At 62.7% G+C, this 113,847-nt stretch carries 107 protein-coding genes and 3 pseudogenes (2 of these 110 cut by a window edge); 61 read left to right on the top strand and 49 right to left on the bottom strand.

All coding sequences use genetic code 11. The features are described 5' to 3' along the window. From LDZ27_RS17925 to hmpA, 3 genes are all read right to left on the bottom strand, one after another. Positions 1-121, bottom strand: partial view of a cupin domain-containing protein gene (locus LDZ27_RS17925; protein ID WP_244816230.1) — the 5' portion only. 290 nt of this gene lie to the left of the window's left edge; the window shows 121 of its 411 coding nt (coding positions 1-121); the start codon lies at positions 119-121; its stop codon lies beyond the left edge, outside the window. Positions 122-131: 10 nt separating this feature from the next. Continuing rightward, a complete protein-coding gene (locus tag LDZ27_RS17920; RefSeq protein WP_244816229.1) occupies positions 132-569 on the bottom strand; it encodes a carboxymuconolactone decarboxylase family protein in 438 nt (145 codons plus the stop codon). A 162-nt stretch (positions 570-731) separates the two neighbouring features. Beyond that, positions 732-1,916 carry an NO-inducible flavohemoprotein gene (gene hmpA / locus LDZ27_RS17915; protein ID WP_244816228.1) on the bottom strand — a complete coding sequence of 395 codons (1,185 nt, stop codon included), beginning with the start codon at positions 1,914-1,916 and terminating at the stop codon, positions 732-734. A gap of 117 nt (positions 1,917-2,033) precedes the next feature. Between hmpA and norR the strand changes: the two genes are divergently transcribed. The 10 genes from norR (at position 2,034) to LDZ27_RS17865 (ending at position 11,709) form a co-directional block, all read left to right on the top strand. Beyond that, positions 2,034-3,632 (top strand): nitric oxide reductase transcriptional regulator NorR, encoded by a 1,599-nt coding sequence (norR, locus tag LDZ27_RS17910; protein ID WP_244816227.1) that lies wholly within the window; start codon positions 2,034-2,036, stop codon positions 3,630-3,632. A 464-nt stretch (positions 3,633-4,096) separates the two neighbouring features. Beyond that, positions 4,097-4,708: a c-type cytochrome gene (locus LDZ27_RS17905; protein ID WP_244817319.1), complete on the top strand. Its 612-nt coding sequence runs from the start codon at positions 4,097-4,099 to the stop codon at positions 4,706-4,708. A gap of 12 nt (positions 4,709-4,720) precedes the next feature. After that, positions 4,721-5,989 (top strand): cytochrome c, encoded by a 1,269-nt coding sequence (locus LDZ27_RS17900; RefSeq protein WP_370653407.1) that lies wholly within the window; start codon positions 4,721-4,723, stop codon positions 5,987-5,989. A gap of 13 nt (positions 5,990-6,002) precedes the next feature. After that, the gene (locus LDZ27_RS17895) at positions 6,003-6,161 is read left to right on the top strand and encodes a hypothetical protein (protein ID WP_244816226.1); all 159 of its coding nucleotides are present in this window, start codon (positions 6,003-6,005) and stop codon (positions 6,159-6,161) included. Between the two features lie 41 nt (positions 6,162-6,202). After that, entirely contained in the window at positions 6,203-6,769 is a 567-nt protein-coding gene (locus LDZ27_RS17890; protein WP_244816225.1) for a cytochrome C oxidase subunit II, read from the top strand. Beyond that, positions 6,759-8,384 (top strand): b(o/a)3-type cytochrome-c oxidase subunit 1, encoded by a 1,626-nt coding sequence (locus LDZ27_RS17885; RefSeq protein ID WP_244816224.1) that lies wholly within the window; start codon positions 6,759-6,761, stop codon positions 8,382-8,384. The genes LDZ27_RS17890 and LDZ27_RS17885 overlap by 11 nt, the downstream gene beginning before the upstream one ends. Continuing rightward, positions 8,381-9,184, top strand: coding sequence for a cytochrome c (locus tag LDZ27_RS17880; protein WP_244816223.1), 804 nt, complete (start codon positions 8,381-8,383; stop codon positions 9,182-9,184). The genes LDZ27_RS17885 and LDZ27_RS17880 overlap by 4 nt, the downstream gene beginning before the upstream one ends. A 111-nt stretch (positions 9,185-9,295) precedes the next feature. Continuing rightward, positions 9,296-10,357 carry an NAD(P)/FAD-dependent oxidoreductase gene (locus LDZ27_RS17875; RefSeq protein ID WP_244816222.1) on the top strand — a complete coding sequence of 354 codons (1,062 nt, stop codon included), beginning with the start codon at positions 9,296-9,298 and terminating at the stop codon, positions 10,355-10,357. A gap of 32 nt (positions 10,358-10,389) precedes the next feature. Continuing rightward, positions 10,390-11,079 (top strand): extensin family protein, encoded by a 690-nt coding sequence (locus LDZ27_RS17870; protein ID WP_244816221.1) that lies wholly within the window; start codon positions 10,390-10,392, stop codon positions 11,077-11,079. 72 nt (positions 11,080-11,151) lie between these two features. After that, positions 11,152-11,709, top strand: coding sequence for a hypothetical protein (locus LDZ27_RS17865; RefSeq protein WP_244816220.1), 558 nt, complete (start codon positions 11,152-11,154; stop codon positions 11,707-11,709). A 54-nt stretch (positions 11,710-11,763) separates the two neighbouring features. Here the strand turns inward: LDZ27_RS17865 and LDZ27_RS17860 are convergent, their stop codons facing one another. Next, positions 11,764-12,108 (bottom strand): hypothetical protein, encoded by a 345-nt coding sequence (locus LDZ27_RS17860; protein ID WP_244816219.1) that lies wholly within the window; start codon positions 12,106-12,108, stop codon positions 11,764-11,766. A 33-nt stretch (positions 12,109-12,141) separates the two neighbouring features. Further along, positions 12,142-12,504 (bottom strand): hypothetical protein, encoded by a 363-nt coding sequence (locus LDZ27_RS17855; RefSeq protein WP_244816218.1) that lies wholly within the window; start codon positions 12,502-12,504, stop codon positions 12,142-12,144. 4 nt (positions 12,505-12,508) lie between these two features. Here LDZ27_RS17855 and LDZ27_RS17850 point away from each other — a divergent pair, with 4 nt between their 5' ends. Continuing rightward, the gene (locus LDZ27_RS17850; RefSeq protein WP_244816217.1) at positions 12,509-13,039 is read left to right on the top strand and encodes a hypothetical protein; all 531 of its coding nucleotides are present in this window, start codon (positions 12,509-12,511) and stop codon (positions 13,037-13,039) included. Between the two features lie 60 nt (positions 13,040-13,099). Next, positions 13,100-13,501, top strand: a complete 402-nt coding sequence (locus tag LDZ27_RS17845; RefSeq protein WP_244816216.1) for a GFA family protein — start codon at positions 13,100-13,102, stop codon at positions 13,499-13,501. 18 nt (positions 13,502-13,519) lie between these two features. Here LDZ27_RS17845 and LDZ27_RS17840 read toward each other — a convergent pair whose 3' ends face one another. Further along, positions 13,520-14,530 (bottom strand): zinc-binding alcohol dehydrogenase family protein, encoded by a 1,011-nt coding sequence (locus LDZ27_RS17840; protein ID WP_244816215.1) that lies wholly within the window; start codon positions 14,528-14,530, stop codon positions 13,520-13,522. A gap of 197 nt (positions 14,531-14,727) precedes the next feature. Here LDZ27_RS17840 and LDZ27_RS17835 point away from each other — a divergent pair, with 197 nt between their 5' ends. Beyond that, positions 14,728-15,558 (top strand): NAD-dependent protein deacetylase, encoded by an 831-nt coding sequence (locus LDZ27_RS17835; protein WP_244816214.1) that lies wholly within the window; start codon positions 14,728-14,730, stop codon positions 15,556-15,558. A gap of 163 nt (positions 15,559-15,721) precedes the next feature. On the opposite strand, the gene LDZ27_RS17830 is transcribed toward LDZ27_RS17835, so the two are convergent. Next, a complete protein-coding gene (locus LDZ27_RS17830) occupies positions 15,722-16,987 on the bottom strand; it encodes an aminotransferase class V-fold PLP-dependent enzyme (RefSeq protein WP_244816213.1) in 1,266 nt (421 codons plus the stop codon). Positions 16,988-17,234: 247 nt separating this feature from the next. On the opposite strand from LDZ27_RS17830, the gene LDZ27_RS17825 reads away from it, so the two are divergent. Next, entirely contained in the window at positions 17,235-18,914 is a 1,680-nt protein-coding gene (locus LDZ27_RS17825) for a methyl-accepting chemotaxis protein (RefSeq protein ID WP_244816212.1), read from the top strand. A gap of 505 nt (positions 18,915-19,419) precedes the next feature. Here the strand turns inward: LDZ27_RS17825 and LDZ27_RS17820 are convergent. The 7 genes from LDZ27_RS17820 to LDZ27_RS17790 form a co-directional block, all read right to left on the bottom strand. After that, entirely contained in the window at positions 19,420-20,403 is a 984-nt protein-coding gene (locus LDZ27_RS17820) for an MDR family oxidoreductase (RefSeq protein WP_244816211.1), read from the bottom strand. Between the two features lie 42 nt (positions 20,404-20,445). Next, positions 20,446-20,883 carry a PRC-barrel domain-containing protein gene (locus LDZ27_RS17815; protein WP_244816210.1) on the bottom strand — a complete coding sequence of 146 codons (438 nt, stop codon included), beginning with the start codon at positions 20,881-20,883 and terminating at the stop codon, positions 20,446-20,448. Between the two features lie 130 nt (positions 20,884-21,013). After that, on the bottom strand, positions 21,014-21,223 hold the full coding sequence (locus LDZ27_RS17810) for a DUF2945 domain-containing protein (RefSeq protein ID WP_244816209.1): 210 nt from the start codon (positions 21,221-21,223) through the stop codon (positions 21,014-21,016). A gap of 72 nt (positions 21,224-21,295) precedes the next feature. After that, a complete protein-coding gene (locus LDZ27_RS17805) occupies positions 21,296-21,718 on the bottom strand; it encodes a DUF1810 domain-containing protein (protein ID WP_244816208.1) in 423 nt (140 codons plus the stop codon). Positions 21,719-21,763: 45 nt separating this feature from the next. Then, positions 21,764-22,720: an aldo/keto reductase gene (locus LDZ27_RS17800; protein WP_370653406.1), complete on the bottom strand. Its 957-nt coding sequence runs from the start codon at positions 22,718-22,720 to the stop codon at positions 21,764-21,766. A 72-nt stretch (positions 22,721-22,792) separates the two neighbouring features. Beyond that, the gene (locus LDZ27_RS17795; protein ID WP_244816207.1) at positions 22,793-23,146 is read right to left on the bottom strand and encodes a winged helix-turn-helix domain-containing protein; all 354 of its coding nucleotides are present in this window, start codon (positions 23,144-23,146) and stop codon (positions 22,793-22,795) included. Positions 23,147-23,464: 318 nt separating this feature from the next. After that, positions 23,465-24,031, bottom strand: a complete 567-nt coding sequence (locus tag LDZ27_RS17790) for a hypothetical protein (RefSeq protein ID WP_244816206.1) — start codon at positions 24,029-24,031, stop codon at positions 23,465-23,467. A 422-nt stretch (positions 24,032-24,453) separates the two neighbouring features. On the opposite strand from LDZ27_RS17790, the gene LDZ27_RS17785 reads away from it, so the two are divergent. Next, a complete protein-coding gene (locus tag LDZ27_RS17785) occupies positions 24,454-25,620 on the top strand; it encodes a glycosyltransferase family 9 protein (RefSeq protein ID WP_244816205.1) in 1,167 nt (388 codons plus the stop codon). A 40-nt stretch (positions 25,621-25,660) separates the two neighbouring features. On the opposite strand, the gene LDZ27_RS17780 is transcribed toward LDZ27_RS17785, so the two are convergent. From LDZ27_RS17780 to LDZ27_RS17770, 3 genes are read right to left on the bottom strand one after another with little or no spacing between them, the layout of a single operon-like run. Continuing rightward, positions 25,661-27,427: a chloride channel protein gene (locus tag LDZ27_RS17780; RefSeq protein ID WP_244816204.1), complete on the bottom strand. Its 1,767-nt coding sequence runs from the start codon at positions 27,425-27,427 to the stop codon at positions 25,661-25,663. A 28-nt stretch (positions 27,428-27,455) separates the two neighbouring features. Beyond that, a complete protein-coding gene (locus LDZ27_RS17775; protein ID WP_244816203.1) occupies positions 27,456-27,866 on the bottom strand; it encodes a MarR family winged helix-turn-helix transcriptional regulator in 411 nt (136 codons plus the stop codon). A 13-nt stretch (positions 27,867-27,879) separates the two neighbouring features. After that, on the bottom strand, positions 27,880-29,025 hold the full coding sequence (locus LDZ27_RS17770; protein ID WP_244816202.1) for an HPP family protein: 1,146 nt from the start codon (positions 29,023-29,025) through the stop codon (positions 27,880-27,882). Between the two features lie 174 nt (positions 29,026-29,199). On the opposite strand from LDZ27_RS17770, the gene LDZ27_RS17765 reads away from it, so the two are divergent. Then, complete coding sequence (locus LDZ27_RS17765) at positions 29,200-31,062, top strand: DUF3857 and transglutaminase domain-containing protein (RefSeq protein WP_244816201.1); 1,863 nt, start codon at positions 29,200-29,202, stop codon at positions 31,060-31,062. 9 nt (positions 31,063-31,071) lie between these two features. Here LDZ27_RS17765 and LDZ27_RS17760 read toward each other — a convergent pair whose 3' ends face one another. Then, positions 31,072-32,946, bottom strand: a complete 1,875-nt coding sequence (locus tag LDZ27_RS17760) for an SUMF1/EgtB/PvdO family nonheme iron enzyme (RefSeq protein ID WP_370653405.1) — start codon at positions 32,944-32,946, stop codon at positions 31,072-31,074. A gap of 256 nt (positions 32,947-33,202) precedes the next feature. Between LDZ27_RS17760 and LDZ27_RS17755 the strand changes: the two genes are divergently transcribed. The 10 genes and pseudogenes from LDZ27_RS17755 to LDZ27_RS17710 all read left to right on the top strand — a co-directional run bounded on the left by LDZ27_RS17755 (position 33,203) and on the right by LDZ27_RS17710 (position 45,771). After that, on the top strand, positions 33,203-33,640 hold the full coding sequence (locus LDZ27_RS17755) for a DUF4399 domain-containing protein (protein ID WP_244816199.1): 438 nt from the start codon (positions 33,203-33,205) through the stop codon (positions 33,638-33,640). 129 nt (positions 33,641-33,769) lie between these two features. Further along, positions 33,770-34,171 carry a DUF4399 domain-containing protein gene (locus LDZ27_RS17750; protein ID WP_244817316.1) on the top strand — a complete coding sequence of 134 codons (402 nt, stop codon included), beginning with the start codon at positions 33,770-33,772 and terminating at the stop codon, positions 34,169-34,171. Positions 34,172-34,389: 218 nt separating this feature from the next. Then, positions 34,390-34,674 carry a hypothetical protein gene (locus tag LDZ27_RS17745; RefSeq protein ID WP_244816198.1) on the top strand — a complete coding sequence of 95 codons (285 nt, stop codon included), beginning with the start codon at positions 34,390-34,392 and terminating at the stop codon, positions 34,672-34,674. Positions 34,675-34,728: 54 nt separating this feature from the next. Further along, entirely contained in the window at positions 34,729-35,007 is a 279-nt protein-coding gene (locus LDZ27_RS17740) for a hypothetical protein (protein ID WP_244816197.1), read from the top strand. 176 nt (positions 35,008-35,183) lie between these two features. Further along, the gene (locus tag LDZ27_RS17735) at positions 35,184-36,626 is read left to right on the top strand and encodes an efflux transporter outer membrane subunit (RefSeq protein ID WP_244817315.1); all 1,443 of its coding nucleotides are present in this window, start codon (positions 35,184-35,186) and stop codon (positions 36,624-36,626) included. Positions 36,627-36,749: 123 nt separating this feature from the next. Further along, the gene (locus tag LDZ27_RS17730) at positions 36,750-39,272 is read left to right on the top strand and encodes an FHA domain-containing protein (RefSeq protein ID WP_244816196.1); all 2,523 of its coding nucleotides are present in this window, start codon (positions 36,750-36,752) and stop codon (positions 39,270-39,272) included. After that, positions 39,250-40,624, top strand: a pseudogene (locus LDZ27_RS17725) (HlyD family efflux transporter periplasmic adaptor subunit). The gene LDZ27_RS17730 and the pseudogene LDZ27_RS17725 overlap by 23 nt, the downstream one beginning before the upstream one ends. 17 nt (positions 40,625-40,641) lie before the next feature. Next, entirely contained in the window at positions 40,642-41,394 is a 753-nt protein-coding gene (locus tag LDZ27_RS17720) for a peptidylprolyl isomerase (protein ID WP_244816195.1), read from the top strand. 16 nt (positions 41,395-41,410) lie between these two features. Next, positions 41,411-44,470: a peptidase domain-containing ABC transporter gene (locus LDZ27_RS17715; protein WP_244816194.1), complete on the top strand. Its 3,060-nt coding sequence runs from the start codon at positions 41,411-41,413 to the stop codon at positions 44,468-44,470. Further along, entirely contained in the window at positions 44,467-45,771 is a 1,305-nt protein-coding gene (locus LDZ27_RS17710; protein WP_244816193.1) for a sigma-54-dependent Fis family transcriptional regulator, read from the top strand. Before LDZ27_RS17715 ends, LDZ27_RS17710 begins: the two co-directional genes overlap by 4 nt. A gap of 5 nt (positions 45,772-45,776) precedes the next feature. On the opposite strand, the gene LDZ27_RS17705 is transcribed toward LDZ27_RS17710, so the two are convergent. Then, on the bottom strand, positions 45,777-46,547 hold the full coding sequence (locus LDZ27_RS17705; RefSeq protein ID WP_244816192.1) for a PP2C family serine/threonine-protein phosphatase: 771 nt from the start codon (positions 46,545-46,547) through the stop codon (positions 45,777-45,779). A 73-nt stretch (positions 46,548-46,620) separates the two neighbouring features. Next, complete coding sequence (locus tag LDZ27_RS17700; RefSeq protein ID WP_244816191.1) at positions 46,621-46,911, bottom strand: hypothetical protein; 291 nt, start codon at positions 46,909-46,911, stop codon at positions 46,621-46,623. A gap of 389 nt (positions 46,912-47,300) precedes the next feature. Between LDZ27_RS17700 and LDZ27_RS17695 the strand changes: the two genes are divergently transcribed. The 3 genes from LDZ27_RS17695 (at position 47,301) to LDZ27_RS17685 (ending at position 49,343) form a co-directional block, all read left to right on the top strand. Beyond that, positions 47,301-47,819, top strand: coding sequence for a lecithin retinol acyltransferase family protein (locus LDZ27_RS17695; protein WP_244816190.1), 519 nt, complete (start codon positions 47,301-47,303; stop codon positions 47,817-47,819). 10 nt (positions 47,820-47,829) lie between these two features. Then, on the top strand, positions 47,830-48,078 hold the full coding sequence (locus LDZ27_RS17690; RefSeq protein WP_244816189.1) for a hypothetical protein: 249 nt from the start codon (positions 47,830-47,832) through the stop codon (positions 48,076-48,078). A 155-nt stretch (positions 48,079-48,233) separates the two neighbouring features. Further along, positions 48,234-49,343, top strand: coding sequence for a 4-hydroxyphenylpyruvate dioxygenase family protein (locus LDZ27_RS17685; RefSeq protein WP_244816188.1), 1,110 nt, complete (start codon positions 48,234-48,236; stop codon positions 49,341-49,343). Between the two features lie 21 nt (positions 49,344-49,364). Here LDZ27_RS17685 and LDZ27_RS17680 read toward each other — a convergent pair whose 3' ends face one another. Together LDZ27_RS17680 and LDZ27_RS17675 are read right to left on the bottom strand one after the other, a co-directional pair. After that, a complete protein-coding gene (locus LDZ27_RS17680) occupies positions 49,365-49,736 on the bottom strand; it encodes a cupredoxin family copper-binding protein (protein ID WP_244816187.1) in 372 nt (123 codons plus the stop codon). Further along, positions 49,733-50,713 (bottom strand): metallophosphoesterase, encoded by a 981-nt coding sequence (locus tag LDZ27_RS17675; protein WP_244816186.1) that lies wholly within the window; start codon positions 50,711-50,713, stop codon positions 49,733-49,735. The genes LDZ27_RS17680 and LDZ27_RS17675 overlap by 4 nt, the downstream gene beginning before the upstream one ends. Positions 50,714-50,987: 274 nt before the next feature. On the opposite strand from LDZ27_RS17675, the gene LDZ27_RS17670 reads away from it, so the two are divergent. The 3 genes from LDZ27_RS17670 (at position 50,988) to LDZ27_RS17660 (ending at position 54,499) form a co-directional block, all read left to right on the top strand. Then, entirely contained in the window at positions 50,988-51,563 is a 576-nt protein-coding gene (locus tag LDZ27_RS17670; RefSeq protein ID WP_244816185.1) for an RNA polymerase sigma factor, read from the top strand. After that, positions 51,553-52,275 carry an anti-sigma factor gene (locus LDZ27_RS17665; RefSeq protein ID WP_244816184.1) on the top strand — a complete coding sequence of 241 codons (723 nt, stop codon included), beginning with the start codon at positions 51,553-51,555 and terminating at the stop codon, positions 52,273-52,275. The genes LDZ27_RS17670 and LDZ27_RS17665 overlap by 11 nt, the downstream gene beginning before the upstream one ends. Before the next feature lie 202 nt (positions 52,276-52,477). Further along, the gene (locus LDZ27_RS17660; RefSeq protein WP_244816183.1) at positions 52,478-54,499 is read left to right on the top strand and encodes an acyl CoA:acetate/3-ketoacid CoA transferase; all 2,022 of its coding nucleotides are present in this window, start codon (positions 52,478-52,480) and stop codon (positions 54,497-54,499) included. 12 nt (positions 54,500-54,511) lie between these two features. On the opposite strand, the gene LDZ27_RS17655 is transcribed toward LDZ27_RS17660, so the two are convergent. Next, a complete protein-coding gene (locus LDZ27_RS17655) occupies positions 54,512-56,020 on the bottom strand; it encodes an amino acid permease (protein WP_244816182.1) in 1,509 nt (502 codons plus the stop codon). A gap of 291 nt (positions 56,021-56,311) precedes the next feature. Between LDZ27_RS17655 and LDZ27_RS17650 the strand changes: the two genes are divergently transcribed. After that, on the top strand, positions 56,312-56,968 hold the full coding sequence (locus LDZ27_RS17650; protein WP_244816181.1) for a peroxiredoxin: 657 nt from the start codon (positions 56,312-56,314) through the stop codon (positions 56,966-56,968). Between the two features lie 52 nt (positions 56,969-57,020). Here LDZ27_RS17650 and LDZ27_RS17645 read toward each other — a convergent pair whose 3' ends face one another. Next, complete coding sequence (locus LDZ27_RS17645; RefSeq protein WP_244816180.1) at positions 57,021-57,494, bottom strand: bacterioferritin; 474 nt, start codon at positions 57,492-57,494, stop codon at positions 57,021-57,023. A 144-nt stretch (positions 57,495-57,638) separates the two neighbouring features. Next, the gene (locus tag LDZ27_RS17640) at positions 57,639-58,349 is read right to left on the bottom strand and encodes a FadR/GntR family transcriptional regulator (RefSeq protein ID WP_244816179.1); all 711 of its coding nucleotides are present in this window, start codon (positions 58,347-58,349) and stop codon (positions 57,639-57,641) included. Between the two features lie 423 nt (positions 58,350-58,772). Between LDZ27_RS17640 and LDZ27_RS17635 the strand changes: the two genes are divergently transcribed. Together LDZ27_RS17635 and LDZ27_RS17630 are read left to right on the top strand one after the other, a co-directional pair. Further along, positions 58,773-59,666: a ketopantoate reductase family protein gene (locus LDZ27_RS17635; RefSeq protein ID WP_244816178.1), complete on the top strand. Its 894-nt coding sequence runs from the start codon at positions 58,773-58,775 to the stop codon at positions 59,664-59,666. 101 nt (positions 59,667-59,767) lie between these two features. Next, positions 59,768-60,097: a DUF4148 domain-containing protein gene (locus LDZ27_RS17630; protein ID WP_244816177.1), complete on the top strand. Its 330-nt coding sequence runs from the start codon at positions 59,768-59,770 to the stop codon at positions 60,095-60,097. A gap of 100 nt (positions 60,098-60,197) precedes the next feature. On the opposite strand, the gene msrA is transcribed toward LDZ27_RS17630, so the two are convergent. From msrA to msrB, 5 genes and pseudogenes are all read right to left on the bottom strand, one after another. Then, entirely contained in the window at positions 60,198-60,911 is a 714-nt protein-coding gene (gene msrA / locus LDZ27_RS17625; protein WP_244816176.1) for a peptide-methionine (S)-S-oxide reductase MsrA, read from the bottom strand. Between the two features lie 16 nt (positions 60,912-60,927). Beyond that, positions 60,928-62,562: pseudogene (locus tag LDZ27_RS17620) on the bottom strand (cytochrome c biogenesis protein DipZ); the annotation flags it as partial. Further along, positions 62,563-63,380 (bottom strand): IS5 family transposase gene (locus LDZ27_RS17615; RefSeq protein WP_244816175.1). Its coding sequence is split into 2 segments (ribosomal slippage): positions 62,563-63,032 and positions 63,032-63,380, totalling 819 coding nucleotides; the frame shifts between segments, so codons are not numbered across the junction. It abuts the pseudogene before it with no gap. Then, a complete protein-coding gene (locus LDZ27_RS17610; RefSeq protein ID WP_244816174.1) occupies positions 63,358-63,621 on the bottom strand; it encodes a hypothetical protein in 264 nt (87 codons plus the stop codon). The genes LDZ27_RS17615 and LDZ27_RS17610 overlap by 23 nt, the downstream gene beginning before the upstream one ends. Before the next feature lie 45 nt (positions 63,622-63,666). Continuing rightward, positions 63,667-64,158, bottom strand: coding sequence for a peptide-methionine (R)-S-oxide reductase MsrB (gene msrB, locus LDZ27_RS17605; RefSeq protein WP_244816173.1), 492 nt, complete (start codon positions 64,156-64,158; stop codon positions 63,667-63,669). Between the two features lie 168 nt (positions 64,159-64,326). Between msrB and LDZ27_RS17600 the strand changes: the two genes are divergently transcribed. The 5 genes from LDZ27_RS17600 (at position 64,327) to LDZ27_RS17580 (ending at position 69,697) form a co-directional block, all read left to right on the top strand. Next, positions 64,327-65,046 (top strand): response regulator transcription factor, encoded by a 720-nt coding sequence (locus LDZ27_RS17600; RefSeq protein ID WP_244816172.1) that lies wholly within the window; start codon positions 64,327-64,329, stop codon positions 65,044-65,046. Continuing rightward, a complete protein-coding gene (locus tag LDZ27_RS17595; RefSeq protein WP_244816171.1) occupies positions 65,043-66,524 on the top strand; it encodes a HAMP domain-containing sensor histidine kinase in 1,482 nt (493 codons plus the stop codon). The genes LDZ27_RS17600 and LDZ27_RS17595 overlap by 4 nt, the downstream gene beginning before the upstream one ends. Beyond that, positions 66,508-66,684, top strand: coding sequence for a hypothetical protein (locus LDZ27_RS17590; protein WP_244816170.1), 177 nt, complete (start codon positions 66,508-66,510; stop codon positions 66,682-66,684). The genes LDZ27_RS17595 and LDZ27_RS17590 overlap by 17 nt, the downstream gene beginning before the upstream one ends. 493 nt (positions 66,685-67,177) lie before the next feature. Continuing rightward, a complete protein-coding gene (locus tag LDZ27_RS17585) occupies positions 67,178-67,579 on the top strand; it encodes a hypothetical protein (RefSeq protein ID WP_244816169.1) in 402 nt (133 codons plus the stop codon). A 321-nt stretch (positions 67,580-67,900) separates the two neighbouring features. Next, complete coding sequence (locus tag LDZ27_RS17580; protein ID WP_244816168.1) at positions 67,901-69,697, top strand: alpha/beta hydrolase; 1,797 nt, start codon at positions 67,901-67,903, stop codon at positions 69,695-69,697. A gap of 22 nt (positions 69,698-69,719) precedes the next feature. On the opposite strand, the gene LDZ27_RS17575 is transcribed toward LDZ27_RS17580, so the two are convergent. Together LDZ27_RS17575 and LDZ27_RS17570 are read right to left on the bottom strand one after the other, a co-directional pair. Further along, complete coding sequence (locus LDZ27_RS17575) at positions 69,720-70,814, bottom strand: aldose epimerase family protein (protein WP_244816167.1); 1,095 nt, start codon at positions 70,812-70,814, stop codon at positions 69,720-69,722. Positions 70,815-70,837: 23 nt separating this feature from the next. After that, positions 70,838-72,025, bottom strand: a complete 1,188-nt coding sequence (locus LDZ27_RS17570; RefSeq protein ID WP_244816166.1) for a DNA-binding transcriptional regulator — start codon at positions 72,023-72,025, stop codon at positions 70,838-70,840. A gap of 237 nt (positions 72,026-72,262) precedes the next feature. On the opposite strand from LDZ27_RS17570, the gene xylA reads away from it, so the two are divergent. The 6 genes and pseudogenes from xylA (at position 72,263) to LDZ27_RS17540 (ending at position 80,630) form a co-directional block, all read left to right on the top strand. Continuing rightward, positions 72,263-73,579, top strand: a complete 1,317-nt coding sequence (gene xylA, locus LDZ27_RS17565) for a xylose isomerase (protein ID WP_244817249.1) — start codon at positions 72,263-72,265, stop codon at positions 73,577-73,579. A gap of 187 nt (positions 73,580-73,766) precedes the next feature. Beyond that, positions 73,767-74,795, top strand: a complete 1,029-nt coding sequence (gene xylF / locus LDZ27_RS17560) for a D-xylose ABC transporter substrate-binding protein (RefSeq protein WP_244817248.1) — start codon at positions 73,767-73,769, stop codon at positions 74,793-74,795. Positions 74,796-74,873: 78 nt separating this feature from the next. Continuing rightward, positions 74,874-76,445: a D-xylose ABC transporter ATP-binding protein gene (xylG, locus tag LDZ27_RS17555; RefSeq protein WP_244817247.1), complete on the top strand. Its 1,572-nt coding sequence runs from the start codon at positions 74,874-74,876 to the stop codon at positions 76,443-76,445. Further along, positions 76,442-77,644: a sugar ABC transporter permease gene (locus LDZ27_RS17550; RefSeq protein WP_244817246.1), complete on the top strand. Its 1,203-nt coding sequence runs from the start codon at positions 76,442-76,444 to the stop codon at positions 77,642-77,644. The genes xylG and LDZ27_RS17550 overlap by 4 nt, the downstream gene beginning before the upstream one ends. A gap of 285 nt (positions 77,645-77,929) precedes the next feature. Beyond that, positions 77,930-79,639: pseudogene (locus tag LDZ27_RS17545) on the top strand (PAS domain-containing protein); the annotation flags it as partial. Positions 79,640-79,814: 175 nt separating this feature from the next. Further along, positions 79,815-80,630: a response regulator gene (locus tag LDZ27_RS17540; protein WP_244817245.1), complete on the top strand. Its 816-nt coding sequence runs from the start codon at positions 79,815-79,817 to the stop codon at positions 80,628-80,630. 17 nt (positions 80,631-80,647) lie between these two features. On the opposite strand, the gene LDZ27_RS17535 is transcribed toward LDZ27_RS17540, so the two are convergent. Together LDZ27_RS17535 and LDZ27_RS17530 are read right to left on the bottom strand one after the other, a co-directional pair. Next, positions 80,648-80,791, bottom strand: a complete 144-nt coding sequence (locus LDZ27_RS17535) for a hypothetical protein (RefSeq protein ID WP_244817244.1) — start codon at positions 80,789-80,791, stop codon at positions 80,648-80,650. Between the two features lie 75 nt (positions 80,792-80,866). Then, positions 80,867-82,072 (bottom strand): sensor histidine kinase, encoded by a 1,206-nt coding sequence (locus tag LDZ27_RS17530; RefSeq protein ID WP_244817243.1) that lies wholly within the window; start codon positions 82,070-82,072, stop codon positions 80,867-80,869. A 166-nt stretch (positions 82,073-82,238) separates the two neighbouring features. Here LDZ27_RS17530 and LDZ27_RS17525 point away from each other — a divergent pair, with 166 nt between their 5' ends. From LDZ27_RS17525 to LDZ27_RS17515, 3 genes are read left to right on the top strand one after another with little or no spacing between them, the layout of a single operon-like run. Beyond that, complete coding sequence (locus LDZ27_RS17525) at positions 82,239-82,775, top strand: DUF4142 domain-containing protein (protein WP_244817242.1); 537 nt, start codon at positions 82,239-82,241, stop codon at positions 82,773-82,775. Then, positions 82,768-83,103, top strand: coding sequence for a cupredoxin family copper-binding protein (locus LDZ27_RS17520; protein WP_244817241.1), 336 nt, complete (start codon positions 82,768-82,770; stop codon positions 83,101-83,103). The genes LDZ27_RS17525 and LDZ27_RS17520 overlap by 8 nt, the downstream gene beginning before the upstream one ends. Before the next feature lie 17 nt (positions 83,104-83,120). Next, positions 83,121-83,828 carry an RNA polymerase sigma factor gene (locus LDZ27_RS17515; protein ID WP_244817240.1) on the top strand — a complete coding sequence of 236 codons (708 nt, stop codon included), beginning with the start codon at positions 83,121-83,123 and terminating at the stop codon, positions 83,826-83,828. A 455-nt stretch (positions 83,829-84,283) separates the two neighbouring features. Here the strand turns inward: LDZ27_RS17515 and LDZ27_RS17510 are convergent, their stop codons facing one another. From LDZ27_RS17510 to LDZ27_RS17480, 7 genes are all read right to left on the bottom strand, one after another. Beyond that, positions 84,284-86,128, bottom strand: coding sequence for a glycoside hydrolase family 15 protein (locus LDZ27_RS17510; RefSeq protein WP_244817239.1), 1,845 nt, complete (start codon positions 86,126-86,128; stop codon positions 84,284-84,286). 104 nt (positions 86,129-86,232) lie between these two features. Beyond that, positions 86,233-86,439 carry a hypothetical protein gene (locus tag LDZ27_RS17505; RefSeq protein WP_244817238.1) on the bottom strand — a complete coding sequence of 69 codons (207 nt, stop codon included), beginning with the start codon at positions 86,437-86,439 and terminating at the stop codon, positions 86,233-86,235. A 357-nt stretch (positions 86,440-86,796) separates the two neighbouring features. Beyond that, complete coding sequence (locus LDZ27_RS17500; RefSeq protein WP_244817237.1) at positions 86,797-87,093, bottom strand: hypothetical protein; 297 nt, start codon at positions 87,091-87,093, stop codon at positions 86,797-86,799. Positions 87,094-87,100: 7 nt separating this feature from the next. Continuing rightward, the gene (locus LDZ27_RS17495) at positions 87,101-87,418 is read right to left on the bottom strand and encodes a four-helix bundle copper-binding protein (protein WP_244817236.1); all 318 of its coding nucleotides are present in this window, start codon (positions 87,416-87,418) and stop codon (positions 87,101-87,103) included. A gap of 25 nt (positions 87,419-87,443) precedes the next feature. After that, complete coding sequence (locus tag LDZ27_RS17490; protein WP_244817235.1) at positions 87,444-87,629, bottom strand: hypothetical protein; 186 nt, start codon at positions 87,627-87,629, stop codon at positions 87,444-87,446. Between the two features lie 72 nt (positions 87,630-87,701). Then, positions 87,702-89,045, bottom strand: a complete 1,344-nt coding sequence (locus LDZ27_RS17485) for a hypothetical protein (protein WP_244817234.1) — start codon at positions 89,043-89,045, stop codon at positions 87,702-87,704. 213 nt (positions 89,046-89,258) lie between these two features. Continuing rightward, positions 89,259-90,632 carry an MFS transporter gene (locus LDZ27_RS17480; protein ID WP_244817233.1) on the bottom strand — a complete coding sequence of 458 codons (1,374 nt, stop codon included), beginning with the start codon at positions 90,630-90,632 and terminating at the stop codon, positions 89,259-89,261. A 160-nt stretch (positions 90,633-90,792) separates the two neighbouring features. Between LDZ27_RS17480 and LDZ27_RS17475 the strand changes: the two genes are divergently transcribed. Next, the gene (locus tag LDZ27_RS17475) at positions 90,793-92,424 is read left to right on the top strand and encodes an FAD-dependent monooxygenase (protein WP_244817232.1); all 1,632 of its coding nucleotides are present in this window, start codon (positions 90,793-90,795) and stop codon (positions 92,422-92,424) included. A gap of 9 nt (positions 92,425-92,433) precedes the next feature. Here the strand turns inward: LDZ27_RS17475 and LDZ27_RS17470 are convergent, their stop codons facing one another. Further along, positions 92,434-92,673, bottom strand: coding sequence for a hypothetical protein (locus LDZ27_RS17470; RefSeq protein WP_244817231.1), 240 nt, complete (start codon positions 92,671-92,673; stop codon positions 92,434-92,436). Between the two features lie 235 nt (positions 92,674-92,908). Between LDZ27_RS17470 and LDZ27_RS17465 the strand changes: the two genes are divergently transcribed. The 11 genes from LDZ27_RS17465 to LDZ27_RS17415 all read left to right on the top strand — a co-directional run bounded on the left by LDZ27_RS17465 (position 92,909) and on the right by LDZ27_RS17415 (position 104,737). After that, the gene (locus LDZ27_RS17465; RefSeq protein ID WP_370653441.1) at positions 92,909-93,913 is read left to right on the top strand and encodes a hypothetical protein; all 1,005 of its coding nucleotides are present in this window, start codon (positions 92,909-92,911) and stop codon (positions 93,911-93,913) included. A gap of 83 nt (positions 93,914-93,996) precedes the next feature. Next, positions 93,997-94,716 carry a PIG-L deacetylase family protein gene (locus LDZ27_RS17460; RefSeq protein WP_244817230.1) on the top strand — a complete coding sequence of 240 codons (720 nt, stop codon included), beginning with the start codon at positions 93,997-93,999 and terminating at the stop codon, positions 94,714-94,716. Beyond that, positions 94,713-95,666 carry a glycosyltransferase family 2 protein gene (locus LDZ27_RS17455; protein WP_244817229.1) on the top strand — a complete coding sequence of 318 codons (954 nt, stop codon included), beginning with the start codon at positions 94,713-94,715 and terminating at the stop codon, positions 95,664-95,666. The genes LDZ27_RS17460 and LDZ27_RS17455 overlap by 4 nt, the downstream gene beginning before the upstream one ends. Before the next feature lie 198 nt (positions 95,667-95,864). Then, positions 95,865-97,154, top strand: a complete 1,290-nt coding sequence (locus LDZ27_RS17450; RefSeq protein ID WP_244817228.1) for a glycosyltransferase family 1 protein — start codon at positions 95,865-95,867, stop codon at positions 97,152-97,154. After that, positions 97,151-97,729, top strand: a complete 579-nt coding sequence (locus LDZ27_RS17445; RefSeq protein ID WP_244817227.1) for an HAD-IIIA family hydrolase — start codon at positions 97,151-97,153, stop codon at positions 97,727-97,729. The genes LDZ27_RS17450 and LDZ27_RS17445 overlap by 4 nt, the downstream gene beginning before the upstream one ends. Further along, the gene (locus tag LDZ27_RS17440) at positions 97,726-98,892 is read left to right on the top strand and encodes a glycosyltransferase family 9 protein (protein WP_244817226.1); all 1,167 of its coding nucleotides are present in this window, start codon (positions 97,726-97,728) and stop codon (positions 98,890-98,892) included. Before LDZ27_RS17445 ends, LDZ27_RS17440 begins: the two co-directional genes overlap by 4 nt. Before the next feature lie 12 nt (positions 98,893-98,904). Then, complete coding sequence (locus LDZ27_RS17435; RefSeq protein ID WP_244817225.1) at positions 98,905-100,650, top strand: carbamoyltransferase C-terminal domain-containing protein; 1,746 nt, start codon at positions 98,905-98,907, stop codon at positions 100,648-100,650. After that, positions 100,647-101,702 (top strand): glycosyltransferase family 2 protein, encoded by a 1,056-nt coding sequence (locus LDZ27_RS17430; RefSeq protein ID WP_244817224.1) that lies wholly within the window; start codon positions 100,647-100,649, stop codon positions 101,700-101,702. The genes LDZ27_RS17435 and LDZ27_RS17430 overlap by 4 nt, the downstream gene beginning before the upstream one ends. Beyond that, the gene (locus LDZ27_RS17425) at positions 101,699-102,763 is read left to right on the top strand and encodes a glycosyltransferase family 9 protein (RefSeq protein WP_244817223.1); all 1,065 of its coding nucleotides are present in this window, start codon (positions 101,699-101,701) and stop codon (positions 102,761-102,763) included. Before LDZ27_RS17430 ends, LDZ27_RS17425 begins: the two co-directional genes overlap by 4 nt. Further along, positions 102,750-103,709 (top strand): glycosyltransferase family 4 protein, encoded by a 960-nt coding sequence (locus LDZ27_RS17420; protein WP_244817222.1) that lies wholly within the window; start codon positions 102,750-102,752, stop codon positions 103,707-103,709. The genes LDZ27_RS17425 and LDZ27_RS17420 overlap by 14 nt, the downstream gene beginning before the upstream one ends. A gap of 38 nt (positions 103,710-103,747) precedes the next feature. Then, positions 103,748-104,737, top strand: a complete 990-nt coding sequence (locus LDZ27_RS17415) for a UDP-glucuronic acid decarboxylase family protein (protein WP_244817221.1) — start codon at positions 103,748-103,750, stop codon at positions 104,735-104,737. Here the strand turns inward: LDZ27_RS17415 and LDZ27_RS17410 are convergent. The 7 genes from LDZ27_RS17410 to LDZ27_RS17380 form a co-directional block, all read right to left on the bottom strand. Beyond that, positions 104,721-105,323, bottom strand: coding sequence for a ParB/Srx family N-terminal domain-containing protein (locus LDZ27_RS17410; RefSeq protein WP_244817220.1), 603 nt, complete (start codon positions 105,321-105,323; stop codon positions 104,721-104,723). The two genes, LDZ27_RS17415 and LDZ27_RS17410, sit on opposite strands and share 17 nt — an antisense overlap. A gap of 9 nt (positions 105,324-105,332) precedes the next feature. Further along, entirely contained in the window at positions 105,333-107,999 is a 2,667-nt protein-coding gene (locus tag LDZ27_RS17405; RefSeq protein ID WP_244817313.1) for an ATP-binding cassette domain-containing protein, read from the bottom strand. A 92-nt stretch (positions 108,000-108,091) separates the two neighbouring features. Further along, positions 108,092-110,500, bottom strand: coding sequence for a DNA polymerase II (locus tag LDZ27_RS17400; RefSeq protein ID WP_370653440.1), 2,409 nt, complete (start codon positions 110,498-110,500; stop codon positions 108,092-108,094). Between the two features lie 163 nt (positions 110,501-110,663). Next, the gene (gene flhC, locus LDZ27_RS17395) at positions 110,664-111,335 is read right to left on the bottom strand and encodes a flagellar transcriptional regulator FlhC (protein WP_244817218.1); all 672 of its coding nucleotides are present in this window, start codon (positions 111,333-111,335) and stop codon (positions 110,664-110,666) included. A gap of 17 nt (positions 111,336-111,352) precedes the next feature. Beyond that, positions 111,353-111,670 carry a flagellar transcriptional regulator FlhD gene (gene flhD, locus LDZ27_RS17390; RefSeq protein ID WP_244817217.1) on the bottom strand — a complete coding sequence of 106 codons (318 nt, stop codon included), beginning with the start codon at positions 111,668-111,670 and terminating at the stop codon, positions 111,353-111,355. Positions 111,671-112,142: 472 nt separating this feature from the next. Beyond that, a complete protein-coding gene (locus LDZ27_RS17385) occupies positions 112,143-113,318 on the bottom strand; it encodes a purine nucleoside permease (RefSeq protein ID WP_370653439.1) in 1,176 nt (391 codons plus the stop codon). A 133-nt stretch (positions 113,319-113,451) separates the two neighbouring features. After that, positions 113,452-113,847 carry the final stretch of a mechanosensitive ion channel domain-containing protein gene (locus LDZ27_RS17380; protein ID WP_244817215.1) on the bottom strand. The gene runs 2,157 nt beyond the window's last position, so the window shows 396 of its 2,553 coding nt (coding positions 2,158-2,553); its start codon lies beyond the right edge, outside the window; the stop codon is at positions 113,452-113,454.

Here is a 113,847-nt window from a genome sequence, read left to right as displayed (position 1 = left end):
CTTCCGGGACGGCCTGCTTCATGACGGGCGTGACGGTCTCGGCGCCATCGTCGTGCGCGAAGGCGCCCGGCGCGGCGAATGCGAGCGCCGCCGTCAGTACGAGAATCCGACGCATGCTCATGGCGCGCTCCTCAAGCCGGCATCTTCCGAAACGCGATCGCGAAACGATTCCAGCTATTGATCGCGGAAACGAGCAGCGTCAGATCGACGATCTCCTCGTCGCTGAAATGGGGCTTCACGGCTTGCCACACCGCGTCGGGAACGCGGTCGTGCGCGATGAGCGTGAGCGCTTCGGTCCATTCGAGTGCGGCACGTTCGCGGTCCGTGAAAAACGGCGTCTCGCGCCACGCCACGACTGTCGCGAGCCGGCGATCGGTTTCGCCGCCCTTGCGGGCGTCGGCGGTATGCATGTCGACGCAAAACGCGCAGCCGTTGATCTGCGATGCGCGCAAGCGCACCAGTTCCGCAAGCGATTTTTCGAGCGACGACTTGCCGATGCGTTCTTCGACGCCGAGCAGCGCCTTGATGGCGGACGGGCTGGCCTTGTAGAAATCGAGACGGGGTTCCATCGATCTGTCCTCTTCACTGGGTTGGAGAAAGCGCGCCGTGCGGCGCGACAAGTGAAGATTAGGCGTTGCGGTGGCTTCGATAAATGACCGGTTTTCGCTATTTTCGGGTAGCCAGTGCCCGCAGCCGTCGGCCACGGGCACGCTTGGCTTACCGGAGCGCGATCAATCCAGCGCCGAAGCCGGCCCGAAGAACTCGTAGCGGCTTTGCGCTTCGGGCACGCCGAGCGCCTTGAGGTGCTTCTTCATCGCCTTCATGAACGGCTTCGGCCCGAGGAAATACGCATCGACATCGCGGTTTTTCGGCAGCCACTTGTCGAGCAGCGTTTCGTCGACGACGCCGAAGCCGTGCGCCTCGCCGTCGCCGTCGCGCTTGTTCTCGTAGCAGTAGAAGCGCTTGAGTTGCGGATGCCGCGCCGCGAGATCGTCGATCGTTTCGCGGAACGCATGCACGCCGCCGTGCCGCGCCGCGTGGATGAAGTGAATCGGGCGCTTCGTCGCCAGGAGCGCGGCGTTTAGCATCGCGAGCGTCGGCGTAATGCCCACGCCGCCGCTGATGAGCACGAGCGGCTTGTCGCCATGTTCGAGCTTGAAGTCGCCAGCGGGCGGATACAGGTCGAGCGTGTCGCGCTCCTGAACCTGATCGTGCAGGAAGTTCGACACCTTGCCTTCCTTCTCGCGCTTCACGCTGATGCGATATTCGCGTCCGTTCGGCGCGGCCGATAGCGAATAATTGCGACGCAGTTCCTCGCCGCCGATGAACGCGCGCAAGCCGATGTACTGGCCGGGATGGAAGTCGAGCAGGGCGCCGCCGTCCTCGGGCACGAGATAGAACGACGTGATCTCATCGCTCTCCGCGACCTTGCGCGCGACGACGAAGCGCCGCGTGCCGCGCCATCCGCCGGGCGCGTGTTCGCGCTCGCTGTAGATCCCTTCTTCGAGGCCGATCAGCAAATCGGCGAGTTGCCCGTAAGCGGCGGCCCACGCCTCGATCACGGCATCGGTTGCGATCTCCGCGCCCAGCACTTCGCGGATGGCCCTGAGCAGGCAGCTTCCGACGATCGGATAATGCTCGGGCTGGATATTGAGCGCGACGTGCTTGTTGATGATCTGCCCGACGAGACCGCCGAGCTTTTCGAGTTCGTCGATATGGCGCGCGTACATCAGCACGCCGTTGGCGAGCGCGCGCTGCTGCGCGCCGCTTGCCTGGTGCGCCTGGTTGAACATCGGCCGCACTTCCGGATGTTCGTTGAGCATCAGCGCGTAAAAGTGGCGGGTAAGCGCCTCGCCGCCGCTCTCGAGCAGGGGAACGGTGGCTTTGACGATGGCGCGGTGTCCGGTTGACAACATGATATGGTCCTCTTGACTACGGCGAAGCGGAATGCTGCACAACGGAATTCGTTGATTACTTATACAGATTCCGTGCCATGCTTCGCCGCCCTTATAAACAAGAGCTTAGCGTAACGAATGGTCGATTCAACACTAGTCAAAAAGACTGCTGACGTAGTCGCAATGACTTCGCGCGTCCTGCTCGACGCGCTCGTCCCGCTGATCGAGGATCTGTCGCAGGACATTCCCGACACGGAGCGCTACCGGCGCTTGCTGACTGCGCTGCGCGCGCTCTTTCCGAGCGACGCCGCCGCATTGCTGCGGCTCGACGGCGAGACGCTCGTGCCGCTCGCCATCGACGGGCTATCGAGCGATACGCTCGGCCGGCGCTTTCGCGTGAGCGACCATCCCCGCTTTGCGCGCATCCTCGCGCGCGCCGAACCCACGCGCTTTCCGGCGAACTCGCCGCTTCCCGATCCCTACGATGGCCTCGTCAAGCACGCGGGCGCGCATCTGGAAGTGCACGATTGCCTCGGCAGTCCGCTCTTCATCGACGGCAAGCCGTGGGGGCTGCTCACGCTCGATGCACTCGATCCCGCGCGCTTCGACGGCATCGACATGGCCTCGTTGCAGGCATTTCTGAGCCTCGCGTCGGCGACCGTGAGCGTGGCGGCGCGCATCGACGGACTCACGCGCACCGGCGAAGCCGAGCGGCAGCGCGCCGAAATCTACCGCCAGGCAAGCGGGCCGCGCCGCCGCGAGATGATCGGCAGCAGCCCGCGCCACAAGCATCTGATGGAGGAGATCGCGATCGTCGCGTCGAGCGATCTGACCGTGCTGATTACCGGCGAAACGGGCGTCGGCAAGGAACTCGTCGCCTCGGAGATTCACGCGCTTTCGCCGCGCGCGGACAAGCCGCTCGTGAGCCTCAACTGCGCGGCGCTGCCCGATACGCTCGTCGAAAGCGAACTCTTCGGGCATGTGCGGGGCGCGTTCTCGGGCGCGTCGTCGGACCGGCGCGGCAAGTTTGAATTGGCCGACGGCGGCACGCTCTTTCTCGATGAAGTCGGCGAACTGCCGCTCGCCGTCCAGGCGAAGCTCCTGCGCGTGTTGCAGAACGGCCAGTTGCAGCGCATCGGTTCGGACAGCGAGCATCGCGTCGATGTGCGGCTGATTGCCGCAACGAACCGCGATCTCGCCGACGAAGTGCGCGCCGGGCGGTTTCGCGCCGATCTGTATCACCGGCTGTCGGTGTATCCGCTCGTCGTGCCGCCGCTGCGCGAACGTGGCCGCGATGTCCTGCTGCTTGCCGGCTTCTTTCTCGAAGAGAACCGCTCGCGTCTCGGGCTTTTGAGCCTGCGCCTTTCCGCCGATGCGCAGGCCGCGCTCCTCGCGTATCGATGGCCGGGCAACGTGCGCGAGCTGGAGCATTTGATCGGCCGAAGCGCGCTGAAGGCGCTCGCCGTGCATCGCGAACGGCCGCGCATCCTGACGCTTGCCGCAGCGGACCTCGACATCGCCGATAACGCGCATGTCGGCGCGCTCGCCGCGTCGCCGAGCGCGCCGGCATCGGATGCGCCCGCCGCGGACTTCCGCGAAGCCGTGACCGCCTATGAGCGCAGGCTCATCCTCGATGCGCTCGCGCGCAACGGACAGAACTGGGCATCGACGGCGCGAGAGCTGGGCATCGACCGCGCGAATCTGAATCGGCTCGCGCGACGGCTCGGGCTGAAGTAAGGCGTCGATTACGCGTCTCATAAATGAGAGCGATTCCGCGCAGACCGTCTTGTGACCGGGCGTTGGCGCAATCGATCATCCGTCCGCGTATCTCGAAATAATGCGTTTTCTTGTTCTGGCGCAAAGAATCGGCTCGTCTTGCGATACGCAGCGATCGCTTGTATTGAGACAATTCCGGGGCTGGAGAAAATGGAAGCTGTCTCCTAACATCTGAAAAGCCAAGCACAACCCGCCACCGGCAGAACTGCAGCTTTGAAGAACAGCGTCGAGCGCGACGATTGCAATGAAGCGCGCGCGTCGAATCGAAAATGGCAACCTGAAACGGGGGATACGTGGCATACGTGGCTCAGCGCAGCGCCTTCTTCCTGTTGTCCGCGCTTCTCGCGTTCATCGCGTTCCTCGCGCTCGGCAGCATCGGAGCGTTCGCCCAGACGAGCGCGCCGCTCGAGCGCGCGCCGGACACGATGCAGGCGCGCGTCATGGGTTGCGCCGCGTGCCACGGCGCGCACGGTGAAGGCACCGACAACGACTATTTCCCGCGTCTTTCGGGCAAACCGGCCGGTTATCTGTACAACCAACTGCTCGCTTTCCGCGACGGCCGGCGCAAATACCCGCCGATGAACTATCTGCTCGCGTATCTGCCCGACGCGTACCTCAAACAGATCGCCGATTATTTCGCCGCCGAGCGTCCGCCGTTCCCGCCGCGCACCGCGCCGAGCGTCGATGCGAAGACGCTCGACCTCGGCAAGACGCTCGTGACACAGGGCGATGCCTCGCGCAAGGTGCCCGCCTGCGTGAGTTGCCACGGCGCGTCGATGACCGGCATGGAGCCGGCCATTCCCGGCTTGCTCGGCCTGCATGCGGACTACATCAGCGCGCAACTCGGCGCATGGCGCTACGGCACGCGCTCGACCGTGCCGCCCGACTGCATGCGCCAAGTCGCGCAACTTCTGGGCGAGCGCGACATCACCGCCATTTCCGCCTATCTCGCTTCGTTGCCCGCGCCCGCGAATCCGACGCCCGTCGCGGCCGGCTCACTGAAGATGCCGCTCGCGTGCGGCAGCGTCCAACACTGAAGAGGACCCGACGTGCTTCGTTTCCGACAACTTGGGGCGCTTGCCGTGGCGGTCTTCTTCGCGGCGTGCGCCGTCCCGCTAGAGAACGCGGCGGCGCAGGCGAAGAGCTTCGATGCCGCCACCGTCAAGCGCGGCGAGTATCTCGCGCGCGCGGGCGACTGCATCGCGTGCCATACGCTGCCCGCGGGCAAGACCTTCGGCGGCGGTCGTCCCATGGACACGCCCTTCGGCACGCTCTTCACGCCGAACATCTCATCGGACAAGGAGACGGGGATCGGCCAATGGAGCGCCGACGAGTTCTACAACATGATGCACACGGGCCGCTCGCGCGACGGCTCGCTGCTTTATCCCGCGATGCCGTTTGCGTCCTATACAAAAGTGACGCGCGCCGACTCCGACGCGATCTACGCGTTCCTGATGTCCACGCCGCCCGTGCATCAGCCGAACCGCTCGCACGAGTTGCGCTTTCCGTTCAACCGGCGTGAGTTGCTGCTCGGCTGGCGCTCGCTCTTTTTCAGGCAGGGCGAGTATCGGCCGGATCCGAAGCAGTCCGTCGAATGGAATCGCGGCGCGTATCTCGTCGAAGGACTCGGCCATTGCTCGATGTGCCACACCGCGATCAACGCGCTCGGCGGCAATGTCAGCTCGAAGGCGTTCGAAGGCGGCCTCATCCCGATCCAGAACTGGTACGCGCCGTCGCTCACGTCGAACAAGGAAGCGGGCCTCGGAGACTGGAGCATGGACGACATCGTCGGCCTGCTGCATGCCGGTGCGTCCAATCGCGGCGCGGTGTATGGCCCGATGGCCGAAGTCGTCTACGACAGCCTGCAATATCTGAGCGAAGACGACGTGCGCGCGATGGCCGTCTATCTGAAGGCGCTGCCCGCGCACGCCGGCGACAAGTCCGCGCCGCCGAGCCAGGCGGTCGTGGAAGAGCGCACGAATCTTTCGCCGCTCGGCAAGAAGATCTACGACGCGCAATGCGCCGTCTGTCACGCAGCGCAAGGCCAGGGCAAGCCACCTGATTTTCCGCCGCTCGCGAGCAACCAGTCGATTGTGATGAGTTCGGCGGTCAACCCGATCCGCATGGTGCTCAACGGCGGCTATCCGCCCGGCACGTTCAAGAACCCGAAGCCCTACGGCATGCCGCCGTTCGCGCAGTCGCTGTCCGATGTGGAGGTCGCGGCGGTGGTCACGTATATCCGCACGGCGTGGGGCAATCGCGGCGCGCCGGTATCGGTCAAGGAAGTCAACGAACTGCGCTCGGCGCCCCTTTACTAGCATCGACACGACCATGAACGACGATCCGAACGAAGACGCGAAGCTCGATCAAATCGTGAGAAGCGGGCCGGGCGGTGCGCTCGCGCTCGCGGGCATCGCGACGGCCATCGTCATTGGCCTCTGGTTCGCCTTCTACTTCGCCGTGTTCCTGCCTCGCGGCGTTATCCAGTGATTCAGTGACTCAGTGATTCATCGAGGCAGCACAGCACATCTATGGCCATCAATCCAGGTTCACACGAAGTCGCCGAACGCGTCGAAAAACGCTGGGCGATGCTCGTTCTCGCGATCGTCGTCGTGCTCGTCGCGATGGTGGTCTACACCGGCCTCCATTGGGCGATGATGCCGCCCTCGCGCGTCGAGACCGTGCGCCCCGAAACGCTGCACGTCTCGGGCGAATTCGTCGAGAGCAATCTCGGCACCGCGCCGGAGAGCGACGGCTCGGTGACGGTGCGCGTCGTCGCGCAGCAGTACTCGTTCACGCCGCAATGCCTGCTCGTGCCGGCGGGCGTGCCGGTCACGTTCCGCGCGACGAGTTCGGATGTCGTGCACGGCTTTCTCATCACGAAGACGAACATCAATTCCATGCTGGAACCGGGTTACGTCTCGACATTCAAGACCACGTTCGACGAACCCGGCGACCATCTGATGCCGTGTCACGAGTTCTGCGGCGTCGGGCATCACGGCATGTGGGCGCACGTCAAGGTGATCGATCGCGCCGAATTCATGCAGATGGCCGACAAGCTGCCGGCCAATTCGCGGAGACTGTCCTGTGTTGAATAGCAAGCGCCTCATCCTCGCGCATTTCTGGCTCGCGTTCGTGGCTTTCGGCGTCGCGCTGTTGCTCGGCGCGTGGCAGATGTTCGCGCGCAGTCCGCTCTTCATCGGGCTGCAGAATCCCGAGATTTACTATCGCTCGGTGACGGCTCACGGCTCGGCGATGGGCTATGTCTTCCCGACGCTCATCGCGATGGGCTTCGGCTACGCGGTCACGGAACTGGCGCTCAAGCGCACGCTTATCGGCGTGCGCTGGGCGTGGCTCGGCTTCTGGCTCGTCGCCATCGGCTCGGTCATGGCGATGATCCCCGTCGCGATGGGCCTCGCCTCCGTGCTCTACACGTTCTATCCGCCGATGATCGGCAACGCGTTCTATTACCTCGGCGTCGTGCTGGTCGTGGTCGGATCGTGGATCTGGGTCGCGCTGATGTCGGTCAACCTGCATGCGTGGAAGCGCGCGAATCCGGCCAAGACGGTGCCGCTGCCGATGTTCGCCACCGTCGCCGGCGCGTATCTGTGGGGCTGGACGGCGGTCGGCGCGGCCATCGAAGTGCTGTTCATGATTCTGCCGGTGGCGCTCGGCTGGAAGTCCACCATCGACGCGGGACTCGCGCGCGTGTTCTTCTCGTGGACGCTGCACGCGATCGTCTATTTCTGGCTGATGCCCGCGTACATCGCGTATTACACGATCATCCCGCGCGCGATCGGCGGACGCCTCTACAGCGATGCCATGGCGCGCATCTCGTTCATCCTGTTCCTCGTCGTGTCGATGCCGATCGGCATTCACCACTTGTTTGCCGACCCGCAAGTGGGCTCGGGCTTCAAGTTCATGCATTCGGTGTTCACCGCGCTCGTCGCCGTGCCGACGCTTCTGACCGTGTTCACCATCTGCGCGTCGGTGGAGATCGCGGCGCGGCTGCGCGGCGGTCGCGGCGCGCTCGGCTGGATCAGGGCGCTGCCGTGGGAGAACCCGATGATGCTCGCCGTCGCGTTCTCGTTCGTGATGCTCGGCTTCGGCGGCGCGGGCGGCATCATCAACATGAGTTATCAGCTCGACTCGACCGTGCACAACACGCAATGGGTCACGGGCCATTTCCACCTGATTTTCGCGGGCGCGATCGTCATCATGTACTTCGCGATTGCCTATGACTTGTGGCCGCATCTGACGGGCCGCGCGCTGCAAAGCGTGAAGCTCATGCGCGCGCAGTTGTGGCTGTGGTTCGTCGGCATGATCGTGCTGACGTTCCCGTGGCATTACGTCGGCATTCTCGGCATGCCGCGGCGCATGGCGTTCTACGACTACAGCGATCCGCAGATCGCGCATCAGGCGGCGTCGGTCGTGATCTCGACCATCGGCGGCTTCGTTCTGGTCGTGTCGGCGCTGCTCTTTTTCATCGTGCTGATACGGGCGCATCGCGCGCCGCGCGTGAGCGTCGAGGAGTTCCGCTTCAGCCGCGCGGTGCACGAGCCGCGCACGATCCCGGTCGCGTTGAACAGCTTCGGCTTGTGGCTCGCGCTGATGATCGGTCTCACGCTCGTCAACTACGGCTATCCGATCGCGCAACTCGTGGCGCGCTCCGATACGTCCGTGCCCGCGGTTCCCATCGGAGCGCAGCGATGAGCGAAGAACGCCTCTTCACTTTCCGCAACCGCTGGTTCGCGACGAGCGTTCTCGGGACCATCGGCATCGCGGCCGTATCGGCGGTGATCGGCTTCGTGTGGCTGCCGTCCGTGCAGCGCGACGCGTCCTTCACCGGCATCTGGAACGCCATCTGCAGCGCGGCGGGCGTGCCGCGCAACTGGCATTCGGGCGATACGACCGTCGAGCCGACAAGAAAGCTCTCCGCCGTCGAAGTGACGCCGCAATTGCTTGCAAGCGCGAGCGCCAATTCCATCGGGCGCGGCGCGACGCTCGCCTTGCGCTGCACGATGTGTCACGGCGAACGCGGCATGAGCGAAGCGAATTCGCCGAATCTCGCGGGGCAGTATGCGCCGGTCATCTACAAGCAGTTGATCGACTTTCAGACGGGCGCGCGCAACAGCGCGGTGATGTCGCCGATGGCCGTCAATCTGAGCGATCAGGACATGCGCGATCTCGCCGCCTATTACGCGAGCCTGCCGAGGCCGCCCGCGCAGCGCAAGGTGAGCGACGCGCTCGCGCCCGGCATCGTGTCGCACGGCGCGCCGATGCGCAACGTGGCGCCGTGCGCGGCGTGTCACGGCGGCATCGACAACAAGGCGGGCAGTCCGTGGATCGACGGCTTGCCGGCCGCCTACACGAAGTCGCAATTAATCGCGTTCGCGAACGGCACGCGCACGAACGACATCGATCAGGTCATGCGCAACGTCGCGCGCAACATGACGCCGGAAGAGATCGACGCGGCTTCCGCGTACTACGCGCGCGGGCTGAACGCGCGGTGAATCGCCGCTTGCCGGAAAGGGGCTTCGTTGTCCGTTCCGGCAGCTTTCTGTATCGTGGTCCGTCTAATGCTCAGCAACGCGAGAGCAGCCAGCACAACGGACGACGATCACATGGACGCATCCAGCAGCCCCATTCAAACCGATGTATTGATCGTAGGCGCGGGCCCGGTCGGGCTTTTCGCCGCATTCGAGGCCGGCGTCATCGGGCTTTCGTGTCATATCGTGGATGCGCTGGCGCGCATCGGCGGGCAGTGCATCGAGCTATATCCCGACAAGCCGATCTATGACATTCCCGCCATTCCCTCGTGCACGGCGCGCGAACTCGTCGACCGGCTGCTCACGCAGATTCGCCCGTTCGACGTGCCGATCCATCTCGGCCAGCGCGTGCAGTCCGTCGAACAGCGCGAGGACGGTCGCTGGACGGTGGGAACGGAGCAGGGCATCACGTTCGATGTCGCGGCCATTCTGATCGCGGCGGGCAACGGCGCGTTCGTGCCGCAGCGTCTGCAGGTGCCGCAGGCGGCGGCGCTCGAAGGGCGCGATGTGCTGTATGGCGTCGCGCGCGTCGCGGATTTCCAGGACCGCGAGGTGGTTATCGCGGGCGGCGGCGATTCGGCGCTCGACTGGGCCAACGCGCTATGCGGCGTCGCGCGCACGGTCACGCTCGTGCATCGGCGCAACGGCTTCTCGGCGGCGGCGGCAACGGTCGCGGCGATGAAGGCGAAGGTCGAGGCGGGCGAGATGCGCTTTATCGTCGGCATGATCGATTCGCTCGATGCGCCCGACGGCGCGCTGCGTTCGGTGCGCGTCAAGCAGATCGAAGGCGCGACGGAGATCGCCGCCGACAAGCTGCTCGTGCTCTACGGGCTGGTCGCGGATCTCGGGCCGATCGCGGGCTGGAATCTCGATGTGCGCGGCGGGCGCATCGAGGTGGATACGTCGAACTACGAATCGTCGCGGCCGGGCATTTTCGCGGTCGGCGATATCGCGAACTATCCGAACAAGCAGAAGCTCATCTTGTCGGGCTTTCACGAGGCATCGCTCGCGTTGCGAAAGGCGTATTCCTACGCGTATCCGGACAAGAAGCGCACACACATCCATTCGAGCTACGACGCGAAACTCGCCGAGCGCGTGCAGTCGAGCGCCGCCGACGCGTCGCATCCGGCGGATTGACCGCGCGCGTTCATGATCGGCCGAATCGTCCGGTGGCTGCTCTGCTCGCGGTCGTCGGCGCGATCGTTTTCGCTTACGGCGTGTACACGCGGCGCATTGCCGTGCCCGAACGCTACGATCCGTTCGCGCCGCTCGACGTGCGCGCGCCGCCTGGACCGCTCACCGCGTTCCGGCTCTGGCGCACCACCCACGACCCGCAACTCTGCGACGCCGCCCTCGCGCGCTCGGGCTTCACGTATAGGAAGATCGCGGATACGTCCGGGCCTGACGGCTGCGAACTGAAGGATGTGGTGCGCGTCGCGCATTCGGACGACGTGCGCTTCAGCGCGCCGTTTCTCGCGAGTTGTCCGCTCGCGGTCGGCATGGCGCTCTTCACGCATCAGTACGTGCAGCGCGCGGCCATCGGCGTGTTCGGCGAGCGCGTGGCGCGTATCGAGCATGTGGGCAGCTACGCATGCCGCAACGTGAATCATCAGAAGGACGCCGCGCTGAGCCAGCATGCGAGCGCGAATGCCATCGACCTGACGGCCTTCGTGCTCGCGGACGGAAAGCGCATCACGCTCGCGCACTGGGACGATGCCGGCACGCCCGAGGCCGACTTTCTGCGACGCGTGCACGACGGCGCGTGCCGTTCCTTCGACACGACGCTCGGCCCCGATTACAACGCGCTGCATCGCACGCACTTTCACGTCGACATGGGGCCGTACCGCGTCTGCCGATGAAGGCGCGCGCCGCTTCAGGTTCGCTAGAATCGTCGTCGGGCACCTTCACCCCTTACCGAACGGAAAGAGCGAATGACGAATCGAGACGCCGCAAGCCAGGAACCCTACGAACGGCGCGCATTGCTGCTGCATCTCGGCGATGTGCTGGAAACGGTCTTCTGCCTGAGCCAATGCGCCGACGACTACGCGAGCATCGGCGAAGCGCTGCGCGGCAACGACGCGCTCGCGGACTTCACGCTGCTCGGCTTCGTCGATTCGCGCATGACGCCGCGCGAGTTCATCCGGCGCGCATCGGGCGCGTTCTTCGTGTGGCCGAAAGCGCTCCTCGACGCGTCGCTCAACCATCCGATGCTCGCGGGCACCGTGAAGCACGATCTCTTCGAAGACAACGCGGCGGGCTGGCGCGCGTATGTCGACGAACGCCGCAAGGACGTGCCGTGGTTCGGCGCGGACGTGCCCGACGTCGCGCAAAGCGCGGCCCCGGCTCACGCGGCGCGCGAGGCCGGAGCGGAAAAGCCGGAAGTCGCGGAAGCGCTGCCCGCGCCGGAAGAAGCACCCGATGCGGGCAAACGGGCCGCGCGCGGATCGTCGCGTTATGCGACGTGGCCTTGGCCGCCGAAATCCAACTAATCGCGGAGGAATCGAAGCGGCGCAACGCCGCTTCGCGTCGTCACGCCTGACGCGTCATGGCTTCTTGCCCATGCTGCCCGCGTCCGAATCGAAGCCGAGTCCGTTCGGACGCTTCGGCGCCGGTCCCTTTCCTGACGATGACTTGCCCGGCTCCGTTTTCAACGCGCCGCTTGCCTGCGCCGCGGCGGTCGCAGGCGGCGTGGCGTTCTGCTCCTGATACGCGGGCGTGCTGTCGTTCTCGAGGCGGCTGGGTTTCGGTGCGTTCGGCTGCGTGGTCTGCTGCCCTTTGGGATGCGCCTCGGGTTTCGCGGTCGGTTGCTGTGCGCCTGCCGCGACCGCGAACGTCGCGCTGGCAAGCATCGCGGCGAGTCGTGCCGCCATGCCAAAAGTGGGTCTCATCTCGTCCTCCCTATGTTCTGCGCTTTGCATCTTTCAAAGCAAGCAGCAGACCTGAAAGCACCTTTCTTGTCGATGCGCAACGAAGCGCGGCGCGCGCTTGCTGGCCGCCGGCATCCGTTGCCGACCGTCAAGGGCGCGCGTGGGCGTCGACCGGAGAATCGGCTCGCTCAGGATCGATCCGTGGGTGATCGGCGTGGGCGTCGGCATGAAGTTCTGACCTGCGAGCCGCGTTTTCCGGCTGCCGAGATTGGCGGAAGAAGCCGGTGCTTCTGGCGTGGCGCGCTGCGGGAGCGCGGTATCCTTGACAGCAGGCCCGGCGCAGCTCGCGGCCCGTCGTCGGCGATTGCCGCGCGAGCGAGCTGCAACGACGAAAAACACCGCATCGGGGAAACGCACGGCAATGAAACCTTCCAACTTCGCGGGAATCGCCTTGCTCGCCGGCTCCTGCGCCGCGTTCGCGCAGCAGCCGATGACGCTGCCAGGCCGCAGCCAGAGTTCGGCGCAACAGTCTGTCGACAACGCGGCGTGCTATGCGTATGCGAATCAGACGACGAACGTCAACATGGCGCGCGAGTCGCAGACCCCGCCGAAGCACAGCGCGACCGAGACGCGCACGATGAGCGCGCCGCGTCCGGTCGAGCCGCCGCTACCGCCGGTCGCATCGGGGGCGCTCGCGGCGTCGGCGCCAGCGGCTTCCGGCGCGTCGGCGGTATCGGGCGCATCCGGCGCATCCGGCGCAGCGGTTGCCGGCGCGCAAGGCGCATCGGCGGCGATGCCCGCGTCGGCGGCGATGTCCGCGAGCGGCACATCGGATGCCATCTATGGCGGCGACATGAAGATGCCGCCGCTTCCGCCGCCCGAGCCGCCGATGGTGCGCTACTGGCGCGCGTACAGCGAGTGCATGCAGAATCGGGGATATTTCGTGCGCTGAGCGGCGAGGGCGTTCGTGCTTCGCCGCACGCGCAAAGCGGTTGAACGCCGGGAGCGATACATGGCCGCCGAGCCGATCCACGAAGGACACTGCGCGTGCGGCGCGGTGTCCGTGCGCGTCTACGCGGAACCGAAGGAAGTCAATCTCTGCCACTGCATGACGTGCCGCCGCATTCACGGCGCGCCGTTCGGCCTCTACGCGATTTTCGAGCGCGACGCCGTTTCCGTTCTCGGCGACACCATCGCGTGGCAAAGCTCCGCGACAGGCCACCGCCATCATTGCCCGAGGTGCGGCTCGCCCATCTATCTCGTCTTCGACGGCGTGCCGGAAATCGAAGTGCCGACCGGCATCTTCGACGAAGTCGGCCTGTATCCGCCCGCCTACGAAATCTGGTGCAGGACCGCCGAGCCGTGGCACGACGATCGGGGCAGGCCGCGCTTCGTGCGCAGCCGCCCCGACTAGCCCATCAGCACTCGACGATCAGCACTCGACGATCGCCTTCACGACGCCCGCCTTCGGATCGAGCAGCGACGAGAAGCGCTCCGGCACGTCGTTGAGCGACATGCGGTGCGTGTTGAGCGCATCGGTCGGCACCTTGCCTTCGCGCATTGCCGTGAGCACGGTTTCGAAGTCTTCGGGCGTTGCGTTGCGGCTCGCGAGCAGCGTCGCCTCGCGCTTGTGAAATTCCGGATCGGCAAAGGAGATGCGGTCGGGCACGATCGACACCAGCACGTACTTGCCGCCGTGCGCGATGAACTCGAAGCCGCGTTCCATCGCGCGCGAGTTGCCGGTCGCATCGAAGACGACATCGAAGAATTCGCCGTTCGTGAGCCGCGACAGTTCCTCCTTGTCGCGCTCGCCGATCTGCACGGTCGCGTCCGCCTTCAACTCGCGACGGCAGAACGCGAGGCGATCCTCGCGCGTGTCGAGCGCCGTGACAGTCGCGCCGCGCAGCCGCGAGAACGTGATGGCCGCCATGCCGATCGGACCCGCGCCGACGACGAGCACGCGCTGGCCCGGCTGCACGTCCGCGCGGCGCACCGCATGCGCGCCGATGGCGAGGAATTCGACCATGGCGGCCTGATCCAGCGTCACGCCTTCGGCCTTGTGGACGAATTGCGCGGGCAGATTCAGATATTCGGTGAAAGCGCCATCGCGATGAACGCCGAGCACCTGAATGTTCACGCAGCAATTGGTCTTGCCCTGACGGCACGCGATGCACTTGCCGCACGACAGGTACGGCATCACGTAGACCGTGTCGCCAGCGGAAAGGCCGCTCGCGGCGTCCGCTTCCTCGATCACGCCCGACAGTTCGTGACCCATCACGCGCGGATACGACAGATACGGCTGGTTGCCCGTGAAAATGTGCAGGTCCGTGCCGCATACGCCGACGCGCTTCACGCGCACAAGCACTTCGTTCTCGCCGCGCTGCGGTTTGTCGCGCTGTTCGGCCTTGAGGGTTCCGGGCGTTTCGCAAATGACGGTCAGCATCGTGTCTCTCGTTCGAATAGGAGTGGGGCAGCGCATCAATCTATCCATGCAGCGTGATTTGGTCAAGCCAATTATACGTTCTTCGAAAGTGGTAAGGCCGGTGCGCGGCGCGCCGTTTGCCCGTATAGTCGGCGCGTAGGTTTTCAAGATACTGCATCGGCCACGTTGCGCGCGGCTTGCGCGCTCAAGGACAGTACGTGCTTTCACTTCATGACTTCGTCGAGCGGCATCCGCGGCTCTTCGTGCTTTCGGGCGCGGGTATCAGCACCGAGTCCGGCATTCCGTGCTATCGCGATCGCGAGGGCCAGCGCACCGGCCGCGCGCCGATTCTGCTGAAGGATTTCCTCGGTTCCGACTACGCGCGGCGGCGCTATTGGGCGCGCAGCCTGATCGGGTGGCCGGTGGTTGCCAACGCGCAGCCGAACGCCGCGCATCATGCGGTGCGCGCGCTGGCGGCGCGTTCGCGCGTGCATCGTCTCGTCACGCAGAACGTCGATGGACTGCACACGCGCGCCGGAAATGCCGACGTGATCGAACTGCACGGGAACATCGGGCGCGTGCGCTGCATGTCGTGCGGCGCGCGGCATGAACGGGCGGCCGTGCAGCGCATGCTGGAAGCGGCGAATCCCGATTTCGTGGGCTATAGCGCGCCCGCCGTTCCGGACGGCGACGCGCATATCGAAGACATCGACTTCGCCGCCTTCGACGTGCCCGGCTGCACCCACTGCGGCGGACTGCTGAAGCCGGACGTCGTGTTTTTCGGCGAGAGCGTGCCGCGCGAACTCGTGCACGACGCGGCGACCGCACTCGAGGCGGCGGACGCGATGCTCGTGGTCGGATCGTCGCTGATGGTGTATTCCGGCTACCGGTTTTGCGAATGGGCTGCGAAGAGCGGCAAGCCGATCGCGGCGATCAACATCGGCAAGACGCGCGCCGATTCCCTGCTCGCGCTCAAGGTCGAAGCGCCGTGCTCCGAGGCGCTCGGCGAGCTGATCGAAGGGCTCGATGCGGGCGCGCTGGCGCGTTAGGCGCGGGCCTGCGCGCGCGTTTTCGCTCGGGCGCGATGCGCTTGCTATAGCACGCCGCTTAGCCCGCATAACGCGCATAACGTTGCTAACGCGCGCGACCCGCTCAACCGCTCAACCGCTCAACCGCTCAACCCGCTCAACCCGTTCAACCTGTTCAACCTGTTCAACGCGGCTCGCGCGCGAGCACGCCGAGCGCATCGGCGAGCCGCGCGGCATCCGACATCCGCGAGAAGACGGCGGGCGTCACGCGCACGACATCTCCGGCGTCCGGGCCGGGCCGCGTCACGGTGAAGATGCCGAAGCGCTCGCGCAGCGCATCGCTCGTGGCTTTCGCGGTGCGTCCGTCGAGCCGGAAAGCGGTGATGCCCGCCGTCATCGAAGGATCGTCGGGCGTGAGGATTCGCACGCCGGGCAGCGCGCGGGCCGGCTTGACCCATGCGTTGCGCAGCGCGCGCAGCCGCGCTTCCTTCGCGTGCGCGCCGATGCGCTCGTGCAACTCCAGCGCCGCCGGCAGCGCGAGCCACGCCGCGAAGTTCGGCGAGCCGGTATGCACGCGCGCGCGGATGTCGTCGGCGGGCCAGGTTCGGTCGCCGAGATAAGGGTCGATCGAACCGACGCGCCCCCGGCGCACATACACCGCGCCGCAACCGAGCGGCGCGCCGATCCACTTGTGCAGATTCAGTGCGGCGAACGGCGCGTCGAGCGACGGCACGTCGAAGTCGAGCGCGCCCCACGAATGCGCGGCATCGACGATCACGTCCGCGCCGGCCTCTTTCGCGAGCGCCGATAGCTCCGCGACGGGCATCACGAGGCCGGTCGCGAAACAGACATGCGACAGCAGCACGAGCCGCGTGCGCGGATGCGCGCGCAGCGCGTCGGCGTAGGTCTCGATGACGCGGCGGCGGAAATCCGTCTGCGACGCTTCCGGCTCGGGAATCGTGATCCGCACCGGCGTCACGCCGCGCCGTTCGCGCAGCCATTCCATCGCGTCCTTGCCGCACGGATAGTCCAGATCGCTGTAGAGCACGGTATCGCCGGGCGCTACGCCGTTATAGCCGCTGATGAGCGCGAGCAGCGCTTCGGTCGCGTTGCGGGTCAGCTCGATCTCGCTGGCCGCGCAGCCCATCGCCGCCGCGACGCGCTCGCGCAGGCCATCGTGGATCGCGGACCACTGCGCACGCACGAGCGTCGTCGTCTCATGGTTCACGCGCTCGATCCAGTAATGGAACACCGATTTGACCGGCTCGGCCATCGCGCCCCAGTAGCCGTTCTCCAGGTTGACGAGCGCATCCGACTGACGATACAGCGCGCGCACGGCGCTCCAGTACGTTTCGTCGGCGGCGAGCGTCGGCGAGGGCGCGGGCGTCGGGGGCAGCGCGGCCATCGCCGAATGGAAGTCGGGGGTGCGGATGTCGAGCAGATCGGGCATGGGCGGAATCTGGAAACGGTGAACGCACCAGTATCGCCCATCGCCGCCCGGCCGCCGGCTGCGAACAGAAAATCGACGAGCCTCGCGGCCACCCTTCAGAGCGAGCCGCCAGCGCCGTAATCATGGATGAAGCGCGCCGCGTCGGTGCCAAACGTTCGCGCGAACGTTTGGCCGCGCAAGCAGGCGCCGCGAACCAAGAACCAGACCTGAGAGGCTGATTGTGTATTTCCGCGCGTATTTCCGAAACATGACGATCAAGAACAAGCTGATTGCCGGATTCGGCTTGCTGGCCGTGCTGGTGGTGCTCGTCGCGGGCATGTCGTTGCGCGCGTTGTCCGTTGCGACCGACGGCTTCGTGCACTACGTCCACGGCATCAACGCGCGCGCCGATGTGGCCGCGCAAATCCGCGCCGCCGTCGATCGTCGCGCGATTGCGGCGCGCAATCTGGTGCTCGTCACGCGTCCGGCGGACGTCGATCTCGAAAAGGCGCAAGCCCTGCGCGCGCACGAAGACGTGGCGGCGCGTCTGAAGCAGCTCAACGACATGCTCGCCGCCGCCACCGACACGAGCGACAAGGCGCGCAGCCTCGCCGCCGAGATGATGCGCGTCGAGGCGCTGTACGGGCCGGTCGCCACTGAGATTGCGCGGCTTGCGCTCGCGGGCCATCGCGAAGAGGCCATCGTCAAGCTCGACGACGACTGCCGCCCGCTGCTCGCGCAACTGGTGAAGGCCACGGAAGACTATGCGACGTACACGAACGCGCGTCGCGACGAGATCGTGCGCGAGCACGAGGCGAGCTACCGCAATCAGCGCAACCTGCTGATCGCGCTGTGCACATTCGGCGCGCTGTTCGCGGCGGTGGCGGGCATCGCGATCACGCGCTCGATCACGGCGCCGATCGGCGCGGCCGTCGGCATCGCCCAGACGGTGGCGCGGGGCGATCTGAGAAGCCGGATCGACGTGCGCACGAACGACGAGACCGGCGAGTTGCTGCGCGCGCTCGCGCAGATGAACACGCGCCTGACCGAGACCGTGTGCCGCGTGCGCGAGAGCAGCGGCGCCGTGGGCGGCGCGGCGAAGGAACTCGCGAGCGGCAACACGGACTTGAGCCAGCGCACGGAAGAGCAGGCGGCATCATTGCAGGAAACCGCCGCGAGCATGGAGCAGCTGACTTCGACCGTCCGGCAGAACGCGGAGAACGCGCAGGAGGCGAGCACGCTCGCATCGAGCGCTTCCGATGTCGCGCGAAAGGGCAGCGATGTGGTGGGCCGCGTCGTCTCGACGATGCAGGGCATCAGCGACAGTTCGGCGCGTATCGGCGAAATCACCGGGATGATCGAGAGCATCGCGTTTCAGACGAACATCCTCGCGCTGAACGCCGCGGTGGAGGCGGCGCGCGCGGGCGAACAGGGGCGCGGCTTTGCCGTGGTCGCGAGCGAGGTGCGCAGTCTCGCGCAGCGCTCGTCGGCGGCGGCGAAGGAAATCAAGGATCTGATCGCGGATTCCGCCCACAAGGTGCGCGATGGATCGGCGCTCGCGGGCGAAGCCGGCACCACGATGTCCGAAGTGACGCAGGCGGTCGCGCGCGTGACGGACATCATGACGGAGATCGCGGCGGCATCGGTGGAGCAGGGACGCGGCATCGAGCAGGTGAATCTGGCGATCACGCAGATGGATCAGGTCACGCAGCAGAACGCCGCGCTCGTCGAGGAAGCGGCGGCGGCGTCGCAGTCGCTCGAGCAGCAGGGGCGCAGGCTCAACGACGTGATGGCGTTTTTCTCGGTCGAGGCGGGGGAGGTTGCGCAGTCGGCGGCTTTCGTTGCTCCGAAGGCTCCTGTTGCTTCGGTCAAGCGGGCTGCGGTCACGCGGCGGGTGGTGCGCAAAGAACCAGCCGTCGCGAGCGCGGACGGCTGGAATACGTTCTGAATTTGCGTGTGATCTGGAACTGGCGAGTCGATCGCGTAGCCGCCGATTGCTGCAGACGCATTGCCGCAGCCGTTGACAGCCGTGCGAACCGCCGGTGCCTTTGCGCTCGCGCGAAAGGCGTCGTGCCGCAGCCGTCAGGCGTTCACATCGACTACGGCGATTCGTCGCGCGTCGCGTGTCGCGTTGGCCGCGTCGCCGATTGCTGCAGACGCATGGCTCGCGCTCGGGTCACGCTCGGGTCACGCTGCCGCAGCCGTTGACAGCCGTGCGAACCGCCGGTGCCATTGCGCTCGCGCGAAAGGCGTCGTGCCGCAGCCGTCAGGCGTTCACATTGATAAGGCATTCGTTGGCCGCGTCGCAGTCGAGCATCTGGCAAGAGAGCGAACGCGAGCTTCATGGCCTCGATCCGCAGATGGTGCGATCCGACGCGATTCACCGTCAGCGCGATCGCTAAGCGCCGCGCGTCGCGTCGCGTTGACCGCATAGCCGCCGACGACATCGACCCTCACGCATTCACATCCACGATCACGCGCCCCTTCACCTCGCCGCGCAGCAATCGCGCCGCAAAATCCGGCGTTTCGCCGAGCGCAATCGTGCTCGCGACGCTTTCGATCGTTTCGACCGGAATTTCATCGGCGATGGCGTTCCACGCCGCGATGCGCCGTGGCCGTGGCACATAGACGCTGTCGACGCCGAGCAGCGCGACGCCGCGCAGGATGAACGGCGCGACCGTCGCCGGAAAATCCATGCCTTGCGCGAGTCCGCAGGCGGCGACCGCGCCGCCGTAGCGCAGGCTCGCGCAGACGTTCGCGAGCGTATGGCTGCCGACGCAATCCACCGCCGCCGCGAAGCGCTCCTTCTGCAGCGGCTTGCCGGGCGCGGAGAGCGTCGTGCGCTCGACGATGTCCGCCGCGCCGAGTTGCGAGAGCCGCGCCGCTTCCTCGGGCCGCCCGGTCGATGCGATCACGCGATAGCCGCGTTTCGCGAGAATCGTCACCGCGAAGCTGCCGACGCCGCCGTTCGCGCCGGTCACGAGCACGTCGCCGTCGCCGGGCGCGACGCCGTGCTGCGCGAGCGCCTGCACGCAGAGCATCGCCGTGTAGCCCGCCGTGCCGACGGCCATCGCCTGACGCGTCGTGATTTTCGGGGGCAGCGCGATCAGATGATCGCCCGCCACGCGCGCCTTCTGCGCGAGCCCGCCCCAGTGCGTCTCGCCGGCGCCCCAGCCGTTGAGCACGACGAGATCGCCGGGCTTGTAGTCCGCGTGCGCGCTGTGCTCGACCACGCCCGCGAAGTCGATGCCCGGCACCATCGGGAACTTGCGCACGACCGGCGCCTTGCCGGTGATCGCGAGCGCGTCCTTGTAGTTGAGCGTCGAAAATTCGATACGCACGGTCACGTCGCCATCCGCGAGACGCGATTCGTCGATCGGCTGAACCGACGCGACGGTGCGTTCGTCCTCCTTGTCGAGCAAAAGAGCGTTGAACATGGGCAATCCGGTCTCCGTTAAGAATTGTTATGCCGCAAGCGATCAATGATGCTCGAACTGGGCGCGCGCCACCGGCGTCGCCTTCACTTTCGAGTACTGGAATTCGGGCAGCGCCTTGATCGCGTCCTTCGTCGCGCCCGGCAGCACCAGCTTGCCGTTCCTGAAATCGAGCTGCTCGATGGGAACGGCGACATCGTGGTGCGACATGCCGAGGAACTGGTTCGCCGCGATGATCGCGAACGACACCGAATGGTCGGGCGCCACGATGATGTCGTGGATCACGCCGACGCGCGCGCCGTCATCGTTGACGACGGGCTTGTTGAGAATCGACTTCTTCACGCTCCAGCCGTCGATGATCGCCGTCGACACTTCGACGGAGACGCCGAGCGGCTGCGCGCCCGCGACCTGCGCGAACGAAGGCGCCGAAGCGAAGCCAATGGCCGACGATGCGAAGAGCAGTGCCACGCGTTTCAAGTTCATTTTCAATTCCTCAAAAGAGTTGGCAAACGGTTCCCGACAGCCGCGCGAGACTCGAGCGGTAGCAGTTTGACCGTTTATCGCGGCTTTTGCAGGATTCGTGTCGCGGCGCACATGGGCGCGCGGCTTCGGGCTAGAGCCGCTTGAGCGCGCTCCCCTTGTGCACCGCGTGCTTGCCGCTCTTGTCGCTTTCCACTTCGTAATGGGGATCGTCGGGCGACGCGTTCACGGTGTGGCCGTCGAGCTTCGTGCGCTCGGAAATCACGCGAACGATGTGGCCCGTCGTTTCGCCTTGCGGCGTGTTCCAGCTCACTTTGTCGTGCGGCTTCAGCGCTCGGCTCATGATGTCGCGCTCCTCTGATATGACGCGAGATGACGGCTGCGGGCGGCGCAACGGCCATGCCCGTCGGCGGGTTCAGGCAAGGCGCTGAAGCGTCGCTTCGTCGGGAAGGCCGCCGAAATGCCGGCGCAGCGCTTGATCGAAGACAGTTGCGTCGGGCGCGGTGCGCGAGAAAAGCGTCATCGACGAATGGAATTTCATGTCGTCCGGATAACCGAAGATGTCTTCGATGCCGCGCCCTTCGATGCCGTTGACCACGCCCGTCAGTTCGACGAGCCGCGCGCCGAGCACCGGATGCGCGCAGTACGCCTGCGCTTCGGCGCGGGACTGGATCGCGTAGCGCTGCGCCATCGGGCTGTGGCCGAGTCCGGCGATCTGCGGGAACACGAACCACATCCAGTGCGTGCGTTTGCGGCCCGCCGACAATTCGGCGCGCACGTCGTCGATTACGCCTTGTTGGGCATCGACGAAACGTTGCAGGTTGAAGGGATCGCTCATGGCTGTGTTCTCGCTCGCTAGCTGCCGCGCGTCACGGGTTGAATTTCATGCGACGGCTTGCGCGATACGCCGTCTGAGCGCCGCATCCGGATAGACGCCCATGCCCGCGTGGACGTTGTCGATCATGTATTCGCGGCGGCCCGTGCCCGGAATCACGCATGTCACCGCCGCGTTTCCCAGCACGAACTTGAGCAGAAGCTGTGCCCAGCTCGCGCAGCCGATGTCGCCCGCGAAAGCTGGCAACGGCTTCCCGCGCAGGCTCGCAAGCAGCGACCCGCCGCCGAACGGCTGATTGACGATAACCGCGACGCCGCGCTCGGCGGCGAGCGGCAAGAGGCGCGCTTCGGCGTCGCGGTCGTTCGCGGCGTAATTGATCTGCACGAAGTCGATGCGCTCGCTGCGCAACACGGCTTCGACCTGCGGGAATGCGCTCGACGTGTAATGCGTCACGCCGATATAACGCACGCGCCCGGCCGCTTTCCAGTCGCGCAGCGTGGCGAGCTGCGTGCGCCAGTCGAGGAGATTGTGAATCTGCATCAGATCGATGCGCGGCGCCGCGAGCCGCTGCATGGACTGCCGCATCTGCGCGATGCCTTCGTCGCGGCCTTCGGTCCACACTTTGGTCGCGATGAACGCCTTGTCGCGCGCGTTCATCTCGGTGAGAAGCGCACCGGCGACGGCTTCGGACGAGCCGTACATCGGCGACGAATCGATGACCGAGCCGCCCGCCGCGAAGAGCACGCGCAGCACGGCGGCGAGTTCGCGGCGGCGCGCGGGATCGTCGCCGACATCGAACGTGCGCCAGGTGCCGCAGCCGACGATCGGCAAGGCTTCGCCCGTCGACGGGATAGGGCGCTTGTGCATCGGCTCGATGGCGGCGTCGGTCGCGAACGACGCGTCGGTGCCCATGCATAGCGCCGCGCCTGCGGCGACGCGCAAGAAGGCGCGCCGGCCCGGCGTGGGTGTGTCGAAGATGCTGTGCGCGCGGTCGATGCGCTTCATGGCTTGCTCGCTCCGGGATGGCTGCGTTCTAGCCGGCGCTTCAGCATAACCGCCGCGCGGCGAGCGCGCCGGCTACTTCTTCTTCGCTTCTTCCAGACACGCGGCGAGTTGCTCGAAGTACGCGAGCGCCTTGGGCGTCGGCACGACGGATTTCGTGCGCAGGTCCGCGCCGGCTTCGTCGAGCGTGACGAGGCCCTGCTCCCTCAGGCGCGTGAGCTTGCGGTGCACCGTGGCGGGCGCGCCGGCTGTCGAGAGCGCCATCGTCTCGGTGACGGTGAGTGTGCGGCCCGCGTGCCAGGCGGCCGTGAGTGCTTCGAGCAGCCGCTCCTCCGCCGCGTCCAGCTTGGGCACGGACGGCAGCGCCTGAACCGCCTGCGCGAGATTCAAGAAGCGGAAGTAAGCGTCGACGAGATGTTTTTTCGTCATGGTCATGGGCTTGCTTGAACGCGAGATGGTGAGTCCGATGTTCGGCCGGACGTTTCGTTCCGTTGTCTTTCGATTAACGGAAAGCATACTCGTTCGCGTTCAGACTCCGATACAGAAAATAACTTATCAAATTGATAAGCGACTGTTATGATGCCAGGCAATCGGGTCGGCAATCAAATTACTACTATTCAGTTTGCCACGCGAGAACCTGAGAGATACCCGAGAGAAGATAAGATAAGTGGTGGCAGTCCGCGCCGTCCGGTTTTAAGCCGGACGGCGTTTTTTTTGGTTGTCTCCTTGTCGCCTTTTCTTTCATGGTCATTCGCTCAGGCGTCGCCTGAAAGGTGCAAACGTCAACATCGCCCATAAAGCGAGCTTGATCGTATAGAAGACGATCAGGCTGCCGGATAAATCGCCTATAACCATCACCACGAAGCGCTTTTCCGCACCCGCTGATTCGCCGTGCATCGCGAGCCATAACTGATGAAGCGCGGGACTCGCGATGGAATAGAGCACGATCAAAAGCAGGAGCCGCTTCGCTGTCAGATTCGAAAGCGAGGCGTGTAATCCGAGCGCGCGCGTCGCGAAGAGATAAATCACATAAGGCGCGAGTGCCGAAATCGTTCCGTAAAAGAGTGAGCGCACCGGGTCATGCGGAAAGTACAGGAAAACACAGCTGATCCACGCCGCGCAGAGCATGCCTATTGCGCCGGCTTCACCGAAAACAAGCGTGCACAGCAAACGCATGCCGGCTGGAAGATAGATCCAGTTGGCGCCGGGCACATATTCCGAGTTCGGAAACAGTATTTCGTTCGCGGTAAGCGTGACGAGAAAGAGCGCTGCCGTTCCCGCGATGATCGGCGCGCGTTGACGGAAATATTCCATGAAAGTCGGTGCAGGGTGAGACGTCGGCGCAAGCGCGCGGGCGGCGAGACTTTAGCATGGCGCGCGGATGCATCCGGACCGCGACCGTCAGCGCAACTAAAAGTCGCAAAAACGCGTTTGCCGGACTCGGCGAGCGTTCATATCGCTCGAGCCGATTGTTTCAACGCCGCTGCGCTCGAACGCATCGATCGCGAATCGCAACTGCGCCTGCATAGAAAGCGAATGCGGCATGCTTTCTCGTCGCCTACCATTCAGCAGACAAGTTTTTGCACGCCTGGCGTTGCGTCGAATTAGCATACGCACCCGCCGTCAATGCCCTGGTCGATAAACGAATGAACGCCGAAACGAACGCGCCGCTGCGCATCACCATCGATAACGTCCGCGCCCTGCGCATGTCGGGCCGCGCAGCCGAAGCGTAGACCATGCTTCGCCAACTCGTCGCGCTGCCCGATATCGGCGGCGTGTGGCCGGGGCAGATCGGCGTCGACATGAATTATCTCGGCATGCACGCCGAAGCCGAGCCGTGGCTAAGACGCGGCCTGCTTCATCCGATGACCGACCTCGTCCACTATCAGGCCACGGAAGAATTGATCATGGTGCTGTTCAGCCTCGGCCGATATCACGAAGCGCATGAACTGCATCGCATGAATCGGGATACGGCGCGCGGCGCGGCGCTTCTCGACACGCTGCATCGCGGGCAGCGGGCGTGGATCGAGATGATGCAGCCGAAACTGCTCGGCATCGACGAACCTGTCGCGGGCACGTCGATTCTGCTGATGATCGAGGGCGGCTTCGGCGACTTCGTGCTCTTTTCGCGCTACGTCGATGCCCTGCTGCGCGAGGGCGCGCGCGAGGTCGTCGTCGAAGTTTTCGATTTCTGGAGCGACGTGGTGCGTCCGCGAGAGGGCGTTCGTCTCGTGCCTCCGACGGTCGAGGCGCGCACGGAAGAGGCGCAACGCTGCCATCGCGTCGCGACCGTCTTTCATCTGTGGGCGCGCTACCAGCGCTCGCCGTACTTCCCGCACGAGAACCCGGCCGCGCTGATTGCTCCCGATGCGGCCCGAGCGCTGCCGCCCGATGCAGCCGCCCGGTTGCAGGACGATGACGCACGCCCGAAAGTCGGTCTCATATGGCGCAGCGCGAGTACGGCGCGGCATGAGCCGTATCGTTCGATGCCGCTCGGCAGTCTCGCCACGGTCCTCGCGAACACCGATTGCCGGTTTTATTCGCTGCAAGTGGGGGAACTGAGCGAAGCCGAGCGCGCGCTGATGCAGGCGCACGGCATAAGCGACCTCGCGCCGTATCTGCGCACTTTCGGCGATACGGCCCGCGCCTGCGAACATCTCGATCTCATCATTTCGATAGACAGCGGCCCCGCGCATCTGGCCGCCGCGCTGAATCGCCCGGTCTGGGTGCTGCTCTCGCAGGCGTGCGATTGCCGCTGGTATGACTGCCAGCGCTTTACGCCCTGGTATCCGTCGATGCGTCTTTATCGGCAGACGCAACTCGGCGACTGGTCGCAGCCGCTCGCCGATGTGCGCGCGGATCTGGCGCGGCTCGCGGCATCGAAAGCGGCTCGGGGCGCTTAGGTAGCGCTCAGGTAGCGCTTAGGTAACGCTTAGGTAACGCTTACGGCTTGCGCAGCGCCTGCGTGCGCCGCAAGCCCCGGAAGCGCTCGCGCCGATGCTCCTCGTCGAAATGCGCGCGCGCGGGCTTGACGAGATCGCTGCGCGACACGATGCCGACGAGCGTCATCGATGTCTTGTCCTCCACCACCGGCAAGCGCTCCAGTTCGTGCACGGCCAGGCGCGTCGCGGCGAGGCGGCACGGTTCGCCGGGCAGCGCGACCACGGGCGCGGCGTCGCTCTTTTGCGCGAGCGCGTCGCCGATCGTCGCCGCATGCGCCGGGGCGAGCGCCGCCAGCCCCGCGCGGTCCACCATGCCGACGAGCGCGCCATCGCGCACGACCGGATACGCCCGATGCGCCTGATCCGCGCCGAAGTGCTGCGCGAGAACGTCGGCGAGCGGCGTTGCGGCATCGATGGTTCGCACGTCGCGCGTCATCACTTCATCGACGTGATGACGCTCCAGCGGATCGACGCCGTATTCGCGATAGATGTGATAGCCGCGCCGCGCGATTTTCTCGGTCATGATCGAGCGGCGCATCACGACAGCCGAGAAGCCGTGCGCAACGAGCGTCGCGGCGAGCAGCGGCAAAAGCGCATTGCTGTCGTGCGTGAGGCCGAACGCGAAGACGATGGCCGTGAGCGGCGCGCCGAGCGTCGCCCCGAGCGTCGCGGCCATGCAGACGAGCGGCCAGAGCGCCGCGTCGTGGCCCGGCAGCACCGCGCCGAGCACCGTGCCCAAGCCCGCGCCGAGCATGAGCAGCGGCGCGAGCACGCCGCCCGACGTGCCGGACGCCAGCGCGACGACCCAGATCACCGCTTTCACGGCGAGAATCGCGAGCGCGACCTGTATCGCGATGTGCTGATGCAGCAGGTCGCCGATCACGTCATAGCCGACGCCGAGCGCACGCGGTTCCAGAAACCCGCCGATGCCGACGACGACACCGCCGATCGCCGGCCACCACATCCAGTGGACCGGCAGCTTGCCGAACGCATCTTCGAGCTTGTAGAGCGCCGCCGACAGCCCCGAGGCCAGCACGCCCGACAGCAGCCCCGCGACGAGGCACGACAGCAGCGAGATCATGTGCGCGGGCTGCGTCTGCATCGGAAAGAGGGCGCCCGTGCCGAACACGAACGCGCGCGCGAAGCCCGAGACCGCGCACGCGAGCGCCACCGGCAGGAAGCTGCGCGGGCGCCATTCGAACAGCAGCAGTTCCACCGCCAGCAGCACGGCCGCGACCGGCGTGCCGAACACCGCGGTCATGCCGGCCGCCGCGCCCGCGACGAGCAGCGTCTTGCGCTCGGCCGCCGTCACGTCGATGCACTGCGCGATCAACGAGCCGAGCGCGCCGCCCGTCATGATGATCGGGCCTTCCGCGCCGAACGGCCCGCCGCTGCCGATCACGATGCCCGACGAGAGCGGCTTGAGCACCGCGACTTTCGGCGACATCCGGCTCTTGCCGAAGAGAATTGCCTCGATGGCTTCGGGAATGCCGTGGCCGCGAATCTTCTCCGAGCCGAAGCGCGCGATCAGGCCGACGATCAGCCCGCCGATCACCGGAACCACGATGACCCACGGCCCGAGCGTATTCAACGCGGGCGAGCGGTCCTCGATGGAGAACGTCTGGAAGAAGAAGAGATTCGTGAACAGGTGAATCAGCCCGAGGAGCACGACGGCCGCGAGCGTGCTGATGCCGCCGATGACCGCCGCCAGTCCGCAGATGCGCAGCAGCCGGTCGTTGACGGAAAAGTCGCGTTTGTGATGGTTCATGCCATTCGCTCCAGAAAACTCAACGCACTCAAAGATCGATCTGCGGCACGCGAAACGCGCCTTCCAGCGATTTCAACTCTGCCCGATGCAGCGCCGCCAGCCGCGCGAGCACTTGCTCCCCGCGCGGCTGCAGATGCACCTGCACCTGCCGCCGGTCTTCCGCGCTCGGCTCGCGCCGCACGAGGTCGAGCGCTTCGCAGCGCGTGACGAGCGCGACCACGCCGTGATGCTGCGCCTGCAATCGCTCGGCCAGCTCGCCGATCGTCGCCCATGCGCGGCCAGGAAAGCCCTTGATGTGCAGAAGCAGCAGATATTGCAGCGGCGTGATGCCTTCTTCCTGCGCGGCGCGCTCGGAGAAACGCTCGAAGCGCCGCATCTGATAGCGGAATTCGGATAATTGCTCGAAGTCGGGCTTGGCGAGGTTGCGCGGGTTTTTCATCGGATGAGAAGGCTCACGCGGTCTTGCGCTCGCCGGTGAAACTCTGGCGATACAGGCCGGAAATAAGGTCGGTTTCGGTGATCATGCCGACGAGCCGCTCCTGGCCGTCGACAACCGGAATATGGTGATGCCCGAGGTCGGCGAACATCGGCACGAGTTCGGCGATGGGCGTGCGCGCGTCGATCTTGCTGACATCGGTGGTCATCAGCGAGGCGACGCGCGGCGGCGTCGCGGAAGGCCCGCGCATGATGCGCTCGACCGCGCGCGCGAACGCATCGCGCGGCGAGGACCGAAGCGCGGGCGCGAGGTCCGCGCGCGTGACGATGCCGCGCACGCGGCGCGTCGCATCGATCACGGGCAGCGCCTTCACGCGATGCCGGTCGAGCAGCGCAACGGCGTCGGCCGCGCTCGTGTCCGGACTCACGGAGACGACGCCGCGCGACATGATTTCCGCGCAGGTGAATTCGGTGAAGCGGCGCGCGTAGGCCTGCAACTGCGTTTCGCGCAAGAGCGCTTCGAGATCGTCCGGATCGATGTCGAGCATTTCGCTGCGGCGCGCGAGCACGGCTTCGAGGTCGGCGCGGGTGAACGCGCCGGCGTCCGGCGCCTTGGGCGAAACCTGCGCGACGTGCGGATAGCGGTGCCCGGTAAGCGCATGAAAGACGATGGCCGAGCACAGCAGCGCCGCCGACTGGATTGCGACCGGCGCGACCACGAAGCCGTAGCCGAGCGCATGAATCGACGGGCCGCCCAGCACCGCCGTCAGCGCGACCGCGCCCGATGGCGGATGCACGCAGCGCAGCGCGAACATCGCGCAGATCGCGAGCGCGATGGCGAGCGCGGCGGCATCGACGGGATCGTGGATCAGCGCCGCGCAGCTCACGCCGACGATCGCGGAGACGAGATTGCCGCCCATGATCGACCACGGCTGGGCGAGCGGGCTCGCGGGCACGGCGAACAGCAGCACGGCGGAGGCGCCCATCGGCGCGATGAGGAACGGAATGGCGGAGGCGTCGCCGACGAGCAGATGCGCGATGCCGCCCGTCAGCGCAATGCCGATGAGCGCGCCGACGCCCGCGCGCAGGCGCTCGGTCCATTTGAGCGTGACCGGGGCGGGAAGGAAGCCGTGTAACCAGCGGAGCAGGACGGTGCGCGACACGTTTTTCAGCGGTTCGTGGAGTCAGTGAACGGATGGATTGCGCACTGGCTGGCCGAATGGCGCTGAAGCGGGCGTGCGGCAAAGAGCGAAATTATATCTCAATGTGATACAAATTGTCGCAGCGAATGTGGCTCCTGTACGATGAACGTTCGCGCGATTCACCGTCAGGCGAACATGAAGCGATCTCTGCATGCGTTGTGGCTCATCGTGGCCGCGCTGCCGGCGTGGGCCGCGCCGTCGCCGGCCGTCGACGATCCTTCCACCATCGTGAGCGACGCGCACGCGTTCGTCGTCGCGGACGACGGTTCCGTCACCGAGGACGACCGCACGGTGCTGCGCGCGAACACGTCCGCGGGCGTCGACGAGATCGCGCAGCGCTACGTCTGGTATGACCGCAGCGTGTCGAAGGTGGAGATCGTCGAGGCCTATTCCATCGATGCGGCCGGCGCGCGTCACGATGTATCGCCCGATCAGATTCGCGACATTCAGGAGCCGCGCTCGGCGGGCGCGCCGACGTTTCAGGACGCGAAGCTGCGCGCGGTGATTTTCCCGGCCGTCGGCGTCGGCTCGACGGTGCATCTGCATTTCACGAAAAGCCAGGCGAGCGCGGTCATTCCGGGCCAGTTCAACTATTACGTCGAGCCGGCGCAACGGCCGGTGCTGGATCAGCGGCTCGTCTTCGACCTGCCTGCCGGAAAACCGCTTTACGCCGATGCGCGCGGTTACGTCGCCGAGCCGCCCGTGACCGAAAACGGCCGCACGCGTTATGCGTTCGATTACCGGCGCGAGCGCATCGGGCGCATCGAGAGCGGATCGGTCGGCTACGCGCAGTACGGCGACCGGCTGATGGTCTCCACGTTTGCCGACTACGCGAGTTTCGCGGCGAGCTATCGCGGCCCCGCCGCCGATGTCACCGCGAACGATCCGGCCATCGGCGCGCTCGCACGATCGCTCACGCAGCACGACGCCGACGCGCGCGCGAAAGCCAAGACGCTCTACGACTGGGTGCGCCGCAACATCCGCTACGTCGCCATGTTCATCGGCCAGAGTCCGGCGGTGCCGCATCGCGTGACGGACGTGCTCGCGAACCGCTACGGCGATTGCAAGGATCACGTCGCGCTGTACGGCGCGCTGCTCGATGCGCTCGGCATTCGCAACGAGCCTGCGCTGATCGGCCTCGGCTCCGTTCACGCGCTGCCTTCGGTGCCGGGTTATGGCGCAGGCGCGATCAATCACATCGTCACGTATCTGCCGGACCTCGATCTCTATGCGGACAGCACGGCGGCGAGCGTCGAGTTCGGCTTTCTGCCGCTCGCGGACATGGACCGGCCCGCGTTGCTCGTCGATGCTGGCGTGCTGTCGCGCACGCCCGCGGCGCAGGCGCTCTCGCGCACGGCGCGCTTGCAGATCGACGTCGGGCCGCAAGGCGAGGCGAGCTTTTCGTATTGGGTCGAGGACGCGGGATGGAGCGCCGAGATGGAGCGCATGAACCTGCGCCTCGCGAACGCGCAGCGGCGTGACCAGATTGCAGCGGACCGGCTGCGTTATACGAATCTGCGCGGCGCGGGCGCGCTCACGACGAGCGATGTCAATGCCACGAGCGGTCCGTTCGCGACGACGCTGAGCGGCACGCTCGACGACATCGTATGGCCGACCGGCACGACCGCATTGCCCGCGCTGACAAGTCTCTCGGGCGGCATCGCCACGCAGACGCGTAACTGGCTCGCGGAACGCACGCGCACGCAGCCTTATCTGTGCGTGAGCGGCGCTTACGACGAGGTTTCGCAGATCGCGCTGCCCAAGGCGATGCGCGTCGTGGAAGTGCCCGACGATCTCGAACTGACGAGCGGCGCGTTTCGCTATCGCTCGCGTTATCTCTTCGATCCGTCGAGCAACGTGATCCAGGTGTCGCGCACACTCGATGCGCGCTTCGGCAAGCAGGTCTGTTCGCCCGATGACTTCAACGCGGCGCTGCCCGCGCTCAGGAAGATGGAACGCGATACGCAGTCGCAGATCATCGTGAAAGTCTCGGGATGATGGACGCACTCACTGCATGTCGCGCGCCACGCGAAAGCCGTTTTGCGACTGACGCACGCTCGCGCTGTATTTGAAGCGCGTGGCCGACTGCATGTACGCCGCGCCTTCGCGCCACGATCCGCCGCGAATCACGCGCACCGAGCACGAGGGATCGTCCCAGACTCGGCCATCGGCGGGTGCGTTCTTGTAGGAACTGTGCCAGCAGTCCGCGACCCATTCCCAGACGCTGCCGTTCACGTCGAACAAGCCATAGCCGTTCGGCGCAAACGATCCAACGGGCGTCGGCCCGTCCGCGCGATACGGCTCGCCGCAGTCCTTGCAGTCCGCAGTGCCTTTTTTCATCTGCTCGCCCCACCAGTACGTGCTTTGCGTGCCGCCGCGCGCAGCGAATTCCCATTCCGCTTCGCTCGGCAGGCGATACGGCTTGCCGCCGATCTTGGTGAGCCACTTCACGTAGACCTGCGCGTCGTCCCAACTGACATTGCGCATCGGCGAGTTCGCGGGTGGCGCGGCGTTCGACGCGTTGTCCGTGTCGATGCGTGTACACGCGCCTGCATCGACGCAAGCATTCCATTGCTCGACCGTCACTTCGTATTTGCCGATCGCAAAGGGCCGCGCAATCGTCACGCGATGCGGCGGCTTCTCGCCGGGATCGTCGTTGTTGCTGCCCATTGTGAAGCTGCCCGCAGCGACTGGAATGAGCAGCGGACATTGCGGGCAGTCCTTGATTTCGTTGCCCGTGGGCTTGGGCGTGATGCTCGCGACGGGCTTGCCTGATGCACTTTCGTGCGGCTTTTCAGGCGCGGCGATGGCAGGCGATACAGGTTTCGCCACCGATGCCACCGATGCCGCCGATGTTGCCTGCGCAGGCTTCGCGCTGGCGGTGGCCTTCAATCGTTCGATGCGCGCCTTGGCGAGTGCTGCGAAACGTCCGTTCGGATAAGACTTCAAATAGGCCTCGTAATCGCTTGGATAAGTGCTGTCCTTAATGGATTCCCAGAACGTCAGTTCGTATTGCTCGCTGCTGTTCTTTGGAAGAATGCCGCGCATGCGTGTGCCGCCAGTTTGGTTCCAGGCGAGTTCCTGAGTGATCTGACCATTGGCCGCGTGATGTCCAAGCGGCCATTGCGCATCGAGCGTCGATACGATCGAAGGACGCTGCGCGCCATGCGATAAGCGCGCGACTTGGGATGCCGCTGCATCGAAAGATGCCGCCGTCACGCTTGTCTGCTCGACGAGCGTGCGCAAGAGCGCGCCGGTGTAGAGGCCTTGGCTTGCGTTTTCGATGGCGCCCGAATTCGCACTCGTTGCGTAGGCCACCAGTGTGCGCGGCGGCAAGTCGGAGGCATAAGGGTGCGTGCGGCCGAAGGGACCGTTCAGACACATATCCAGCACGACGATGTTCACGCCGAGCGGACGCATGCGGCTGAGGCGCGTGACGATCTCGCGCACCGCGATGCCTTTTGTCAGCAAGGTAGCGGGCGCATCTGCGCGCGCATCGATGGGAAGCAGCATGCGGTCTGCGCCGGCTTCTATTCCGTGGCCCGCGAAATAGACGACTGCGGTATCGCGTGCGCCGAGACGATTGGCGAACGCATCGAGTGCGTGTTGCATTGCATCGTTAGTGAGATCGGTGCGCGTTGTGACGCTAAAGCCTAGTGACGAAAGCGCAGCGCTCATGTGCGTTGCATCGCGTCGTGCGCTTGCCAAGGCGTTTTCGGCGTAATCGTCGTTTCCGATGACAAGCGCCAGGCGCTGCACGCCGTCCGCGCTATTCGTGCTTTTCATGCTTGCGATGCTGTCAGGCGAGGGCGTCGGCGACAAACGCGCAAGCGCTGCGCAAATCGCGACGAACATGCCTGCGATGAAGAGAGTTCGCCACATATTCACACCCTGTCGGTTCGCCCGTGATGGAACGGCACCCGCAGCGCACGATGCCGCACCCGATGCCGTCGTACATGCAGCCTGAATAACGATAGCACGCGGCTCTTTATGAATTTATCCCCTAAAAGAAGGTATGCGGATGTGGCTGGCGCATCCGCTTCGTCCACCATATCTTTTTAAATCGTTACGGCCTAATCTGGAAGCGAATTCCGATCGCCGGATTCGAACGGCCTTTCTTTAACGAGGCATCCAAAACATGCTTAGAAGAACTGTGCTGGGCGCGCTCGCGTCGCTTGCCGCGCTGGCGGCCGATTCCTCCTTCTCCGCCGCGCGCACGCGCACGCCCGCGCCGGCCAATGCAGAGGCGTACATCATCTGGCCGCCCGACGGCGCCGTCATCACGGGCGGCAAGCTGTGGGTGCGCATGGGCTTGCGCAATATGGGCGTGTGTCCCAAGGGCGTGGATCTGCCTAACGTCGGCCATCATCATCTGCTGATCGATACCGACTTGCCGCCGCTCGATGAAGAGATTCCGTCAGACCGGAATCATCTGCATTACGGCGCAGGAGAAACGGATGCGCGCATCGAGCTGCCGCCCGGAAAACATACGCTGCAGATGCTCCTGGGCGACTACAACCATGTACCGCATGATCCGCCCGTGTACTCCAAAAAAATCACGATCACGGTGAGATGAAACGGGGCGCTCTTGCGCCCAATCCTGCGCCTATCCACGCGCGCCTTACGCATATTGCCGAGGGCATACGACATGAACCAACGTATCGCTGGCGCGTTCTCGCGCTCACGTTCGATTCTGCTCGCCGCCATGCTGGCGACGCCGCTGCACGCTGCGCTGGCCGAGGGCGGACCGACGCCCGCGCCATCGAACGCGCACGCGTATATCGGCTATCCGAATGACGGACAGACGCTTCCCGCCGGCAAGCCGTTTCGCGTGTGGTTTGGCCTGCGTTTCATGGGCGTTGCGCCGCGCGGCGTGAAGTTTCCGAGCACCGGGCATCATCACTTGCTCATCGATACGGACCTGCCGCCGCTCGATCAGGAAATACCCTCGGACCGCAATCACTTGCACTACGGCGCCGGGGAAACGGAAACCATGATCGAACTTCCGCCCGGCAAGCACACGCTTCAACTTCTAATGGGCGATGACCGGCACATCCCGCATAACCCGCCCGTCTATTCGAAGAGGATCACGATCTACGTCAAATGAAGCTGTCGGTGCCGGACAGACAGTCGGAGCGCGAAGTGTCTGCGAGTCAGCGTCAAGCGAGGTGTCGCCCGATAAGCGATGTGAAGGTGGAAAGCGTTGCGCAGTAAGGCCTTCGGGCCAAAACGATCACGTTGGCATAGGCCATGCATTTACTGGCCCGAGCAAACAGCTTGCTCGAACCCACCAAACGCGCGATGCGCAACCGAAGGAGAACCATCATGAAGACGCTGACCATCAAGGATCTGGCCGTGACCGAAGAACTCGACAGCCGTGCAATGTCGGCTGTGCGCGGCGGAACGTCGTTCTATTTTCCCGGCCTCGACGTAGCGAAATACGACCTGTCGTTCAATACGCAGCAGTTCATCGGTCAGACGCAGAACACGCAGAACCAGAATGGTGTCGGTGTCGCGTTCGGCGGAGACATTTCGTCCAGCGTCAAACCCAAGCAGGAAGCGAGCAATACCAGCAACATCAATATCGGTTCCGGTCTCGTGTACCGCTAATCGACGTTCGTTCACGCACGATCTCATCCACGTTCACGACAGGAATCCGACATCATGTCCACGCTAACGATCCGCGATCTCGTCCACCACGCCGAAATGGGCCGCACCGAAATGTCCGCCGTGCGCGGCGGAACTGCGTTCTACTTCCCGAGCTATGTGTCGAAGTTCGACCTGAGCGCCACGACGCAGCAGATGGCTAATCAGGCTCAGAACACACTCGATCAAAACGGTGTCAACAACGCCTTCACGCATAAAGTGACATCGGATGTGGATCCGTACCAGAAGGCCGATAACAAGAGCAACATCAACGTCTTTGCGCCATACGCGATGTAACGCAGAGAAAGCGGCGCGCGGGGAGCGCCGCTGCAGCAACCGCCCGCATCGGGCGGCGCGGTTCGCTCGTCAATTCCGAGACGGCGAGCGGACCGCCTCCAGAGCGCGTGATTTCATTCTGCGCGCGCTTTGTCTCTTCTTAGTGGCTTTTAGCGCCGGAGTGCATCGTGCAAGTCCTGTTGCCATCGTTGCGTGTCGTGGTCGCATGCGCGAGTCTTTGCGCCGCCGCGCTGCTCGCCGGTTGCATCGACGTCAAGGTGCCGGTCTACAAGCGTCCCGAGACGCCTGAAAAGACGGCATTTACGACGATAGACGCGCCTAAGGCCGCGCCCGCCGAGACCATTCAGCCCGACTGGTGGAAACAGTTTCGCGACCCGTATCTCGACGGGCTAGTGGAAAAAGCCATCAACAGCAATTTCGACATCAAGGTGCTGGCGGCACGCATTCAGGTAGCGGGCGCGCAGATCGGCGAAGCGCGCGCGGGCGCATTGCCGTCGATGGACGTGGGCGCCGGCGCGAGCTTCGAAAAGACCACGGGACAGACCTTCTCGAGGCAATACAACGTTGTCACGCAAGTGAATTGGGACATCGATGTCTGGGGTGCGGTCGAAAAGGGCGTGCAGGCGCAAAAGGCCGAATTCCGCGCAACCGAAGCCGACTGGCGCGCCGGTTATCTCGAACTCGTCGCAAGCGTATCGACCACGTATTTCCAGATTCTCCAATTCGACGATCAGATCGAGCAGCAGAAGAAGACCATCGCGACAAACCAGCAGATTCTCACGATATTCGAGGGCATGGAAAAGAACGGGCTCGTGCCGCATACGCAAGTGCTTACGCAACGCGCCGAACTGAATCGTCTGACGCGCGACTTGCTCGAACTGCTACGCGCGCGCGATCTTGGGGACAATGCGCTTGCCACGCTCATTGGCGTTCCGGCAGGCGAATTCAAGGTGCCCGATGGGCAGTTGCAAAAGCGCGTGCAGATTCCGCCGGTGCCGGCAGGCTTGCCATCGCAGTTGCTTGCGCGCCGGCCCGATCTCATCGCGGCTGAATACCGCGTGCTGGAAGCCTATGACCTTGTCGGTCAGGCGAAACTCGCGCAGTTGCCGACGATTAGTCTCACCGGACGCGGGGGAACGGCGAGCTTTGCGCTGACAGACTTATTGAAGTCCTTCACGTTCAGTTTTCTGCCGAGCATCAATATTCCGATTCTCGATCCGAGCGTGCGTGCTCACGTAAAGACTACGCAAGCGCAAAGCACGGTGGCCGAGCAGCAATATCGCAGCACGGTAATGAGCGCATTCGAGGAAGTGGAAAACGCACTCGTCAACCTCGACTCGCATACGAGGCAGCGCAATGAGTTGCAGCAGGAAGTGGCGCATTTGAGCATCGTGGCCGCGCAGATTGACGCGCAACTAAGGGAAGGCGCGATTTCGCAACTGGAAGTGTTCGAAACCGAACGCACGCTGCTTGCCGCGCAGCTTGCGTTGCTCGCGAACCATCAGCAAATTCTCTCGGATACGGTGACGCTTTATCAGGCGCTTGGCGGTGGATGGCCGACCGTCGATGTGCAAAGCGCCGCTAACGAGAAGAAGAATGCTCTGGCGTCGCATGATTGACTACGACGATGCGTGACTTACACTTTCAACAGCCGCCGCATGCGCTTAGCGCGAATGACGGCGCAATGCTTTCCGTCCATTCGCCGCTCATTGGCGGCGGCTTCACGCACCTTGCGATCTGACATGGCTCCAGGCGATCCGATAGCCGAACAGAAGCCGAGCGTGGGCGAGGCATTCGATGTCGTCCTTAAACCCGCATCGCAAGGTGATTCGGCGAACCCGTTGAGCGACATCCGCATCGACGAGAATCTCTTTGCCATTGGCCGCGGTGAAGCACCGTTCGATGCGAGTCCGCCTGAAGCCGTCGCGCAGCTTTCGCGCCGCCATGCGCGTATTTTTATTGAGCACGGTCATGTTTATCTCGCGGACCTCGGCAGCAAGAACGGCACGACGGTGAATGGAACGCCCGTGCGCGATACGCCCGTTCGCGTGCGCAATGGCGACGAGATCGCGTTCGGCAGCCGCTTGTCGTATCGCGTGCAGTTCGTGCCTCGCAAACGGCGCATGGGCGCCGGAAAGCCCGTCGCCGTCACGCTCGTGCCGCAACGCGACGACGTCGGACTGCAGCCGGTCGAGCTTTCGCAATTTCCGTTTCTCGTTAGCAAGACAGACGAAACGTTCGCGCGCTATAAGGCGCAGTTTCCGCATCAGGTCAATTACGTATCGCGGCGTCACGCGCATGTGTTCGTCAAGAACGGCGCGCCGTTCGTCGAGGACCTTGGCAGCACGAACGGAACGTTCGTCAATGGACAGCGCATCGGCGATTCCGCAGTGGAACTGAGGCACGGCGACACGCTTGCCTTCGGCGGCATGCACTTCGTGTACAAGGTCAGCCTGCATGGCGAAGAGAGCGAATCGACACTGACCGAAATGGCCGGCGCATCGGGAGCCGGTGCGCCCGACGAACGCGACGCGAACCCCAGCGACAAAACTACTTTTGTCGGCTCCGCGCATTCGTTTCTCGACATTTTCTGCGTCGATCAATCCGCGCCTTCGGACGATGAAATCAATGCAGACGCCCAGGCTTCGCGCATCGAAGAAACGCGCGAGCCTCGCGATGCAAAGAGACGTGGCAAGCTCGCTCTTTTCGTCCATGAACTGCTGAAGGCTTTTTCAGGCGACGACGCCCGCGCCGCGCGGCGGGCGCGCATCGTCATGTCATGCCTGATGCTGATTCTCATAGCGATCGGCTCTACGCTTTTCTGTAGCGGCTCGGCGCAGCGCGAGGTGAAGTCGCTCATGGCGAGCGGCGAATACGGCAAAGCCGCCGCGCTGACGAATGACTATTTGGCGAGTCATCCTCAAGACGCGCGCTATTCAGCGATGAATACAGAAGCCGTGCTCAAGTCGAACGTGCCGCGCTGGCTAGCCGCCGTTCGTAAGGGCGACTACGCGGACGCCGACGCGATCGTTACCCAGATGAAAACGCTAGGCGCAAACAATACGGACGTGCGTTCGATGCTCGACGAACTCGGCTGGATCGGCAAGCTGGAGCGCTTCGTGATGGGCCGCGGCGGACCGGATGCGCCCATTCGCATGTATGCCGACGAAGACCGCATCCGCGAGATACTGAAGCACTGGGAAGCGGACGCGGCGGGACATCAACGCGATCTCGATCGAATCGCGGGTTACGTGCCCGACTTTCGCGATCCGTATGCGCTCGCGCTCAGCCATCTGCGCAAGCTACAGAGCGACGATTCGGTTTATCTGGCCGCCATCGACCGGCTCAACGCCATCATCGTCAAGAGTCTCGCTAACGACGACCCCGACGCCATGGAAGCGGCCATTAAAGACTATGCGGACCGTTACCCTCGTCTGGGCGGTCTGGACCGCGTAGAAGCCGATGCAAGCGCTTATAGCAGCCTCAGGCGCGCAATGAGTGCGGGCAGTCTTGCACCGCTGGCCGCATGGCTGAACACGACAACGTTTTTCACGCCGCCGTTCAAGCAGAAGTTCGCGACGATGACAGCGAGCCAGTTGCCGCCGTCGAACGTGTTCAAACAATATGCCGTTGTCTCGGACGCTTGGCGTAGCGGACATAGTGCCCAGGCCATCGATGCCTTGCAGAAGATCCCGCAAGGAAGCTGGTCGCCGGTCGTGCAACAGGAACTGACGCACAAAAAGTCTGTCGCCGCGCGGTTCGGCGAATTGCAGAAGTCGCGCGGCTCGAATGCGTATGACGACGCGCTGCTGTCGTTCTATGAAACCCTCGACGCCGATACCGACACGTACTTTGCGAAGGCCGTTGCACCGGACATCGCGTCGCTAAGAAACAAGGCCCTTACGCGTGCGCAAGGGCTGATGACGCAAGCGGAAGCGCTTTGGATGCAGTATCGGACGAACGGAGGCATTGGCGGTTCGCAGCGGCTGGAATCCGGCATCTCGGACACGTTCCGCGCACAGGCGCGGCGCTTGTCGGATGCACAGGACGCTTCGGCGCGAGGCATGCGCATCTTCAGGCAAGCGCAGTCGGACGGCAATTCGGGCGCGAGCAAATGGAGCGCGCTCGCCACTGAGATCGCCGCTGAAGCCGATTTGCAGAGGCGCTCGCTGCAAGACCTGCGCATGGTGCTCGAGCCCGCATTGCTGCAAAGCAAGCTGGCCTTGATAGGGGGAGCGAGCGGTGAAGCGCGACACGCACCTTAAGAGCTTCTCCGAAGCGCTAGGCGATCACGGCGCGGAAGGCATCGCGATCCTGACGGCCGAGCCGCTGAGAATGACGCAGGCGCTCGTATTCGCGATGGTCGCGCTCGTCGCTGCCGCGCTTCTGTGGTCTTTCATCGGGCATGCGGACGTCATGGTGACCGCGCAAGGGACGCTCGCGCCCGAGTCCGAAGTCCGGCGCTTTTATGCGCCCATCGATGGCGAACTGGCCGATCTCTATATCGCGGAAGGGCAACCCGTTCGCAAGGACGATGTCGTCGCGCGTCTGAATGCGCGCGGCGCCATTGAAGCGGCGACCAATGCGCTCGAGGCGCAACTCAAACTCGATGACGCCGAGCGAGAATGGAAACAGTTTCCAGAAAAGAAGCTTTTGATGGAACGTAGAATCGCGGCGCTCAAGGATCAAATGGATGTTGAGGAACACCAGCATCAACAGCGCGTGAGCGAAGGCACGTCCAAATTGGCGGAGGGGCAGAGGGCGCAATTGCAGGAACAGCGCAGCACGCTCGACAATGCGCGGCGCGCGCGCGATGCCGCGAAAAACGAGCTGGATCGCTTCTCGCGGTTATTCGCTTTGCCGGGCGGCGGCGGTGTCGCCGAATCGCAGGTCGAGGCAAAGCGCAATCTCTATCTCGAAGCGGACGGCGCTTACCGCGTTGAACAAGCGAAGCTCTCGGAACTGGATTTCCGCTTGAGTCACGAATTCACTCAGGCCAAGGCGCAGCTCGAAACGAGCGGACAGGAAGCCACCAATCTCAGGCTGCAATACGAAGCGGCGATGCGCGAAGTCGCGAGCACGGAAGACAAGCTGCGCCTGCAATTGCAGACGGCGCGTCTCGTCGCGGATGCCGCGGCGCGCATTCGCTTCGAGAACATCGACAAGGACAATTTCCTGTTGATTCTTGCGCCCGTGTCCGGTGTCGTGACGGATGTGACATCTACGCAAACCGGCGACAAGATTCAGGCAAACACGCCGCTTGGCGGCATTGCACCGGCGGATGCGCGCCCGGTCCTCAAAGATCGAGATTGCCGAACATGACCGCGCGTTCCTGCGCGAAGGCCAGCGCGTGAAGCTCAAATTCAATGCGTTTCCCTATCAGCGCTATGGCGTGATCGAAGGCACGCTCGCTTTCATTTCGCCCGCGACCAAACCCAGTCCGGGCACGAAGCAACCGGTTTATGAAGGGCGCGTAACGCTCGATCGCGACTACTACCAGATCGCGGATACGCGCTACCCGCTGCGTTACGGCATGACGGCATCGGCGGAAATCGTGGTGCGCGAGCGACGCCTGATCGACATGGGCCTCGATCCCTTCCGCAACGTGGCTGGCTGAACCCAACGGAGAACGATATGACGGCGATTGTGCGTATCGACGACGAGATCGTGGATGTCGGTGAATTCATCAGGCTGCTCAAGCTCAACGGACAGTTCGACGGTCTCATCGAGCAACTGGTGCGAGACAAGATCACCGTGCATGCGGCAAAGCGCTCGGGCGTCGAACTGACCGCTGACGAAATCCAGACGCGAGCCGATCAGTTCCGGCGAATTCGAGGTCTGCATCGCGCGGCCGACATGAATAATTATCTGGATGCGCTCAACGTCAGTCTCGACGAATTCGAGACTTACATCACCGATACGCTGTATCAGGAAAAAATGCTGGAGAAGGTAGGCACACAGCGCGAAGTCGAAGAGTATTTCCAGCTCAATTCGCCGCGCTTCGACAGCATCGAAGTGAGTCATATCGTGCTGGATACGGAAGGCAGCGCCAAGGAGATGATGTCCTATCTTGGCGATGACCCCGAGAGTTTCGCGGACATGGCGCGCGAACACTCGCTTGCCGATACGCGCGACGACGGCGGCGTGATCGGCCGCGTCATGCGCGGTCAACTCAAGCCCGACATCGAAGCGAAGGTCTTCAACGCGGAGGCGGGCGATTTGCTCGGACCGTTCATTTCGGCGGACGGTGCTTCGTTTGAGATATTCGCAGTGACGGCCAAATATCCCGCGAAGCTCGATGAAGACGTGACCGCCGAAATCCGTCGGCTGCTGCGCGAGGATTGGCTGCTTGCGCGTGCGCAAGAGCATCTGATCCAGGCCCGCTAAACGAAGCGCGACGATCATGGACGCCCCTTCGAGCCTCGATTCCCCCGCCGATTTTCTCGCGACCGTCGAGATACTTTCCCCATTCTCGCGGGAGGAAATCGAACAGTTGGCTTTGCAAGCCGTGTCGCGCCGATATGGTTTCGGCGAAACCGTTTGCAATGCGGGCGATCCCGCTGATGGACTCTATGTGGTCAGGGCAGGGTCCGTGCGCATCTTCACCGAGGAGCACGGCAAGGAAATCAGCATGGGGCTCAAGAAGGAGCGCGAGACTTTCGCGGATATCGCGATGCTGCGCGACTATCGCCATGAGTCCTCGGTGCGCTCCTCGGGAAAGACCGAGCTACTTTTCATTCCGCGCAGCGCGATCGAGCCGGTCATTGCACGGAATGCGGCTGCGCTCGCGTTTGCCACGAGTTATGTCGCCATCAATTCTGCGGGAGGCTTCGTCGCCAGGCTCTTCGACCTGCGCGGCAAGCTCGACAAGACGGAACTGGAAGAGTGCGTGAGAAGTGTCGGCGTCAAGCGAATCGGTGAAGGCAAGGAGATTCTCACGCAAGACTCGCGCGACGACAGGCGGCTCTATGTTGTGCGCCAGGGCGAAGTGCGGATCGTGCGTGAAGAAGGCGGCCGCCAGCATTTACTCGCGACGCTCGGACCTGGCGAGATTTTCGGCGAAAGAGCCTGCGTAATGCGTCAGGAGCAAATGGCATCCGCCATTGCAAGCACTGACACGCGGCTTCTGGTCATACCCGAGAAGACCGTGCACTTCATCATCGAGCGCAACGTCAAGCTGCGCGAAGTGCTGGAAGAACGCATCCGGTTCACCGAACGGGAATTGCAGCGTCAAAAGAAGCTCGCCGAACGCAGCAAGCTGCCGGCGATGCTCGATTTGCAAACGCGGCCCGAGTTGGGTGAGCGGGTCATCAAGCGTTTCGCGTGGCTCGAACAAGCGGAAGAGATGGATTGCGGCGCCGCTTGCCTTGCAATGATCTGCCGCCATTATGGTATCGGCATGACGCTTGGCAAGCTACGCGAACTTGCCAATGTGACGACGCAAGGCGCTACGCTCGACAGTCTTGCGCGTGCAGGGGAATCGCTCGGGTTCACTACGCGCGGCGTGCAATGCACTTATGAGTCGTTGCGTGGCTTCGAGCTGCCGTTCATCGCGCATTGGGAGGGCTATCACTACATCATTGTGTATGGCATTTCCAGAGAGAACGTGTGGGTCGCGGACCCGGCGATCGGCTTCAGGAAAATGACCGTGGGCGAGTTCGAACGCGGATGGAGCGGCACATGTCTGCTCTTTGCCCCTGCTCAGGATCTCGTGCAGAAGACGGTATCCAGTTCACCGTGGATACGCTTTGTCGCCTACCTCAAGCCTTATCGAAACATACTCCTGCATCTGTTTCTCGCGACGTTCGTGATTCAGGTGCTGGGCGTCATTCCGCCGCTCATCATCCAGAACATTCTGGACGGCGTGATCGTGCATCAGAACGTCGGGCTGCTGCACGTACTGATTGTCGGGCTCATCGTCGCGAATCTGTTTTCGCAACTCATGTCCACGATACGCGCCTACCTCGCGAACTTCATGGTGCGCAACATGGACTTCGCGATGATGTCGCAGTTCTTCAAGCACACGTTTTCCTTGCCCTTCAGCTTCTTTGCCAAGCGCAAGACCGGCGATGTCTTCGCGCGATTCCAGGAAAACCATACGATCCGCGCATTCCTCACCGAGTCCACGGTCACGACGGTGCTCAACCTGCTGATGATCTTCATCTACTTCACGATCATGTTTCTCTACAACGTGAAGCTGACGCTGTTGCTGATCGCATTCGTCATTCCGATGATGGCCCTTACCGTGCTCGCCACACCGCGCATCAAGCACAATGCGCGCGAGACGTTCTCTTCCAGCACCGACGCGCGCTCTTATCTGATGGAAGCGTTGGGCGGCGTCGAAACCGTAAAGGGCATGGGGATAGAACGTGCCGTGCGTCTGAAGTGGGAAAAGAAATACGCGAAGTCGCTCGAGATTCAGTACAAGTCGCAGCGCTTCAACATCGGTGTGGGGCTTTGCAGCCAGTTGCTCAATGCCGGGACGACCATCGCGGTGCTGTGGGTTGGAGCCAACCTCGTGCTCGCGCGCGAACTGACTATCGGGCAATTGATCGCATTCAACGCATTCATGGGAAGCGTGCTTTCGCCGCTCATGGGTCTCATCAATCTATGGAGCCTGCTGAACGACGCCGGCGTTGCCATGGAACGCCTTGGCGATGTGCTCGACATCGAGCCGGAGCAAAAACCGTCGGACATGCAGCAGCGCGTGATGTTGCCGGACCTTCAGGGCGACATTAGTTTCAAGGGTGTCTATTTCCGCTATGGCGACGGCGACACGCCTTATGTGCTGGAGAACATCAGCTTCGATATCAAGCCGGGCGAACTCGTTGCCGTAGTAGGACGCAGTGGATCGGGCAAGACCACGCTTGCGAAACTGATGGTCGGTTTCTATGCCCCGAGCGAAGGAAAGATGACGGTCGACGGTTATGACCTCGATGTGGTCGACAAAGGCTTCTATCGCGGCCAGATCGGCTATGTGATGCAAAGCAATCTGCTGTTTTCGGGAACGATCGCCGATAACATCGCAAGCGGAGACGAAGCACCGGACCGCAGGCGCATCGAGGAAGTCGCGAAGATGGCGGACGCGCACGCGTTCATCAGCAAGATGCCGCTCGGCTACGAACAGGTGGTGGGCGAGCGGGGCGTCGGCTTGTCGGGCGGCCAGATTCAGCGTTTATGCATTGCGCGTGCGCTTTATCACGATCCACGCCTTCTCGTATTCGACGAAGCAACGTCGGCCCTCGATACGCAATCGGAAAGCAATATTCTCGGCAATATGCAGGAGATCCTGAAAGGGCGCACGGCGGTGATCATCGCGCACCGGCTGTCCACCATCATGCGCGCAGACAAGATTCTCGTGCTATACGAAGGCGGCATCGTCGAGCAAGGCAAGCACGACGAGCTAGTCGCAAGAAAGGGCATGTATTTCCAACTCGTGCAAAAGCAATTGAGCGCAGCATGAAGATACTGGATCAACCCGAAAGCGACAGCAACGCGAGCGCATCCGCTATTTCGTATGCGGGAGTCATCGAAAAGATCGAGATATTGCGCTCGACGCTTCGGTGGACATCGCGCCTCGAACGGCCCGAGATCGAAAAGCTCTTGCGCCAAGCCGGCGCCTTGCGCGATGAAGTGATGCAACTCTCGCACAAGGAGCGCTTCGTGCAGGCTGCGGCAGCGGAGCCCAAGCGAGAGCTATCGGCGGGCGCGCGGCGTCAGGCGTTGATCGAGCGCAGCTTCGTATTCGAAGGGACGTTCGGCGACAATCCGAAGCTGCTGGAAGCGCTGGAAATCGCGGAGAAAGCCGCGCCTACGGACCTTCCAGTGCTGATCGACGGCGAGAGCGGCACGGGCAAAGAGTTGATGGCCAAGGTGATCCATGCCAACGGTTCGCGCGCGGATAAGCCGTATATCTCGGTGAATTGCGGCGCCATTCCCGACAATCTGCTCGAATCGGAATTGTTCGGGCACCGCAAAGGGGCGTTCACGGGCGCGACGAACGATCGCAAGGGGAAATTCGAAAGCGCTCACACGGGGACCATCTTTCTGGACGAAATCGGCGAATTGCCGCTTGCCGGCCAAGTCAAGCTGTTGCGCGTGCTCGAGGCGCATGAGATTCAGCGCGTGGGCTCGGATGAGCCGATTGCGGTGGATACGCGCATCGTCGCAGCGACTAATCGAAACCTGCGGCGCTTTTGCGAAGAAGGGCGCTTTCGCGAAGACCTGTTCTATCGTCTTAGCGTCATTCATTTGACCTTGCCCGCGCTTCGCGAGCGCCGCGACGAGATTCCGCTGCTGCTTTCCTACTTCGGCGACGAGGCCGCGGCCACGCTCAAGCGCCGACCCGTCAAACTGTCGCCGCGGCTGCGCGACTTTCTGCGCAACTATGACTATCCGGGCAATATCCGCGAGCTGCGTAATGTCGTGTACCGGCTCGCTTGCCTGGCTGGCGAAATGGCCGACATCGATCATCTCCCGCTAGATATTCGCCCGAAGTCGTCGCTGTCACTTGCGATGGGCGGGCCTTCCGCAAGCGGCAACGGCATTGCGGCAGCGAGTTCCTTAAGCGAGGCCAAGCGCGTGGCAAGCGACGAAGCCGAGCGCGCATTTCTTGAACGCGGCTTGCACGAAGTGGGCGGCACCGTCGCGGAGCTCGCACGTCGCTATGAGATGAACCGCTCGCATCTGCAAATGCTGCTGAAGAAACACGGCCTGCATTCCAAGGACTTTCGGCTCGCGGCGCAAAAGAGCAGAAGCGAGTAGACCGCTCAGATGGACGGGTTGACCTGCGTTCTCTCCGACGCGAGCAGGTCTTCCGCATGCGCGACGACCAGAGAAACGTTGTCGCGGCCACCGCGCCCGAGCGCTATTTCGAGCAGCCTTTGCGCGGCCAAATCGCAGTTGCCCGGCGCAAGCTCGGTGGCCATTTCCACTTCGCTGACTTCGTTGGAAAGGCCATCGCTGCAAAGCAAAAAGGTATCGCCGTCGCTCACGGCGACGCTGCTTTCGTCGAGTTCGAGGGTATCCAGCGCGCCCACCGCACGCGTGATGAGGTGCTGCGCCGGATGGTGCAACGCTTCCTCGGCAGTCAATTGTCCGCGCGCTTTCAAGTCTTCCACATGGCTGTGATCGCGCGTCAATTGCACGAGCCGGCCATTCCTTAGCAGATAAATGCGGCTGTCGCCGGCCCAAAGATAAGCGCAGGCCCGTTCGCGCGCGACCAGCAATACCACTGTGGTGCCGATCCGCGAAACGAGGCGTCTTGCAGCCTCGGTGCGCAATTGACCGTTGACGTCGATAAGCCGCGCGCGTGCGTCGGCGATAACGCTTGCGAGTCCGTCCACCGCAGACAGTTTCGAGAGACTCTCGATCGCCATGCGGCTCGCGAGATCGCCCACGGCATGTCCGCCCATGCCATCGGCAATGGCCCAAAGCCCGCGCTCCGGCGAATCGAGCAGAGCGTCTTCGTTGATCTGTCGTACACAGCCGACGTCGGAACGCGCGGCGGATGTCCATCGGAATTCAGTGGCGAAGGTCACGGCAACCTCCCAAGTCCGCTAGCCATTATGCGCTGACTGACTGCACCGGCGACAACGCAGGCAACAACGCACTCTAGCCCGCGCGATTCGCGGAAATCGCGTTCGGAGTGACAGTCAGGTTCGCGCCGTCTCCGGAATTGCGGACATCGACCGACTGGAACTGATTGATCATCTGTCCGGCCGTGAAGTTGTTCGTGATGTCGTAGATGTTCACGACGCCGCCGAAACCCTGCTGACGATCCGAGACGAATGGCGTTATCCAGCCATAGACCCACGGTGCGCCGCCCCCGCCGCTGATAACGCTCATCTGGGCGCTATCCAGTTCGCAATCGTAATGCAGGTCTGTGACGCTAAGGGTGCTCATATCGATTCTCCGCGTGGCTCGTGGGGACGCACGAAGCCTATGCAAGGGCTATGCCGGTGGCTTGTCCGAAGCCAGAAGGCCAAAAGACGGGCCTTCCCGCGACGCTTGAATGGCGCTTGTTGGATAGCCGCCAACTTCCGCAGTTGTTTAGCCAGTTAGAGACCAACAGCTTGCGCCTAGAAGTTACTGACGCTTGAAGCCCAACAATTTGCTCTAGAAAGCGTTGGTTCGATAAAGACATTTCCGGCTAGGAAGAGCCTGCCGAATACGGCTTGACGCCCGCCCATCAAGGCCCTCGCGAAACTGGCAAGAAAGCTGCAAAAGACATCGCAACGAGGCGCCGCACAAACACATCGCGCCTGGCCCCGCAAAATAAATCGGAGCGAGCCATGTCAAGCCAGCAGACGTCCGTAACGATCGACGAGCGAGCCGTATGCGGCTTCTCGCCTGACGACGAACCCGCGCTCGGCACGGAACTCGTCACGCGTCGGTCCGGTTACTCGCACCACGGAATCTATGCGGGCAACGGCATGGTGATTCACTACGCCGGGTTTGCGAAGTCGCTGCATCGCGGCCCCGTCGAGGAAGTGAGCCTCGCGCAATTCGCGGGCGGGCATGAGATTGCGATTTGCCAGAATCCCACTGCGTGCTTCGTCGGCTCAGAGGTGGTGAGGCGCGCGCGCAGTCGGCTCGGTGAAGACCGTTATCGCCTTCTGACCAATAACTGTGAGCACTTCGTCTCATGGTGTCTTTTTGGTCAAGCCCACAGCCGCCAGGTGCGTTCGTGTTTTATCCATCCGCGCGTTGCATTGGATGCATTAACCGGCCTCGTGCGCGCGTATGTCATCGCGCAGCGCCGCGCGAATCGCAGTCCCATGCAGTCGTTCAGCGCCATGTTCGCTGCCTGAGGAGAACGTCATGCAAACCGCTCATCATTCACTTCACGGCGCAGTCGACAAGTGGCTCGCCCCGACCTTCACGCATCCTGCGCGCGTCGCGCGGTTTTGCCGCTCGCACGTCACCGGTGCGCGGTATGTATGCATCGAGGGCTGGCATGACGGCGGGGCCATCGCAATCATTTTCTTCCGGCACGACGACGGTACGTGGAATGTTTTTCCGCCACAGGCGAGGCGTCCTTCGATGAGCGCTGCACGGCTTGCCGCGTGACGTCTGCCGCCGGGTCCGGCTTTGACACGGGCGACGCGCTGCCGCTACTCTAGCGGGACGCATTTCGCCGCGCGCGGGAAGCCGTGGCGCACGGTACGTCAGTCATGGTAGTTTTGGCGTCCGTGAACCGATTCGTACAATCCGAGGTAATGCCGATGACCCAGCCCGAATCCGCTGACTTTTCTTCGTCCGCCAGCGCAATCCCCGATTGCGAACGCGATGCGATTCGCAATCCGCTTGGCATCGCAGGGCTCGAATTCGTCGAGTTCTCCAGCCCCGATTCGCAGGCGCTTGCCGCGCTTTTCGAGCGGCTGGGCTTCGTGCCGGTTGCACACCATGTCAGCAAGGCGGTGACGCTTTATCGCCAGGGCAGCATGCATTTTCTGATCAACGCCGAGCCGGATTCTTTCGCGACGCGGTTCGCGCAGACGCACGGCGTCGGCATTGCAGCGATCGGCATTCGCGTGCTCGATGCTCAAACGGCGCACGAGCGCGCGGTCGACTATGGCGCATGGGATTTCGAGGGCGAAAAAATCGGCCCTAATGAACTTGCGATTCCGGCAATTCAAGGCATCGGCGATTCGCATATCTACTTCGTCGATCATTGGCCGGGAAAAAATAGCGGCGAAGCGTCGATCTATGACATCGATTTCAGGCCAATCCCTCAGGCGAGCGCAAATTTGAACGGCACGGGACTGCTGGAAGTGGACCATTTCACGCAGACGGTTCGCAAGGGCCGCATGCAGGACTGGCTCGATTTTTACCGCGAAGTGCTGCATTTCGAAGAGGTTCATCAAGTGCATCCGGACTGGCACGTTTCGCAAGATTCCGCCGTCACGCTTTCGCCTTGCGGTTCGATACGCATTCCCGTCTATGAGGAAGGCGCGTATCGCACCGATCTCATGCAACAGTACCTGCCCGGTAACGAAGGCGAGGGCGTGCAGCATATCGCGCTCGCATCGGCGGATATTTTTGAGTCCGTCGATGCGCTCACCGCCCGCGGCGTTCGGTTTCTGATGCCGCCGCCGCGCTATTACGACGAGATAGACGCGCGCTTGCCGGGCCACGGCCTCGATATCGAAAAGCTGCGCGCGCGCGGGATTCTCGTCGACGGTGAAGTGTTGGCCGACGGCGCGCCTCAGCTCTTCTTGCAAACATTTCTGGAGCGCAAGCCGGGCGATATGTTCTTCGAGATCGTCGAGCGGCGTGGACATCACGGCTTCGGAGAAGGCAATCTGGATGCGATCGCAAAGGCGCGCTTATAACGCGCCTTTAGCCCGAGGAAACTATCGCACGACGATGGTCCCGGTCATATGGGGATGAAGCGAACAGAAGTATTTGTAAGTTCCCGGCTTGTCGAATACATATGAGAAGCTATCGCCGCTATCGAGTGGGTCCGACTTGAATGACTTCGCTTCATCGACGACGGTATGCAGCATGTCGTCGCGATTGATCCACGTCACTCTAGTCCCGGCGGGGACGGTGAGCGTCGCCTGACTAAAGGCGAAATTGTCTATGGAGATGGTCGGCGCAGCAACGGCGGCGACTTGCTGTGCGGGCTCTTGGGCACATGCCGAGGACATGGTGCTCACGAGTCCTTTGACGATGAACGCGACCGCAAGCTGGCGCACGCATTGTCCGACGAAAGCGGCTCTCATGCTCCTGCTCCCGCGAGTGAGGTATCGACAATCGCTAGTTGCTCGCGACCCGCGACATGCGTGACGGCGCGCAGACCGAGCATCGACCGCAGCTTGTCTGCGCCGACTTTCATCGGTCCTGGTCCTGCCGCCGTGCCGGGCGCGGGCTGCGGAAACGCGGTGGACATTGCCGAATAGAAGCGCATGTCGCCCTCTACCTTTTGTGCGACCTGATGCACATGACCGTTCAGCACAGTCACCGAACCGAAGCGCTTCAGAAGCGCGAGCGCCTGCGCACTGTCGTCCGTTCCCCAACCCCATTGAGGATATAAAGCCCATAGCGGGATATGCGCGAACACGACGATCGGCGTGCTGCTGGTTCGGCTGTGCAGGTCCTGCTTGAGCCATGCAAGCTGCGCATCGCCCAGATATCCGAGGCCGCCGCCCTTGAGATCGATCACATTCGTCAAGCCGATGAAATGCACGCCGCCTTCATCGAAGCTGTACCAGTGGCGCGTGCCGCCGTTGCCGTATTGACCGGAGAAAAGCGCAAAGAACGGATCGCCGTTGTCCACCAGCACGTCATGCTCGCCCGGTACGTAATGAACCTGCATACCGGCATTACCGATGATCTGCGTGGCGGTGTCGAATTGCGCAGGCTTGGAAAGGTGCGTGATATCGCCGGTATGGATCATGAACGCGGGGCGTTGAGGCATCGCGCGTACATGGTTTATGGCTTCTTCCAGCGTGCTTGTCGGTTCCGTGTTCGGGTCCTTGTTGAATCCGATATGGCTGTCGCTGATTTGCACGAAGCTGAAGGCATGAGTTTCTTCGGCGGCGTGCGCCGAAGAAACGAGACGTGAGACGGGCACGCCGCCGCTGAGCGTCCAAAGCACGCCCGCGCCGGCCCATGCCATGCAGGAAAGCGCGGTGCGTCTGCGCTTTCCGTGATCGTCGAGTTGATCTTCAGAGAGTCGATTGCCGGGTTCGATGTTCATGGCAGTTCCTGGTGATGACGTGAGTGAATTGACGCGCCAGGCGTCTGCTGATCGAACCGGCGAAAGCGACGCGATATTCCCGACTTATTTTTTTCGATTCGGCAGGCCGCAAGGGAATAAAACGGCCACGGCAGAAGTACATCATCGTGTGAGCGCAGCCTAGCGCCCGCATTCATCGATGTCCGGCTTCCATTGTTTCAAGGAGACCCGCGTGATATGGCCCGGCAGGTCTAAAGCAGACGAATTCCCGCAGGCGCGTTTCGAAGCGACGGTGATGCCGCATCTCGACGCGGCGTATAACCTTGCGCGCTGGCTTTCGGGAAGCGCGAGTGATGCCGACGATGTCGTGCAGGAAGCGTATCTGCGCGCGTTTCGATTCTTTAGCGGCTTCCAGAACGGCGACGAAGCGAATGCGCGCGGGTGGTTGCTCGCGATCGTGCGCAATACGTGGTTCACCGAATGGCGCCGCCGCGTGCAGTTGGCCGACGCGACGCCCTATGACGAAGACATCGGCGGCGATGACGCGCTGCCCGGCTGGTCCGACGATGCCGGCGCCGATCCCGAAACGCTCGCCGTGCGCAAGGACGAAGTGCATCTGGTGCATCGCGCGCTGGAGGCATTGCCGGTGGTATTCCGTGAAGTGCTGGTGCTGCGTGAACTCGAGGATTTGAGCTATAAGGAAGTGGCCGCCATTACCGGTGTGCCGATAGGAACGGTCATGTCGAGGCTTGCGCGTGGCCGCAAGATGCTGGCGGCAGCGGTGCGTGCGGCGCAGGGCGATCGCTCAAGCGTGCGCCTCGTGCGCAAGGCGGGAACGGGTCATTCCGAGGAGTCGGGCAATGGACAATAAAGACACCGCCTCGCTCGAAACGAGGCTGACGGACGGCTCGCTTTATCAGCGCGCACCCGTGCATTTGCGCGCGCAAGTGCTGGCGCGCACTCGCGACGAAGCGGCTCGCGAAAAGCATCAACATTCGCAACGAACGTCGAGCCGAAACGTATGGCGCTTGCCGGTCTTCGCGCCTTGGCCTTTCTTTGGCGGCGCTTTCGCCGGTGCGGCGCTATCGGCGCTCGTGCTTGGCGCGATGCTCTGGTTTCAAATGGCACCGCGCGCGCCATCCGATGCGCCTCTAGCGCAAGAGATCGTATCGAGCCATGTGCGCGCGCTGATGTCGGACCGTCCTATCGATGTATTGTCGAGCGACAAACACACCGTCAAGCCGTGGTTCAATGGCCGCATAGACTACGCGCCGCCCGTCATCGATCCAGCGGGGCCGGGCTTCGCGCTCGTCGGGGGGCGGCTCGACTATATCGGTCATCGTCCTGTTGCGGTCGTTGTCTACCGGTATCTCAAGCATCCGATCGACGTCTACGTGTTCCCTGAGAAAGCGCCGGCTGCAGCCGCACAGAAGGAAGGCCAGGCAGTCGTCACCCAGTCCGACGACGGCTATGCGCTTGCACGCTGGAATCACGAAGGCATGACGTTCTGGGCCGTGACGGATGCGTCCGGTGGCGTGCTGCGCCAGTTCGTGCAGGCGATGGAAGCGGGCGCTCCGCGCTAGGCGTGCATCGTGACTTTGGACTGACGAATAGGCGCGTCGCAAGCGCGACGGCCTGAGGCGGAGGCTTTGGATTGATTGGACGGACTGGCGTAGCGAGCGGCACTCATTGACGGGTGTTTTCTCCTGACGCAGATTAGGTGATACCGTGCGCGAAACACTTCGCTAAATAGCACGAGCGCCTTTAAGCGCCATCGGAGACGCCATGACCGCCAGCACTGATACGCCTCGCCATCCGTTTCCTTCCTCTACGCGCCTCGTCGAGAGGGGCAAGATCGTTTCCGCGCGCGAGACCGTGCGTCTGATTCGTTCGGGCGACACCGTCGCGACCAGCGGTTTCGTGGGCGTGGGCTTCGCGGAAGAAGTGGCTATTGCAATCGAGCAGCGCTTTCTTGCAGCGCAAGCCGAGCTCAAGAGCGAGGGCGATGAGCCGCTCGCCGATCTCACGATCGTGTATGCGGCGGGACAAGGGGACGGCAAGACAAAGGGACTCAATCATTTCGCCCATGAGGGGCTTGTCAAGCGCGTGATCGGTGGACATTGGGGACTCGTGCCCGGCTTGCAGAGGCTTGCAATCGAGAACCGCATCGAAGCGTACAACTTGCCGCAAGGCGTCATTTCACAACTCTTTCGCGATATTGCAGCGCATCGGCCAGGACAGCTTTCGAGCGTCGGGCTTGGCACGTTCGTCGATCCGCGCAATGGCGGCGGCAAGCTCAACGCGCGCACGAAGGAAGATCTCGTGCGCCTCATGCCGATAGACGGCACCGATTACCTCTATTACAAGGCCTTTCCCATCGACGTCGCGATCATTCGCGGCACGACTGCCGACCTCAACGGCAACGTCACGATGGAAAAGGAAGCCCTCACGCTCGAAGCGCTTTCCATTGCGATGGCCGCGCGCAATTCAGGCGGCATTGTGATCGCCCAAGTGGAACGCCTCGCAGAGTCCAATACGCTCAATTCGCGGCAAGTCAAAATTCCAGGCGTCATGGTGGATTGCGTCGTGCTTGCGCGCCCGGAGAATCATTGGCAGACCTTCGGCGAGCAGTACAGCGCCGCGTTTTCGAGCGAACTGCGTGTCGCGGCGAGTTCGGTGCCGCCCATGCCGCTTAACGAGCGCAAAATCATTGCGCGTCGCGCCGCCTTCGAATTGATGGCGAATAGCGTGGTGAACCTGGGCATAGGCATGCCTGAAGGCATTGCGAGCGTCGCAAACGAAGAACAGGTCATCGATCTCTTCACGATGACGACCGAGCCTGGCGTCATCGGCGGAATTCCCGCTGGCGGCCTGAATTTCGGCGCGGCAACCAACACGCAAGCGATCATCGACCAACCCTATCAATTCGACTTCTACGACGGCGGCGGACTCGATATCGCCTTTCTCGGGCTTGCGCAGGCCGACCGCGAAGGCAACCTGAATGTGAGCAAATTCGGGCCGAAACTCGCGGGCGCCGGGGGCTTCATCAATATCAGCCAGGCGGCCAAGAAAGTCGTATTTGTCGGCACTTTCAATGCGGGGAAGCTCGATATTGCCATTGAAGACGGGAAGCTCGAGATTCGTCGCGAAGGAAATTGCCGCAAGTTCGTCGAAGCGGTGGAGCATCGCACCTTTAGCGGCCACTATGCGGCAGAGCGCGGTCAGACGGTGCTTTATATCACCGAGCGATGCGTGTTCGAGCTGAGCGCAGAGGGACTTGTGCTGACAGAGGTGGCGCCCGGCATCGATGTCGAGAAAGACATCGTGGCGCAGATGGGCTTCAGGCCGATTATCCGGTCCACGCCGCGCGTCATGGACGAACGCATCTTTCGCGATGCGCCCATCGGGTTGCGAGACCAGTTGCTCGGCCTCGACTTGTCAGAACGGTTCAGCTACGACGTGGAGAAGAACCTGTTCTTCATCAACTTCGAAGGGCATGAAGTGACAAGCCTTCACGATGTCGAAGCGATCAGGCGCGAAGTCGAAAAACAGCTTGCCGGTGCAAAGGTCAAGCCGCACGCCATTGTGAATTACGACAACTTCTCGATCCGCCCGAGCATGCTGGATGCGTATTCCGAAATGGTGACGAGGCTCGTGACTGAGTTCTATGACGGCGTCACGCGCTATACGACGAGCAGTTTCCTGCGCATGAAGCTCGGCGATGCGTTAAAGCGCCGGGGCGTCGCGCCGTACATTTACGAAAGCGCGCAGGAAGCCCGCAAGCACGAAACGCGTCGACCCGCTTAGCTTGCTTGAGCCTTAGCCTCTTGCGGTTTGTGCGGGAGGCGTCTGCCTTCCCGCACGAAGTCGGCTATGGCGTATGCCATACGCGAAGTAAATCACAATGCCGATGACCATCCACACGACGAGTCGGATCCATGTATCGGCAGGCAAGCCGGCCATAAGGAAGACGGACGAGATCGCGCCGAGCGGTGCGACGATGAATACGGCAGGCGTCTTGAACGCACGCTGCAACTCTGGCTGGGTAATGCGCAACACGAGCACGCCGACGCAAACGACCGCGAACGCAAACAAGGTTCCGATGCTCACGAGTTCGCCGACGAGACCGATCGGCAAGAGTCCCGCAAGGACCATCACGATAAGGCCAGTAAGAATGGTCGTGATGTACGGCGTATGAAAGCGCGCATGAATCTTTGAGGCAAACGGAGGCAGAAGTCCGTCCTTCGCCATCGAATAGAAGATTCGCGGTTGACTGAGCAGCAGCACGAGAATCACGGAAGTAAGGCCGAAGATCGCCCCTAGCTTCACGATGGGCGAGAGCCAGCGCATTCCGATGGCATCGACGCCGACAGCGATCGGGTCCGACACGTTGAGCTTGTCATAAGACACGATGCCCGTCAGCACATACGAGACGAGTACGTAAAGAATGGTGCAGATGGTGAGCGATCCAAGAAGGCCGATAGGCATGTCGCGCCTCGGATTGCGCGTCTCCTGTGCGACACACGACACCGAATCGAAGCCGATGTAAGCAAAGAACACCACAGCCGCGCCGCGCAATACGCCGCTCATGCCGAACACGCCCGATTCGCCAGTATTCGGCGGAATGAAAGCGCCCGTCGGGTTCTTCGCCGTGACCCAGTGGCTTGTGTCGACATACGCGATGCCAGCCGCGATGAACGCGAGCACAATCAGCACTTTGATGATAACGATGAAGCTATTCACTCGCGCGGATTCGCGTATGCCGATCACGAGCAGAATCGTTATGAGCCCGACGATCACCATGGCGGGCACGTTGAGTATTGCGCTTGCATGGCTCCAGCCCTTGGCCGGATCGTAAGCGAAGGGCGCTTGCGAGAGTTGCGCGGGGATGTCGATATGCAGCGAATGCAGAAAGCTCACGACATAGCCCGACCATCCGATTGCGACCGTGGTTGCACCGACTGCGTATTCGAGTATCAGATCCCAGCCGATGAGCCATGCGATCAGTTCGCCCATCGTTGCGTAGGCATACGTATAGGCGCTGCCGGAAACCGGCACGGTGGACGCCATTTCCGCGTAGCAGAGACCGGCGAGCGCGCATACGATTGCGCCGAGGACAAAAGATATGACGATGGCCGGTCCGGCGTTAGCAGCCGCTGCATGGCCCGTCAGCACGAATATGCCCGCGCCGATGATGCATCCGATGCCGAGCATGACGACATCCAGCGCGTTCAGTGAGCGTTTCAACGCGTGACCACCCGTCTCCTGCACCCCTTCTTCCGTTTCGGACGCTTCGTTTTGCAACGCAGCGACAGATTTTTTTCTCATGACGGTCACGATGGCCTCCTTTGTGACGGCGCATGGCCGTCCGACCCAATGCTGTTCGTGATAGCAGAATTTGTCGAGGAATACGAGCTTAACGCATGGTTCCAGGCTTGAACGCGCGTTCGCCTGAGCATTTCTCATGCCGAGAACCCCACTGCTCGCGCGGGAATTTCGACTGGTGCGTGCTTGCTTGCGCGACCGCACTATAATCGTTTGGCTGTTTCGCTAATTCAGCCGGAATCCGTTCCAAAGCAGCGGGACGCTCTCCGATATTCCTTAACGTGGAGATCAAATATGTCCATTCGCATTGGTGATGAAGCCCCCGATTTCACCGCAGAGACCACAGAAGGCCAAATCCGGTTTCACGACTGGATCGGTGACAAGTGGGCGATTCTGTTTTCGCATCCCAAGGACTTCACGCCGGTTTGCACGACCGAACTGGGCTACATGGCGAAGCTGAAGCCGGAATTCGACAAGCGCAACGCGAAGATTTTGGGGCTGTCCATCGATCCGGTCGACAACCATTCGAAGTGGGCCAAAGACATCGAAGAAACGCAGGGCACCGCCGTCAATTACCCGATGATCGGCGATTCGGATCTGACCGTTGCCAAGCTGTACGACATGATCCATCCCAACGCGAGCGGCGGCGGCCCGCGCACGGCGGTCGACAATGCCACGATTCGCGCGGTGTTCATCATCGGTCCGGACAAGAAGATCAAGGCGACCTTCACCTATCCGATGAGCGCGGGCCGCAACTTCGACGAAGTGCTCCGTCTGCTCGACGCGCTGCAGTTGAACGCAAAGCATGCGGTGGCAACGCCGGTGAACTGGAAACCGGGCGACGATGTGATCATCCCGACGTCCGTGTCCGACGATGATGCGAAGCAGAAATATCCGGAAGGCTTCAAGACGTTGAAGCCCTATCTGCGCACGGTCGCTCAGCCGAAATAGCGTGGTCCTTCAAGAGAAAACGCGCTGACTGCCCGTTGCAGTCAGCGCGTCTTTAGCTGTGGCCGGTGCGCCGCTCGGGTGACGTATCGACTTCTCCGGGACGGCGCAACATCTTGTCCACTTCGCCTGCGTGCAATTCCTCAGTCTGAATCATCTGCCGCGCATATTCTTCGAGCGCGACCGAGCGGTCTTCAACGAGCTTTAGCAGGTCGCGATAGAGGTCTAGCGCAACCTTCTCGGCTTGTAGCGATTCGCGCAGGATCGTCGCAATGTCGAACGTGTGATTGTCCAGCAAAGGGCCGATCTCCAACGATGGATAGGCGCCCAAGGTCGTGATCCACTCACCGGCCTGATGCGCATGTACCAAGGATTCGTCGGCCTGTGCCCGCAGCCAAGAGACGATCGGAATGCGGCCGAAGCCGAACACGAGAAACGAATAGTGCGTGTATCGCACGACGCCGGCGAGTTCGGATTCCAGAATCCGGTTCAGCACGGCAACCACCTCATCCTTCTCAAGCTCTGCCATCTCTGCCTCCGTGTCGCATGCGAAGTGCTTTGCGGCCAGCGAATCGATTAACCATTGTAGTCACTGATTCGCGCGGGCGCATCGCAACGAGAGTACGCGGCATTGCCGCCGCGTGCTCGTGCTGAGCTGACCTTGGTGCAAGGCTCAGACCGCTTCCTCCACCCACATGGCGGCCGTGCGTCCAAGCACTTGCGACATGGCAGAGCTTGCGCCTTCGCCGTCTGCCGCTTCGATTGCGCGCACGACTTTGCCGTAATCGCCGAGCTGCGATTCGGGCACACGAGAAAGGGTATTCGGTTGCGCCCGCAGCAAGCCTTTGATCGCGCGAATGCTGACGCGCACGACGCTTCCCATTTGACGAAGGATCTCGTCGCCGCTCGCATCGACGATTGTTGTCAGAAGCGCTTCCTCTGCTGCCGATTGCAGGCTTTCCGAAGGACTTGCATGGACGAGCCGTTGATACGCTGCGTTGATGCCGATGCGTTGATGCCGGTTGGCGCGTTTGGCCGCAAGCGCGGCGGCGGGTGGATCGACAAGCGAGCGAAACTCGATGAGCCGTCGCATGCACTCCGGCTCGGGCAGCGCGCGCAAACGCCACTCGGCCACTTCCTGATCGATGATGAGCCACTCGCGCGCTGGCCTGACGCGGGTGCCGGTCTTCGGCCTCACATCGAGCATGCGGCGCGAAATGAGGATGCTCAATGCCTCGCGCATGATGGTGCGGGAAACGCCATGCTTCTTCGAAAGAATGACTTGAGGCGGCAGTACGTTGTCCTTGTATTCTCCGTTGACGATGCCCGCGACGAGTTGATTCACCACGCGCTTGACGAGCGATGCTTCATATCCATGGTTCATTTTTTGTTCTCGTGAAAACGCACCACGCTCTGGCTGCGCGTTGCCCGTTGCCGGGCCGCTACCGCTTTATCGCCATGCGGCGCCTCGGCGCGCCGTAAATTGGTCTCCCTGTGTTGGCTTCCTTCTTTCGCTACCCCTGTCGCGGAAGAAGTGCACATCACGTACCCCGTAGCGGTCGGCCGTTATCCGAATCCCGTCGATCCGCTGCCGCAAGCGTATCGTCCCCGAATGCGTTTTAACAATATGGTTCACGGCGAATTCGACTGACTATCGTGCGTCCGCCCACAAAGCGCCGGCCGGGTGTGACGCGCAAGCGTTTGCGAACGGTGGCAGGCGCGAAAGCCAGCGGTGAGGGGCTTTATGTTAATTTCGCGTGCTCGGACGCACTGTCGATGCAATGGAAATTAGAAGAGGAGAAGCAGCATGAAGATCGCCGTGATGGGCGCAGGTGCAGTGGGGTGTTATTACGGTGGCATGCTCGCGCGTGCCGGTCACGACGTGACGCTCATCGCAAGAGCGCAGCATGTCGAGGCAATGGAGCGCAACGGTCTCAGGCTCGACACTCAGACATTCGATGAGCATGTGTCCGTTCGCGCAAGCACGCAAGCAAGCGCGGCCGAAGGTGCCGAAGTCGTCCTCTTCTGTGTGAAGTCGATGGATACGGACAGCGCTGCGCAAGCGCTTAAGCCCTATCTCGATGGGAGCGCGCTCGTGCTGTCACTCCAAAACGGCGTCGAGAACGCGCAGCGCTTGAGCGAACTCATGTCGCAAGAAGTCGCGGCGGCGGTTGTCTATGTGGCGGCGGAAATGGCCGGTCCCGGTCATATTCGCCATCATGGTCGCGGCGAACTGGTGATAGAGCCTTCGCAAAAGAGCGAAGCCGTTGCGGCCACTTTTGCCGCTGCGGGCATCCCGACGGAAATCTCGGACAACGTTCGCGGTGCGTTGTGGGCCAAGCTCGTGCTCAACTGCGCATACAACGCGCTTTCTGCCATTGGCCAGATACCTTATGGCCGGCTTGTTCAAGGAGAAGGCGTGACGCGTGCAATGCGTGATGTCATCGACGAATGCCTTGCTGTCGCAAGAGCGGACAACGTGACGATTCCAGGCGACGTCGACGCCGCGGTGCGTCGGATTGCTCAAACGATGCCCAATCAATTGTCGTCGACCGCGCAGGACCTGGCGCGTGGCAAGCCTAGCGAGATTGATCACCTCAATGGTCTGATCGTGCGTCGCGGCGAGGCGCTGGGCATTCCGACTCCGGCGAATCGCATGCTGCATGTGCTCGTGAAACTGGTGGAGAGCCAGGCGAAATAGTCTCTGTCTTGGACGAGAAAGAGGCGGGCACGGCCGATGCTGAATGTAGGGAGCAGGCGCTGCAACGCAGCCGCCGCCTTACAAAAACCGGAGGGTTCAGCATGAAATCGTTCGTCAAAGCTGTGGCCGCTGCCGCTGTGATCGTCGCGCCGGCCCTTTCGTTTGCCCAAGCAGATTCATCCGTGACGCGAGGCCAGGTGCAGCAAGACTTGCGGCAAGTCGAGGCCGCGGGCTATTACCCGGGCCAGTCCGACCGGACAACGTATCCGCGCGACGCGCAAAATGCCGAGAGCCGCGCGTCTGCGCGAAGCGGCGCGATGCCCGGCTATAACAACGACTACGGCGGCGTCGGCAGTGGATCATCCGCAGCAGGCATGCGCGCCCTGCGGCCGATGAATGACGGCAACAAGCCGATTTATTTCGGCCACTGAGTTCCTGTGCGTGGCGCTTCAGAACCGTGACGCTGCGAGCATGCGTCACGGTTTTGTCCACGACATTGGCGACGCACCTTGGACAATCCCAATGCAGCGCCTATCTGGAAGTCACAGCAACCAGCGCGGGATCGTTTCGATAGAGCGTCGGGTACAAGCGCTTCAGACCGGCTATCTTGGGCATGTCGTTGATGGCGATATAAGGGCTTTCAGGATGCTCGGCTAAATAATTCTGGTGATAGTTTTCCGCCGGGTAAAAGCCTCGGTAATCTTCAATTCTGGTTGCTATCGTCCCCTTGAAAACGTGCGCTGCATCTAACTGAACGATGTACGCGGCAGCCACCTCGCGCTGCTTCGCATCCAGCGGAAAGAGTGCCGAACGATATTGCGTGCCGTGGTCCGGTCCTTGGAAGTTCAACTGAGTCGGATCATGCGCCACCGAGAAGAAGATGCGCAGCAGGCTGCCATACGTGATTTGCGAAGGATCGTAGGTCACGCGCACGGACTCTGCGTGACCCGTATCGCCTTCGCTCACGCGCTCGTAGTGCGCGGTGTTCGCCGTACCGCCGGAATATCCGGAGACGACTTCCTTCACGCCGCGAACATGCTGAAAGACGCCTTGTACGCCCCAGAAGCAACCGCCCGATAGCACGGCCGTTTCCGTGCGGCTCGTGGACGCGCTTTCGTCTTGCGTTGGCGGCGGGATGATCCGCGCCCCTTCACTCGAGTAAGCGGTGCATTGCAGCGCAAAGAATGCAGCGATGACTAATGCCGCGCTTCCTGCCTTGAGGATGATGTTCCGTGACTTGTGCATGTTGCGCTCCTTGCGGTTAGCCGAAAGTGAATGCGTAAGCTTCGACGCCGGGATCGAGGAATTCGATGCTGAATGTGTGGTCCGCGACCGGGCCGGCTTGCCGAACGAGTTGATAGAGGCGCTCCTGCGTCACGCTGCCGGTTCCATCAGCTTGTATGTCGCTACCGTGCGACGCGCCTGGCGCCGCGCCATCGAGCGTTACACGAAAACGCACCGGCTTGCCGTCCCGGGATGGGCCGAGCACGAGATGCAGATCGCGTGCATGAAAGCGATACACGATGCGTCCCGCCGGCGCGGCCAGCGTCGCATGCTCGGCGCCAACGCGCCATGTGCCGCTCAAAGCCCAGTCGTTCACGTCGAGCGATTTAGGCGCGGCATAGTCATGCACACGGTCCTGTGCCTGTCCGCCAGGCGATGAAAACTGCTGTGCGCGTTCATAGCCGATATAGGTTTCCGGCGAGCGGACGTCCGCGGAATCGGCTTGCACCATTGCGCCTTGCGCGGTCATTGATTCTGCGTTTGCGGAACTGGCCGCTTCCGGCTTATATCCGTGGCCCGCTTCTTCCAGCAATTGCTGGATTGCGCGCTCGGACTGCGCATAGTCGCCTTCGCCGAAATGGTGGTATCGAATATTGCCTTGCGCATCGACCAGATAATGCGCGGGCCAGTATTGATTGTTGAGCGCGCGCCAGATCGCGAAGTCGTTGTCGATTGCGACCGGATAGTCGATGCCGAGATCGCGTATCGCTTTCCTGACGTTGTCGACGTTGCGCTCGAATGCGAATTCCGGCGCATGTACGCCTATGACGACGAGCCCCTGGTCGCGGTACTTTCTGGACCAAGCCTTAACGTAAGGCAACGTGCGAAGGCAATTGATGCATGAATATGTCCAGACATCGACAAGCACGACCTTTCCGCGCAACGCATCCCTCGAAAGCGGCTCCGAGTTGAGCCATTGCACAGCGCCACCTAGCGATGGCAACGCGCCTTCAACCGGCAGCGGTGCAGCCTTGACGCTTGCACGCATCATGGTTGCCGCTCGATTGTCCGATGATTTCATCGCCGTACTGGATCGCGAGAGCTTGTCGACGAGTTGCTGTTCGATGCCCGATGTCGCAACCGTCGATACACGAGCCAGCGCACCCGTGTCCAGCCCAAGCGCAATGGCGCCAACGCCAGCCAGCATTGCGACGCCAATGCCGCGGCGCACCCACTCGCCCGCGCCGAGCAAGCGCTTCATCGCGGCAAAGACGCGTCCTCCGATGAGCAGTGCGGCGGCAAGGGACGTCGCGGCACCCGCTGCATAAGCGAGCAGCAACAACGTGGTGCCCGCGCTCGCGCCTTTCAATGCGGCGCTCGTCAAGACAAGACCGAGGATGGGGCCAGCGCATGGCGCCCATAAGAGGCCGGTCGCAATGCCAAGCAGGAAAGACCCGCCCACGCCCGGTACGCCATTACCGTTCTGTGCAAGGGCCGTTAGCCGGTTTCCTGCGTTCACAAATGGGCGCATGATGCGTTCGGCAAGGCTCGGCAAAAGCAGCGTCAGGCCGAAGACGGCGAGCAGCGCAATAGCCGCCCAGCGTCCATACTGGTTCGCTTGCGCGGCCCATCCGCCGCCTACGGTCGCAAGCGTCGCGACTAAAAGGCCAGTTCAAAAAGCGCGCTCCGTTCGGCTGAAGATGTTCCAGCAGACGAGTGCGCAGGCTAGCTTTAAGAAAGCTTCGTGAATGTCAGCGCGGCGTTCGAAGCGAGTGCGGAGGCGACGGAAACCATGGAGCCAAGAATGAGTCCGTTCGACGACCCAACGGAATTTGCCGAGGCCGCTGCCGTGTTCCGTGCGACGCCTGGCGATAACCGGTTGGATGCCGCGCTCGCGAAGCCGGCGGCGATGCGAGTCAGAATCGTAACCACGGTCGGCGTAGATGACCTTGGGCTTGCGAAGCGGTCGGCCGCGAGTGCCACGAATCGGCGGGATGGCGTCGACCAGCGGAAGCAGTTGGGTGACATCGTTGCGGTTTGCACCGGTCAGAATCGCGCTGACTGGAACGCCGTTGGCGTCTACGAGGACGTGGTGCTTGGAGCCTGGTCGCGCACGATCGGTGGGGTTTGGCCCAGTTTTTGGCCCGCCCCAACGGCTCGCACGGACGATGAATCGACAGCCGCATGTGAGAAGTCGAGCTGGCCCGACTCGCGCAGCTTGTCGAGCAGCAGCCCATGCAATCTGTCCCACACCCCGGCCTGCTGCCAGTCGTGCAACCGACGCCAGCAGGTCGCGCCAGAGCCGAAGCCTAGCCGCGTCGGTAGATGGTTCCAACGGATACCTGTCTTCAGAACGAGCAGGATGCCATTCAATGCTGCACGGTCCGAGACCGGTAGGCGCCCGGGGTAACGCTTGCGTCGCGGTCTGGGCGCTGGAAGTAGTGGTTCGATCAGTGCCCACAGTTCGTCATCGATGATAGGTGCCGGCATTCCTTGATCCGTTGTTCAGGCATCCAAGGTTAACCGTTTCGAAGAAAAGTAAACAGCCCTTCCGAGCTCTTTTTGAACTGGCCTTTAAGGAAAAGGTTAGACCCATTCCGGCAAGCAGCGGCAGGCCGCTCTTGACGAAAGACTGATCCGCGCGCGAAAAGACGAAAGGAAGTACAGGCAGGATGCACGGGCTAAGAATAGTCAGCGCACCGCCAAGATAGGCAAGGACGATGATTAGCATGGTCGTATGAAGTGTGTTGAGTGTGAAAGGAGCAATTTCGACGTTTCAAGCGTCGCCGGCCGCGAAATTCATTGCGATGCCGTTCATGCAATAGCGCAAGCCCGTGGGTTTGGGTCCATCGTCGAATACGTGGCCCAAATGTCCGCCGCAGCGGCGGCAATGCACTTCGGTGCGAAAGACGCCGAAAGAGCCGTCCTCACGCGTGGCGACTGCATGATCGAGCGGCGCCCAGAAGCTCGGCCATCCGGTATGGCTTTCGAACTTGGTGCGCGACGAAAAGAGCGCGAGTCCGCATCCCGCGCACGAAAAGATGCCTGTGCGATGCTCGCTGTTGAGCGGACTGCTATAAGGGCGCTCGGTGCCTTCGCGCCGCAGCACGGCAAATTGCGTCGGGGTCAGCATGCGGCGCCATTCGTCATCGCTATGAACGATTTCGAAGGCGGGCGGTGCCGGCGCGATGCCTGCCGCTAACGCGCGAAGGCTTCCGGTCAGGGCGAGCGTTGTGCTTGCCAGAACAAAGCGGCGTCGTGTCTGCATGGCGTTTCCTCGTGTGCGAGTAGTTGGCCGCATCGTAGACGCGTGCAAGTCTCCGAGTCCTCACCAAGAGTTAAATTAATGGTGATAACTCGCCGCGCACTTTTCTGCACAATGACGGGGCGGGCTAACGGCCGCCATGTCCGTCCAACACAAAGCTGACATCCGCTCATGGATCAATCCAAACGCATTCTGATCGTCGAAGACGACGTGCATATCGCCGACGTATTAAGCCTGCATTTACGCGACGAACGCTATGAGGTCGTTCATAGCGCCGATGGCGCCGAAGGCTTGCGTCTGCTCGAACAGGGCGGGTGGGATGCGCTGATACTCGATCTCATGCTGCCAGGCGTGGACGGACTCGAGATTTGTCGTCGGGCAAGGGCCATGACGCGCTATACGCCCATCATCATTACGAGCGCGCGGTCAAGCGAAGTTCACCGCATACTCGGGCTCGAACTCGGCGCTGACGACTACCTTGCCAAGCCGTTCTCCGTGCTGGAACTGGTTGCGCGCGTCAAGGCGCTCTTGCGGCGCGTGGAGGCCGTGGCTAAGGACTCGCGGCTGGACGCCGGGCGCATCGAGGTGTCCGGCATCGCGATCGATCCGCTTGCGCGCGAAGCGTGGGTCGATGGCGCGCGCATCGAGTTGACGCCGCGTGAGTTCGACTTACTTTATTTCTTTGCGCAACACCCCGACAAGGTCTTCTCGCGCATCGATTTATTGAACGCGGTCTGGGGTTATCGGCACGAAGGATACGAGCATACCGTCAACACGCATATCAACAGGCTCCGCGCAAAAGTGGAGAAGGATGCGGCAGAGCCGGTGCGCATCCTGACCGTCTGGGGGCGAGGTTATAAGCTCGCAACCAACAAGGAAGGCACATCGTGAAGCTCACGCTTTCCCAACGGCTTTTCGCAGTTTTCTGCGTGCTCTTGCTTGCCTGCTGCGGGGCGTCGGCATGGCTGCAGATTCGCGCCAATGATCTGCGCGAGAAGGAAGTCATTCAGAGCCTTTCACGCGGACTTGCCGCTCACATCGCCCGCGACACGACGCTCGCAAGCGCGACCGATATCAATGCGCCTGCCGTGCGCCGGCTATTCGGTCAGTTGATGGTGGTGAACCCTAGCGTCGAAGTCTATTTGCTCGACAAGGCGGGCCGCATCCGCGCCGATGACGCGCCGCCCGGGCACCTCAGGCGCGACCATGTCGACCTTCGGCCCATCGCGCGACTGCTCGATGGCGATCCTCTGCCGATCCTCGGTGACGATCCGCGCAGCGCGAACAAGCGCAAGGTCTTTAGCGTGGCGCCGCTCGCAGCGCCTGGCGCGCCGCCGTTTGGCTACGTCTATGTGGTCTTGCTTGGGGAAGAGCACGACGCGCTTTCGGCCAAAGCCTCCGCGAGCGCCGTATTGCGAACGACACTGGCTTCCATGGGACTTGTCACGTTGCTCGGGCTGCTTGCCGGTGTCATCGCGTTCGCACTCGTCACGCGGCCGCTGCGGCGCTTGACAGATGCCGTGCGCAGCTTCGATGCGCGCGGTGGACCGGTGCAAGCCATTGCGCCGCAACGCGAAGCGCATGAGGATGAACGCGACGAGATCATCGTGCTGCAAAGCGCCTTTGCGCAGATGGCCGCGCGCATCGCGGATCAGTGGCGCGCGCTCGAAAACGAAGACCGCGAGCGGCGGGAACTCGTCGCCAACATCTCGCATGACTTGCGCACGCCGCTGTCATCACTGCACGGTTATCTGGAAACGCTTTCGCTCAAAGCCGACACGCTAACGGACGCAGACCGGCATCGCTATCTTTCGACTGCGTTGTCGCAAAGCGCAAAGGTGGGACATCTCGCGCAGTCGCTCTTCGAGCTTGCGAGACTCGAACACGGCATGGTCGAGATGCACTCCGAAGCCTTTTCGCTCGCGGATCTGCTTCAGGACGTATTCGAGAAGTTCGAGCTTGCCGCTCGGACCAAGGGCGTGCATCTGGAGGCACGCATTGCGCCGCGCTTGCCGAATGTAATGGCGGACCTCGGCATGATAGAACGCGTCTTGACCAACCTGATCGACAACGCGATTCGCCATACGCCTGCGGGCGGCGTCATCGATGTGGCGCTGGCGGGCATCGACGAAGAAGTAGAAGTCACCGTCAGCGACACGGGCAGCGGTATCTCTCCGGACCAGCGCGCCGCGCTGTTTCAGCGCCCGTTCGCATCGGCCGGAATTCATCGCGGCGGCCTCGGCTTGTTGATCGTTCAGCGCATGCTGCAATTGCATGGCAGCACGATTCACCTCGTCGAAAGCGGCACCAACGGCACCACATTCACATTCTGCTTGCGAGCTGCGCTTGCGCATGCCCAGCAGAATTGAGAAAAAAAAGAAGCCCGGCATGACTGCCGGGCCCGAATGCGACGGCCATCGCCTGCACCGCATGCGCCGTTGGGGTGCGCATGAAGTGTTGCCCGGAATGACCGTCCGCGTGGACGTGCTGCCAGGCGAAACGTTGCGCTTGCAGCAGTACATGTTTTAATCGCTGTTACTTAAACGGCGCTTAATGCCGCTTTGAACCTGCCCACATTGATGCGTTTACCATGCGCGCGTGTTTCGGTGACTCGGCTTAATTCCAAGAGTCCATCAAGATACTCTCTAGTCCAGCGATGTTTAGGCGTCGGTGCACGACGCTTGGTTTGCTATGCGAAAAAAATACCGGGCGGCATTAGCACGAAAGCGTGTCGACTGGGAGGCAGCAAAGTTTCCTTGGTTTCGTCCTGGACGTTTGCTAGCATGTACTCACCAACGTCGCGCAAACGCTTGCGCGACCCGTCATTCGTAACATCGCAGCAGCCCGGTTAGCCGATCGGTGCATAGGCCACGCTTCCGCTAGGCGTGATCAATCTCGCAGCCGGGCTGAATCGCGCCAGTTTCCCGACTCGCAAGTAATAGTGAAGTAGGCGTTGACAGTCACTCGTTCGCAAACGGGTCGGATACTCGCGTGCTCATGATCGACACTTGCAGGAGGCAGTGTGGAAACAGAACTGAGCCAACGAATTGCAAAGGCCTTGAAACGTTGCGCAAATCATCGACAATTGCTCACGTATCAGCGATTTCACGCCTTATGCGAAAAGAGTGTGCCGCTCGCGCAGCGCTATGCGGCATTGGAATCCGCAGTTACGACGCTTGGAGATGTTCACGAAATCGACTACGGAGCGCTTCTGGCACTCGATTGCGGCTTGCCCGGCGCGGAGTTTTTTCAGCGTTATTTGCGCTTTCGCCACGGCGAATATGTCATGCTGATGGGCGACCCGAAGTATCACCGGCAAACGCTTGCCAGCAAGAAGTCCTTGGTGGCGCGTGAACGCGCGCGCGTCTACGCGCATGCGCGGCAGGCCGAAGAGAACCGCGCCAAATCTGAATTGGCGGCTTGAACGCTGTAAGTCGATCGCTGCACCGATCCGCGTGCGCGTCATGTGCGCCACCGCACACAATCCTTCGCGCTTCTTGGCCGAGTTGTTGTCGTAACAAGAAATAAAATCGCCAAGGCTGCGCTCGCCGCCAATCAATAGTCAGTTTATGCAGAAATGTCGGAACCCCGACATTTCTCGTTCATCTCGCTCAATATAATTGCATGGAACAGAACGCCCATCGCTACGGTTTCATACATATGAACGCCGCATCGAAGGGTGCGTCAAGGGAGCGGGGGCATCCCTTGCGTATCTTGTGCGCCGCCAGAGACGAGGACAAAACCAATGAAACCGGTTGTATTCGGCAGGCGATTCGGATGGCTACATCCAGGCACGGGCAAGCGAGGCGTCGTGCTTTGCAACACCTACGGTCATGAGTATGTGTGGACGTATAGCGGCATGCGTCTCTTTGCAGAGGCTTTAGCCGCGCAAGGGCTTTCGGTCCTGAGATTCGACTATCGCGGCACGGGCGATTCCGATGGCGACGATGCCGCACCGGACCTGTTCGAATCATCGATAGAAGACATCGGCGCAGCCGTCGAACTTCTCAAAGAGCAAACGGGTATCGAACATGTGACCCTTTGCGGCTTTCGCGTGGGCGCGGCGTTGGCACTGCACGCGGCGCTGCGCCGCCCGGTCGACGACCTCGTCTTGCTCGCGCCCGTCGTTAGCGGGCGCACGTACATGCGGGAATTGAGCATCACACGCAAAACGTGGCTCGAAAAGCTGGCCGCGCCGCTGCGCGAGGTTCAACCGCAAGAAGGTCCGCTCAACGTGCTCGGCCAGGAATACGGAGAAGCGTTTCGCGGCGAACTCGAGGCGATCGATCTTGCGGCAAGCGTCAAGCAGGCGGGCATCGCTCCGGCGCGGCGAACGCTGCTCATGCATGCGCGTGTCGGCGCGAGGGACGCGCTGCGTGATGCGCTCGCTGCGCTCGACGTCGACGTTCAGGCGCAGCCATTCGAAGATTTGACGGGCTTCATTCAGGAATCGGCTTTCACAGTGGTGCCGCAAGCGGCATTTGCGCAAGCCGTGAAATGGATCGCCGGCGACGAACGAGGCCAGGCGGCTACCGCGCCGTCGGTTTGGCCGGATCATCTGTTCATTGAAACGCCGGAAGCGATCGAGCGTCCGGTTCGCATCGGCGAAGAAGGGCTCTTTGGCATCATGTGCGAGCCACGGCGCGTGGGTTCGCGCGTTCCAGTGTTCCTTCTCGCCAACACATCGGCGAGTTCGCGCGTCGGCGATAGCAGACTGTCTGTGCGAATTGCGCGCGATCTCGCGAGACGAGGCATTGCGTCTCTGCGTGTCGATGCACGCGGGCGCGGCGATAGCCCGGCTGTTCCGGGCGCTTCGCAATCCGATACGCCTTATAGCCGAATCTATAATCCGATCGCGACGCAGGACACGGCGGCCGCTGCACGATGGCTCTCGCGTCAAGGCTATAAATCGATTTTCTCGTTCGGCATCTGCTCGGGCGGGTATCACGCGTTGAAGGCAGCGGTGATCGAGCCGGCAATCAACGGCGTGATTGCGGTTAACATTCCCACGTTCAAGCAGCCGGAAGACAAGTCGGCAGAAGAGATGCGCGAATCGACGCGCAATTCCATGGCCGGTTATGCGGCGTCGATGTTCGAACTCGAAAAGTGGAAAGCGATTCTGCGCGGCGACAAGAATCTACTTCGCGTAGCGGGTTTCATCGGCAGCTATGTCGCGACGCGCGTTCGTTCGCGTGTTGCAGACGCACTAAGACTCGACAGCATGAGCCACATCCCGCCTGAAGAAGCCGCGACGCCTCAGGCAATCGCTCATGCGCTCGACGCAAAAGGCGTCAAGACCGTGCTCGTATATGGCACCTATGACGCGGGTCTCGATCTGCTCGCCGCGCATTGCGGCAAGCTCGGTGCACGCTTGTCGCGTTACCCTAATGTGCGGGTGATGACCTTTCCCGATGTCGACCATTCGCTGTTCAATCCTGCAAGCTCCGCACAGGTGATTGCGCTGTGCGAAAGCATCAGCAAGGAAACGAGCGCACCGCCTCCGCAAGGGACGATGCCCGTGCGCGCGCCCGCGGTGTCATAAGCGCGTTACGCTCTGGCCACGCCTAACGAATGCCGATTCGATAGCGCGTGGTCTGGCTATAACGCTCGCCGGGCGCAAGCAGCACGCGCGATGCGTCCGGCATATTGATCTCGTTGGGAAAGGCGCCGGCTTCGAGGCAAAGCCCCGCGTGGATGCGGTATGTCTTGCCCTCGCGGCCGCGCACGCCTTCGAGATGATTGCCCGTATAAAACTGCAAGCCGCGCGCATCGGTCGAAACAGTCAGTTCGCGCCCGCTTGCGGGATCGTAAAGCGTGGCGGCATCGCGCAGACCGTTGCCTTCGGTGCTGCCAAGAACGTAGCAATGATCGAAACCACCCGCACGCGCGAGGCGCGTATCGGGCCAATCGAGCCGTGCGCCGATGGGTGCGCCTGTGCGAAAGTCAAACGCGTTACCCGCCACGTCCGCGCGTGCGACGGGGATCATTGCGTCGTCGGTTTCGAAGAATGCGTCCGCGCGTATGGCAATGACATGGCCGCGAATGTCGGAGACCGCAGAGGCAGCATCGCCTGACAGATTGAAGTATGCGTGATTCGTCAGATTGATTGGCGTCAGCGCATCGGATACTGCATCGTATTCGATGGTGAGCGCGCCATTGTCATCGAGCGTATAACGCACCGTGGTCGTTACCGCGCCCGGAAAGCCCGCATCGCCTTCCGGCGATTCATGCGTCAATACAAGGGCACCGTCGCTTTCCCTCACATCCCAAAGCGCGCGATGAAAGCCGGTCGCACCGCCATGAAGATGATTCGGGCCCTCGTTGCGATCGAGCGAATAAGAAACGCCGTCGAGCATGAAGCGCGCATCGCGAATGCGATTCGCCCATCGCCCGATGGTGCCTCCCATATACGCGCGGCCGTTGAAATATTCTTCAGGCGTATCGTGGCCGAGCAGTACGTCCGCGACGCGGCCGGCGCGGTCGGCGGCATGCCACGAAACGAGCGTCGCGCCGAGATCGCTGATCGCGACGCGCATGCCATGCGCGTTGCGCAGCGTAAAGACATGCACGCTGTCGCCGCCGGGGAGCGCGCCCCAACGCTCGACGGCTATCCGGTCGCTGCTCGTTCGCGCGGCGCGTTCTGTATCGGCGAGATTCATGAGTGAATGACCTTTATGCGGCGTCAGCCTGTTTGCGAAGTCTTCGCCCGGAGCCGTTCCTGAAACTCGCGCGGCGTGCAATTGAGTTCGCGCCTGAATACGGCGTACATGTACTGCAAGGAAGTAAAGCCGCAGCGTATGGCCACTTCCGCGCTCGACATGTCCTGCCTTGCAAGCAATTGCCTCGCCACTTGCAGCTTGTGTTTGAGAATCTCCTGATGCACCGTGCAGCCAAGCTCGCGCCTGAAATGGTCTTCGAGCGACGAGCGCGATACGCCCACGTAGTCGGCGACCTGTTCCGTCTTGATGCCCTGGCATCCATATTGACGAATGTAGTGACGCGCGCGCATCACGTAAGGGCTCGCGACGGGTTGATGTCGCGTGGATTCGAGGACGTTGATGCCGACTGGCGGCACGAGTATCCGGCGTCCGGCAAAGCGCGCGCCTCCGAGCATCTGGTGCAGCAGGTGCGCGGCCGTCCGGCCCATTTCTTCCGTGCCCTGTATCACCGACGATAGCTCGATGCGCGTAAGTGACCGCGTAAGCGGATCGTTGTCGATGCCAATGATGGCGACTTGCTCCGGCACCGCAATCCCGGAGATGAGACACGCCTGTAGCAGATGCCGCGCGCGCGCATCCGTGACGGCGATGATGCCAACGGGCTTCTCGATGCGCTGCAACCAGGACGTGAGATCGGCGCTCGCCTGGCTCCAAACCGGCGCGCTCGTCGGCAAGCCGCGATGGATTTCGGCTTCGAGTCCATCGGCCGTCATGAGCGCTTCAAAGGCCAATTCGCGTTCCTGCGCCCAGCGGTTCTCGCGCGACTCTGGCAGGCTATAGAGCGCAAAGCGTTGCAAGCCCGCGCTGATCAAATGCGTGTACGCCAGCGAAACGAGCTTCGCGTTGTCCGTGGCAATGTACGGAAGCAGGGCCGGATAACGCGATGCATCCTGATACGAACCGCCCACTGCGACCACTGGCAAAGGACAATGCGCGAGCGCATCGCACACGGCGGGGTCATCGAAATCAGCGATGATGCCGTCGCCGTCAAAGCGTTCGATGCCTGTAAGCCGCGCCCTGAAGTCCTCTTCGAGAAAGAGATCCCATGCGACGCGCGTGGACAGCAGATATTGGCCGATGCCCGTGATGATCTCGCGGTCGTACACCTTGTTGGCGTTGAAGAGCAGCGCGATTCGATGCGGTCGGTTCATGGGAGGCTCTCGAGGCTCCTGGCGCATTTAAGGGTTTTCCATATATGCCGCTCGAACTGCGGACTAGGCAGCCGCTTCATTCTAATCGCACTACTTGCGTCTCTTTAGCGCATCGCAAGAATCGCTAAGGGCACTGGCGAATTTCGCAATTGAAGCGGCAAGGGCACGGCTGGCAGCATGGCGTCACTCGTGCAGCACGGATCTCGCGTGCAGCTCGCCAAATAAACAGGAGACGCCATGCCTTTGCTCGACCATCTGCCCAGCGCGCGCTTTGAGGGAAAGGGTTCCGACAGTCCGTTCGCGTATCGTCATTACGACGCGGACAAGCTCATTCTCGGCAAGCGCATGGCGGATCATTTGCGGCTTGCGGTGTGTTACTGGCATTCGTTCGTCTGGCCGGGCGTCGATATGTTCGGCGCGGGCACGTTCGATCGTCGCTGGCACAAAGAGGGCGACGTCATGGAGTTGGCGCACATGAAAGCGGACGCCGCGTTCGAATTCTTTAGTAAGTTAGGAACGCCGTTCTATACATTCCACGATACGGATGTCGCGCCGGAAGGCAGCAGCATTCGCGAATATGTCGAGCGCTTCCGCACCATGCGCGATTACCTGGCGCGCAAGCAGGAAGAAACCGGCGTCAGACTGCTGTGGGGCACGGCGAATCTCTTTTCGAATCCTCGCTATGCCGCAGGCGCGGCCACCAATCCGAACCCCGATGTATTCGCGTTCGCCGCAACGCAAGTGCGCGAGGCGTTGCAGGCCACGCTCGAACTGGGCGGCGAAAACTATGTGCTTTGGGGCGGACGCGAAGGCTATGAAACGCTTCTGAACACCGACCTCAAGCGCGAGCGCGAGCAGCTTGCGCGCTTCCTTACGATGGTCGTCGAGCACAAGCACAAGATCGGGTTCAACGGCGCATTGTTGATCGAGCCCAAGCCTCAGGAACCGACCAAGCATCAATACGATTACGATGTCGCCACCGTGCACGGCTTTTTGACGCAGTTCGGCTTGCAGGACGAATATCGCGTGAATATCGAGGCGAATCACGCGACGCTCGCCGGTCACTCGTTCCATCACGAGATCGCGACCGCTTTTGCACTCGGCATCTTCGGCAGCATCGACGCGAACCGCGGCGATCCGCAAAACGGATGGGATACCGATCAGTTCCCGAACAGCGTCGAAGAACTGACGCTCGCCTTGTATGAGATTCTGCGCAACGGCGGCTTCACAACGGGCGGCATGAACTTCGATGCCAAGGTGCGGCGGCAAAGCATCGATGCCGAGGACTTGCTGCACGGTCACATCGGCGCGATCGACGTCATCGCGGTGGCGCTCGAACGCGCGGCCCGGCTCGTCGAGCGCGATCAGCTCGCGGAACTGAAAGCGGCGCGCTACGCGGGCTGGGATTCGGCGTTCGGGCGCAAGGTGCTCGCCGGCGACTTCACGCTCGATACCCTCGCGGACGAAGCTGTGTCGCGCGGAATCGATCCGCGCCATGCAAGCGGACAGCAGGAGCGCCTCGAGAACATCGTGAATCGGGCAATCTACGGTTGAGGCCGCAAAAAACGTTAGCTCAAGCCGTCAATTTCGCAATTGCAGTGCGGGCGGGCAACGCCCACTCTTCGAACCAAAACGATCATAGCGACGCTCGCGAACACGCATTCGCGCGCGCACAAAAGGCAGTGCCGGCGCTCTCTCTCGCAATAGAAACGCGCCGGCCGTCATCCAACAGGAGTGAGACATGAAATCAGCAATCCGCCGCTCGGTATTGAATTCGCTCGTCTGCGCCGCCATGTGCGCGGGCTTTTCCATGGTCGCGCCGCTTGCGCATGCAAGCAAGGACAAACCGGAGATCGGCTTTTGCATCGATGATCTGCGCGTCGAGCGCTGGTCGCGCGATCGCGATTATTTCGTGGCGGCCGCAACCAAGCTCGGTGCGAAGGTTTCCGTGCAATCAGCCGATGCAAGCGAGGCGCGCCAGATTTCGCAGATCGAAAACCTCATTTCACGCGGCGTCGATGTCATCGTGATCGTGCCGTTCAACTCCAAGACGCTAGGCAATGTCGTGGCCGAAGCGCATAAGGCGGGCATCAAGGTGGTTTCCTATGACCGCCTGATACTCGATGCCGATGTCGACGCCTATATCTCATTCGATAACGAGAAGGTCGGCGAACTCCAGGCGCAAGGCGTTTTCAATGCGCAGCCCAAGGGCAATTACTTCCTGCTAGGCGGCGCCCCTACCGACAACAACGCGAAGATGCTAAGGGAAGGGCAGATGAAGGTGCTCAAGCCGGCAATCGACCGTGGCGACGTGAAAGTGGTCGGCCAGCAATGGGTGCCGGAATGGAGCGCATCGACGGCGCTGCGCATTACCGAGGATGCGCTTACGGCGAATAACAACAAGATCGATGCGATCGTCGCGTCCAATGACGGCACCGCGGGCGGTGCGATTCAGGCGCTCGCCGCGCAAAAGCTCGCGGGCAAGGTGCCTGTGTCGGGACAGGATGCCGACCTTGCAGCGGTCAAGCGCCTGGTGGCCGGCACGCAGACCATGACGGTCTATAAGCCGCTCAAGCTGATTGCTGGCGATGCCGCGAAACTCGCAGTCGATCTTGCGAAGGGCAGTCAGCCGGCTTTCAACGCGAAATACGACAATGGCAAGAAGCAGGTGGACACCGTGCTGCTTCAGCCGACGCTGCTGACCAAGTCGAACGTGGACGTTGTCGTGAAGGACGGGTTCTATACGCAGGCGCAACTCGCCGGCAACTGAAGCCGTATGCGGGCATCGTTCACGACGATGCCCGCAAAGCGCACGGACAATCGCATAGTCAGGACACGGACACTCAGCATGGCACAGGCGCTTCTCGAGATGCGCGGCATAGCGAAGTCCTTTGGCGGCGTAAAGGCGCTCGACGGCATCGATCTCGTCGTCGCCGAAGGCGAATGCGTGGGGCTTTGCGGCGAGAACGGCGCGGGCAAATCGACGCTCATGAAAGTACTTTCCGGCGTCTATCCCTATGGCGCGTGGGAAGGGGAAATACGCTGGGACGGCAAGCCGCTGCACGCGGCCAATATTCGCGATACGGAGCGCGCGGGCATCATCATCATCCATCAGGAATTGATGCTCGTGCCTCAATTGTCCGTGGCCGAGAATATTTTCCTTGGCAATGAAATCACGCTGCCCGGCGGCCGCATGAATTATCCGGCGATGTATCAGCGCGCAAGCGAATTGCTGCGCGAACTGAATATCGAAGGGATCAATGTGGCGCAGCCCGTGATGAACTATGGCGGCGGGCATCAGCAATTGATTGAAATTGCCAAGGCGCTCAACAAGCGCGCGCGGCTCCTGATTCTCGACGAGCCTTCTTCTTCGCTCACTGCGGCGGAAACGCAAATCCTGCTGGACATCGTGCGCGATCTCAAGCGACGCGGCGTGGCGTGCGTCTATATCTCGCACAAGCTCGACGAAGTCGAGGCCGTCTGCGACACGGTGAGCGTCATCCGCGACGGCAAGCATGTCGGCACGCAGCCCATGCGTGACTTGAGCGCGGACCGCATCATCGCGATGATGGTCGGACGCGAGATCAGGAACCTCTTCCCGCGTCCCGCCAAAGAAGATCGGCACGCAATTGGAGAAGTGATATTCGAAGCGCGCAACGTCACCTGTTTCGACGTGACGAACCCGAATCGCAAGCGCGTCGACGATGTATCGTTCTCGCTAAGAAGAGGCGAAATTCTCGGCGTGGCGGGTCTCGTCGGAGCGGGGCGCACCGAACTCATGCAGGCGATCTTCGGAGCGTATCCGGGCACAAGCCAGGCGCATGTGATGCTGAACGGAAAGCCCATCGCGGTTGGCACGCCTGCCGACGCAATCGCAGCCGGCATCGCAATGGTGCCGGAAGACCGCAAGCGGCATGGCATCGTTCCACAACTCGGCGTGGGACACAACATCACGCTGGCTGTCTTGCAGCGCTTTTCCAAGGGCGGACGCATCGATGCCGCCGCCGAACTCGACACCATACACAGCGAAATGCAGCGCTTGTCCGTGCGTGCGGCGCATCCGATGCTTTCCCTCGCAAGTCTTTCGGGCGGCAATCAGCAAAAGGCGGTGCTCACGCGGATGCTCCTCACCGATCCCGCCGTTCTTATTCTCGACGAACCCACGCGCGGCGTGGATGTCGGCGCGAAATACGAAATCTACAAGCTGATGTTCACGCTTGCGCGACGCGGCATGTCGATCATCATGGTGTCGTCGGAATTGCCCGAAGTGCTTGGCGTGTCGGACCGCGTGCTCGTCATCGGCGAAGGCGAATTGCGGGGCGATTTCATCAACGAAGGCCTCACGCAAGAAGACATTCTTTCCGCCGCGATTGCGACGCGGCAGGACAGTGACTCAATCGATTCAGCGAGCCTCGCATGACTCCCGATCTCATCTCCGCATCCAGGCACGGCAAAGGCGAAAAGGGCGCGCCGCAATCGCCCGGCCAACGCTGCAGGCAACTCTTCACGCGCTACAAGCTCCTTGCACTACTGCTTGCAGTCGCTGTCATCTGGGTGTTCTTTTCCTTTCTGACCGACGGTGCATTCGTCACGCCGCGCAATCTGTCCAACCTTCTGCGGCAAATGTCCATCACCGGCATGCTTGCATGCGGCATGGTCTTCATCATCATTTCAGGCGAGATCGATTTGTCGGTCGGCTCGCTGCTCGGTCTCTTAGGCGGCGTTGCCGCGATTCTCGATGTCACGTATCGCTGGCCGGTTGCATTGACCTTGCCCGCCGTGATGCTGCTAGGCATCGCCATCGGGCTTTTGAACGGATGGTGGTCCACGTATCGGCGCGTGCCTTCGTTCATCGTCGGGCTAGGCGGCATGCTTGCCTATCGCGGCGTATTGCTCGGCATCACCGGCGGCTCGACGATCGCGCCCGTATCCGATTCGCTCGTGTTCATCGGGCAAGGCTATTTGCCGCGCATCGCGGGCGATACGCTCGCCGTCGCGCTCTTTGCAATGCTTGCGGTGCTGACGCTGCGCCAGCGCCGCAGCAAGCAACGCTATGGCTTGCCGGTGGTCGCGCCGTGGCAGGACGGCGTGAAGATCGCCGCAGCGGGCGTGATTCTTTTCGCATTCGTCGCGACGCTCAACCGCTACGGCGGCATTCCAGTACCAGTGCTGGTGCTTCTCGCGCTGCTCGGCATATTCACCTACATTGCGACGCAAACCGTATTCGGGCGGCGCATTTATGCAGTCGGCTCGAATCTCGAAGCGACGCGTCTTTCCGGCATCAACACCAATCGCGTGAAGCTCGCGATCTTCGCACTCATGGGATTGATGTGCGCGTTCGGCGGGCTCGTCAATACGGCGCGGCTTGCGGCCGGCTCGCCGTCGGCGGGATCGATGGGCGAACTCGATGCCATCGCGGCGTGCTTTATCGGCGGCACGTCGATGCGCGGCGGCTCGGGCACCGTGTATGGCGCCATCATCGGCGCGCTCGTCATGGCGAGCCTTGACAATGGAATGTCCATGCTCGATGTGGATTCGTACTGGCAGATGATCGTCAAAGGCGCGATTCTCGTACTGGCGGTCTGGATCGATGTCGTATCCGGCTCCGGACGCCGGTAACTTTCTCTTCCCGCGCCTCTCAAGCGCTTCTCGTCGAATGCTGGCCGCCTCGTTTTCAGGCGGCCTCGCGTCTTTCCATCGTCCGCGCGGCTTTCACATGCGCTTGGACCGATTCGTGCTAAACGTTTGCGTCGCCGTGAGCGGCAGGACTCTATCGTGGCCGGGCGCATCGCCGGGTAGAATTTCGCGCGCCTCTCCACTGCAGGAGATTCGGCTGTCGCCGTGACAGCGGAGCGACATGCGTCGCGCCGCAGTCATGGCCGGCCTCCTCGTTCAAATGACCGCATGTTTGACGCTAAAGACGCACTCTCAGTCGCACTGGAACTCAACGACAGCGCATGCGCCGTTCTCGGTCGCGATCTGACTATTCACTATGCGAACGCGCCGTTTCGACGGCTCGCGGCGCTTCTGTCCACCGCGCACGGGCTCACGCTGGAGTCGGTCGTCGCAAAGCTATGCGGCGACGCAAGCCCGCAGGCGCACGAGCGCGTGCTGGCCGCCGCCTTCGATGCAGTTCATGCGTCGCGGGAAGCAACCGTTGTCGCGGGATGGCGCTATGCGTTCCATCCTGTGCCGCAAGGCGCGTTGCTCAAGATAGACGCCGTCGTGAGCCACGAGCCCGCTATCGCGGCCTCGCGGGACGCAGAGCCGATCGCGCTCGAAACCGCGCTGGCGGGCTATAGGGCGCTTTCCGAAGCCATGCCGCTCATCGTATGGACGGCGCGGGCCGACGGCCTACTCGACTTTCTATCGAGCGCGGCGCAGCGCTTTTCAACGACAGGCGAACTGCTGCTCGGACACGGATGGGAATCGCTGCTGCATCCCGACGACGAGCAGGAGACGCGCGCGCGCTGGTCGGAGTGCGTCGCGAGCGGCCGCGACTATGCGGTCGAGCATCGTCTGCGACAGACCGACGGCGCGTATCGCTGGATGCGCTCGCTCGCGAGACCGGTGCGCTCGACGGATGGCACGGTCGTGCGCTGGATCGGCGCGACGGTGGATATCAATGATCCCAAGAACGCGGGACTGGACCGCATGCGGCTGGAATCGCGTTATCGGGCGCTCGTCGCAGTGGCGAGCGCGATCGCCTATGTCTGCGATGCCAACGGCCGTTTCGCGGGGCCGCAGCGATCGTGGGAACGCTACACGGGGCAGCCGTGGGAGCGGCACGCCGCCTTCGGCTGGGTCGACATGATTCACCCGGACGACCGCCATGCAGTGCAGGCTGCGCTGGACGTATCCCTTGCGACGGACGAGCCGTATCGCGCCGATGTCCGGATCTGGCACGCCGCGTCGTCCACTTACCGCCGCTGTCAGATTCGCGCGGCGGGCACGCGCGGCGAGGCAGGGGCGATCTATGAATGGGTGGGCATGATCACGGACGTCGAAGAGTCGCTGCGCACGGCCCAGAGCTTGCGCGAGGAACGCGAACGCCTCGACTTGTCCATCGAGGCGGCCGAAGTCGGCACGTTCCATTGCCCGATTCCGCTTGACCGCATCATCTGGAACGCGAAGTGCAAGGAGCACTTCTGGCTGCCGCCCAATGCGGAAGTGAATCTGGACCGCTTTTACGCGCTTCTCCATCCCGATGATCGCGAGAAGACGCGCGCGGCAGTCGAGCGCGCCGTCGATTCAAACGTGCCCTACGATATCGAATACCGCACGGTATCGCCGCAAGGCAGCGTGCGCTGGATTCGCGCGAAAGGCCGCACGTATCTCGGCGAACGCGGCGAGCCGCTGCGTTTCGACGGCATCACGATCGACATATCGCGGCAGAAGGCGCTTGAAATAGAGCGCAACCGGCTCTTGTCGATGGAGCGGCTGCAGCGCGTCGAAGCGCAGCACGCGAGCCAGTTGAAGGACACGTTTCTCGCCAACGTCTCGCATGAATTGCGCACGCCGCTCAATGCGATGCAGTCGTGGATTTACCTGTTGCGGCGCGAGCGCCCTGGCGCGGATGTAGTGGACCGCGGTCTCGAAGCAATCGAGCGCAACGTCCGGCTGCAGGCGCGGCTCGTCGACGATCTGCTCGATGTGAGCCGCGTGTCGGCCGGCAAGTTGTTCATCGAGGTCGGCCTCGTGGATCTCGTGCCGCTGCTGCTCGCGGAAATCGCGGACATGAAAATCAGCGCGCAGTCCAAAGGCGTCGAACTGGAATGCAGCTTGCCGGATGCGCTCGTCGTGGACGGCGACGCCATCCGGCTGCGGCAGGTGTTCTCGAATCTGCTTTGGCAATGCGCTCAAATACACGGATCCGGGCGGACGCATACGCGTCGTCGCGCGGGACATTGGCGCTCAGGCGGAAGTCGTCGTGGCCGATACCGGGGCGGGCATCGCGCCGGGATTCATCGAGCACGTCTTCGAGCCATTCATGCAGCATGGCGGTGCCACCACGCGGCATCATGGCGGCCTTGGCATAGGCCTCACGATCGCAAAGCGCATCGTCGATCTGCATGGCGGGTCGATCACCGTGCATAGCGCGGGCGAGCGGCACGGCAGCGAATTCGCCGTGCTGCTTCCCGCACGCGATCACAGCGCGCACGCGCCCGCGACGCTCGAAGTCGAAGCGCCGAGCGTGCCCGCGCCCCGCGACGCATTGCTCGACGGCCTCAAGATTCTGCTCGTCGAGGACGAGGCCGACGCGCGCGAAGCAATGGCCGCCGTGCTCGCGTCGGCAGGCGCGCAAGTGGAGGGCGCCGAGTCCGCCGAATCCGCGCGCGATCGCCTCACTGCGCAGACGTTCGATGTGGTCTTGTCCGACATCGGCATGCCGGGCGAGGATGGCTACTCGCTCGTGCGCTCGCTGCGCCGCGACGGCATGGAAATGCCGGCGATCGCGGTCACGGCGTTTGGCCGTCCGGAAGACAAGGCGCTCGCGCTACAGGCCGGTTTCAACGCGCACCTCGCGAAGCCGGTCGAGCCGGCGCGTCTTTTCGATGCGATACAGGCGCTCGTGATGCCGGAATCCGGTGTCGGCACAAAATAAGCGTCCGCCGAACCGCGTTACGACTTCGGATCGGGTTCCGCTTTGGTATCGGTGCCTGTTTTGCCGTTGCTGCGGTTCGTCACCGCTCCTGTTTCATCGAGGACATCGTCGAGATCGTCCTCGGGTTCATCGGCTGGGGCCGACGTCGGGTCATTCGTCATGGCGTTGCTCCTGATCGCGTGGCTGAAAGTGGCAACCTGAGATGAGCAAGTGCTTTGCCTGCGGCGTGCGAGCCTTTAGTCCGATGTGTTCACGCTGAGCGTCCATCGCGTGCCCGCGCCCGGTCGCGACTCGACGTCGAGCTTTCCCCCGAACGTGCCGACGAGACGCCGCGCCGTGCTCAGGCCCGTGCTCTCGCTTGCGCCGGGCGCGTAGCCGCGACCGTCGTCAGTCACCTCGATCGATACGCCCGCCGCCGTGCGACGCATCGACAGGCAAATCTCGCCTGGACTGCCGCCGAACGCATGCTCGACGGCGTTGGCCACCAGTTCATTGACGACCGTTCCAATTGCGGTGCATGTGTCGATGCCGAGCGTCGCCGCGCCGCGTGCAAGCGCGACATTCAGCGCCAGCGCGTTCGCGCCGAGATCGTAGAAGTCGCCAAAACTCACACATAGAGATTCCAGATAAGCGCCGAGATCGACGCGCTCTCCGTGTTCGCCGAGACCGAGAAGATGGTCGTAGAGCGACGCCATCGCGAAGACGCGCCGTTCGACCTCGCGATAGCCCTTCCGTAATCCGGGGTCCGCGCATCCGCTCGCATGGCGCGCGAGCAGGGCGGTGATCATCTGGAAGTTGTTGCGAATGCGATGCTGCTGCTCGCGCAAGAGCGTGACTTTCGCGTCGCGCTCCTCGGTCAGCGCTTCTTGCCGTTGCCTCGATTCGATGCCTTCGGCAAGGACGGCGGCGACCGAAGCAAGAAAGGACAGGTGAGAGGCGTCGACCTCGTGCGGATGGTCGTAGTCCACCTCGAGGATGCCATACGGTCCCTGCGCGCCGATGAGCGGCAGGTTCACCGATGTGACGACGCCATATTCGCGCAGAATCGCGGGCGCGCTCTCGCCGCGTTCTGCGAGAACATCGCGCACGATGACGGGGCGCGCGGAAATCAACGCTTCGCCAGGCGGATTGCCCGCGTCGGCGGTGCCGCCCTCGCGTCCGATGGCCGTTTCGCCGAGTCCGACTTGCGCCTTGACAATGAGCGCGTTGTCCGGTTGCCGCAGCTCAAGGACTTTCGCCATCGTCGATGCGCAGCCGGCGCTGGCCGCTTGTACGGCGGCTTCGCGCAGACGCGCTATCGAACGTTCGCCCTGAAATGCATCGTGCAAAGCAGCGAGCGCTTTGCGCTGCCGGACGAGCACGGCCACTGGCACGGTTTCCCTCTCCGAGAACGCGAGATTGTCGATGGAGGCGGCCCAAGTGGCTTTGCGCGCGAAACTCATTGGCTGTCACAGAAAATGGCTAGAGGTTCGATCATTTTATCGAGCGAATGAAGCGGCCGCTTGCGGTCGCTCGGCGCGTTCGCAATGAAACGCGATCGCGCCTCGTGACATCCAACTCTGCATGCGCGCTCGATTTTCACGAGCCGTCATTGCTCAGGAGATATCGATGAAGCCGATCCGTATCGCAGCCCTCGCCGCGACGCTGATGCTCGCGGCACACCCTTCTTTCTCGCAGCAGGCCGCACCAACCGATGCGCAAATCGCTGCCATTGTCGTCGCCGCGAATCAAGTGGACATCGACGCCGGCAAGCTCGCTGCATCGAGAACGCAAACGAACGACGTAAAGGCCTTTGCAGAACGGATGGTCGTGGATCATGGCGGCGTGAACAAAGCGGCCGGCGAACTCGTGCAAAGACTGGGCGTCAAGCCGCAAGAGAATCCGACGAGCGAGAGCCTGAAAGCGGGCGGCGAAGCCAACATCACGCATCTTCAGACAATGAACGGAGCGTCATTCGACAAGGCGTACATCGATCACGAGGTGAGCTATCACGAGCAGGTGTTAAGCGCGCTCGACAACACGCTCATCCCCGGCGCGCACAACGCCGAACTGAAGGCGCTGCTCGTGAAGGTGCGGCCTGCGTTCGTCGCGCATCTCGAGCATGCGCGCCATCTTCAGGCGTCGCTGGAGCAGGGCGGTGCTTGATCGACAGTGCGTAGTCGTCGCGCTCGTTTGCGCGGCGTGCGCGAGCGCGAGCGCGGCAGGACCGCTTGCGGCGCCGCCGAATGTGCGCGTCGTCGTGATCGAGCGGATGCGTTTCGACCCGCCCGATCTCGTGGTGCGGCGTGGCGAGCGCGTCGTATGGATCAACAAGGACCTGTTCGCGCATACGGCAACGGCGCAGTCCGCCGCGTTCGATTCGCAAAGCATCGCGCCCGATGCATCATGGTCGTATGTCGCCAAAGAGCCGGGCCGCTATCCGTACAGATGCATGCTGCATCCGACGATGCGTGCCACACTGACTGTTCGATGAAAGCGCGAGGAGGCCCTATGACTGCGTCGCTTCATAGTCCACGAACGCGCTACGCCGATGACGAGCGCGAACTCGTTCGGCGCATCGTGGCGGGAGACTCTGCTGCATTCGAATGCGTGATGCGGCTGCACAATCGACGGCTGTATCGCCTTGCGCGCGCCACGCTGCGCGATGATTCCGATGCCGAGGATGCGCTGCAGGCGGCGTATCTCTGCGCGTATCGTTCGATGAATCGCTTTCGCGGTGATTCGACGCTTCTCACCTGGCTATCGCGACTGGTCCTCAACGAATGCTTTGCGCGGTTGCGGACGCAGAAGCGTCGTCAGAACGTCATTCCAATGGTGAACGGTATTGACGTACTCGACGACGAAGTCTGCATAGCCTTCGATACCGATGCGCCTGACCGCGGCGCGGAACGCGCGGAACTGCGTTCCTTGCTGGAACGCAAGCTCGACGAACTGCCGGCTTCGCTGCGGATGGTCTTCGTGATGCGCTCGGTCGAGGAGATGACGGTCGAAGAGACTGCGCAAAGCCTCGGCATCCCTGAAGCGACGGTGCGCAGCCGGCATTTTCGTGCGCGGAGCGCTTTGCGCGACTGGCTTGCGCATGAGCTGGACGTTGCCGAACGGGACGTGTTCGAGTTCGGTGGCGCGCAGTGCGATCGCGTGGTGGCGCGCGTGCTTGCATTGGTGTTAGGCGTCGGGAGGCAAAATGGAATCGGCTAAATGCGCTCGCCATGCGGCTGGCTTCGGTTGCGCCGTTGCGCTGGTTGGCGCATGCGCTTCGGGAGTTTTTGCGCAATCGCGCGATGCGACGATCGAGGTTGCGTCGGCGACATATGGCGCGAACTGCGGCGCACGGCATGGCAATGCGACGGCCGATCTCGCGCAGCATTGCGATCGGCGTCGCGTGTGTGCCTATGAGATCGACAAAGCGGTTTTCGACGATGCGAAAGCGATGTGTTCGAAGGATTTCGTCTCGGAATGGCGTTGTGGCGACTCGGAGTTTCATATGGCCGCGGTGAGCGCTGGCTTCACAAGCGGAAGCACGTTGATGCTGACGTGCGTGCCGTCGCGGGGTGCGGGGAAATGAGTGGATGTATTCGCTTATATAAAAATCGCTAATTTGTGTTATGTCAAGTAGCGTAGCGCCGTAACGCAATCCTACTTTAGAACCCCGTTCAAGTCCACGCCACATGCGCCCGGTCGAGATCCCGGTCCAGTTGATACGCCGCACTGATCAGCGCGAGATGCGTCAACGCCTGCGGAAAGTTGCCGAGCGCTGCGCCGTTCGTCGCGACTTCCTCCGAAAACAGCCCGAGGTGGTTTGCATACGCGAGCATCTTCTCGAAGACGAGCCGACCCTCGTCCACGCGCCCCGCGCGCGCGAGCGCTTCCGCGTACCAGAACGAACACGCGCTGAAACCGCCTTCCATTCCTGGAAGGCCATCGAGCGTCGTGCCGCGCGTATAGCGAAAGATCAGCGGATCGACGCGCAAATCGCGGCCGATCGCATCGAGCGTGCCGATCCAGCGCGGATCTTTCGGCCCGATGAACCGCACGAGCGGCATCATCAGCGCAGAAGCATCGAGCGTCGACGATCCAGGCGTCTGCACGAACGCCTGCAACGTCTCGTTGAAGAACTGCTCGTGAATGTCGCGGTGAATGTCGTCGCGGGTCTTGAACCACGTTGCGAGCGGCGCGGGCAGCGAGCGCTTTTGCGCGAGGCGCAGCGCGCGATCGACCGTCACCCAGCACATCAGCCGCGAATGCAGCAGCGGCCGCTTGCCATTGCGGAATTCCCATATGCCGTGATCCGCCTCGCGCCAGTGCTCGACGACGTAATCGACGGTGCGCGTCACATGCCGCCACCCCTGATATGAGATCGCCGCGCCGTACTTGTTGTAGAGGTAGACAGAATCGAGCAGCGCGCCGTAGACATCGAGCTGCGTTTGCCCGCGCGCGCCGTTGCCGACGACCAGTTCGCCCGGCGACGATTCACCGAGGCTCGACAGCGCCGTCTCGTCCGGCGCTTCCTCGCCATCCACCGCGTACATGACGCTGAGCGAGCCATCCGAGCTGCAATCGCGATTGCGTTCAGCGATCCATCGCATGAACCGTTCTGCTTCGCCCGTGTAGCCGAGACGCAGCAGCGCGTAGACCGAGAACGCGGCATCGCGTATCCATGTATAGCGATAGTCCCAGCGACGCGAGCCGTCCTGTGCTTCGGGCAAGCCGAACGTCGGCGACGCGACGATCGCGCCGTGTTCGTCCGAACTCAACAGCTTGAGCGTGAGCGCCGAGCGCAATACGACTTCGCGGTAGCGCCCGCGATACGTCGAACGCGACGACCATTCTTTCCAGAACGCGATGGTCTCATGCAGCATGCCGTCGAACTTCTCTTTCGATGCGAGCTTGTGCATCTCGCCGGCAGCGCCGAGCGCGAAGCAGGCCGATTCACCCTCGCTCATTTCGAGCGTTGCCCGCGCGCCATCGTCTTCGATCGAAAGCGGCACGCTCGCGCGCAACTGCAGCGGGCCGCCGCCGTCCGCGGGTCTGAACTCGACGCCCTTCTCCACCGCATGTGCGCTATGCGCGACGCGTGCATAGTCGAAGCGCGGATCGCATCGCACATCGAGCGTCATGCGCCCGTACACGATGCGCACGATCCGCATCACGCAATTGGGCACGTCCTCGACGCGCGCCTCGGACGATGGCACCGGCATGAGATCGAGCAGCTCGCAGACGCCCTCGCCCGTCATGAAGCGCGTAAGCAGCACGTTGGTCTCGGGCAGATACATCTGCTTGACGTTCGCGTCGATGTCGCGCGGGGCAATGGAGAACACGCCGCCGCGTTCGCTATCGAGCAGCGCCGCGAAAAGCGTCGGGGAATCGATGCGCGGATAGCACATGAAATCGATCGCGCCGCGCAGCGATACGAGCGCGACTGTCTTCATGTTGCCGATTGCGCCGCGCGCATCGACAGGCAACGCGGCGGACGGCAACTGCTGTGATGCATGCGCCATCGATAGGCTCCGGCTGAACGTTGCCAGCCTTGGAGCAAGGCCTATTCCTGTCTAATGCACTGCGCGGACAAAGGTTGGACACTTCGTCCAGCTTGGAATGGAGTTCAACGCGCGGCAGTCATTGCTTCGGGCGTCGATGCGGCGAATGAGGCGTCGCTTGCAGGCGATTGCGTCGCGACGGTTTCGCCGGTTGCGGCGGGAATGTCCGCATGATGCGAGGACTTGCCGAAGCTCGCGATATAGAGCGTCACCGCTACGACGACGCCGACAAGCACCGCTATCACCGCCGCTCCGGACGACTTGCGCTTCATGGTTGCTCCTTTCGTATCGGCGTTCGTTCACGACGCTAGCGGAGATTCGCAGCAGGAACCGTGTGCGGGCGCGCATTGTCGTGCGACGCGAGAATATGCCGGCGCTTCAAGCGGATAGCGTGCGGGTGCACGGATTGTCCACAGGGTTGTGCACGGAAAGTGTGGATATGTTCTTTCGGATGGCATTGCTGCTCGCAGCAAGCGATTGGCTCGCGCGATGCGCAGAACGGAGCGCATCGTTGGGGAATACTGTTCCATCACGAACGGAAGCGAGCCGTCTGTACCGCACGATGACAAAGGATTCCAGAACGCTGTTTCGACGGCACCGACGCAGCGGTGAACACGAGAGCGCCCCCTTCACGACTTCCCCGCCCGTCCCACGCGCTTGACGAACAAAATCGCCGCAGCCGGAACATGAACGACGCCGAAGCCCGCGACAAACACGACCCATCGCGGCACAGGCAACTCGAGTGTGACCGCACATACGGCGCCGAACGCCAGTCCGACGACGATCAGCACCGCATGCGCCGTCTCCCGCCGAGGCATGCCGAGCGTGAAATGCGGAGTCTCGCAATGTGCATAGCAGGCGATCGAAGCAGCAAAGAAAGCCGCCGCGTAGCACTGCCACGCGCTTGCGAACGTCGTCGCGGGCATGGGATTCCTACATCGCGCGGCAGGCTTCGGCGGCGCTGCGGCATGCGTCGCTGCACGCCTGGCAATGCGCGGCGGGATGACGGCTGCACTCGTCCGCACACGCGTCGCAGAGACGCGCGCACAAGTCGCAGAAGTCGCGCATGAACTGCGTGTCGCGTGCGAGCGCCTCCGATGTGAAACGGCATACCGCAGCGCAATCCAGATCCAGACGGATGCACTTTTCCATATCCGGCAGGTGCGCTTCCGCTATGCACGCCGACGCGCAGTTGTCGCACGCTGCGGCGCACCGGTCGAGCGCGGCGATGCAGTCGATGTAATCGCTCATTCGATCGCTCCTTTTAGGGCCAAGCTCACTGGCGCGTCGATTCAGGTGGCACTGGATTCTTTTCCTGCGAAGAAGGGAGCGCGTTCTCGCTTTGCGGGTGCTTGCGCTTCTCGTCTGCGTCGAGGCCAGTCTGCTGCGTGCCGCCGACCGGCTCATCCATGTCGTCGGCGGTTGCGCGGGAGCCGCTGTTAGTGCCTTGTGCCTGAGTCATGCTGACCTCCTTTGATAGAAACATCGGGCTATCCGGTGGGCAGCAAGCGTCGGTCCCGCTTGGCGTCGACTGTTATTCGATCGATTCGTAACCGCCTTCGGGCACCGCATTCATCGACATGAAAAGCATGCGCAGTTCGGTGCTCAAACCGTGGAAGTGGCACATGAACGTATCGGGCTTCCCGAAGTACCACGGCGTATTCAGTTCGTTGAAGCTGACGAGCTCCGGCGAATCGCGTTCCGGGCAAAGGCCGTGCGCCATTATTTCCTCCAGGAAGGACAACTGGTCGCCCTGGCTCGAGAACGTGTGCTTGACGTCCTCGGTCGCATGCACGCGCGCGAGGACGCTTTCCAGCACTCTCGCGTTGACCTCGTTGTTCATGAAGCCCATGACGCCGGAATTGAACGGCCAGCCGCAGATGTCGGCGGTCAGCACGCGCTCGCGGCTGGCGGTGAACGTCTCGAGCCTCACGGACGGATCCATCACGAGGATATCGGCGTCGAGCCAGAACACCCATTCATGATGCGGCAGATGCTTGCTCAGCAGAAAGGGCTTCGACCAGTTGCCGCACGCTTCGAGCTGGAAGTCGGCGGGCACTTCGCGATACTGGTAGAGCGTATAGCCGTTGCGCTCGCAATAGGCACGCAGGCTCGCTTCGCCGAAGCGCGCGTAGCTCGCGATATTGGGCGTGTACAGCATCACGACCGCAATCGGCCTGCCGGGTTGATAAACGGTCAACGGCTCGTCGGTATCGCATTCGGGCGGCGGCGCAATGTCGAAGAACTGGCTCGTTCCCGCTGCATGGCAAGCGTTCACATGACGCGCGAATACTGCACGCCAGCGCGGACCGTACTTGCTGAAGAGACGCGGTGTGAAGACGAGCGATACCGCGACGACCGGCGCACCACGCAAGTCAGGATGCTGCCCCGACCACATCGACGCAATCGGAATCACGCCGTGAGTGACATCCCAGTCCGTCACCGTCGTGAACGGTTCGAGCAATTCTTCCTCGGTGACGAACTTGCCGTATTCGTGATACTCGCGGCATCGTGCGGCCATGCCGCGAGCGATGCGCCGGTTCGCCTCGACGTTTCGGATAACGAACATTTCGGTATTGATGCCGAAGAAGCCTTTCGTCACGAGACTGTCGCGACCTTCCATGATCCGCCCGAAATCCTCGAAGCGCAGGAAGAGCGCGTTTTCCGTCGCGAAGATGAGGATCTCGCCTTCCGCTGCTTTCGCAAGGCGGTCGCTGATCATCTGATACTTGAACAGCACGGCGAGTTCTTGCGAAGCGGCGCTGAGTGAGATCGGTTCCTCGCAGTGGCGTATCTGCGTGCGGCGGCAGAACTCGGCGTGATTGTCGCGCGACGATGTGGCGCGGCGATCGAAGAAGCAGCTAATGAGTGTGACCATGACGTATCGACAATGAGCAACAGAGATCGTGAAAGCATGAGCGAGCCGCAACGCGACGCGCAAGGCGCACAGCATATCCGCTCCCGTCAACGCACTTGCAAATCATTGCGTCAATCGAATCGTTCGCACGTCTTGGCAAACGCGCGTTTGCGCTGAATTGTAGGACGCGCGTTTCATGTCCGCGATCGTGTTTGCGTCAACACGTCTCGCCGTTCACCGCGTCTTGACCACTCGCACGACACCGGCCACTACCCCGAGCAGCGCCGATGCCGCCGCGCCCACCAGCGCGACGAGCGCACCGCCCTGCCCGTAAACGCCGAATGCCACGGCCGCGAGCGCCGCGCCGAGCGAAAGGCCGATCATGCGCGCCATCGTCATGAGGCCGCCTGCCGCGCCGCTGCGTTCGTGCGGCGCGGACGTCAGCATGATGCGATTGTTTGGCGTCTGAAAGAAGCCGAAGCCGATGCCGCACACCGCGACGCGCCACGCGATGTCCACGTTGGACGGCGACGCCGGCAAGCCGATCAGCAAGCACAGCCCCGCCGTCATGATGCCGAGCCCGATGCCGCCGATCAGCCCCGGCGCGCGCCGGTCCGACAAGCGTCCGGCGAGCGGCGCAACGAACACGATTACGAGCGGCCACGGCGTGACGAGCAGGCCGGTCGTCGTCGCGCTGCGGGCAAACTGATGCTGAAGCATGAACGGCAGCGCGAGATACGCGAGCGTCTGCGCGACATACGAACAGATCGACGTCACCGAAGAGAGCGCGAGTATCGGAATGCGCAACAGATCGAGCGGCACGAGCGGCGCGGCCCGTCCACGCTGATGCCGGATGAGCGCGAAGCCCGCCACGCACCCGAGCGCGATCTCGATGACGGGCAGCGCGTGCAGGCACGCATCGCCGCTCTGTCCCTCGCCTGCGCCCAGGCCGCCTACGCCCAGAATGACGAGCGCGATGGCGAGCGCGCTCAGCGTGGCGCCCGCGTAGTCGAAGCGGCGTGCGGCGTTCGGCACGCCGGGCGGCAGCATCGCGCTGGCAAGAAAGAGGCCGAATACGCCGAGCGGCACGTTGACGGCGAACAGCCAGCGCCATCCGGCGACCGAGAGAATGCCCGCCGCGACGGTCGGCCCGAGCGCGGCCGATAGCGCGACCGTCAGCCCGAGCAGCGCGATGCCGCGTCCGACGAGCCTCGGCGGATAGACCTGTCGCAAGAGCGCGGGAACGATGGTGGACATGCACGCCCCGCCGATCCCCTGCAATGCGCGCGCAGCGACGAGCACCGGCAGCGTCGAGGCCGCCGTGCAGCCGACCGACGCCAGCGTGAAGAGCACGACGCCCCACAGAAAAACGCGCTTGAAGCCGAGCATTTCACCGAGCGCGGCAAGCGGCAGCACCGAAACCGCGACCGCGAGCTGATACGCGGTGACGACCCACACGGTATCGGCCGCGCCGCGCGACAAGTTGTGCGCGATCGTTGGCAACGCGACATTCGCGATGGATGAATCGAGATTGCCGAGAAACGTCCCCAGAAGCACGGAGACGACCGCCAAATAATTGACGCGTTCTGGCTGTGTGTCGTTGTTCATGTCGATGTTTTTTCATGCGCTCACGGCGAGGCGCCCGCATGGTAGCAAGGATCGCGCTTACGGCCTGTCCGATACGAAAAACGCGCCATATGCCGTGCAACGCAGCTATCCTGCGACACTGACAGACGGCTTTTCTCACGATGATCCGGAGCGTCCGCACATGCCCGAAACGACCGATGTGTTGATTGCAGGCGCGGGTCCGGTCGGCCTGCTGCTTGCCGCCGAATTGTGTCGCGATGGCGTCGATGTGCGCATCGTCGATCCACACGACGAGCGCGCGTTCTTCGTGAAGGCGCTGGGCGTGACGGCGCGCACGCTCGAACTCTTCGACGATCTCGACGTCGCGCGCGAGGCGATCGAAGCCGGCGTCTGGATCACGAGCGCCGATGCCTACAAGGACGGCGCGCTCGCCACCAGCACCGACATCCCGCGCGAGGGCCTTCCCTACGGCGCGCTTTCGCTCGCGCAGTACGAGACCGAGCGCATTCTGGAGCGCGCGTTGCATCGGCATGGCGGGCGCGTCGAATATGGAACCGCGTTCCTCGATTTCGTCGACGACGAAGACAACGGCGGCTTGCTGTGCCGTCTGCAAGGCACGCAGGGCGACGTGCGCGAGTTTCGGTGCCGCTGGCTCGTCGGCTGCGACGGCGCGCGCAGTACGGTGCGGCGGCATCTGAACGTGCCGTTCGAGGGCGACCAGTATGCGCAGACCTTCATGCTCGCCGATGTGGACGTCGACTGGCCGCTGCGGCGCGGGCCGATGTATCGCTTCAGCCAGTCGGCGCGCGAGGGTCGCGGCGCGACGACGCTCGCCGCCGTGCCGGTGCGTGGCTCTGCACAGCGCTATCGTCTGTCGACGGTCCTTCTTCCCGACGATGCCGCCCGCCTCGCGTCGGTGCTCGCGCCGGATTTCGGGCAAGTCGAGCGCATCATGCAGCCGGCCTTGCCCGAGGGAACGCGGCTGTCGTCGATGCGCTGGTCGTCCGTCTATCGCGTGAGTCATCGCATTGCGCAGCATTACGCGCGCGGGCGCGTGTTTCTTGCGGGCGATGCCGCGCACATTCATCCGCCGGTCGGCGGTCAGGGCATGAACACCGGCTTGCAGGACGCCCACAATCTCGCGTGGAAGCTGGCGCTCGCCGCGCGCGGGCTCGCGGGGCCGTCGCTGCTTTCCAGTTACGAGGACGAGCGGCGGCCGGTCGGCTTGGATGTCGTCGAATCGACGAGTCGCGCGTTGAACACTGTCCTAACGCACGGCGACGTGCGCCCCGCGATGCGCGAAACGCAGTTGCTCGTCGGCTATCGCGGCAGTCCGATCGTCGAGGACGAGTGCGCCGGTCTCGCGCCCGATCTGCCCGCGCCCGGCGACCGCGTGCCGGAGGTCGGCGGGCTCGTGGAGGATTTCATCGGGCATCGCCAACGTCTCGCCGCGCATATCGGCGGCGGACGGCATACGCTCATCGGCTATTTGTCTGACGACCGCGACGATACCAATGACAATCAGCGCGCGTCTTTCGCCGCCGCCGCGAACGCGTGGCGCGCGACGCTCGGTCCGAATGCGAACGCAGTGGCGATCATGGCGCGCGGCGCGGCGGACGCGTCGCGGGATTCGAACGAGTCGTGGCACGCGCTCACCGATGCGGCGGGCGAGTTCGCCGCGGCATTCGGCGCACGCGGCGGCATGGCGTGGGCGATTCGACCGGACGGCCATATCGGATACCGAACCGGCGCCTGTTCCGCCGAAGCGCTGCTCGCGTGGCTCGGCAAGGCGCTTGGCCGCACGAACGGCTAAAGCCGCACATCAACCGGCCGCCGCAACAGGCATGCACAGCGCGGCCGTGCGGCCATCCAACTCGTCCTTGCCGCACTGAATCGCGAAACGTTCGGCGGCCTGCGCGGTCGCGAACGGTCGAAACGGTCCGACCGCGCGCCGCTGTCCGTCCGGACGTTCGATCAGAACCGTCGCGACGAATTCGCCGGCCGCATGCACGACCATCGCCGAAAGCTCGCAGCCCCGGTATTCGACTGGAATGGAGTCCATCGCTGCCTCCGCAACGTGAATGGCCGGCCGATGCGATCAACTGTACGTAAGCGCCGCGCGCCGCATTACCCGCATGCGAATGGCTCGGAATGCGGGACCCTTGCTTCGTTTTTGACGCGGACCAGCCGATCTGCCCGTGCGTCGACGTACACTGCGCGACGTATCAGCATGATTCTCATTTAGGCGGTATGCTCCGGCGAATCCGTCGTACCTTCCGCTTCGCGCCTTCGATTCGATGACACCCTCTCCTACACGAAGCCATCGCCGATACACCGCCCTCGCAGTCGTCTCCGTTGCCATCGGTCTGATGAGCCAGGCGACGCACGCGCAAGAGTTTTCGGTCCTCGCAGGACCGCTCAAGAGCAGCAGACAGAACACCTACTCCTGGGAAGCAAACTATCGCGAAGGCCTCGGGCGTTATGCCGCGTGGAGCTTTTCATGGTTGAACGAGGGTCATATTCCGAACCACCATCGAGACGGCCAGGCAGTGCAGTTCTGGGGCCGCGTTCCAGTCTGGAACGATCGTCTGGAACTGTCGGCGGGTGCGGGACCTTATCGATACTTCGACACCAGTGCGGCGCAGGCGGGCGGCGACTATTCGAACACGCACGGCTGGGGCGGCATGTTCACGCTGCGTGCCGCGTATTACTTCGATAACCGCTGGATCGCGGAGGTGAAGCTCAACCGCGTGCAGGCATTCGGCGGCCCGGATACCACCGCGCTACTCTTCGGCATCGGCTATCAGCTCGACGCGCCCGATGGACACGGCCCACGCGCACGCGCGCCGTCGCGCAACACGAACGTCACGAGCAACGAAGTGACCGCGATGGTCGGCACCACGATCCTCAACAGCCTCGATTCGGAATCCAATCTCGCGGAAAGCATCGAGTACCGGCGCGGGCTGTGGAAGTACGTCGATTTCAGCGCGTCGTATCTGCACGAAGGCGGTCACGTGCAGTCCCGGCGCGACGGCATCGCGGCGCAACTGTGGGCGACGCGCGCGTTCTTCGACGACCGGCTCACGCTCGGCGTCGGCGCGGGGCCGTATCTGTCGATCACGCAGAACGACGATCTGCCGCAGAACCGCACCGGCGACGGGCGCTTTTCGGGCCTCGTTTCGCTTTCGGCGAGCTATCGCTTCACGAATCGCTGGCTTGCGCGCGTGACGTGGAACCGCATGGTCACGCGCTACGACCGCGACGCGGACATCATCGAGGCGGGCATCGGCGTGCGCTTCTGATCGAGCGCTAGGCGGCGGCTGCGCTTGCGCTGGCCCGGTACTTGCACGTTCACGGGCCGTCAAACGCTCTCGCCTGCTCGCCCATGATCGATGTCTCGCCCCGAACGCTGCTGATCTCCCCTCACCTCGACGACGCCGTGTTCGGTTGCGGCGCGTCGCTCGCCGGCAATGCGGGCACCCTCGTGTGCACCGTGTTCACCGGATGCCCCGCCGCCGATGTCGCCACCGACTGGGACGCGCACTGCGGCTTTGCGAACGCGCGGCAAGCGATGAGCGCGCGTATCGAAGAAGACCGGCGTGCGCTCGGCGTGCTCGGCGCCACGCCGCTATATCTCGACTTTCTGGATTCGCAGTACGTTCCGCACGCGCCCGATGCGTCGAAGCCCACGCCAGAAAAGATCGCGCGCGCGTTGCTCGATGCCATCGACGAACATCGGCCCGACGCGTTGATGATCCCGCTCGGTCTCTTCCATTCCGATCACGCGCTCGTGCACGAAGCCGCATGCGAAGCATGGTTACGGCATCCGGAGTTGAGTTGCATCGGGTATGAGGAATCGTTATACCGTTGCATGCGCGGGCTCTTGCAGGAGCGCCTGAAGGACCTGTCGGCGCGCGGCATCGACGCCACACCACTCAATGCGCGCCCGCCCGCACACGCCGATGCCGAGCGCCGCGATGCGCTCAAGCGCCGCGCAGTGAACGCCTATGAGAGTCAGTTGAAGGCATTCGGCCCAGACGGATACGACGACGTGTTCCTGCCCGAACGCTTCTGGACACTCCAACGCGCGGAGAGCGGCCGATGAGCGCGCTTGCCCAGCCATTCACACGCCCCGCGCATGACGATGCCGCGCGCGTGAGCGTGGTGGTGCTGACGTTCAACCGCGCGGATCAGGTGCTCGATACGCTTGCAAGGCTGGCCGCGCTGCCTGATCGCATCGATATCGTCGTCGTCGACAATGCCTCGTCGGACGATACCGCCGAGCGCATACGGCAAGCGTTTCCCTTCGTCGAACTGGTGATCGCGCCGGCGAACATGGGCGCGGCGGGCCGCAATCTCGGCGTTGCGCGCGTGCGGACGGAATACGTCGCGTTCTGCGACGACGATACCTGGTGGGATGCGGGTTCGCTCACGCGCGCCGCAGACATACTCGATGCGGCGCCGCGCGTCGCGGTGTTGAGCGCGCGCGTCGTGGTCGGTGAACGCGGCGAGCCCGACGAAACCTGCGAGCGCATGCGCGCGAGTCCGCTTGGCGCGAGCGGGCTGCCGGGGCCGGCGCTCATCGGCTATATGGCGGGCGCGAGCGTCTTTCGCACGAGCGTATTTCGAAAGATGGGCGGTTACGAGCCGCGTCTTTTCATCGGCGGCGAGGAGTCGCTGCTTGCGCTCGACATGCTCGATCACGGCCATGCGCTCGTTTATGCCGATGAACTCGTGCTGCATCACCATCCCTCGCCCATTCGCGACAGCGCATTGCGCCGGCGTCTGCTCGCGCGCAATGCCGCGTGGGTCGCATGGCTGCGCCTGCCTTTGCGCGAGGCGCTGCATGCGACTGTGCAAGCGTTTGCCGTGATGCGTCGCGAAGGCATGCTATGGCGCGACGCCGTCGAGATGTTGCGTGGCCTGCCGTGGGCGCTTGCGCATCGGCGCATCGTTAGCAGCCACGTTCGCACGATGCGATCGATCGTTCGCGAGGACGACCGTCGTCTTGCACAAATAAGGCGTCCGTCTGAACAGCCTACACACAACATGTAAAAGCGCGCCGTCGGCCTTCGCATAGCGCCTAAAGAAATTGTGTTCGTTCAGCAACGAACCAACGATTCTGCGCATTTTTCAGTATGTGGCACAACGAATGCTCAGAGGCCCTTGGGCTTCGAGCGACGCGGCAAATCTTGCGCGACGCGCACCGCTGCGAAGCCCGTTTCGAACAACGCGGATCGAGGGGGCCTACACATGAAGATCGCACTTGTCAGTGAGCATGCGTCGCCTCTCGCGGTGGCGGGCGGCGTCGATAGCGGCGGCCAGAACATCTACGTCGCGCATGTCGCGCGGCACCTCGCGCGCAACGGCCATCAGGTCGATGTCTTCACGCGACGCGACCGTTCCCTTCTTCCGCTCGTGTCGCGTTTCGAAGGCATTCGCGGCATCCGGGTCATCAATGTGCCGGCGGGTCCGCCCGTGCAATTGCCCAAGGAACAGCTTCTGCCGCACATGGATGAGTTCGCCCGTTTCATGATCGGCTTCTTCAAGAAGCAGGCAACGCCCTATCACGTCGTGCATGCGAACTTCTTCATGTCGGGACTCGTCGGCATGCGAATCAAGGAAGCGCTCGGCACGCCGCTCGTCACCACGTTTCATGCGCTCGGCCGCGTGCGGCGCATTCATCAGGGCGCGGGCGACGGCTTTCCTGACGAGCGTTTCGATATTGAAGACGCGCTCGTGCGTGAATCCGATTCCGTTATTGCCGAATGTCCCCAGGACGAAGCGGATCTCGTCTCGCTCTATCGCGCGCAACGCGAGCGCATCGACCTCGTGCCGTGCGGCTTCGACAGCACCGAGTTCCATCCGATGAAGAAGGCCGAAGCGCGCGAGCGCCTGGGCTGGCCGCAGGACCGCTTCATCGTGTTGCAGCTCGGACGCATGGTGCCGCGCAAAGGCATCGACAACGTGGTGCGCGGCATCGGCATCTGCAATCGCGAACTGAACGAGGACGCGCATCTCTATGTGATCGGCGGCAACTCCGACGAAGCCAATGAGATTGCTACGCCGGAAATAGGCCGCTTGCGTGGCATCGCAAGAGACTGCGGCGTGGCCGACAAGGTCAACTTTCTCGGCAGGCATGGCAGGCAGCGCCTGAAGACCTTCTATAACGCCGCCGATGTGTTCGTCACGACGCCGTGGTACGAGCCGTTCGGCATCACGCCGCTCGAAGCGATGGCCTGCGGCCGGCCCGTAATCGGCGCGGACGTGGGCGGCATCCGCTATTCGGTCGCGCATCGCGAGACTGGACTGCTCGTGCCACCGAAGGACCCAGCCTCGCTCGCCGATGCGCTCGCCATGCTCAAACGCGATTCCCTGCTTGCCGAACGCATGGGCGCGGCGGGCCTCGCGCGTGCACGCGCGATGTTCACATGGTCGGGCGTCGCGCAATCGCTGGAGCGCGTCTATGCGCGCGTCGCGGGCGTCGATATCGCACAGGATCTCGACAACCGGCGCGCGGCATACGGCAGCGCCACGGCATGAAGCCCGCCGTCTTTCTGGACAAGGACGGCACGCTGCTCGACGACGTGCCCTACAACGTCGATCCCGCGAGGATGCGTCTCGCCGCAGGTGCGCGCGATGCGCTCGCCACGTTCGCGCGCATGAACGTGCCGGTGGTCGTCATCAGCAATCAAAGCGGCGTTGCGCTCGGCAAGTTCGCGGAAGCCGCACTCGTCGATGTCGAACGAAAGCTGCATGCGCTTGCGGCCGAATGCGGCGCGCGGCTCGCGGGCGTCTACTGGTGCCCGCATCATCCGCAAGGAACGGTGACGCGCTACGCGTGCGCATGCGATTGCCGCAAGCCCGCGCCCGGCATGATTCAACGCGCGGCGCGCGAGCTTGGACTCGATCTTCAGCGAAGCTGGTTCGTCGGCGACATCCTCGACGATATCGAAGCGGGCCATCGCGCCGGTTGCCGCGCGGTCCTCATCGACAATGGCAACGAGACGCTATGGCAACGCGGTCCGCTGCGCGAGCCGGACGCCATTGCGAAGGACATGAGCGAAGCGGCGCGCATCATCGGGCGTGCATGGCACGAGACGGAGATCGCGACATGAAGCGCGATATCGCCATCACCGTGCAGCCCGCCGATGCTCATGCGCGAGCGCCCGCTACCGCGCCGCAGCGCATCTGGGGCGAGGACGTGCGCCGCATTCTATGCATCCGCCTCGACAACCTCGGCGACGTGCTGATGACGACGCCCGCCATGCACGCGTTGAAGCACGCGTATCCGGGCCGGCATCTCACGTTGCTTGCGTCGGGTTCGGGCGCGCACGCGGCGCGCTTCATCGACGATATCGACGATGTGATCGAATACGATGCGCCGTGGGTCAAGCACGACAAACCCGTCGATGCGCGCACCGACCTCGCGATGTGCGAGCGTCTTGCATCGCTCGGCTTCGATGCGGCCGTGATCTTCACCGTCTATAGCCAGAACCCGCTGCCTGCCGCGATGTTTTGCCATCTCGCGAACATTCCCCGGCGTCTCGCGCATTGCCGGGAAAATCCATACGGATTACTGACGGATTGGGTCGCCGAGCGAGAACCGCAACACGGCACGCGTCACGAAGTCGAGCGGCAGCTTGCGCTTGTCGCAAGCGTCGGCGCGCTCGCCGACGACACGCGTATGCGTTTCGCCTTGCGCACCGATGACGAAGCATCGCTCGGACAGAAGCTCGCTGCGCGCGGCATCGATCTTCACGCGCCGTTCTTCGTGCTGCATCCGGGCGCGACTGCCGCATCGCGGCGCTATCCGCCGGAGCGCTTCACAGAGGCGGCGCGCGTGCTCGCCGGACGCACCGGCTGGCCCGTGCTCGTCACGGGTTCATCGAGCGAAGCCGCGCTGTGCGAGACCGTCAGCGCAGGCGATGCGCGCATCGTCGATCTCGCGGGCGCGCTCGGACTCGGCGAGCTTGCGGCGCTGATCGACCGCGCGCGCGTGCTCATTTCCAACAACAGCGGTCCCGTGCATATCGCGTCGGCGCTCGGCACGCCGGTCGTCGATCTCTATGCGCTCACGAATCCGCAGCATATGCCGTGGCAAACGCCGCATCGCGTGCTTTATCGCGACGTGCCGTGCCGCTGGTGCTATCGAAGCGTGTGTCCCGAAGGTCATCACATGTGTCTCGCTGGCGTGAGCGTCGATGAAGTCGTCGACGCCGCGCTCGCCATGCTCGATGCCCGCACCGAACACCGTCCCGCTCATCTGACACTACCCTGAGAGACGCGCCTTATGTACACCCTCGGAATCAATGCGGTCTATCACGATAGCGCCGCTGCACTCGTCAAAGACGGCGTCGTGATCGCGGCGGCCGAAGACGAGCGTTTCACGCACGTCAAGCATGCCAAGCGTCCCGTGCCGTTCTCGACCTGGCAGCTTCCCTTCGATGCCATCGACTATTGCCTGAAGGAAGCAGGCATCGAACTCGCGGACATCGATCACATCGCGTACTCCTACGACCCGCATCTTTTCTCCGGCATGCCGAAGCAGGCGAAGGCGACCATCGCCCTGCCCTTCATGCCGTCGGAACAGGTGAGCGGGAACCCGTCGGAATCGCCGTGGGATCCGCTTTTTCTAAGCTATATCGCCAATGCACGCGGCCAGTTGCTCGACGGCGAGCCGCATCATCTGAAGAAGCGTTTCGCAAGCGGTGGCCGCGCGCCGCACTTCGACTGGCATTACGTCGATCATCATCTGTCGCATGAGGCAAGCGCCTTTCTCGCCGCGCCTTATGAAGACACCGCCGTACTCACGATGGACGGCCGCGGCGAAGGCGTGACCACGAGTCTCGGCCAGTTCGTCGACGGCGAGTACAAGCGCATCAAGCAAGTGGAACTGCCGCATTCGCTCGGGCTGCTCTACGAAGCCGTGACCGACTATCTCGGCTTTCTTCACTCGTCGGACGAGTACAAGGTCATGGCGCTCGCATCGTTCGGCAAGCCCGCGTATGTCGATCAATTCCGCGAGATCGTGAAGTATCGCAACGACGGCAGCTATACGGTGGATGCGCCGCGCCTCGTCGAACGCTTCGGTCCGCGACGCGAGCGTGGCGGTCCGCTCACGCAGCACCATTACGACATCGCGCATTCGCTGCAGGTCGTGCTCGAAGAGACCGCGCTCGAACTGACGCGTTGGCTGCATGAACGCACTGGGCTTTCTCATCTCGCGATGGCAGGCGGCGTGGCGCTCAATTGCGTCATGAATGCGCGTCTGCGCGATCGCGGCCCGTTCGAGGACATCTGGGTCCAACCGGCAGCGGGCGATGCGGGCACGGCGCTCGGCGCGGCCCTCTGGACCGACTATCAGCAACGCGTGAAGCAAGGCGATCGCAGCCGGCGCTGGCACATGAATCACGCATATCTCGGGCCGCGTTACGAGGACGACGAGATCGAGCAGTTCCTCAAGTGGTCGAAGACGCCGTATCGCAGGCTGAACGATATTGCTGCGGAAACCGCGGATATTCTCGCGTCCAATCGCGTGATCGGCTGGTATCAGGGACGCACGGAGTTCGGTCCGCGCGCGCTCGGCGCACGTTCGATTCTCGCTTCGCCGATCGATCCGTCGATGCAGGCGCGTCTCAACGAGATCAAGGACCGCGAGGACTTCCGCCCCGTCGCGCCCGTCGTGATGGAAGAGCATGCCGCCGACTGGTTCGTCGATGCGCGCGTCGCGCCGTTCATGCTGTTCGTCTTCGATGTGCGCGAGGATATGAAGTCGCGCATTCCGGCAGTCACGCATATCGACGGCACGGCGCGCGTGCAGACCGTGAACCGCTCGCAGCATCCGCTCTATTACGACCTGCTCGCTGCGTTCAAGGCGCGCACGGGCGTGCCGGTGCTCGTCAATACGTCGTTCAATACGCGCGGCGAGCCGATGGTCAACTCGCCTCGCGATGCGCTCGAATCGTTCTGGACGTCGCCGCTCGATGCGCTCGTGATCGGCCCGTTCCTCATCGAAAAGCCGGGAGCGCGTGCATGAGCACCCTCGCCGGTTCGTTCTCCTACGATGGTGAAAAGAGCGCGTCGGCCGCGCGCGATGCGGGTGCCGCGCTCGGCACGGCGTTCGACGTATCCGTGGTCGTGCCGACCTATCGCAGGCCCGACATGCTCGAGCGTTGCCTGCGCGCGATCATCGCGCAGGACTACGACAAGGCGCGCTATGAAATCATCGTATGCGACGACGGTCCCGATGAAGCCACGCGCTCGCGTGTCGCCGCGCTTGCCCGCGAGTTCGACGATGCCCCGCGCATTCGTTACGTGCCCGTCACCGCGACGCAGGGACCCGCAGGCGCGCGCAATGCGGGATGGCATGCATCGGGCGCGCCGTTGATCGCCTTCACCGACGACGACACGATCCCCGATCCGCATTGGCTCGCGGCTGGGATCGCCGCGTTGTGCGCGGGCGCGGACGCCGTGTCGGGCCGTATCGTCGTGCCGCTCGGTCCTCGTCCGACCGATTACGAACAGGACGCGGCCGGCCTTTCGCGTGCGGAGTTCGCGACTGCCAACACGTTCGTGACGCGCGCCGCACTCGCGCGCGTGGGCGGCTTCGATGCGCGGTTCACATCGGCCTGGCGCGAAGACTCGGATCTCCAGTTCGAACTCATGCGGATCGGCGCGCGCATAGTGCGCTCGCACGATGCGATGGTGCTGCATCCCGTGCGGCCCGCGCGTTGGGGCGTGAGCCTTTCGCAGCAGAAGAAGAGCCAGTTCGACGCCCTGCTCTACAAGAAGCATCGCACGCTCTTCAGGACGCGCATCCGAAGCACGCCACCCTTGCTCTACTACGCCATTCTTGCTGTCGCGATCGTCGCCTTGCTTGCGCTCGTGAACGGCAACGAGAAGATCACGCTCATCTGCGTGGCTGTTTGGCTCGGGCTTACTGGCTGGTTCTGTATCAAGCGGCTCAAGTCGACGGCGCTCACGCCATCGCATGTGCTCGAAATGGCCTGGACGTCGCTGTGGATTCCGTTTCTCTCGATCTACTGGCGGCTTTATGGCGCAGTCAAATTCCGCGTGGTGTTCGTATGAATGCGGCGCGAGTCGAACGCATTGCGATCTTCAGGGCGCTGCAACTTGGCGACATGCTGTGCTGCGTGCCCGCGTTGCGCGCATTGCGCCGCGCCTATCCGAAGGCGCACATCGCGTTGATCGGCTTGCCGTGGGCGCATAGTTTCGTCGAACGCTATGCGCATCTCGTCGATGAATTGATCGTGTTTCCCGGCGCAATCGGATTTCCCGAGCAAGAGGAAACCGACGCGCATCTGCCCGCGTTCTACGACGCGATGCGGGAGCGCCGCTTCCACCTCGCGATTCAATTGCACGGCAGCGGCGGCGTCGCCAACGACATCGTGGAAGCCATGCACGCACGCATCAACGCGGGCTTTCTGAAGCCCGATGAAACGCCACGCGACGGTGTTTTCATTCCGTGGCCCGACGACCTGCAGGAGATCGCACGCTACAACGCGCTGATGCAAGCCATCGGCATCGATGCGCGCGACATGCAGCTGGAAATTCCGCTCACGCAACAGGACACGCGCGAATGCGATGCGCTGATTGCGAGCGAAGGTCTCGATACGACGCGCCTCGTGCTCGTTCATGCGGGCGCGCAGTTGCCTTCGCGCCGCTGGCCTGCCGAGCGCTTCGCGCAGGTCGCGGCGGCGCTCGCGAGCGACGGCTGGCCGGTCGCATTGACGGGAAGCGGGGGCGAAGCCGCGATCACCGCGAGCATTGCGTGCATGCCGGGCGTCGATGCAATCGATCTCGCCGGCAAGACATCGCTCGGTGCGCTCGCGGCGCTCGTCGCGCGTGCACAGCTCGTCGTATGCAACGACACGGGGCTTTCGCATGTGGCGGCAGCGATGCGCACGAAGAGCGTGGTGATCGCATCGGGCAGCGACACGCATCGCTGGGCGCCGCTCGATGCAGAACGTCATCGTGTGCTCGCGGACTATCCGCCTTGCCGGCCGTGCGCGTTTCGCGAGTGTCCCTATGGGCATCCGTGCGCGCTGAACATCAGCGTCGAACGCGTGCTGGATGTCGCAAGAACTCAATTGCCCGCAGAGAAACTGGAAACCGATGCCCACTGCTAACCAACGACGCCTGCGCGTGCTTACATGGCACGTACACGGCAACTATCTCTACTACCTGACTCAGGCGAAGCACGACTTCTATCTCGTGACGAAGCCCGGTCATCCGCCCGGTTACGCGGGCAAGGTCGGCGTGCTGCCGTGGGGCGACAACGTTCACGAAGTCCCTGCGGATCAGGTCGCTACTCAAGAGTTCGATGTCGTGCTGTTTCAGCATCGCACGCAATGGGACGACGATCGCATCAACGTACTCTCCGATGCGCAGAGGCGCTTGCCGCGCGTCTATATCGAGCACGATCCGCCGCAGGAGAACCCCTTCGAGCAGCGCCATTGGGTGCAAGATCGCGACACCTTGCTCGTGCATGTGACCCACTTCAATCGGCTCATGTGGGACAGCGGCGATACACCCACGCGCGTGATCGAACATGGCGTCGTCGTGCCGGAAGGCGTGTGTTATACGGGCGAGAAAGAGCGCGGCGTCGTCGTCATCAATCATCTGCGGCAACGCGGGCGCAGGCTCGGCAGCGATGTCTTCGCCGATGCCGCGCAACGCGTGCCGCTCGATCTCGTCGGCATGGATGCCGTATCCGCAGGCGGTCTCGGTGAGATCGGCAATCTCGATCTCGCTGCGTTCACCGCGCAATACCGCTTCTTCTTCAACCCGATCCGCTGGACGAGCCTGGGACTTGCCATCGTGGAAGCCATGACCATCGGGATGCCGATCATCGGGCTTGCGACAACCGAACTCGCCACCGTGATCCGCAACGGCGAAAGCGGCTTCATTCACACGGATACGAACGCGCTCGTCGATGTCATGCAGCACCTCTTGCGCGATCCCGCCGAAGCGCAGCGTCTGGGCGAAGGTGCGCGCCGCATTGCGCTAGAACGTTTCAACATCGACCGCTTCGCCGCCGAATGGGAAGCGACGCTGCGCTACGCGTGCGGTTGAGCATCAACAACGATGCATCCACGATAAAAGGAACCGACATGAAGGAAGCATTTCGCAAGCGCATTCTGGTGACGGGCGGCGCGGGCTTTCTCGGCTCGCATTTGTGCGAGCGCCTGCTTGCGCAAGGACACGACCTGCTATGTGTCGACAACTTCTACACAGGCACGAAGGACAACATCGCGCATCTGCTCGACAGTCCCAACTTCGAACTAATGCGTCATGACGTGACATTTCCGCTTTACGTGGAAGTGGACGAAATCTATAACCTCGCGTGTCCCGCGTCGCCGGTTCATTATCAACATGACCCGGTGCAGACGACAAAGACCAGCGTGCATGGCGCGATCAACATGCTGGGCCTTGCCAAGCGCGTGAAGGCCAAAATCTTTCAGGCGTCGACGAGCGAAGTCTATGGCGATGCGCGCGTGCATCCGCAGCAGGAAGCCTATTGGGGCAACGTGAATCCTATCGGTCCCCGTTCGTGCTATGACGAAGGCAAGCGCTGCGCCGAGACGCTTTTCATGGACTATCGCCGGCAGCATGGCCTCAACATCAAGATCGCGCGAATCTTCAATACGTATGGCCCGCGCATGCATCCGAGCGATGGCCGCGTGGTCTCGAACTTCATGATGCAGGCGCTCGCGGGCGAGCCCATCACCGTCTATGGCGAAGGCTCGCAGACGCGCTCGTTCTGCTATGTCGACGACATGGTGGACGCCTTCATTCGCCTGATGAACACGCCCGATGACATCACCGGTCCGGTCAACCTCGGCAATCCGCACGAGCTATCGATGCTGGAAATCGCGCAGCGCATCGTCGCGTTGACGGGATCGAAGTCGGAGATCGTGTTCCGTCCGTTGCCGATGGACGATCCGTGGCATCGTCAGCCGGACATTACGCAGGCGCGCAAGCTGCTCGGCTGGGAACCCGTGACCGCGCTCGATGAAGGACTGCGTCGAACGGCGTCGTATTTCCGGCAGATCATCGAAGCGCAAGAGACGCGCTCAGCAATGGCTACGCTTTCGCATTGAACCCGGGCAGTTCGCGCGCTTCGTCCTGGCGCGAAGCCGCGATTGCCTGCGCGAGCGCCTTCGCAAAGCCCGAAATCGAGGCGAAGTCGGCCTCCATGTGCGCTCGAAAGTAATCGGCCCATGCGAACTTCGCGTTGAATTCGGGCGGGTCTTCGTAGACGCCTGCCATGCGCACGAAAGCCGCGAGGCTGAGATACGGATCGTCGGGCATCGCGGCAATCGATGCGGGCAGCGCGTCCACCGATGTCTCGCGACCTTGTGCGTCGAAGGGATGAATCCAGCCGTGCTCGCGCAGCGCGGCGATGAACGCGTCGTGATCGCCGCCGCTGAAGTCGCACGCGATGCTTATCGGCGCGACGTCGATACCCAACTCATGCCATGCGCGCGCCCAGTGATGATGGTCGATCACATGCAGCGTCCCGCCCGGTCCGCGCACGACTTTCAATGCGTGTTCGCGCAGAAAGGCCGCGCGTGCGTTCTCGGGCTGTGCGCTAGTCAGATGCATTTTTTCGCTGACGTGCTCCATGCCGACCGCGCCCTGTGTCGGTTTTAGGTCGTCGATGCGCCCAACTAGTTCGTCATCCATAGTGTCTCCTCAGGCTTCGGTTCTCACGGCCACTTGCCTGATTGCCGCGATGAGGCGTTCCGCGGAAACGGGCTTTGTCATGTGCATCTGAAAGCCCGCCATTTGCGCGCGCAAGCGATCTTCCGTCTGCGTGTGGCCGGTCAACGCAATGGCGGGAATGCGCTGATCGAGCGAAACGCGCCGGCTCGCTTCCAGTTCGCGCACGCGACGCAGCACCTGATAGCCGTCCTCCTCGCCGAGCACGATGTCGCATAGGAGCGCGTCGGGCCACGCGTCCGTCGGCGTTTGCGCGAGCCATTCGAGTGCATCCTTGCCCGACGCGGCGAGCCGCACGCCGGCACCGGACGTCTCCAGAACGGCGCCCAGCGCTTCGCGCGCGGCGTCCTGATCGTCGAGGACCATCACGCACAGGCCTTCCAGATTGCCGGTAACGTTTGCGTCCGGCTCGGCGAGTCCGGCCAGGCTGTCGGCATCGACGACGGGGCGCAGCGGCATCATCGCGACGTAGGCGAGGTGTCCGTCGACATAATTGACGGTGAAGTTGCCGCCCGTTTCGCTCAACGCCTGTTCGAGCCTACGCGCCTGTTCTTGCGATAAGGGCGCGGGTTGCGCACGGCGGCCGAGCACGCAGACGCGCACCTGATTCGCTTCGCGCTCCACGCGCAGTTCGACGCGTTCGCCGCGCTCGGCCGCGCGTATCTCGGTGCGGCACAGGTCCGCTATCACCAGTTGCAGCACGCCAGGATCGCCGGTCACGCGCAGGTCGGCGTCGGGCATCATCGTATAAAGCTGCACGCCATGTTCGACGATCTCTTCGTGCAAGCCATCGACGACGCCCGCGATCAACGCGCCAAGGCCGACAGGTTGCGCCGAGACCTTGCGCTGCACTTGCGCGAGCTCGCCCTGTTGCGATTGCAGCGCCCACATGCGCGCATAAACGCCGCCGCGTTCGATCAACTCTGCATGCTGACCCTGCTCGACGATGCGTCCGTGCTCCATCACGAGAATCCAGTCCGCGTTGACGACAGTCGATAGCCGGTGCGCGATGACGATGGACGTGCGCCCTTGCGCGAGCCTGTCGAGCTCGCTTTGTATGGCGCGCTCGGAGCGCGTATCGAGCGCGGACGTCGCCTCGTCGAACACGATGATGCGCGGGTCCTTGAGGATGGCGCGCGCAATGGCGATGCGTTGCCGTTCGCCGCCCGAGAGCCGCACGCCGCGTTCGCCGACACGCGTGTCGTAGTGATCGGGCAGCCGTTCGATGAAGCTGTCCAGCTGAGCGGCGCGGGCCGCGCGAACGACATCCGCACGCGTCGCGGATGGCCGCCCATACGCGATGTTATAGGCGATCGTATCGTTGAATAGTACGGTGTCCTGCGGAACGATGCCGATGGCTTCGCGAAGGCTCTTCTGCGTGACCGTGCGAATATCCTGACCGTCGATGGTAATCACGCCCGCAGTCGGCTGATAAAGCCTGAAGAGCAGCTTCATCAGCGTCGACTTGCCGGAGCCGCTGCCGCCCACTACCGCGAGCTTCTTTCCCGGATGCGCGCGGAAATCGATATCGCGCAGAATCTGGCGTGCGGGGTCGTAGCCAAAATCCACATGTTCGAATTCGATCTCGCCTGCAGTCACGACAAGGGCCTTCGCATCCGGCTCGTCCACGTCTTCACCGCGACGGCCGCGCGCCAGCAGAATCTCGAACATGCGTTCGACGTTGACGATCGCATCGTTCGTCTCGCGAAACACGAAGCCGAGCGTATTGAGCGGCGCGCACACTTGCACGATATACGCGTTCACGAGAACGAGATCGCCCACGCTCATCGTGCCCGCGACGACGTTCTGCGCGGCGAGCAGCATCACTGCCGCAATGCCGATGGCAATGACCGTGCTCTGTCCGACATGCAGGATCGTGAGCGCACGCTGGTTCGCGGTGCGCGCATCGACCCATTTGTCGAGCACCGTGGAAAGGCGTCCGCGTTCCACATCTTCGCTCGCGAAGAGTTTCACTGTTTCATAGTTGAGCAGGCTGTCGACGAGGCGACTGTCCGATTGCGCCTCTAGCCGGTTCACCGCACGCTGAAAGCGCATGCGATATCGCGTGGAGATGAGCGTATAGACCGCATAGCACACGAAGGTGACGGCAATCGCAATGGTGAATGTCTTCGCATACTGACTCACCATGATCGCGACGACCGTGCCGATTTCGATCAACGTCGGCACGATCGTGAAGATCGCGACGCCGAGCAGAAAACCGATGCCGTCCGCGCCTTTTTGCACGTCGCGCACCACACCGCCGGTTTCGCGTTGCGCATGAAAGCGCGCGCCCATGTTGTGCAGATGCGAGAACGTGCGCGCCGTGAACGACGCGACGGTGCGTTGAGTCACGATGCTGAATATCACATCGCGCGCTTCGTTGAGCACGTCGCCGAGATAGCGCATCAGCACATACGTCAGGATCACGAAGACGGGAAACACCGCATTCGCGGTCGGCCTGCTGAACTCGTCGATGACGTGCTTCAGCATCAGCGGCACGGACACCACCGCGAGACGCGAAGCGATCATCAGCGCGACCGCGCAGAGAGTCTGCAGGCGAAACGTCCAGATCGCCTGCCAGAGATCGCTCACGATGCGATTACGCACTTGCGAGCGGCTGATTTCCGTGGACGCAGTCATCATGTGCATGCTTCCATTGTCGTTGTCGATGCAAGCAAGCTGTCATCGCAGCAAGTGGCGCGCCAGCGCATGGTCGTTCGCCTTCTCGATGCCTAGAACAACTCCTGCTGTCCCGACATAAGCGCGGTGAAGTCATCGCGAAGAAATGGCAGGATGCCATCCGCCACGGGCTGCAGTTGCTTCGTCACGTAGTGCTCATAGTCGATCGGCGCACGACGTGCTTCCACAGGCTCCGGTCCCGCCAGCGTCATCACATAGCTGATCCACCCGCCGTTCTGGTACTGCAGCGGGCGCCCTTGCCGCGCGTTGTATTCGTCGGCCGTGCGCGCGGCGCGCACATGCGGCGGCACGTTGCGCCGATACTCGTCGAGACTGCGGCGCAGGCGTTTGCGATAGATAAGCAAGTCGTCGAGCGCGCCGCGCCGCGTCTTTTCGACGTAATCGCGCACATAGTCTTCATAAGGCGCACCCTTGAACACGCGCATGTAAAGCTCTTGCTGAAAACGCTGTGCAAGCGGCGTCCAGTCCGTGCGTACCGTCTCAAGCCCTTTATAGATGATTTCTTCGGTGCCGTCGGCGCGTTGTGTGAGTCCCGCATAACGCTTCTTGCTGCCTTCTTCGGTGCCGCGAATCGTCGGCATCAGAAATCGGCTGAAATGCGTTTCGAATTGCAGTTCGAGCGCGCTTTCGAGTCCGAATGTTTCGCTCAAATGCGAGCGCCAGTGATCGTTGACATGTTCGACGAGCGCGCGGCCGATGCGTGCGGCATCGTCCTCATCGCGCGCGCGGCGCAGCCACACGAAGGTCGAATCGGTGTCGCCGTAAATGACGCGGTAGCCGCGCGCTTCGATCAACTCGCGCGTGCGATGCATGATTTCATGACCGCGCATCGTGATGGATGAGGCGAGCCGTGGGTCGAAGAAGCGACAACCGCTCGATCCAAGTACGCCATAGAACGAATTCATGATGATCTTGAGCGCTTGCGACAGCGGCTTGTTGCGCTGACGCTTCGCGGCTTCGCGCCCTTCCCAGACTTGCGCCACGATCGCGGGCAGACAATGCTTGTCGCGCGAGAAGCGCGCGCCACGGAAGCCCGGTACGGTGAGCGCATCGTCATGCTCGCTCATGCCTTGCGCCAAGCCAACGGGATCGATGAGAAACGTGCGAATGATCGACGGATACAGACTCTTGTAGTCGAGCACGAGGACGGAATCGTAGAGGCCCGGGCGCGAATCCATCACGAAGCCGCCGGGACTCGCTTCTTCGGGCACGTCTCCGAGATTCGGTGCGACGTAGCCTAACCGGTGCATGCGCGGCATGTACAAGTGCGTGAACGCCGCCACCGATCCGCCGCTGCGATCCGCGGCAAGTCCGGTGACGGTCGCGCGTTCGAGCAGAAACGCGAGCAGTTCGGTCTTCTCGAAGATCTTCGTGACGAGTTCGCAATCGTTCAGGTTATAGCGGGCAAGCGCGGGCTTGTCCTCCTGAAAGCGGCGCTCGATTTCGTCCATGCGCGCATAGGGACTGTCGATGGCCTTGCCTTCGCCGAGCAGCGCCTGAGCCACGTATTCGAGGCTGAACGAAGGATAGTTGAACGTCGCGGACCGCAGCGCCTCGATGCCGTCGATCACGAGTCTTCCCGCCACCGACACGAAGAAATGATTGCGCTTCATGCCGTGTTCGCGCCATTCCACGACGCTGCCATCGCGGCCCAATGCGAGCGGCACGCGATATTCGTCGGCGTGCTTTTGCAGAATGCGCAGATCGAATTGAACGACGTTCCATCCGATGATCGCGTCCGGATCATGAACCGCGATCCACGCATTGAAACGATGCAGCATGTCCGCGCGCGTCGCGCAGTATTCGAGGTGGAAGGCAAGCGCGTCGGCGTCGTGAGCGTTGCCGTTGGGCGGGCCGAGCATGTAGACGTGACGCGCGCCGCATCCTTCGAGCGCAATGGAATAGAGTTCACCTTTGGCGCTCGTTTCGATATCGAGCGATACGAGCTTCAGCGTTGGGCGGTAGTCGGGCGCGGCTCTCAGTTCGCTGTGCACCACGCCGTCGCGCGGCTCGCCTTCGAACGACACGGGCGCCGTAATGAAGCGCTCCATCAGATAGCGTTCGGGCGGCCGGATATCGGCTTCGAAGACATTGACGCCTGCGTTTTTCAGCGTCTTTTCGAGGGCGAGCAGTTGCCGGTATTGCGCGCAATAGAGGCCGAGCACCGGCTTCTGACGAAAGTCCCTGAGCGGCAAGTCGCGCAATTGCGCATCGCGCATGGCGCGCACGAGAGGCTCGGCCTTCTCGCGGTCTTCCGCACGAATGAATGCAACCGGGCTTTGCCGCGCGATGCGGACCTTGCGCGGGCCGTCATCGGTGGCGAGCCAGAATTCGACTTCGGTGCCGTCCGCCGTGTCGCGCCAATGGCGTGTCAGCAGAAAGCCCTTCTGTGTCGTATGAGATGCCTGAGCCAAGGCGAGTCCTTCGATAGCGCGTGCCATCGAAGCATTTTACTTGCGGCCCGGAATACGATTGCGGCGCGCGATTCTACGCACGCCGCACATCGGAATAAAGAATGCAAAAAGGAAAAAGCGGTAGCGGCAAGCCGGCGTCCACCATCGAAAGCAGACGGTCCCCGCAGGACGAACCCGGCGCCGCTACCGCCTAAGCAGCCTGTGCGACCAGGCTCGCGCGTGGCGGCTGCAGAGCCGTCACGTTATCGAGTGCAATCTGCTCCGAATATTCCGGGGCTTGCGGCACTTCGCTCTTGCTTGACACTACCTCCAGAGCGGCTTCTTTAACGGCCTGTCGAGCGGCCGCCGCTTTCTTGGTCTTCCCCGCGCGTGACGGCGGCTGGCAGGCCCCGCACACCACGTTGTTCTGCAAATCATGTTTGTGTGCGACGAACTTCCCGGTGCAGCGGCAGCATTTGGTCATCTGCAGCATGCCCGCGTCGAAGAAGCGCACAAGAGTCCAGGCCCGCGTAAGGTCGAGTACCGCCTCGGCGCCGCTATGACTGCAATGCTCGAGATACAGCCGATACCCTTTGGTGAGCGCATCGAGATGCGAACAACCGGCTTCGTTCTTGAGGAACGTATAGGTGTTGTAGAAAAGCGATGCGTGGATATTGGCAAGCCACGTCATGTACCAGTCCGCCGAAAACGGCAGCATGCCCTTGGGCGGCGAAACGCCCTTCACTTCGCGATAGAGACGAATCATGCGGTCCCGCGAGAGCGTGAGTTCGCTCTCCAGCACTTGCATGCGCGCACCGAGCTCGATCAGCGCAATGGCGCGGAACACTTCCTGGGCGTCTTCGGTGAGGCTCTTCTTCAGCATGGCTCGCTCCGTCTCTCTTAAGCGAACTGTTCGGCCGGCTGGCCAGCCAGCAGGATTGCCGCGTGCGTCGGCGCGATGTCCGCGTTTTTCGCGGGTTGCGTCAGTGCCGACAGCATCGTGTGATCGTTGAAACGGAATGCGCACAGCAGGTTGTCGGATTGCGCGAGCTTCACGACCTGTGCGAGCGTGAGTCCCGACAACAAGTCGGCCAGTTCAGCCGACAGCCCGAGCCGGAACATCCCGATGGCCCGGTCCTCGCGCAGCAGACGCTGTGCGAGCATGATGTACGACAAGTTGATTTCCCGGATCGATTCCAGCGTCTCGCGACCGTTCATGGTTGCTGCTTCCAGTAAATCCCCGAATTTCCCGCCGGCTTTTGCCGATATCTTTTTTGTGCCTCACCGGACTCGTTCTGCCCGGCTATGTACTTTGATACAGGGCGTTACATCTTGTAACAACACTGTGAAACGGATTCTAAGTACCGCCCCAAACGATTGCAAGACCGTCTCAATAATATTTTGTTGCAAACAACACTTAGCATCGGTAACGTTTGCTCGCCTGAAAGACCGGCAACTTTGACCGCGTCGTTTGGCCGGATTTCCGTTCGTTCGTTCGCAAATCGGTAGGCTGTGTTTTAATCGGAGTAATTGCCTGACGCCCGCAACAACGGGGCATTGCGGCGTTCGGTTGACACCTTTTGCGGCTATTTTTTTACGCTGGGAATAAAGCGAAAAGCGGTAAAAAAGCCGCGATACCGGAAATTACCGGTTCGCGGCTCAAGATGTAACTTATGCCGATCTGCTGTTACTAATGCGACAAGGCCACTATTACACTGCCCGATCGCCTTTCCCGTTGCGGTACGCCTTTGCGCCATGCGCCCCAATGAGCGACGATTTCTTGCACGAACGGATTTCCGGTTGAATACAAATTCTGGATGGCAGGTGTAAATCCTCCCTGTGCCGAATAGTTCAGAAGATTGTCGGCGGCGGTCTGTCCTTCGTATGGTCGGTCGAAGTCCGATCCGGCGCGCAGTGCCGCCACGCGAGACAAGTCCACACGCTTGACGCTCGCCGCGCGCTTGAGCGCTTCGAACGTCGCGTTGTCTTCCTGCTGGGTCGTGCAATAGACGCCCTGCCCGTCGGTCAGAAGCCTCGTCCAGTAACGCGCCCGTTCCCCGATGTATTTACCGGACCACCAGGTATCGCCCGCGAGCGTGTCGCACTGAATGACGCGCGGCGGCTGATTGGCCGGCGCGTAATTGAATTTGGCGCGCGCGACTTTCGCTTCGTCGCTATCGGAAAGCGTCACGTTGCGCGAAAGCGCATACGCCGCGTCGGCAAGCGATGCATTCAGCGCGAAAACCTCCGTGCGATAGTCGAGCGGCGGTTTGTCGTGCGGGCTTTTCGTGTTGATGCCGAGAAAACCGGTCGGCCAGTCCGCCGGTTTCTCGCGCGCGTCGATTTCCCACTGAATGCCGAAATCGACGAGATATTTCGCCCACGCCGCCGAGCCGAGCGTGCCGCGCGCCGGATCGATGCCCGCAATGCCCGCAATCAGAAAGTACGTGTGCCGCAGATCCAGCCGGTCAGAAAACGTGAGCGCCATGATCGACGCCGCCGCGTTCGCGTGTCCCATGCCCGTCGTGATGACGCAGACGTCGTCGCGATTGCAGTGCACGTCGGGATAATCGGGCGACAGGCCCGGCACGCTGACCGTCTGCCACGGACCGAGCTTGTCGAGCCAGATTTGTCCTTCCGGCCCGAACATCGTGACGATCATGACCTTGACGTGACGGCCGCCATCGCCGTGACGGTCGCCGCTGGAGTCGTCGGATTGCTGCCCGAACGCGCATCCGGTGAAGCTGTAAAGCACGGCGAGGCCCGCAGCGGCGAGCGAGGCTCGCAGCGCTTTCCTGGGCGCTTCTATGCGCGTGCGCGGGAATTGGACAGGTTGAAAGCGGGCGGCGATTTTCATGGCGGGCATCGTCCTCGTGAAGGTTCGAACTTCGAAGGAAGGCCGCGCCGTGCAACGTGCTCCGGCGCGGCCCGCCCGGACGATTATAGAAGCCCCGATAAGCAGTTCCGAGCGGCCCGCCGCCGCCCCGCTCAGCCGCGAATCAGGCGCCGCTCTGCGCGCCTCGCGGCGGCGGCGCGCTCGATGCCACGTCGCTGCCCGCCGCCGCTTCGTTTGTCGGATGCTGCGCCGCCTTCGACGACTCCGCGCGCTGCTCGGCACCCGCCTGTTCGCTGTCCTCCTGAAGCTCCTGCGCCGTCTCGTGCCCGTTGCCGCCGACAATCACAAAGTTGCGCTGCGGATTCGCGATCTCGATGCCGCGCGCCGTGAACTCGTTGAGAATGCGGCGGTTGAATTCGCGCTGCACCGGCCAGCGCGCGCTGTCGCGGCATTGGATCTGCCCGGCGAGCGTGACGGTGGAGCCGTCGACGGCATCGACGCCCCAGAAGCTGAAGTCGGAGAGGATGCCGTCGCTGAACGCTGCGTCCTCGCGCAAGGC

The organism is Caballeronia sp. Lep1P3, assembly GCF_022879595.1.
In the GTDB taxonomy this organism is placed as follows: domain Bacteria; phylum Pseudomonadota; class Gammaproteobacteria; order Burkholderiales; family Burkholderiaceae; genus Caballeronia.
The sequence above is the reverse complement of the archived record's forward strand: the minus strand, read 5'-3'. Positions and strand labels throughout refer to the sequence as shown.

Coding starts and splice junctions, on each gene's coding strand:
- LDZ27_RS17755 (WP_244816199.1), top strand. CDS start 33,203: ATGCTTAGAAGAACTGTGCTGGGCGCGCTCGCGTCGCTTGCCGCGCTG.
- LDZ27_RS17865 (WP_244816220.1), top strand. CDS start 11,152: ATGACGAATCGAGACGCCGCAAGCCAGGAACCCTACGAACGGCGCGCA.
- LDZ27_RS17440 (WP_244817226.1), top strand. CDS start 97,726: ATGAAGCGCGATATCGCCATCACCGTGCAGCCCGCCGATGCTCATGCG.
- LDZ27_RS17450 (WP_244817228.1), top strand. CDS start 95,865: ATGAAGATCGCACTTGTCAGTGAGCATGCGTCGCCTCTCGCGGTGGCG.
- LDZ27_RS17670 (WP_244816185.1), top strand. CDS start 50,988: ATGCCGCATCTCGACGCGGCGTATAACCTTGCGCGCTGGCTTTCGGGA.
- LDZ27_RS17470 (WP_244817231.1), bottom strand. CDS start 92,673: ATGGACTCCATTCCAGTCGAATACCGGGGCTGCGAGCTTTCGGCGATG.
- LDZ27_RS17640 (WP_244816179.1), bottom strand. CDS start 58,349: ATGAACCATGGATATGAAGCATCGCTCGTCAAGCGCGTGGTGAATCAA.
- LDZ27_RS17690 (WP_244816189.1), top strand. CDS start 47,830: ATGCAAACCGCTCATCATTCACTTCACGGCGCAGTCGACAAGTGGCTC.
- LDZ27_RS17550 (WP_244817246.1), top strand. CDS start 76,442: ATGACTCCCGATCTCATCTCCGCATCCAGGCACGGCAAAGGCGAAAAG.
- LDZ27_RS17455 (WP_244817229.1), top strand. CDS start 94,713: ATGAGCGCGCTTGCCCAGCCATTCACACGCCCCGCGCATGACGATGCC.
- LDZ27_RS17775 (WP_244816203.1), bottom strand. CDS start 27,866: ATGAAAAACCCGCGCAACCTCGCCAAGCCCGACTTCGAGCAATTATCC.
- LDZ27_RS17840 (WP_244816215.1), bottom strand. CDS start 14,530: ATGCTGACCGTCATTTGCGAAACGCCCGGAACCCTCAAGGCCGAACAG.
- LDZ27_RS17785 (WP_244816205.1), top strand. CDS start 24,454: ATGCTTCGCCAACTCGTCGCGCTGCCCGATATCGGCGGCGTGTGGCCG.
- LDZ27_RS17920 (WP_244816229.1), bottom strand. CDS start 569: ATGGAACCCCGTCTCGATTTCTACAAGGCCAGCCCGTCCGCCATCAAG.
- LDZ27_RS17845 (WP_244816216.1), top strand. CDS start 13,100: ATGGCCGCCGAGCCGATCCACGAAGGACACTGCGCGTGCGGCGCGGTG.
- msrA (WP_244816176.1), bottom strand. CDS start 60,911: ATGCACAAGTCACGGAACATCATCCTCAAGGCAGGAAGCGCGGCATTA.
- LDZ27_RS17475 (WP_244817232.1), top strand. CDS start 90,793: ATGCCCGAAACGACCGATGTGTTGATTGCAGGCGCGGGTCCGGTCGGC.
- LDZ27_RS17570 (WP_244816166.1), bottom strand. CDS start 72,025: ATGAACCGACCGCATCGAATCGCGCTGCTCTTCAACGCCAACAAGGTG.
- LDZ27_RS17575 (WP_244816167.1), bottom strand. CDS start 70,814: ATGAATCTCGCCGATACAGAACGCGCCGCGCGAACGAGCAGCGACCGG.
- LDZ27_RS17765 (WP_244816201.1), top strand. CDS start 29,200: ATGAAGCGATCTCTGCATGCGTTGTGGCTCATCGTGGCCGCGCTGCCG.
- norR (WP_244816227.1), top strand. CDS start 2,034: ATGGTCGATTCAACACTAGTCAAAAAGACTGCTGACGTAGTCGCAATG.
- LDZ27_RS17660 (WP_244816183.1), top strand. CDS start 52,478: ATGACCGCCAGCACTGATACGCCTCGCCATCCGTTTCCTTCCTCTACG.
- LDZ27_RS17630 (WP_244816177.1), top strand. CDS start 59,768: ATGAAATCGTTCGTCAAAGCTGTGGCCGCTGCCGCTGTGATCGTCGCG.
- LDZ27_RS17880 (WP_244816223.1), top strand. CDS start 8,381: ATGAGCGAAGAACGCCTCTTCACTTTCCGCAACCGCTGGTTCGCGACG.
- LDZ27_RS17510 (WP_244817239.1), bottom strand. CDS start 86,128: ATGGCGCATGCATCACAGCAGTTGCCGTCCGCCGCGTTGCCTGTCGAT.
- LDZ27_RS17720 (WP_244816195.1), top strand. CDS start 40,642: ATGACGGCGATTGTGCGTATCGACGACGAGATCGTGGATGTCGGTGAA.
- LDZ27_RS17460 (WP_244817230.1), top strand. CDS start 93,997: ATGATCGATGTCTCGCCCCGAACGCTGCTGATCTCCCCTCACCTCGAC.
- LDZ27_RS17480 (WP_244817233.1), bottom strand. CDS start 90,632: ATGAACAACGACACACAGCCAGAACGCGTCAATTATTTGGCGGTCGTC.
- LDZ27_RS17655 (WP_244816182.1), bottom strand. CDS start 56,020: ATGAGAAAAAAATCTGTCGCTGCGTTGCAAAACGAAGCGTCCGAAACG.
- LDZ27_RS17435 (WP_244817225.1), top strand. CDS start 98,905: ATGTACACCCTCGGAATCAATGCGGTCTATCACGATAGCGCCGCTGCA.
- LDZ27_RS17485 (WP_244817234.1), bottom strand. CDS start 89,045: ATGGTCACACTCATTAGCTGCTTCTTCGATCGCCGCGCCACATCGTCG.
- LDZ27_RS17740 (WP_244816197.1), top strand. CDS start 34,729: ATGTCCACGCTAACGATCCGCGATCTCGTCCACCACGCCGAAATGGGC.
- LDZ27_RS17535 (WP_244817244.1), bottom strand. CDS start 80,791: ATGACGAATGACCCGACGTCGGCCCCAGCCGATGAACCCGAGGACGAT.
- LDZ27_RS17710 (WP_244816193.1), top strand. CDS start 44,467: ATGAAGATACTGGATCAACCCGAAAGCGACAGCAACGCGAGCGCATCC.
- LDZ27_RS17635 (WP_244816178.1), top strand. CDS start 58,773: ATGAAGATCGCCGTGATGGGCGCAGGTGCAGTGGGGTGTTATTACGGT.
- LDZ27_RS17830 (WP_244816213.1), bottom strand. CDS start 16,987: ATGCCCGATCTGCTCGACATCCGCACCCCCGACTTCCATTCGGCGATG.
- LDZ27_RS17500 (WP_244817237.1), bottom strand. CDS start 87,093: ATGCCCGCGACGACGTTCGCAAGCGCGTGGCAGTGCTACGCGGCGGCT.
- LDZ27_RS17400 (WP_370653440.1), bottom strand. CDS start 110,500: ATGGCACGCGCTATCGAAGGACTCGCCTTGGCTCAGGCATCTCATACG.
- LDZ27_RS17850 (WP_244816217.1), top strand. CDS start 12,509: ATGAAACCTTCCAACTTCGCGGGAATCGCCTTGCTCGCCGGCTCCTGC.
- LDZ27_RS17805 (WP_244816208.1), bottom strand. CDS start 21,718: ATGAGCGATCCCTTCAACCTGCAACGTTTCGTCGATGCCCAACAAGGC.
- LDZ27_RS17675 (WP_244816186.1), bottom strand. CDS start 50,713: ATGAACATCGAACCCGGCAATCGACTCTCTGAAGATCAACTCGACGAT.
- LDZ27_RS17875 (WP_244816222.1), top strand. CDS start 9,296: ATGGACGCATCCAGCAGCCCCATTCAAACCGATGTATTGATCGTAGGC.
- LDZ27_RS17745 (WP_244816198.1), top strand. CDS start 34,390: ATGAAGACGCTGACCATCAAGGATCTGGCCGTGACCGAAGAACTCGAC.
- LDZ27_RS17430 (WP_244817224.1), top strand. CDS start 100,647: ATGAGCACCCTCGCCGGTTCGTTCTCCTACGATGGTGAAAAGAGCGCG.
- LDZ27_RS17525 (WP_244817242.1), top strand. CDS start 82,239: ATGAAGCCGATCCGTATCGCAGCCCTCGCCGCGACGCTGATGCTCGCG.
- LDZ27_RS17650 (WP_244816181.1), top strand. CDS start 56,312: ATGTCCATTCGCATTGGTGATGAAGCCCCCGATTTCACCGCAGAGACC.
- xylA (WP_244817249.1), top strand. CDS start 72,263: ATGCCTTTGCTCGACCATCTGCCCAGCGCGCGCTTTGAGGGAAAGGGT.
- LDZ27_RS17490 (WP_244817235.1), bottom strand. CDS start 87,629: ATGACTCAGGCACAAGGCACTAACAGCGGCTCCCGCGCAACCGCCGAC.
- LDZ27_RS17860 (WP_244816219.1), bottom strand. CDS start 12,108: ATGAGACCCACTTTTGGCATGGCGGCACGACTCGCCGCGATGCTTGCC.
- LDZ27_RS17780 (WP_244816204.1), bottom strand. CDS start 27,427: ATGAACCATCACAAACGCGACTTTTCCGTCAACGACCGGCTGCTGCGC.
- LDZ27_RS17715 (WP_244816194.1), top strand. CDS start 41,411: ATGGACGCCCCTTCGAGCCTCGATTCCCCCGCCGATTTTCTCGCGACC.
- LDZ27_RS17540 (WP_244817245.1), top strand. CDS start 79,815: ATGCGCTCGTCGTGGACGGCGACGCCATCCGGCTGCGGCAGGTGTTCT.
- LDZ27_RS17420 (WP_244817222.1), top strand. CDS start 102,750: ATGCCCACTGCTAACCAACGACGCCTGCGCGTGCTTACATGGCACGTA.
- flhC (WP_244817218.1), bottom strand. CDS start 111,335: ATGCTGAAGAAGAGCCTCACCGAAGACGCCCAGGAAGTGTTCCGCGCC.
- LDZ27_RS17895 (WP_244816226.1), top strand. CDS start 6,003: ATGAACGACGATCCGAACGAAGACGCGAAGCTCGATCAAATCGTGAGA.
- LDZ27_RS17815 (WP_244816210.1), bottom strand. CDS start 20,883: ATGAACTTGAAACGCGTGGCACTGCTCTTCGCATCGTCGGCCATTGGC.
- LDZ27_RS17810 (WP_244816209.1), bottom strand. CDS start 21,223: ATGAGCCGAGCGCTGAAGCCGCACGACAAAGTGAGCTGGAACACGCCG.
- LDZ27_RS17795 (WP_244816207.1), bottom strand. CDS start 23,146: ATGACGAAAAAACATCTCGTCGACGCTTACTTCCGCTTCTTGAATCTC.
- LDZ27_RS17695 (WP_244816190.1), top strand. CDS start 47,301: ATGTCAAGCCAGCAGACGTCCGTAACGATCGACGAGCGAGCCGTATGC.
- LDZ27_RS17515 (WP_244817240.1), top strand. CDS start 83,121: ATGACTGCGTCGCTTCATAGTCCACGAACGCGCTACGCCGATGACGAG.
- LDZ27_RS17685 (WP_244816188.1), top strand. CDS start 48,234: ATGACCCAGCCCGAATCCGCTGACTTTTCTTCGTCCGCCAGCGCAATC.
- LDZ27_RS17890 (WP_244816225.1), top strand. CDS start 6,203: ATGGCCATCAATCCAGGTTCACACGAAGTCGCCGAACGCGTCGAAAAA.
- LDZ27_RS17905 (WP_244817319.1), top strand. CDS start 4,097: ATGCAGGCGCGCGTCATGGGTTGCGCCGCGTGCCACGGCGCGCACGGT.
- LDZ27_RS17590 (WP_244816170.1), top strand. CDS start 66,508: ATGCCCAGCAGAATTGAGAAAAAAAAGAAGCCCGGCATGACTGCCGGG.
- LDZ27_RS17730 (WP_244816196.1), top strand. CDS start 36,750: ATGGCTCCAGGCGATCCGATAGCCGAACAGAAGCCGAGCGTGGGCGAG.
- LDZ27_RS17790 (WP_244816206.1), bottom strand. CDS start 24,031: ATGGAATATTTCCGTCAACGCGCGCCGATCATCGCGGGAACGGCAGCG.
- msrB (WP_244816173.1), bottom strand. CDS start 64,158: ATGCAGACACGACGCCGCTTTGTTCTGGCAAGCACAACGCTCGCCCTG.
- LDZ27_RS17530 (WP_244817243.1), bottom strand. CDS start 82,072: ATGAGTTTCGCGCGCAAAGCCACTTGGGCCGCCTCCATCGACAATCTC.
- LDZ27_RS17665 (WP_244816184.1), top strand. CDS start 51,553: ATGGACAATAAAGACACCGCCTCGCTCGAAACGAGGCTGACGGACGGC.
- LDZ27_RS17610 (WP_244816174.1), bottom strand. CDS start 63,621: ATGCTAATCATCGTCCTTGCCTATCTTGGCGGTGCGCTGACTATTCTT.
- LDZ27_RS17800 (WP_370653406.1), bottom strand. CDS start 22,720: ATGAAGCGCATCGACCGCGCGCACAGCATCTTCGACACACCCACGCCG.
- LDZ27_RS17505 (WP_244817238.1), bottom strand. CDS start 86,439: ATGAAGCGCAAGTCGTCCGGAGCGGCGGTGATAGCGGTGCTTGTCGGC.
- LDZ27_RS17385 (WP_370653439.1), bottom strand. CDS start 113,318: ATGCCCGCCATGAAAATCGCCGCCCGCTTTCAACCTGTCCAATTCCCG.
- LDZ27_RS17495 (WP_244817236.1), bottom strand. CDS start 87,418: ATGAGCGATTACATCGACTGCATCGCCGCGCTCGACCGGTGCGCCGCA.
- LDZ27_RS17680 (WP_244816187.1), bottom strand. CDS start 49,736: ATGAGAGCCGCTTTCGTCGGACAATGCGTGCGCCAGCTTGCGGTCGCG.
- LDZ27_RS17425 (WP_244817223.1), top strand. CDS start 101,699: ATGAATGCGGCGCGAGTCGAACGCATTGCGATCTTCAGGGCGCTGCAA.
- LDZ27_RS17580 (WP_244816168.1), top strand. CDS start 67,901: ATGAAACCGGTTGTATTCGGCAGGCGATTCGGATGGCTACATCCAGGC.
- LDZ27_RS17415 (WP_244817221.1), top strand. CDS start 103,748: ATGAAGGAAGCATTTCGCAAGCGCATTCTGGTGACGGGCGGCGCGGGC.
- LDZ27_RS17410 (WP_244817220.1), bottom strand. CDS start 105,323: ATGGATGACGAACTAGTTGGGCGCATCGACGACCTAAAACCGACACAG.
- LDZ27_RS17600 (WP_244816172.1), top strand. CDS start 64,327: ATGGATCAATCCAAACGCATTCTGATCGTCGAAGACGACGTGCATATC.
- xylF (WP_244817248.1), top strand. CDS start 73,767: ATGAAATCAGCAATCCGCCGCTCGGTATTGAATTCGCTCGTCTGCGCC.
- flhD (WP_244817217.1), bottom strand. CDS start 111,670: ATGAACGGTCGCGAGACGCTGGAATCGATCCGGGAAATCAACTTGTCG.
- LDZ27_RS17700 (WP_244816191.1), bottom strand. CDS start 46,911: ATGAGCACCCTTAGCGTCACAGACCTGCATTACGATTGCGAACTGGAT.
- xylG (WP_244817247.1), top strand. CDS start 74,874: ATGGCACAGGCGCTTCTCGAGATGCGCGGCATAGCGAAGTCCTTTGGC.
- LDZ27_RS17760 (WP_370653405.1), bottom strand. CDS start 32,946: ATGTGGCGAACTCTCTTCATCGCAGGCATGTTCGTCGCGATTTGCGCA.
- hmpA (WP_244816228.1), bottom strand. CDS start 1,916: ATGTTGTCAACCGGACACCGCGCCATCGTCAAAGCCACCGTTCCCCTG.
- LDZ27_RS17445 (WP_244817227.1), top strand. CDS start 97,151: ATGAAGCCCGCCGTCTTTCTGGACAAGGACGGCACGCTGCTCGACGAC.
- LDZ27_RS17645 (WP_244816180.1), bottom strand. CDS start 57,494: ATGGCAGAGCTTGAGAAGGATGAGGTGGTTGCCGTGCTGAACCGGATT.
- LDZ27_RS17820 (WP_244816211.1), bottom strand. CDS start 20,403: ATGTTCAACGCTCTTTTGCTCGACAAGGAGGACGAACGCACCGTCGCG.
- LDZ27_RS17405 (WP_244817313.1), bottom strand. CDS start 107,999: ATGACTGCGTCCACGGAAATCAGCCGCTCGCAAGTGCGTAATCGCATC.
- LDZ27_RS17465 (WP_370653441.1), top strand. CDS start 92,909: ATGACACCCTCTCCTACACGAAGCCATCGCCGATACACCGCCCTCGCA.
- LDZ27_RS17825 (WP_244816212.1), top strand. CDS start 17,235: ATGACGATCAAGAACAAGCTGATTGCCGGATTCGGCTTGCTGGCCGTG.
- LDZ27_RS17750 (WP_244817316.1), top strand. CDS start 33,770: ATGCTGGCGACGCCGCTGCACGCTGCGCTGGCCGAGGGCGGACCGACG.